The sequence below is a fragment of the Pseudomonas sp. St386 genome (assembly GCF_018325865.1).
Lineage (GTDB): Bacteria > Pseudomonadota > Gammaproteobacteria > Pseudomonadales > Pseudomonadaceae > Aquipseudomonas > Aquipseudomonas brassicacearum.
Window position 1 is genome coordinate 3,495,407 of the sequence record NZ_AP021900.1, and the last position, 114,948, is coordinate 3,610,354.

Annotated in this window: 110 protein-coding genes (2 of these 110 only partly in view); 61 read left to right on the plus strand and 49 right to left on the minus strand. The window is 59.5% G+C overall.

Translation table 11 applies throughout. The features are described 5' to 3' along the window. A protein-coding gene (locus tag KI235_RS15320) for a carboxylate-amine ligase (RefSeq protein WP_013693345.1) crosses the window boundary here: on the plus strand, positions 1–58 show its 3' portion. 1,106 nt of this gene lie to the left of the window's left edge; 58 of the gene's 1,164 nt are visible here — the last part of the coding sequence; its start codon lies beyond the left edge, outside the window; its stop codon occupies positions 56–58. Next, positions 55–2,670: a DNA ligase D gene (ligD, locus tag KI235_RS15325; protein ID WP_212795123.1), complete on the plus strand. Its 2,616-nt coding sequence runs from the start codon at positions 55–57 to the stop codon at positions 2,668–2,670. The genes KI235_RS15320 and ligD overlap by 4 nt, the downstream gene beginning before the upstream one ends. Before the next feature lie 338 nt (positions 2,671–3,008). On the opposite strand, the gene KI235_RS15330 is transcribed toward ligD, so the two are convergent. Continuing rightward, positions 3,009–3,620 (minus strand): Yip1 family protein, encoded by a 612-nt coding sequence (locus KI235_RS15330; protein ID WP_013693348.1) that lies wholly within the window; start codon positions 3,618–3,620, stop codon positions 3,009–3,011. 167 nt (positions 3,621–3,787) lie between these two features. Between KI235_RS15330 and KI235_RS15335 the strand changes: the two genes are divergently transcribed. The 3 genes from KI235_RS15335 to KI235_RS15345 are packed head-to-tail and all read left to right on the plus strand — an operon-like array spanning position 3,788 to position 5,273. Beyond that, a complete protein-coding gene (locus tag KI235_RS15335) occupies positions 3,788–4,288 on the plus strand; it encodes a CinA family protein (protein ID WP_039012826.1) in 501 nt (166 codons plus the stop codon). A gap of 9 nt (positions 4,289–4,297) precedes the next feature. Next, entirely contained in the window at positions 4,298–4,816 is a 519-nt protein-coding gene (locus KI235_RS15340) for a hypothetical protein (RefSeq protein WP_212795124.1), read from the plus strand. 7 nt (positions 4,817–4,823) lie between these two features. After that, positions 4,824–5,273: a YetF domain-containing protein gene (locus KI235_RS15345; protein WP_212795125.1), complete on the plus strand. Its 450-nt coding sequence runs from the start codon at positions 4,824–4,826 to the stop codon at positions 5,271–5,273. 165 nt (positions 5,274–5,438) lie between these two features. Here the strand turns inward: KI235_RS15345 and KI235_RS15350 are convergent, their stop codons facing one another. Beyond that, positions 5,439–6,296, minus strand: coding sequence for an SDR family oxidoreductase (locus tag KI235_RS15350; RefSeq protein ID WP_212795126.1), 858 nt, complete (start codon positions 6,294–6,296; stop codon positions 5,439–5,441). 187 nt (positions 6,297–6,483) lie between these two features. On the opposite strand from KI235_RS15350, the gene KI235_RS15355 reads away from it, so the two are divergent. After that, positions 6,484–6,888, plus strand: coding sequence for a VOC family protein (locus tag KI235_RS15355; protein WP_003201811.1), 405 nt, complete (start codon positions 6,484–6,486; stop codon positions 6,886–6,888). A gap of 57 nt (positions 6,889–6,945) precedes the next feature. Here the strand turns inward: KI235_RS15355 and KI235_RS15360 are convergent, their stop codons facing one another. Next, entirely contained in the window at positions 6,946–8,094 is a 1,149-nt protein-coding gene (locus KI235_RS15360) for a PatB family C-S lyase (protein WP_003201813.1), read from the minus strand. Positions 8,095–8,905: 811 nt separating this feature from the next. On the opposite strand from KI235_RS15360, the gene KI235_RS15365 reads away from it, so the two are divergent. From KI235_RS15365 to KI235_RS15390, 6 genes are all read left to right on the plus strand, one after another. After that, entirely contained in the window at positions 8,906–11,032 is a 2,127-nt protein-coding gene (locus KI235_RS15365) for a NosR/NirI family protein (RefSeq protein WP_244864250.1), read from the plus strand. 76 nt (positions 11,033–11,108) lie between these two features. After that, positions 11,109–13,028, plus strand: a complete 1,920-nt coding sequence (gene nosZ, locus KI235_RS15370) for a TAT-dependent nitrous-oxide reductase (RefSeq protein ID WP_212795128.1) — start codon at positions 11,109–11,111, stop codon at positions 13,026–13,028. A gap of 69 nt (positions 13,029–13,097) precedes the next feature. Then, a complete protein-coding gene (locus KI235_RS15375) occupies positions 13,098–14,360 on the plus strand; it encodes a nitrous oxide reductase family maturation protein NosD (protein WP_212795129.1) in 1,263 nt (420 codons plus the stop codon). After that, positions 14,357–15,280: an ABC transporter ATP-binding protein gene (locus KI235_RS15380; protein ID WP_212795130.1), complete on the plus strand. Its 924-nt coding sequence runs from the start codon at positions 14,357–14,359 to the stop codon at positions 15,278–15,280. Before KI235_RS15375 ends, KI235_RS15380 begins: the two co-directional genes overlap by 4 nt. Then, positions 15,277–16,107 carry an ABC transporter permease subunit gene (locus KI235_RS15385; protein WP_212795131.1) on the plus strand — a complete coding sequence of 277 codons (831 nt, stop codon included), beginning with the start codon at positions 15,277–15,279 and terminating at the stop codon, positions 16,105–16,107. Before KI235_RS15380 ends, KI235_RS15385 begins: the two co-directional genes overlap by 4 nt. Before the next feature lie 24 nt (positions 16,108–16,131). Continuing rightward, the gene (locus KI235_RS15390) at positions 16,132–16,641 is read left to right on the plus strand and encodes a nitrous oxide reductase accessory protein NosL (protein ID WP_212795132.1); all 510 of its coding nucleotides are present in this window, start codon (positions 16,132–16,134) and stop codon (positions 16,639–16,641) included. Positions 16,642–16,749: 108 nt separating this feature from the next. Here KI235_RS15390 and KI235_RS15395 read toward each other — a convergent pair whose 3' ends face one another. Continuing rightward, positions 16,750–17,064 carry a c-type cytochrome gene (locus tag KI235_RS15395; protein ID WP_212795872.1) on the minus strand — a complete coding sequence of 105 codons (315 nt, stop codon included), beginning with the start codon at positions 17,062–17,064 and terminating at the stop codon, positions 16,750–16,752. A 526-nt stretch (positions 17,065–17,590) separates the two neighbouring features. On the opposite strand from KI235_RS15395, the gene KI235_RS15400 reads away from it, so the two are divergent. Continuing rightward, complete coding sequence (locus KI235_RS15400; RefSeq protein ID WP_244864251.1) at positions 17,591–17,821, plus strand: hypothetical protein; 231 nt, start codon at positions 17,591–17,593, stop codon at positions 17,819–17,821. A gap of 28 nt (positions 17,822–17,849) precedes the next feature. Here KI235_RS15400 and KI235_RS15405 read toward each other — a convergent pair whose 3' ends face one another. Beyond that, entirely contained in the window at positions 17,850–18,443 is a 594-nt protein-coding gene (locus KI235_RS15405; RefSeq protein ID WP_038858994.1) for an NAD(P)H-dependent oxidoreductase, read from the minus strand. After that, positions 18,440–19,294: a sterol desaturase family protein gene (locus tag KI235_RS15410; RefSeq protein ID WP_212795133.1), complete on the minus strand. Its 855-nt coding sequence runs from the start codon at positions 19,292–19,294 to the stop codon at positions 18,440–18,442. Before KI235_RS15410 ends, KI235_RS15405 begins: the two co-directional genes overlap by 4 nt. Positions 19,295–19,361: 67 nt before the next feature. On the opposite strand from KI235_RS15410, the gene KI235_RS15415 reads away from it, so the two are divergent. From KI235_RS15415 to KI235_RS15445, 7 genes are all read left to right on the plus strand, one after another. Then, positions 19,362–20,324: an AraC family transcriptional regulator ligand-binding domain-containing protein gene (locus KI235_RS15415; protein WP_028236883.1), complete on the plus strand. Its 963-nt coding sequence runs from the start codon at positions 19,362–19,364 to the stop codon at positions 20,322–20,324. A gap of 179 nt (positions 20,325–20,503) precedes the next feature. Then, positions 20,504–20,761, plus strand: a complete 258-nt coding sequence (locus KI235_RS15420) for a DUF2790 domain-containing protein (RefSeq protein WP_003201821.1) — start codon at positions 20,504–20,506, stop codon at positions 20,759–20,761. A 37-nt stretch (positions 20,762–20,798) separates the two neighbouring features. After that, the gene (locus KI235_RS15425; protein ID WP_039011963.1) at positions 20,799–22,169 is read left to right on the plus strand and encodes an epoxide hydrolase family protein; all 1,371 of its coding nucleotides are present in this window, start codon (positions 20,799–20,801) and stop codon (positions 22,167–22,169) included. A gap of 60 nt (positions 22,170–22,229) precedes the next feature. Beyond that, complete coding sequence (locus KI235_RS15430) at positions 22,230–23,303, plus strand: alpha/beta hydrolase (RefSeq protein WP_013693352.1); 1,074 nt, start codon at positions 22,230–22,232, stop codon at positions 23,301–23,303. 24 nt (positions 23,304–23,327) lie between these two features. After that, a complete protein-coding gene (locus KI235_RS15435) occupies positions 23,328–24,104 on the plus strand; it encodes an alpha/beta hydrolase (RefSeq protein WP_003201829.1) in 777 nt (258 codons plus the stop codon). A 290-nt stretch (positions 24,105–24,394) separates the two neighbouring features. Beyond that, a complete protein-coding gene (locus KI235_RS15440; RefSeq protein ID WP_212795134.1) occupies positions 24,395–25,141 on the plus strand; it encodes a YkgJ family cysteine cluster protein in 747 nt (248 codons plus the stop codon). Between the two features lie 243 nt (positions 25,142–25,384). Continuing rightward, positions 25,385–26,293 carry an AraC family transcriptional regulator gene (locus tag KI235_RS15445; protein ID WP_003201833.1) on the plus strand — a complete coding sequence of 303 codons (909 nt, stop codon included), beginning with the start codon at positions 25,385–25,387 and terminating at the stop codon, positions 26,291–26,293. 46 nt (positions 26,294–26,339) lie between these two features. On the opposite strand, the gene KI235_RS15450 is transcribed toward KI235_RS15445, so the two are convergent. From KI235_RS15450 to KI235_RS15495, 10 genes are all read right to left on the minus strand, one after another. After that, positions 26,340–28,577, minus strand: a complete 2,238-nt coding sequence (locus KI235_RS15450; protein WP_212795135.1) for a xanthine dehydrogenase family protein molybdopterin-binding subunit — start codon at positions 28,575–28,577, stop codon at positions 26,340–26,342. Positions 28,578–28,589: 12 nt separating this feature from the next. Further along, positions 28,590–29,063: a (2Fe-2S)-binding protein gene (locus tag KI235_RS15455; protein ID WP_003201837.1), complete on the minus strand. Its 474-nt coding sequence runs from the start codon at positions 29,061–29,063 to the stop codon at positions 28,590–28,592. A 225-nt stretch (positions 29,064–29,288) separates the two neighbouring features. Then, positions 29,289–30,608, minus strand: a complete 1,320-nt coding sequence (locus tag KI235_RS15460) for an OprD family porin (protein WP_003201839.1) — start codon at positions 30,606–30,608, stop codon at positions 29,289–29,291. Between the two features lie 177 nt (positions 30,609–30,785). Then, positions 30,786–31,616 (minus strand): phosphodiesterase, encoded by an 831-nt coding sequence (locus KI235_RS15465; RefSeq protein WP_003201841.1) that lies wholly within the window; start codon positions 31,614–31,616, stop codon positions 30,786–30,788. 25 nt (positions 31,617–31,641) lie between these two features. After that, on the minus strand, positions 31,642–32,673 hold the full coding sequence (locus tag KI235_RS15470) for an ABC transporter ATP-binding protein (protein ID WP_003201844.1): 1,032 nt from the start codon (positions 32,671–32,673) through the stop codon (positions 31,642–31,644). Further along, positions 32,670–33,464 (minus strand): ABC transporter permease subunit, encoded by a 795-nt coding sequence (locus KI235_RS15475; protein WP_212795136.1) that lies wholly within the window; start codon positions 33,462–33,464, stop codon positions 32,670–32,672. Before KI235_RS15475 ends, KI235_RS15470 begins: the two co-directional genes overlap by 4 nt. Beyond that, positions 33,461–34,315 carry an ABC transporter permease gene (locus tag KI235_RS15480; protein WP_085983272.1) on the minus strand — a complete coding sequence of 285 codons (855 nt, stop codon included), beginning with the start codon at positions 34,313–34,315 and terminating at the stop codon, positions 33,461–33,463. Before KI235_RS15480 ends, KI235_RS15475 begins: the two co-directional genes overlap by 4 nt. Before the next feature lie 15 nt (positions 34,316–34,330). Continuing rightward, on the minus strand, positions 34,331–35,335 hold the full coding sequence (locus KI235_RS15485) for an ABC transporter substrate-binding protein (RefSeq protein ID WP_060613871.1): 1,005 nt from the start codon (positions 35,333–35,335) through the stop codon (positions 34,331–34,333). After that, the gene (locus tag KI235_RS15490; protein WP_028236876.1) at positions 35,319–36,338 is read right to left on the minus strand and encodes a LacI family DNA-binding transcriptional regulator; all 1,020 of its coding nucleotides are present in this window, start codon (positions 36,336–36,338) and stop codon (positions 35,319–35,321) included. Before KI235_RS15490 ends, KI235_RS15485 begins: the two co-directional genes overlap by 17 nt. 208 nt (positions 36,339–36,546) lie before the next feature. Next, positions 36,547–37,104 (minus strand): helix-turn-helix transcriptional regulator, encoded by a 558-nt coding sequence (locus tag KI235_RS15495; RefSeq protein ID WP_003201855.1) that lies wholly within the window; start codon positions 37,102–37,104, stop codon positions 36,547–36,549. Positions 37,105–37,404: 300 nt separating this feature from the next. Here KI235_RS15495 and KI235_RS15500 point away from each other — a divergent pair, with 300 nt between their 5' ends. Genes KI235_RS15500 through KI235_RS15535 form a run of 8 tightly spaced genes read left to right on the plus strand, consistent with a single transcriptional unit; the run spans position 37,405 to position 46,151 of the window. Continuing rightward, positions 37,405–38,115 (plus strand): iron-containing redox enzyme family protein, encoded by a 711-nt coding sequence (locus KI235_RS15500; RefSeq protein ID WP_013693359.1) that lies wholly within the window; start codon positions 37,405–37,407, stop codon positions 38,113–38,115. A 27-nt stretch (positions 38,116–38,142) separates the two neighbouring features. Continuing rightward, complete coding sequence (locus tag KI235_RS15505; RefSeq protein ID WP_060613872.1) at positions 38,143–39,264, plus strand: pyridoxal phosphate-dependent aminotransferase; 1,122 nt, start codon at positions 38,143–38,145, stop codon at positions 39,262–39,264. Position 39,265: 1 nt separating this feature from the next. Beyond that, positions 39,266–40,435, plus strand: coding sequence for an FAD-dependent oxidoreductase (locus KI235_RS15510; RefSeq protein ID WP_003201859.1), 1,170 nt, complete (start codon positions 39,266–39,268; stop codon positions 40,433–40,435). Further along, positions 40,426–41,283, plus strand: a complete 858-nt coding sequence (locus KI235_RS15515) for a TauD/TfdA family dioxygenase (RefSeq protein ID WP_003201861.1) — start codon at positions 40,426–40,428, stop codon at positions 41,281–41,283. The genes KI235_RS15510 and KI235_RS15515 overlap by 10 nt, the downstream gene beginning before the upstream one ends. A gap of 9 nt (positions 41,284–41,292) precedes the next feature. Next, positions 41,293–42,576, plus strand: coding sequence for an ATP-grasp domain-containing protein (locus KI235_RS15520; protein WP_003201863.1), 1,284 nt, complete (start codon positions 41,293–41,295; stop codon positions 42,574–42,576). Positions 42,577–42,622: 46 nt separating this feature from the next. Beyond that, positions 42,623–43,570, plus strand: coding sequence for an EamA family transporter (locus KI235_RS15525; RefSeq protein ID WP_003201866.1), 948 nt, complete (start codon positions 42,623–42,625; stop codon positions 43,568–43,570). Positions 43,571–43,593: 23 nt separating this feature from the next. Continuing rightward, a complete protein-coding gene (gene argE / locus KI235_RS15530; RefSeq protein ID WP_212795137.1) occupies positions 43,594–44,835 on the plus strand; it encodes an acetylornithine deacetylase in 1,242 nt (413 codons plus the stop codon). Further along, complete coding sequence (locus KI235_RS15535) at positions 44,832–46,151, plus strand: MFS transporter (protein ID WP_212795138.1); 1,320 nt, start codon at positions 44,832–44,834, stop codon at positions 46,149–46,151. Before argE ends, KI235_RS15535 begins: the two co-directional genes overlap by 4 nt. A 20-nt stretch (positions 46,152–46,171) precedes the next feature. Here the strand turns inward: KI235_RS15535 and KI235_RS15540 are convergent, their stop codons facing one another. Further along, positions 46,172–47,380, minus strand: coding sequence for an MFS transporter (locus tag KI235_RS15540; protein ID WP_003201872.1), 1,209 nt, complete (start codon positions 47,378–47,380; stop codon positions 46,172–46,174). Positions 47,381–47,532: 152 nt separating this feature from the next. Between KI235_RS15540 and KI235_RS15545 the strand changes: the two genes are divergently transcribed. Then, positions 47,533–48,414 carry a LysR family transcriptional regulator gene (locus tag KI235_RS15545; RefSeq protein WP_003201875.1) on the plus strand — a complete coding sequence of 294 codons (882 nt, stop codon included), beginning with the start codon at positions 47,533–47,535 and terminating at the stop codon, positions 48,412–48,414. A gap of 1 nt (position 48,415) precedes the next feature. Here KI235_RS15545 and KI235_RS15550 read toward each other — a convergent pair whose 3' ends face one another. Continuing rightward, complete coding sequence (locus KI235_RS15550) at positions 48,416–49,282, minus strand: LysR family transcriptional regulator (RefSeq protein WP_027913068.1); 867 nt, start codon at positions 49,280–49,282, stop codon at positions 48,416–48,418. Positions 49,283–49,384: 102 nt separating this feature from the next. Here KI235_RS15550 and KI235_RS15555 point away from each other — a divergent pair, with 102 nt between their 5' ends. From KI235_RS15555 to KI235_RS15600, 10 genes are all read left to right on the plus strand, one after another. Further along, complete coding sequence (locus tag KI235_RS15555; RefSeq protein ID WP_212795139.1) at positions 49,385–50,506, plus strand: muconate cycloisomerase family protein; 1,122 nt, start codon at positions 49,385–49,387, stop codon at positions 50,504–50,506. 29 nt (positions 50,507–50,535) lie between these two features. Continuing rightward, the gene (catC, locus tag KI235_RS15560; RefSeq protein WP_212795140.1) at positions 50,536–50,826 is read left to right on the plus strand and encodes a muconolactone Delta-isomerase; all 291 of its coding nucleotides are present in this window, start codon (positions 50,536–50,538) and stop codon (positions 50,824–50,826) included. Between the two features lie 61 nt (positions 50,827–50,887). Further along, positions 50,888–51,793, plus strand: a complete 906-nt coding sequence (gene catA, locus KI235_RS15565; protein WP_212795141.1) for a catechol 1,2-dioxygenase — start codon at positions 50,888–50,890, stop codon at positions 51,791–51,793. Positions 51,794–51,894: 101 nt separating this feature from the next. Further along, entirely contained in the window at positions 51,895–52,863 is a 969-nt protein-coding gene (locus KI235_RS15570) for an AraC family transcriptional regulator (RefSeq protein WP_003201884.1), read from the plus strand. Positions 52,864–52,946: 83 nt separating this feature from the next. Next, positions 52,947–54,323 carry a Rieske 2Fe-2S domain-containing protein gene (locus tag KI235_RS15575; protein ID WP_027913073.1) on the plus strand — a complete coding sequence of 459 codons (1,377 nt, stop codon included), beginning with the start codon at positions 52,947–52,949 and terminating at the stop codon, positions 54,321–54,323. Then, positions 54,320–54,808 carry a benzoate 1,2-dioxygenase small subunit gene (gene benB, locus KI235_RS15580; RefSeq protein ID WP_003201887.1) on the plus strand — a complete coding sequence of 163 codons (489 nt, stop codon included), beginning with the start codon at positions 54,320–54,322 and terminating at the stop codon, positions 54,806–54,808. Before KI235_RS15575 ends, benB begins: the two co-directional genes overlap by 4 nt. 10 nt (positions 54,809–54,818) lie before the next feature. After that, positions 54,819–55,841: a benzoate 1,2-dioxygenase electron transfer component BenC gene (gene benC / locus KI235_RS15585; protein ID WP_003201888.1), complete on the plus strand. Its 1,023-nt coding sequence runs from the start codon at positions 54,819–54,821 to the stop codon at positions 55,839–55,841. A gap of 10 nt (positions 55,842–55,851) precedes the next feature. Beyond that, positions 55,852–56,613, plus strand: a complete 762-nt coding sequence (locus tag KI235_RS15590; RefSeq protein WP_003201890.1) for a 1,6-dihydroxycyclohexa-2,4-diene-1-carboxylate dehydrogenase — start codon at positions 55,852–55,854, stop codon at positions 56,611–56,613. Positions 56,614–56,668: 55 nt separating this feature from the next. Then, complete coding sequence (locus tag KI235_RS15595) at positions 56,669–58,009, plus strand: MFS transporter (RefSeq protein WP_013693372.1); 1,341 nt, start codon at positions 56,669–56,671, stop codon at positions 58,007–58,009. A 77-nt stretch (positions 58,010–58,086) separates the two neighbouring features. Then, positions 58,087–59,343 carry an OprD family porin gene (locus KI235_RS15600; RefSeq protein ID WP_212795142.1) on the plus strand — a complete coding sequence of 419 codons (1,257 nt, stop codon included), beginning with the start codon at positions 58,087–58,089 and terminating at the stop codon, positions 59,341–59,343. Between the two features lie 56 nt (positions 59,344–59,399). Here KI235_RS15600 and KI235_RS15605 read toward each other — a convergent pair whose 3' ends face one another. The 9 genes from KI235_RS15605 to tssI form a co-directional block, all read right to left on the minus strand. After that, complete coding sequence (locus tag KI235_RS15605) at positions 59,400–60,179, minus strand: SDR family NAD(P)-dependent oxidoreductase (protein ID WP_212795143.1); 780 nt, start codon at positions 60,177–60,179, stop codon at positions 59,400–59,402. Positions 60,180–60,239: 60 nt separating this feature from the next. Then, positions 60,240–61,499 carry a TIGR02270 family protein gene (locus KI235_RS15610; protein WP_039011985.1) on the minus strand — a complete coding sequence of 420 codons (1,260 nt, stop codon included), beginning with the start codon at positions 61,497–61,499 and terminating at the stop codon, positions 60,240–60,242. Positions 61,500–61,514: 15 nt separating this feature from the next. Then, positions 61,515–62,381, minus strand: coding sequence for a hypothetical protein (locus tag KI235_RS15615; protein ID WP_170291493.1), 867 nt, complete (start codon positions 62,379–62,381; stop codon positions 61,515–61,517). After that, positions 62,381–63,298 (minus strand): DUF4150 domain-containing protein, encoded by a 918-nt coding sequence (locus KI235_RS30625; RefSeq protein ID WP_013693376.1) that lies wholly within the window; start codon positions 63,296–63,298, stop codon positions 62,381–62,383. The genes KI235_RS15615 and KI235_RS30625 overlap by 1 nt, the downstream gene beginning before the upstream one ends. Continuing rightward, positions 63,295–64,359: a hypothetical protein gene (locus KI235_RS15625; protein WP_003201904.1), complete on the minus strand. Its 1,065-nt coding sequence runs from the start codon at positions 64,357–64,359 to the stop codon at positions 63,295–63,297. Before KI235_RS15625 ends, KI235_RS30625 begins: the two co-directional genes overlap by 4 nt. After that, positions 64,356–64,598, minus strand: a complete 243-nt coding sequence (locus KI235_RS30470; RefSeq protein ID WP_244864252.1) for a DUF2169 domain-containing protein — start codon at positions 64,596–64,598, stop codon at positions 64,356–64,358. The genes KI235_RS15625 and KI235_RS30470 overlap by 4 nt, the downstream gene beginning before the upstream one ends. A gap of 95 nt (positions 64,599–64,693) precedes the next feature. Then, positions 64,694–65,497 carry a DUF2169 domain-containing protein gene (locus tag KI235_RS15635; protein ID WP_212795145.1) on the minus strand — a complete coding sequence of 268 codons (804 nt, stop codon included), beginning with the start codon at positions 65,495–65,497 and terminating at the stop codon, positions 64,694–64,696. 12 nt (positions 65,498–65,509) lie between these two features. Further along, positions 65,510–65,968, minus strand: coding sequence for a DUF6484 domain-containing protein (locus KI235_RS15640; RefSeq protein WP_212795146.1), 459 nt, complete (start codon positions 65,966–65,968; stop codon positions 65,510–65,512). Positions 65,969–65,984: 16 nt separating this feature from the next. Next, entirely contained in the window at positions 65,985–68,210 is a 2,226-nt protein-coding gene (tssI, locus tag KI235_RS15645; protein WP_212795147.1) for a type VI secretion system tip protein TssI/VgrG, read from the minus strand. Between the two features lie 549 nt (positions 68,211–68,759). Here tssI and KI235_RS15650 point away from each other — a divergent pair. The 7 genes from KI235_RS15650 to KI235_RS15680 all read left to right on the plus strand — a co-directional run bounded on the left by KI235_RS15650 (position 68,760) and on the right by KI235_RS15680 (position 75,034). Then, positions 68,760–69,464: a heavy metal response regulator transcription factor gene (locus KI235_RS15650; protein ID WP_038858999.1), complete on the plus strand. Its 705-nt coding sequence runs from the start codon at positions 68,760–68,762 to the stop codon at positions 69,462–69,464. After that, the gene (locus tag KI235_RS15655; protein WP_003201917.1) at positions 69,464–70,837 is read left to right on the plus strand and encodes a heavy metal sensor histidine kinase; all 1,374 of its coding nucleotides are present in this window, start codon (positions 69,464–69,466) and stop codon (positions 70,835–70,837) included. The genes KI235_RS15650 and KI235_RS15655 overlap by 1 nt, the downstream gene beginning before the upstream one ends. Positions 70,838–70,965: 128 nt before the next feature. Next, positions 70,966–71,226, plus strand: coding sequence for a DUF2790 domain-containing protein (locus tag KI235_RS15660; RefSeq protein ID WP_003201919.1), 261 nt, complete (start codon positions 70,966–70,968; stop codon positions 71,224–71,226). Between the two features lie 45 nt (positions 71,227–71,271). Beyond that, positions 71,272–72,318, plus strand: coding sequence for an oxidoreductase (locus KI235_RS15665; protein WP_003201922.1), 1,047 nt, complete (start codon positions 71,272–71,274; stop codon positions 72,316–72,318). A 70-nt stretch (positions 72,319–72,388) separates the two neighbouring features. Next, on the plus strand, positions 72,389–73,711 hold the full coding sequence (locus tag KI235_RS15670; protein WP_003201924.1) for an MFS transporter: 1,323 nt from the start codon (positions 72,389–72,391) through the stop codon (positions 73,709–73,711). 71 nt (positions 73,712–73,782) lie between these two features. Then, positions 73,783–74,283 carry a lipocalin-like domain-containing protein gene (locus tag KI235_RS15675; RefSeq protein WP_013693381.1) on the plus strand — a complete coding sequence of 167 codons (501 nt, stop codon included), beginning with the start codon at positions 73,783–73,785 and terminating at the stop codon, positions 74,281–74,283. A gap of 115 nt (positions 74,284–74,398) precedes the next feature. Further along, positions 74,399–75,034, plus strand: a complete 636-nt coding sequence (locus tag KI235_RS15680; RefSeq protein ID WP_003201928.1) for a hypothetical protein — start codon at positions 74,399–74,401, stop codon at positions 75,032–75,034. A gap of 43 nt (positions 75,035–75,077) precedes the next feature. Here KI235_RS15680 and KI235_RS15685 read toward each other — a convergent pair whose 3' ends face one another. The 4 genes from KI235_RS15685 to KI235_RS15700 form a co-directional block, all read right to left on the minus strand. Then, a complete protein-coding gene (locus tag KI235_RS15685; protein ID WP_003201930.1) occupies positions 75,078–75,623 on the minus strand; it encodes a hypothetical protein in 546 nt (181 codons plus the stop codon). Positions 75,624–75,719: 96 nt separating this feature from the next. Further along, positions 75,720–77,135 (minus strand): amino acid permease, encoded by a 1,416-nt coding sequence (locus KI235_RS15690; RefSeq protein ID WP_003201933.1) that lies wholly within the window; start codon positions 77,133–77,135, stop codon positions 75,720–75,722. A gap of 180 nt (positions 77,136–77,315) precedes the next feature. Next, entirely contained in the window at positions 77,316–78,371 is a 1,056-nt protein-coding gene (locus tag KI235_RS15695) for an ornithine cyclodeaminase (protein WP_003201935.1), read from the minus strand. A gap of 50 nt (positions 78,372–78,421) precedes the next feature. Further along, the gene (locus tag KI235_RS15700; protein WP_212795148.1) at positions 78,422–79,456 is read right to left on the minus strand and encodes a histone deacetylase family protein; all 1,035 of its coding nucleotides are present in this window, start codon (positions 79,454–79,456) and stop codon (positions 78,422–78,424) included. A gap of 119 nt (positions 79,457–79,575) precedes the next feature. On the opposite strand from KI235_RS15700, the gene KI235_RS15705 reads away from it, so the two are divergent. After that, positions 79,576–80,076, plus strand: coding sequence for an Lrp/AsnC family transcriptional regulator (locus KI235_RS15705; protein WP_003201941.1), 501 nt, complete (start codon positions 79,576–79,578; stop codon positions 80,074–80,076). A gap of 182 nt (positions 80,077–80,258) precedes the next feature. On the opposite strand, the gene KI235_RS15710 is transcribed toward KI235_RS15705, so the two are convergent. The 12 genes from KI235_RS15710 to KI235_RS15765 form a co-directional block, all read right to left on the minus strand. Next, complete coding sequence (locus tag KI235_RS15710) at positions 80,259–80,666, minus strand: ACT domain-containing protein (protein ID WP_003201943.1); 408 nt, start codon at positions 80,664–80,666, stop codon at positions 80,259–80,261. A 720-nt stretch (positions 80,667–81,386) separates the two neighbouring features. Beyond that, positions 81,387–82,355, minus strand: coding sequence for an oligopeptide/dipeptide ABC transporter ATP-binding protein (locus tag KI235_RS15715; RefSeq protein WP_027913084.1), 969 nt, complete (start codon positions 82,353–82,355; stop codon positions 81,387–81,389). Then, complete coding sequence (locus KI235_RS15720; protein WP_027913085.1) at positions 82,355–83,344, minus strand: ABC transporter ATP-binding protein; 990 nt, start codon at positions 83,342–83,344, stop codon at positions 82,355–82,357. The genes KI235_RS15715 and KI235_RS15720 overlap by 1 nt, the downstream gene beginning before the upstream one ends. A gap of 2 nt (positions 83,345–83,346) precedes the next feature. After that, the gene (gene ddpC / locus KI235_RS15725; RefSeq protein WP_013693388.1) at positions 83,347–84,228 is read right to left on the minus strand and encodes a D,D-dipeptide ABC transporter permease; all 882 of its coding nucleotides are present in this window, start codon (positions 84,226–84,228) and stop codon (positions 83,347–83,349) included. A gap of 1 nt (position 84,229) precedes the next feature. Further along, positions 84,230–85,246 carry an ABC transporter permease gene (locus KI235_RS15730; protein ID WP_003201952.1) on the minus strand — a complete coding sequence of 339 codons (1,017 nt, stop codon included), beginning with the start codon at positions 85,244–85,246 and terminating at the stop codon, positions 84,230–84,232. Positions 85,247–85,322: 76 nt separating this feature from the next. Continuing rightward, a complete protein-coding gene (locus KI235_RS15735) occupies positions 85,323–86,903 on the minus strand; it encodes an ABC transporter substrate-binding protein (protein ID WP_027913087.1) in 1,581 nt (526 codons plus the stop codon). Between the two features lie 161 nt (positions 86,904–87,064). Beyond that, the gene (gene ddpX / locus KI235_RS15740) at positions 87,065–87,604 is read right to left on the minus strand and encodes a D-alanyl-D-alanine dipeptidase (RefSeq protein ID WP_013693389.1); all 540 of its coding nucleotides are present in this window, start codon (positions 87,602–87,604) and stop codon (positions 87,065–87,067) included. Positions 87,605–87,642: 38 nt separating this feature from the next. Then, positions 87,643–88,497, minus strand: a complete 855-nt coding sequence (locus KI235_RS15745) for a MurR/RpiR family transcriptional regulator (protein WP_003201957.1) — start codon at positions 88,495–88,497, stop codon at positions 87,643–87,645. Positions 88,498–88,679: 182 nt separating this feature from the next. Further along, positions 88,680–90,005, minus strand: coding sequence for an MFS transporter (locus KI235_RS15750; protein ID WP_235038314.1), 1,326 nt, complete (start codon positions 90,003–90,005; stop codon positions 88,680–88,682). Between the two features lie 9 nt (positions 90,006–90,014). Next, on the minus strand, positions 90,015–90,926 hold the full coding sequence (locus tag KI235_RS15755) for a helix-turn-helix transcriptional regulator (RefSeq protein WP_003201963.1): 912 nt from the start codon (positions 90,924–90,926) through the stop codon (positions 90,015–90,017). 92 nt (positions 90,927–91,018) lie between these two features. Then, the gene (locus tag KI235_RS15760; RefSeq protein ID WP_013693392.1) at positions 91,019–91,810 is read right to left on the minus strand and encodes a glucose 1-dehydrogenase; all 792 of its coding nucleotides are present in this window, start codon (positions 91,808–91,810) and stop codon (positions 91,019–91,021) included. Next, the gene (locus tag KI235_RS15765; RefSeq protein WP_244864253.1) at positions 91,803–93,392 is read right to left on the minus strand and encodes an amino acid permease; all 1,590 of its coding nucleotides are present in this window, start codon (positions 93,390–93,392) and stop codon (positions 91,803–91,805) included. Before KI235_RS15765 ends, KI235_RS15760 begins: the two co-directional genes overlap by 8 nt. A 267-nt stretch (positions 93,393–93,659) precedes the next feature. Between KI235_RS15765 and KI235_RS15770 the strand changes: the two genes are divergently transcribed. Both KI235_RS15770 and KI235_RS15775 read left to right on the plus strand, forming a co-directional pair. Continuing rightward, the gene (locus tag KI235_RS15770) at positions 93,660–95,207 is read left to right on the plus strand and encodes a TerC family protein (RefSeq protein ID WP_212795149.1); all 1,548 of its coding nucleotides are present in this window, start codon (positions 93,660–93,662) and stop codon (positions 95,205–95,207) included. Positions 95,208–95,408: 201 nt separating this feature from the next. Further along, the gene (locus KI235_RS15775) at positions 95,409–96,974 is read left to right on the plus strand and encodes a calcium-binding protein (protein WP_212795150.1); all 1,566 of its coding nucleotides are present in this window, start codon (positions 95,409–95,411) and stop codon (positions 96,972–96,974) included. Positions 96,975–97,022: 48 nt separating this feature from the next. On the opposite strand, the gene KI235_RS15780 is transcribed toward KI235_RS15775, so the two are convergent. Further along, positions 97,023–98,405: a hypothetical protein gene (locus KI235_RS15780; protein ID WP_212795151.1), complete on the minus strand. Its 1,383-nt coding sequence runs from the start codon at positions 98,403–98,405 to the stop codon at positions 97,023–97,025. Positions 98,406–98,560: 155 nt separating this feature from the next. Between KI235_RS15780 and KI235_RS15785 the strand changes: the two genes are divergently transcribed. After that, the gene (locus tag KI235_RS15785) at positions 98,561–99,190 is read left to right on the plus strand and encodes a LysE family translocator (RefSeq protein ID WP_027913091.1); all 630 of its coding nucleotides are present in this window, start codon (positions 98,561–98,563) and stop codon (positions 99,188–99,190) included. A gap of 63 nt (positions 99,191–99,253) precedes the next feature. After that, positions 99,254–99,934, plus strand: a complete 681-nt coding sequence (locus KI235_RS15790) for a class I SAM-dependent methyltransferase (protein ID WP_003201980.1) — start codon at positions 99,254–99,256, stop codon at positions 99,932–99,934. Here KI235_RS15790 and KI235_RS15795 read toward each other — a convergent pair. The 3 genes from KI235_RS15795 to KI235_RS15805 all read right to left on the minus strand — a co-directional run bounded on the left by KI235_RS15795 (position 99,923) and on the right by KI235_RS15805 (position 103,303). After that, entirely contained in the window at positions 99,923–100,690 is a 768-nt protein-coding gene (locus tag KI235_RS15795) for a histidine phosphatase family protein (protein WP_235395271.1), read from the minus strand. The genes KI235_RS15790 and KI235_RS15795 overlap by 12 nt on opposite strands. Further along, positions 100,662–101,900 (minus strand): OprD family porin, encoded by a 1,239-nt coding sequence (locus KI235_RS15800; protein WP_028236860.1) that lies wholly within the window; start codon positions 101,898–101,900, stop codon positions 100,662–100,664. Before KI235_RS15800 ends, KI235_RS15795 begins: the two co-directional genes overlap by 29 nt. A 119-nt stretch (positions 101,901–102,019) precedes the next feature. Then, positions 102,020–103,303 carry an MFS transporter gene (locus KI235_RS15805; RefSeq protein ID WP_027913093.1) on the minus strand — a complete coding sequence of 428 codons (1,284 nt, stop codon included), beginning with the start codon at positions 103,301–103,303 and terminating at the stop codon, positions 102,020–102,022. 262 nt (positions 103,304–103,565) lie between these two features. Between KI235_RS15805 and KI235_RS15810 the strand changes: the two genes are divergently transcribed. The 10 genes from KI235_RS15810 (at position 103,566) to KI235_RS15860 (ending at position 113,820) form a co-directional block, all read left to right on the plus strand. Then, complete coding sequence (locus tag KI235_RS15810) at positions 103,566–104,513, plus strand: LysR family transcriptional regulator (protein WP_003201988.1); 948 nt, start codon at positions 103,566–103,568, stop codon at positions 104,511–104,513. 92 nt (positions 104,514–104,605) lie between these two features. Continuing rightward, positions 104,606–105,397, plus strand: a complete 792-nt coding sequence (locus KI235_RS15815; protein ID WP_013693398.1) for a putative hydro-lyase — start codon at positions 104,606–104,608, stop codon at positions 105,395–105,397. Between the two features lie 40 nt (positions 105,398–105,437). After that, complete coding sequence (locus tag KI235_RS15820; RefSeq protein WP_003201992.1) at positions 105,438–105,977, plus strand: hypothetical protein; 540 nt, start codon at positions 105,438–105,440, stop codon at positions 105,975–105,977. 195 nt (positions 105,978–106,172) lie between these two features. Further along, the gene (locus tag KI235_RS15825) at positions 106,173–107,093 is read left to right on the plus strand and encodes a LysR family transcriptional regulator (RefSeq protein WP_043042161.1); all 921 of its coding nucleotides are present in this window, start codon (positions 106,173–106,175) and stop codon (positions 107,091–107,093) included. A 294-nt stretch (positions 107,094–107,387) separates the two neighbouring features. Continuing rightward, the gene (locus KI235_RS15830; RefSeq protein ID WP_223523008.1) at positions 107,388–107,975 is read left to right on the plus strand and encodes a hypothetical protein; all 588 of its coding nucleotides are present in this window, start codon (positions 107,388–107,390) and stop codon (positions 107,973–107,975) included. 77 nt (positions 107,976–108,052) lie between these two features. After that, complete coding sequence (locus tag KI235_RS30475) at positions 108,053–109,066, plus strand: fatty acid desaturase (RefSeq protein ID WP_244864254.1); 1,014 nt, start codon at positions 108,053–108,055, stop codon at positions 109,064–109,066. 94 nt (positions 109,067–109,160) lie between these two features. Then, complete coding sequence (locus KI235_RS15845) at positions 109,161–110,540, plus strand: UDP-glucose/GDP-mannose dehydrogenase family protein (RefSeq protein ID WP_003202001.1); 1,380 nt, start codon at positions 109,161–109,163, stop codon at positions 110,538–110,540. A gap of 176 nt (positions 110,541–110,716) precedes the next feature. Beyond that, complete coding sequence (locus tag KI235_RS15850) at positions 110,717–111,424, plus strand: HPP family protein (RefSeq protein WP_003202003.1); 708 nt, start codon at positions 110,717–110,719, stop codon at positions 111,422–111,424. A gap of 134 nt (positions 111,425–111,558) precedes the next feature. After that, the gene (locus tag KI235_RS15855) at positions 111,559–112,665 is read left to right on the plus strand and encodes an enoyl-CoA hydratase/isomerase family protein (RefSeq protein WP_013693401.1); all 1,107 of its coding nucleotides are present in this window, start codon (positions 111,559–111,561) and stop codon (positions 112,663–112,665) included. Between the two features lie 3 nt (positions 112,666–112,668). Further along, positions 112,669–113,820 (plus strand): acyl-CoA dehydrogenase family protein, encoded by a 1,152-nt coding sequence (locus KI235_RS15860; protein WP_003202007.1) that lies wholly within the window; start codon positions 112,669–112,671, stop codon positions 113,818–113,820. A 243-nt stretch (positions 113,821–114,063) separates the two neighbouring features. Here KI235_RS15860 and KI235_RS15865 read toward each other — a convergent pair whose 3' ends face one another. Together KI235_RS15865 and KI235_RS15870 are read right to left on the minus strand one after the other, a co-directional pair. After that, positions 114,064–114,837 (minus strand): enoyl-CoA hydratase, encoded by a 774-nt coding sequence (locus KI235_RS15865; protein ID WP_003202009.1) that lies wholly within the window; start codon positions 114,835–114,837, stop codon positions 114,064–114,066. A 13-nt stretch (positions 114,838–114,850) separates the two neighbouring features. Further along, positions 114,851–114,948 carry the final stretch of an acyl-CoA dehydrogenase gene (locus KI235_RS15870; protein ID WP_003202012.1) on the minus strand. 1,030 nt of this gene lie beyond the right edge of the window, so 98 of the gene's 1,128 nt are visible here — the last part of the coding sequence; its start codon lies off the right edge, out of view — the gene reads right to left on this strand; the stop codon is at positions 114,851–114,853.

Genomic DNA, 114,948 nt, shown 5'->3' on the forward strand with positions numbered 1-114,948 from the left:
AACCGCCGGGCTGCCGGTCGCCGATCCGGCGTTGCAACAGGTGGCAGGTGGGCCATGAGCAGCAAGACCCTGGATGACTACAACCGCATGCGCAACTTTGCCGCCACCCCGGAGCCGGCGGCGAAGCGCTCGCGCAAATCGGCGAAGACTGCCCATGCCTTGCAGTTCTGTATTCAAAAACACGACGCCTCGCGGCTGCATTACGATTTTCGGCTGGAGCTGGACGGTGCGCTCAAGAGCTGGGCGGTGCCCAAAGGCCCCTCCCTGGACCCGAAAGCCAAGCGCCTGGCGGTGCATGTCGAAGACCATCCGCTGGATTACGCCACGTTCGAAGGCAACATCCCCGAGGGCCATTACGGCGCCGGTGACGTTATCGTCTGGGACCGGGGTGTCTGGATTCCCCAGGATGATCCCCATGAGGCCTATGAAAAGGGCCGGCTCAAGTTCGAACTGCAAGGCGAAAAGCTCAGCGGCCTGTGGAACCTGGTGCGCACCCACATGCCTGGCAAGCAGGAGCAGTGGTTCCTGATCAAGCATCAGGACCAGGCCGCCCGCCCCGAGAGTGAATACGACGTGGTCCAGGCCGAACCGAACAGCGTGCTCAGCGATCGCACCCTGGTGCCCAAGCGCCGCGGCAAGGCCGCTGCAGCCAAAGCGGTGAAACAACCGGAAAAGGCCGTGCAGGCGAAATCGCCAAGAGGCGCCGCGAAAACCACCCTCAGCGGCGCGGTCGCCGGACCGTTGCCGGACACCCTCAAGCCGGAACTGGCAACACTGGTGGAAAGCGCGCCCGACGGCGAGTGGCTCTATGAAATCAAGTTCGACGGTTACCGGGTCATGGCGCGCATCGAACACGGCGACGTAAGGCTGCTGACCCGCAACGGCCATGATTGGACCCACAAATTGCCAAGACAGGCCGAAGCCTTGGCTGAGCTGGGCTTGGAATCGGCCTGGCTCGACGGCGAGATGGTGGTTGCCAACGACCAGGGCGTGCCGGACTTCCAGGCCTTGCAGAATGCCTTCGAGGCCGGCAGCAGTGGCAAGATCGCCTATTACCTGTTCGACATGCCGTACCTCAATGGCATGGATTTGCGCAAAGTGCCAGTGCAAGAACGCCGGACGGCATTGGCCGCAGTGCTGGAGCCCAATGAAAGCCCCTTGCTGCGGTTTTCCGATGCTTTCCAAGAAACTCCCGAAGCGCTGCTCAACAGCGCCTGCCAGATGCAGATGGAAGGGTTGATCGGCAAGCGCATCGGCAGTGCCTATGTGTCCAGGCGCAGCAACGACTGGATCAAGCTCAAGTGCAAGAATCGCCAGGAGTTCGTGGTGGTGGGCTTCAGCGATCCCAAGGGCGCTCGCAGCGCCTTCGGTGCCTTGCTGCTGGGGCTGCATGACGCTGACAGCGGCCAGTTACGCTATGCCGGCAAGGTCGGCACCGGGTTCAACGAAACCACCCTTAAAAGCATCTACCAGCAACTGCTGCCCCTGGAGACGAAAAAGGCCGCCGTGGTCAACCCGCCCAGCGGTTACGAAGCCAAGGGCGTGCACTGGCTCGAACCGACGCTGTTGGCCGAAGTGGCCTTTGCCGAAATGACCAAGGACGGTTCGGTGCGCCATGCGGTCTTCCATGGCTTGCGCAACGACAAGCCGGCCAAGGACATTACCCAGGAGCTGGCCAAGCCCGTGAAAAAAACCGCTGCGGCAAAAAAAACCAAAGCCAAGCATGAGCCTGGCGCGACACCGGCCAAAACCAAGAGCAAGGCCAAGGCACCGGCCTTGGACGGCAAGGTCCGCATCACTCATCCGGAGCGGGTCATTGACGCCAGCAGCGGCACCACCAAGCTGCAACTGGCCGAGTACTACGCCAGCGTGGCCGAATTCATCCTGCCAGAACTGGCGGATCGCCCGGTGGCCTTGGTCAGGGCGCCGGATGGCATCGCCGGGGAACTGTTCTTCCAGAAGAACGCCGAGCGCCTGGCGATTCCCGGTATCACCAGTCTGGACAAGGCGCTGACCGGGCAGCCGGTGATGATCATCAACAACGCCGAAGCGCTGATCGGCGCGGTGCAGATGAGCACGGTGGAGCTGCACACCTGGAACGCCACATCGGTCGATCTGGACAAGCCTGACCGCTTCGTCCTCGACCTTGACCCGGACCCGGCGCTGCCCTGGAAAAGCATGGTCGAGGCGACGCAGCTCACGTTATCGGTGCTCGATGAGCTGGGGCTCAAGGCGTTCCTCAAGACCAGCGGAGGCAAGGGCATCCATGTGGTGGTGCCGCTGACGCGCAAGCTGGGTTGGGACGAGGTCAAGGGGTTCAGCCATGCGATTGTCAGTCACATGGCCAAGCTGCTGCCGGACCGTTTTTCGGCGGTGTCCGGGCCGAAGAATCGGGTAGGGCGGATTTTCATCGATTACCTGCGCAATGGGTTGGGCGCTACCACCATTTGCGCTTACGCCGCCCGGACCCGGGAAGGGTTGCCGGTTTCGGTGCCTGTTTTTCGCGAGGAGGTGGCCGAGCTCAAGGGGGCGAATTTGTGGAATGTGCATAACGTTCATGAGCGTCTGGCGGAAGTTGGGCATGAGCCTTGGGCGGGGATTAAGCGGACTCGGCAGAGCATTACGGCTGAGATGCGTAGGCGTATTGGTATGAGGGAGACGGATAAGTAGTGTGTTTTATAGGGGGTGTGGATCCATTGTTGCGGTAACGGCTACTTATGGTTCCGCTTAACGGGGTGCCGAGATCAACGTCCTCCACGAGGCGGCCTAACAGCCGACCCGATTCTTGGTGGAGACCGCGTCTTTCCTGTGGGAGCGAGCTTGCTCGCGATGGCGGAGTGTCAGTTTGCGGTGATGTTTGGATGTGCCGGCCTCATCGCGAGCAAGCTCGCTCCCACAGGTTTTTTGGTGTGTCCAGATACTGCGAATACCCGTAAACCCATGTGGGAGCGAGCTTACTCGCGATGAGCACTGCAACGCCGCCGTCATTGGCGGGTGCAGTATCACCTTCAGCCCACCGGCACTCGCAGATATTCCGGCTGCAGGTAGTTGAACCATAGCAGGATCATTTCCACCAGGATTGTCACCAGGACCAGCAAGCCGACGCCCCAGACACTCGTCGAGTAGAGCAGGCCCTGTTCTTTCCTGAGGCTCATGAACTTGGGCAATCCGACGAATAGCAGGAATGTCGAGTAGGCCGAGGCCAGCAACAAGACGGCCACCGCCAGCCAGCGATTCGGGTAGAGCCCGAAAATCCCGGCCAGGAAGTATGGCGTCGCGGTGTAGGCGGCGAAGCCGATGCATTGGTTGACCGTCGGACGGACGTCGAAGGAGCGGGACATCCAGCGAATGAACAGTCCCATCAGCGCGACGCCGACAACGATGGTCAGGTACAGCAGCACGCACAATTGAAATGCGCTGGCGCGGCTGAGCCGTACCGTCTCGTTTTCGGCCAGGCTCCAACCAGTCCAGGTGGTGCCGATGAACAGGCACACCGCCGGAATCAAGGCCAGCAATAGCAGATGAGCCAGGTAATGGCGCGGATGAGCCTGTTCCTGCTCGCGAATGTCTGTCCAGGCGAAATCAGGGTGCGTGAACAGTTTGACGAAAGGTGCAGACATGACGACCTCCTGATCGGGATGGCCTCTGCATGAGGCCCTTATAGGTTTGAGGTACAGCAAAAGACCGGGGTTTCATTTATTAGCTGGCGCAGGACGACGAGGCGATAAAGGGAATGAATTACATCGGCAAGAGTCAACCCATCAGCATCCCTGAAGGACCCTTTGCCATGACTGCAGCCCAAATCCTGGTTGATTATCTACGTGAGCATGACCTGCGCCTGACCACGGCCGAGTCCTGTACCGCCGGGCAGATCGTTACGTTGTTGGCCGAGGTGCCGGGCAGTGGTTCACTGATCGAAAGCGGTTATGTGGTGTATTCCCCTGAAGCCAAGCAGCGTCTGCTCGGTGTCAGTCCACGCACCATCGATACCTTCAATCTGACCAGTCGTGAAGTGGCCGAGGAGATGGCCCTTGGCGCCTTGCGCGACGCCAATGCCAATGTCGCAGTGGCGACCACCGGGCTGCTCGGACCAGATGACAAGGACGGCATACCTGCCGGCACCGTGTGTTTTGCCTGGGCGTTCGATCTGAACGGCCAGCGAGCGCTGTTCAGCCGCTGCGAACGGTTCTTTGGCAGTCGCGGCCAGGTGCAACTGTGGGCAGCGCAATACGCGTTGCAGCAATTGCCGGTCTTTCACCAGCGGGCTGTGGCCGGTGAGCAGCGGTAGGGCTAGATCATGACCGATCAATACGAGCAGGACGACCACCGCAGCCGACAGTTCCCGGTGCGTGAAGACATGGCCTTCCAGCACAAGGTCTGGCGTTTCGAGCGAGTGGGCTGGTATGTGTTGGTGCTGCTGGTGATCCTGACCTTGCTGGGGCTGTTTTCCCGTGGGCCATTGAGCAGCCGGGAGCTGCAAAGCCGCGACGGTAGCCTCGGCGTCGAATACGAGGCCTTCCACCGCAACGGCTCGACCAACGCCATGGTCATTCGTCTCAAGGGTCAACCCAACGCCGTGCTGGAAGTCGAGTTGGGCGGCGATTGGCTGGAAGGTTTCGAGGTGCAAGCGTTGCAACCGGCGCCAATACACTCGGCGGGCGCGGGGCAGGGCATGACACTCCGGGTCCAGGCCGATGAACGGGGGCAGGCCAGCCTGCATCTGTCATTGCTCGGCGAAGGGCTCGGCACTTATCACAGCCGCATCGCCACCTCCGGCGGTGCCACGCTCAGTTTCAATCAGTTCATTTTTCCTTAGGTGACCTATGGATTCGGTGCTGCGGGCAACTGCGATTTACCTGGCATTGCTGGTGTTGTTCAAGATCGCCGGACGCCGGTCGCTGGCGGAACTCACCACTTTCGACTTCGTGTTGTTGATGATCATCGGCGAGGCGACGCAGCAGGCGTTGCTGGGGGATGATTTTTCGCTCACCAACGCGTTGATGGTGATCGTGACGCTGATTGCCATCGATGTGGGATTGTCGCTGCTCAAGCAACGTTCCCAATGGGTGTCACAACTGATCGACGGTGGCCCGACCGTCATCGTCGAGGACGGACGAATCCTCCAGGGCCGGATGCGCCATGCCCGGTTGGTGGAGGCAGACATCATGGAGGCGGCGCGCTCGAGCCAGGGTATCGAGACCCTGGAGCAGATCAAGTTCGCGATCATCGAGCGCAATGGGAAGATTTCGGTGATTGCCAAGGAGCAGACCTGAGTACTGTCGTCGTTCCAACACCGATTGTGCTGATCGTTCCCCCGCTCCGCGTGGGAATGCATCCCGTGACGCTCTGCGTCACACTTCAGAAACGGAACGCGGAGCGTCCCTGGCGGCATTCCCACGCAGGAACGTGGGAACGATCGAAAAAATGTTGCGCCTGGCTCAAAGTATCGGCTTACCCCCGGTAATCCCATAGCGCTCCCCGGAGATGTAGCTGGCTTCGTCCGAGGCGAGCAGCACATAGATCGGCGCCACTTCAACCGGTTGGCCGGGGCGGCCGAGCGGGGTTTGGGAGCCGAAATTCTGTACCTCTTTCTCGGGCATGGTCGCTACGATCAGCGGCGTCCAGATCGGTCCTGGTGCCACGCTGTTCACACGGATGCCCTTGGGACCGAGCATTTGTGCCAGGCCGCCGGTGAAGTTGGCGATGGCGCCCTTGGTGGTGGCATACGCCAGCAGCGTCGGCTTGGGCATGTCGGAGTTGACCGAACTGGTGTTGATGATCGAGCCACCCGCCTTCATGTGCGGCACGGCGGCCTGGCAGATCCTGAACATCGCGGTGATGTTGATATCGAACGTACGCACCCATTCTTCGTCGGATATTTCCTCAAGACTTTCATGGGTCATCTGGAACGCGGCATTGTTGACCAGAACGTCGATATGCCCGAAGCGGGCGACGGTTTCATCGACGATTTTGCGGCACTGGTCTTTGTTCGCCAGGTCCCCGGGCAGCAACAGGCATTGGCGCCCGGCCTGCTCGACCCAGCGCGCGGTTTCCTTGGCGTCTTCATGCTCGTCCAGATAGGCAATCGCCACGTCCGCGCCCTCACGGGCAAAGGCAATGGCGACGGCGCGACCGATGCCGCTGTCGGCGCCGGTGATCAGGGCGATTTTGTTCGCCAGTCGTCCGGAGCCGGTGTAGCTCTGTTCGCCGCAGTCCGGGTAGGGATCCATTTTCCGTTGGCTGCCAGGCACCGGCTGGCTTTGTTTCGGGAAAGGTGGGAAAGGGTATTCGACCATTGTCGTTCTCCAGGCTTGGTTGCGATGGAGGGTGGACTGCGGGGTTTCGGGCAGAGTTCGGTCGGATTTTATTGCCAGTCGATGAGCGTGATACCGGGCGTTTCGTCGGTGAATCGAGCGCTGTGACGAGCGTCGGATGAAGCTGTATTCTGCAATGGAAGGACTGGTTTCGATAAGGAGCAGGACAATGTTCAGCCACATACAGATCGGTGCGCGCGACCTGCCGAAAATGGTCGCTTTCTATGATGCCGTCCTCGGCTGCCTGGGGCTGGAGCGTATCGAAGGTGAACACGACTCGGGCCCGCCGGGGGAGGGGTGGCAGCGCCCCGGCAAGCATTGGCCACAGGTTTTCGTCCAGTTGCCTTTCAACGGCCTGCCCGCCACCTGGGGCAATGGCATGCAAGTGAGCTTCGCCGCTGACTCCCCGCAAACCGTGCGTGCTGCCTGGGAGCAGGCGATTGCCATGGGCGGCTCCGACGAAGGCCCACCCGGCCCGAGGCCGCAGTATTGCGAAGGTTATTTCGGGGCCTATTGCCGCGATCCGGAAGGGAACAAGCTGTGCTTTGTCCATGCGCCGGATATGCATGAGTAACGGTTGTGACGAAGGGATAAATCCCCTCGCCACAATGGATTGTTGTCGCCTGTTGGATCAGCCCCTGGCTTTCAGGCTACGCTCCATCCGCGCAATCCCTTCCTCCAGCAGCGTCCGCGGGCAGCCGAAGTTCAAACGCACGAACTGACCGGCATCGTCACCAAAATCCAGGCCGGCACTCAGCCCCACCTTGGCTTCTTTCAGGAAGAAGCCCTGCGGGTCATCCAGTCCCAACCCGGAACAATCCAGCCAAGCCAGGTAAGTGCCCTGGGGCACGGTCATGGTGATGCCCGGCAGGCGAGAGTTCACCGCTTCGACCAGGTAATCGCGGTTGGCTTGCAGATACACCTTCAAGGCCTCTAGCCACGGGCCGGCCTCGCTATAGGCCGCACGGGTCGCTTCAAGGCCGAGGGCATTGACGCTGTCGACCATGCCAGCCCGGGCGCTGTTGACCCGTTCGCGCAGCTTGGCGTTCTGGATAATGGCGAACGAGGTTTTCAACCCGGCTATATTGAAGGCCTTGCTGGCGGACATCAGGGTGATGGTGCGCTCGGCAATTTCCGGGCTGAGGGACGCGGTTGGAATGTGCACACGGCCGTCGAAGCACAGTTCGGCATGGATTTCGTCGGAGATGATCCAGGCGTCCTGCTCCAGGCAAATGTCTGCCACGGCCTTGAGTTCCTGGCGGTCAAACACCTTGCCCAGCGGGTTATGGGGATTGCTCAGCAACAGCGCGCCGCCGCCCTGCAATGCGTCGCGCAATGCCGCCAATGGCGTGTGGAATTCACCGTTGACCGGGTTGAATGGCAATTCCACTTTGTTCAACTGCCAGTTACCCGCTGCGTTGCGCAGCGGCGGGTAGTTGGGCACCTGCACCACGACATTCTGCTGGGGTTCTACCAAGGCATGCAGCGCCATGTTGAAGCCCGGTTCGACACCCGGCAGGAACACAATCTGCTGGGGCTCGACGCGCCAGGCGTACTTGCTCCACAGGTCGGCCACGATGGCGGCACGCAGATCGTCCTGGGCCACGCTGTAGCCCAGCATCGGATGTTCCAGGCGCTTGTGCAGCGCGTCGATGATCACGGACGGGGCGGAGAAGTCCATATCAGCGACCCACATCGGCAACACATCGGCCGGGTAGCGGCTCCATTTGGTACTGCCGGTGCCGTGGCGCTCCAATACCGTGTCGAAATCGAAAGTCATGGGGGTTCCATCAGTCAGCGAGTTGAGATGGCGAACATCATAAAGCAAAGGACGGGGGATAAAAGGTAGGTGGCGCAGAGCGACTCACTGATGATGATCAGGTCCAGGCATGGAAAACATAGCCGGTCACGTCGACCAGCCCCTGCAGCGCACCGGACGGATCAACGTGCAGGTCAAGTCAGTCCGGGGCGCAGCTCCGTTGACCAAACCCGTGAGGAAATCGTCGAGCTGGCTCGGCGTATCAACTTATCGGAGGTGAAAAGCTGTTTTTTTGACATATAAGAAGATGAGATAAAGTCCAGGTCGTGCGCAAGTGTTGATATTGCTTGGGAATCCCTCTTAGATTGCCTGTTTTTTTAGTTTTGATCGGCTAGTAAATTGACTGCGCAATGGCGAGTTAAATGCTGAGTCTTTAAATGGCGCCACTTAACTCACCTGCACGAAAGAGTGATAGTTGTCAGGTTGAAAATATTAATCCGCTCATTGCTTCTGTGCCGACCCGGCCAATAGCGTGCCCTGCGACGTTACGCCCTAAATCCTAATGGGTACAGGTATTTAATTTAATTTAATTGATATTGGGCTGCAGCTGCCACGCAAGCATAAAGTTTTGAACGCGCGGTACACGGAATACGTTTGCTATGCCCGTGTTTAAGGAGCACTGTTTGGAGCATATATCCAATAAGTAGGCGCTCGAGCATAAATCGTTCCTCACTGTTCATTCAGTCGAGGTCGAAAGCTCCATCAATCGATGATAATTTTTAGATCCATAACGCCCAGTAAACGGTGCCCCTTTAAATATGGGCTGCTGCTTATGCTGGCGATGGTGTTCTGTGGCGGCAGTGAGGTACATGCGAAGGAATATGGCGGGCTTGAGCAGCAGCGCATAGAAACCATTTTTCCTGACAGCGATAACCTTTCCGAGTCTACCGGTGAGTTCAAGGTTCGCACCATCAGTCACGGAAAAAACCTGCTCGGTTATGTGTTCCAGAGTCAGGATGTGGTGGATATCCCGGCGTACTCGGGCAAACCGATCAACATGCAGGTCATCCTCGACAACCACGGTGTCATCCAGGATGCCTACGTGCTGGAACACCATGAGCCGATTTTGCTGGTTGGCATTCCCGTGGAAAAGCTTCATGCCTTCGATGCCAGATACAAGGGCGTCAAGGCCGACCGCAGGGTGGTCGTGGGTCACTCCAGTGATCCTGAGGCGGTGACGGTCGATGGGATTGCCGGGGCGACAGTCACCGTCATGGTGGTCAACGAGATCATCATGCGTGCCGCACACAAAGTGGCCGTATCTCTCAAGTTGATCGAGGATAACAGTGGTGTTACGCAGAAGCCTGCCACTGTGCGCGAAGACTTTTTCGAGCCCGCCACCTGGGCGCAAATGACCGGCAACGGTGCCATTCGCCGTCTCAACCTGACCCGTGGCCAAGTCGACGCGGCCTTCAAGGGAAGCGAGGCTGAGGGGTTTGACAATGCCACTGCCGAGCAGGTTGATGAGACCTTTATCGAACTGTATACGGCCGATTTGAATCCGCCGGCCATTGGTCGCAACCTGCTGGGCGACAATCAATATCGTTTCCTGATGCAAGACCTCAAGCCAGGTGAGCAAGCCATCGCGGTATTAGGTCGCGGCCTGTATTCCTACAAAGGCTCAGGCTATGTGCGCGGGGGGATTTTCGATCGGGTGCAATTGCGTCAGTTTGGCAACGTCATCAGCTTTCGCGATATGGACCACCAGCGTCTTTCCGATGTATTTGCCAAGGGCATGCCTGAGTTCAATGAAATGTCTATTTTCATTGTGCGCGAACCCGCTCGGTTCGATCCGGGAGCGCCTTGGTCCCTGGAATTGTTGGTACGACGCCAGACCGGTGCGGTCAGCGGCACGTTCAGCAGTTTCGATTTGTCTTACCAACTGCCTGAGCAGTACCTCTTGCGCCCGCCGCCCACCGCTCAAGAGTTGGCTGCCATCAAGGTTGCCAACAGGCCGACGTGGGTCAATATCTGGTACCAGAAAGCTTTTCAGATCGGCATTCTGTGTACAGCCCTGACTGTGCTGATGGTGATTCTGTTCCTGCAGGACACCTTCACTCGATACCCACGCTTTCTACACTGGCTGCGTCGGGTTTACCTGGTGTTCACCGTCGTGTTCATCGGCTGGTATGCCCTCGGGCAGATTTCGGTGGTCAATGTCCTGACCTTTGCCCATGCCTTGTTCGAGAACTTCCGTTGGGAACTGTTTCTCACTGACCCGATCGTTTTCATTCTCTGGACCTTTACTGCCGCCAGCATTCTGCTGTGGGGGCGAGGAGTCTTCTGCGGTTGGTTGTGCCCCTTCGGCGCGTTGCAGGAGTTGATCAACGAAGCCTCGCGCAAACTCAAGATCCCGCAATATGAGCTGCCTTTTGCGCTGCATGAGCGCTTGTGGGCGGTGAAGTACATCATTCTGCTGGTGCTGTTCGGCATCTCTCTTGAGTCGATGACCACCGCCGAGCAATTTGCCGAAGTGGAACCCTTCAAGACCGCGATCACCCTGAAATTCGACCGCCAATGGTGGTTTGTGGCCTACGCCGTGGCACTGCTGGTCATCAACATTTTCACCCGCAAGGTCTATTGCCGCTATGTCTGTCCATTGGGCGCTGCGCTGGCCATTCCCAGCAAGCTGCGCCTGTTCGATTGGCTCAAGCGGCGCAAGGAATGTGGCGCGCCCTGTCAGCTGTGCGCCAAAGAATGCGAAATCCAGGCGATCCACCCGGATGGCCATATCAACGGCAACGAGTGCCACTACTGCCTCGATTGCCAGATGACTTACCACAACGAAAACAAATGCCCGCCGTTGGTGCTCAAGAAAAAGCGCAAGACGCGGGACAAACCGACGCCAGTGCCAGAACACGCCGAGTTGATTCCGGTGGTGCAAGTGTTCAAGCCCTGACCCGTCCTTGCCCAGCAAGGGCACAAGAACCTATTGCCTGACCTTATTGATATCTGCCTCCAATGGAGCAAGCCCCGTGAGCGATAAAAAGCCGAAAAAAGATCAAGAAACGGTCAATGACTCAGGTCTTAACCGACGCGGTTTCCTCGGCGCCTCAGCCCTGACCGGCGTTGCGCTGGCCGGTGGTACCGCCCTTGGCAGCGCAGTATTTACCCGCGAGTCCTGGGCAGCGGCGGCCAAGGATGCTCAATCGAAAATTCATGTGGGGCCAGGCGAGCTGGACCAGTACTACGGTTTCTGGAGTGGGGGCCATCAGGGCGAAGTGCGGATCATGGGCGTTCCGTCGATGCGCGAGTTGTTACGCATACCTGTGTTCAACGTCGACTCCGCCACCGGTTGGGGGCTGACCAACGAAAGCAAGCGGATACTGGGTGATAGTGCAAGGTTCCAGAATGGCGACTGCCACCATCCGCACTTGTCCATGACCGACGGCAAGTACGACGGCAAGTACCTGTTCATCAATGACAAGGCCAACTCCCGGGTCGCGCGCATTCGCCTGGACATCATGAAGTGCGACAAGATGCTCACCGTGCCCAACGTGCAAGCCATCCATGGCCTGCGCCTGCAAAAGGTGCCGCATACCCAGTACGTGTTCGCCAACGCCGAGTTCGTCATTCCACACCCCAATGACGGCAGCACTTTCGACCTGCAGGATAAGAACAGCTACACCATGTTCAACGCCATCGACGCCGAGAAGATGGAAATGGCCTTCCAGGTGATCGTCGACGGCAACCTGGACAACACCGACGCTGACTACACCGGCAAATACGCCGCCAGCACCTGCTACAACTCCGAGAAGGCCTACGACCTGGGCGGCATGATGCGCAACGAGCGCGACTGGGTGGTGGTGTTCAACATCCCGCGCATCGAAGCGGCGATCAAGGCCGGCAAATTCATCACCTTGGGCGATGCCAAGTCGCCGGTTGTCGACGGTCGCAAAAGCGACGGCAAGGACAGCGAGTTCACCCGCTATATTCCGGTTCCGAAGAATCCTCACGGCATCAACATGTCGCCCGATGGCAAGTATTTCATTGCCGCCGGCAAACTCTCGCCCACCTGCACCATCATCGCCACCGCCAAGCTTGACGATCTATTTGACGACAAACTCAAAGACCCACGGGATGTGGTAGTCGGTGAGCCGGAACTGGGCCTGGGGCCCCTGCACACCACCTACGATGGCCGAGGTAATGCCTACACCACCTTGTTCATCGACAGCCAGGTGGTGAAGTGGAATGTGGAAGAGGCGATCCGCGCCTACAAGGGCGAGAAGGTCAACTACATCAAGCAGAAACTCGATGTGCAGTACCAACCCGGGCACAACCATGCGTCGCTGACCGAAACCAGTGAGGCCGACGGCCAGTGGCTGGTGGTGCTCAGCAAGTTTTCCAAGGATCGCTTCCTGTCGACCGGTCCCTTGCACCCGGAAAACGACCAGTTGATCGATATTTCCGGCGACGAGATGAAACTGGTGCACGACGGCCCGGCCTTCGCCGAACCGCACGACTGCGTCATGGCCCGTCGAGACCAGATCAGGACCAAAAAGATCTGGGACCGTAACGATCCGTTTTTTGCCGAAACCGTGGCGATCGCCGCCAAGGACGGGATCAAGCTGGAGAGCGACAACAAAGTCATCCATGACGGCAAGAAAGTACGGGTGTACATGACCTCGATGGCCCCGGTCTACGGGGTTACTGAATTCACCGTCAAGCAAGGGGATGAGGTCACGGTGACCATCACCAACATCGATAAGGTGGAGGATGTCAGCCACGGGTTCGTCATGACCAACCACGGTGTGAGCATGGAGATCAGCCCACAGCAGACCTCGTCTATCACTTTCATCGCCGACAAGCCTGGCTTGCACTGGTATTACTGCAGTTGGTTCTGCCATGCGCTACACATGGAAATGGTCGGCCGGATGTTGGTCGAGCGAACTTGAACAGTGCCTCAGGGCCGCGAAGAAGGTAATGCCGTGCCCAGAGCCTCGCTCAGTGATCCACTACATGGCATGGCACTTTTACTGTTGGTGCTTGTGTCGACGCTCGCCCAGGCGTCGCCACGCCCCATCACCGAACTGCCCCTGCAAACCAACGGTGATCGGCGCTGGATTCTGCCGGCGGGCGATTACCCGGGGCAGTTCAGCGTCGATCAATCGATGCAGATCGAATGCGCGGAAGGTGCGGTGATTGACGCCCAGGGGCAGGGCAATGCGCTGTTCATCAGCGCACCCGACGTGCGGATCGAGGGATGCACATTGCTCGACTGGGGGCGTGACATGACGGCCATGAATTCGGCGGTGTTCATCGGCCCCAAGGCCCGGGGGGCGGTGGTACGTCATAACCGCATGAAAGGCCCCGGCTTCGGCATCTGGGTGGACAGCACCCATGATGTCAGCCTGATTGACAATGACATCGAAGGCGACCCGGGCATTCGCTCCCAGGATCGCGGTAATGGGATTCATCTGTATGCCGTGCAGGGCGCGCGGGTTATGGGTAACCACGTGCGGTTGACCCGCGATGGTATCTACATCGATACCTCGAATGGCAACTTGCTGCAGGGCAATACCCTGGAAGACCTGCGCTATGGCGTGCACTACATGTATGCCAACGACAACCAGTTACTGGGCAATACCACCCGCCGCACGCGCACCGGTTATGCCTTGATGCAGAGCCGCAAGCTGACGGTGATTGGCAATCGCTCCGAGCAGGACGAAGGCTACGGCATCCTCATGAACTACATCACCTATTCCGAACTGCGCGACAACGTCATCAGCGACGTGCGCAGCGGCTCCGCCGACGGCGGTATGGTCAGCGGTGCCGAGGGCAAGGCGCTGTTCATCTACAACTCGCTGTTCAATGTCATCGAACACAACCATTTCGAGCGCAGCGCCGTGGGTATTCACCTCACTGCTGGCTCCGAAGACAACCGTATCGCCGACAACGCCTTCGTCGACAACCAGCAGCAGGTCAAATACGTTGCCAGCCGCACGCAGGAGTGGTCGGCGGACGGTCACGGCAATTACTGGAGTGATTACCTGGGCTGGGATCGCAATAACGATGCGATTGGCGACGTGATCTATGAGCCCAATGACAATGTTGACCGCCTGCTCTGGTTGTACCCGCAGGTCCGTCTGTTGATGAATAGCCCGGGCATTCAACTACTGCGCTGGGTGCAGCAAAGCTTCCCGGTAACGAAGTCGCCGGGGGTCAAGGACAGCTATCCGTTGATGAATCTTCCAACCATGCCCCAGACACAGCAGCCGAACTTATGAACGCAGTCGACATTGAAGGGGTTAGCCAGCGCTACGGCAGCATGACCGTGCTGCGCGACTTGACCCTGAGCCTGGGCGAAGGTGAGGTGCTGGGCTTGTTCGGCCACAACGGAGCGGGCAAGACCACGGTGATGAAGCTGATCCTGGGACTGCTCAAGGCCAGTGCCGGTCAGGTGCACGTACTCGGTTGCCGACCCGCACAAGCCGAGGTGCGTCGCCAGCTGGGGTACCTGCCGGAAAACGTGACGTTCTACCCGCAACTCAGTGGTCGCGAGACCCTGCGCTATTTCGCTCGCCTCAAGGGCGCCGCGTTGACACAAGTAGATGAGCTACTGGAGCAGGTCGGTCTTGCCAGCGCCGCAGACCGTCGGGTGAAAACCTACTCCAAAGGCATGCGCCAGCGTCTGGGGCTGGCCCAGGCGGTTCTCGGTGAACCTCGCCTGTTGCTGTTGGACGAACCCACGGTGGGTCTTGATCCTATCGCCACCCAAGAACTTTACCTGTTGATCGACCGTCTGCGTCAGCGGGGCGCCAGCATCATCCTCTGTTCCCATGTGTTGGCGGGGGTCGAAGCGCACATCAATCGTGCGGCCATCCTGGCCAATGGCTGCTTGCGAGCGATCGGGAGTCTGACCAGCCTGCGTGAAGAGGCTGACTTGCCGGCGCGTATTCGCGTCAGTGGGCTGGCCGAACGCGAGCAGTGGTTACAGCGCTGGAAGGCCGCCGGACACATCGCTAGCGCGATGGAGGGCAACGGAGTCGAGGTGATGGCAGTCAACGGTCACAAAGTCGATCTGCTGCGCCAGTTGTTTCAGGAAGACCAACCGCAGGATATCGACATCCAACAACCGTCCCTTGAGGACCTTTACGGCTATTACATGAGTCATGCAAGCGCCGCCACTGAAGGCACTCACTCATGACGCAGATTTGGAGTATCGCCGCCAAGGAGTTCAGCGACGGCCTGCGTAACCGCTGGCTGCTGGCAATCAGTCTGTTGTTCGCCGTTCTGGCGGTGGGGATCGCCTGGCTTGGCGCGGCGGCATCCGGGCAAGTGGGTTTCACCTCGATTCCGGCAACCATTGCCAGCCTCGCCAGCCTGGCAACGTTCCTGATGCCCCTGATTGCGCTACTGCTGGCCTACGATGCCATTGTCGGGGAGGAGGAGGGCGGCACGCTGATGCTGCTGCTGACCTACCCGCTAGGTCGTGGCCAAATCCTGTTGGGCAAGTTTGTCGGTCATGGCCTGATTCTGGCCTTGGCCACCTTGATTGGATTTGGTTGCGCCGCAGTGGCCATCGCCTTGCTGGTCGATGACGTCGAGTTGGGGCTGCTGCTCTGGGCGTTCGGTCGCTTCATGGTGTCTTCCACGCTACTGGGTTGGGTCTTCCTGGCGCTGGCTTATGTCTTGAGCAGCAAGGCCAGCGAGAAATCCAGCGCCGCCGGGATGGCGTTGGGCGTGTGGTTTCTCTTCGTATTGGTATTCGACCTGGCACTGTTGGCATTACTCGTGCTCAGCAAGGGCCGGTTCAACCCGGATCTCTTACCGTGGCTTCTGCTGCTCAACCCCACCGATATCTATCGCCTGATTAACCTCTCTGGTTTCGAGGGCAGCGGTAATGCCATCGGTCTCATGGCATTGAGCAGTGATTTACCGGTGTCGATTTCGGTGCTCTGGCTCTGCTTGTTGTTCTGGGTCGGCGCTTTGCTGTTGCTGGCTTATTGGATGTTTCGCCGTCGGCTGACTTGATTCATTACGCTCGAGGCTATTGCGATGAACACTCTGTACCTGATCGGAGCCCGTGCTCTGGTCGTCTTTATCTGTTTAGGATTGGCTGCTTGTAATGATCGCGCAGAAGAAAAGCAAACCCTTGCGCCGACGGCTTTCCATCAGAGCGACGAGTGTCATGTCTGCGGCATGGTGATCGCCGACTTCCCGGGCCCCAAGGGTGAGGTCGTGGCAAAAGGCACGGTCAAGAAGTTCTGTTCTACCGCAGAAATGCTTGGATGGTGGCTTCAGCCAGAGAATCACCTCACTGAGGCGAAACTGTATGTGCACGACATGGGTAAAAGTGCCTGGGAGAAACCCGACGACCATTACTTGATTGATGCCACCAAAGCCTACTATGTCGTCGGGACCCGGCTCAAAGGTTCCATGGGCGTGGTCCTGGCGTCATTTTCCGAGGAGGCCGCCGCGCGCAAGCTGGCCAACGAGCAGGGCGGCAGAGTTCTGCGGTTTGAGGACATCGATCTGACGCTTTTGCAACAATCGTCCACGATGTGACTGAATGAGCGCCACATCGCAGAAGAGAGCTGGCTCACTTCTGCGATGTGTAGACTTCCTTGAAAACTTACCTCGACAACATCACTGGCGCTTTTCTCGCGGGCAAACTTACTTCAGCGCCAGGATCCAGTCGGCCAAGGTCTTCGCTTCTTCGTCGGTCACTTGGTTGGCGGGCATTGCAATGGGACCCCATTTACCGGTGCTGCCTTCCTTGATGCTTTTAACCAAGGTCGCCGACGCGTCAGCTTGCCCGGCGTATTTAGCGGCTACTTCCTTGTAACCTGGACCGACCATTCGAGCATCGACCATGTGGCAGCCCACGCACGGCTTACTCTTGAAGAGAGCTTCGCCATCAACGGCTTGAGCCGTCTGCAAGGTCAGGGCAGCACCCAGGGCCAGCAGGGGAATAAATATATTTTTCATCGGTGTTTCCTCAGACAGGGAAGCGGACTCGAAACGGCCTGCTTTCGGTTTATTCAACAGGCTTCGTGTTGAACATTATGAATGGACAATGAATGGCCCAGGCAAACTCGCTTCGGTATAGACCGAGGCATGTTGATAGGCGTCCATTTATGTGAAAGGCGGTATTGTTACTTTTATTAGAGGCTCGGCTGTTCACGAGCGTTCAATTGTTTAGCGACTCTACGCTAAAGATCAAAACTTAACCCTGCTTGTTATTTGCTGACTGGGTCGCATTCAGCAATTATTTATTTTATGCAGCCTAGCAGGTTGAATTGTATGGCTTTAAATCAGCAGACAACTATTTTATCCTCGATAATTTTAGTTAATTGGTTTCCACCTCCCTCTATTTGCCCGGCCTCCGAGCGGCTCCTGATACGAATGTATCCCTGGGTATCGACCAACACCTTCGTGCAATCGTCCCTGCGATATCGCGGTGGTTTGATCAAGCCTGCGTGAGTCGGACAGACGCAACTGACCGTGACCAGGCGTGCCATCGCCAGTGAGCTGTTCCGGCAACGACCTGATCGCCAGCGCCGCCCAGGAACAGTCCAAGGCGTCGATGGGGATCCATGAGCGCTTGCAAAGCGTCCAGGCCGTGGCTGAGCGCAATGCCGACAACATTGGCATCCTGACTCGCAGCAGCCAGTGCCTGCCACCGTTGGCAGAGCGGTTGGCGGTGTTGGGGCAAGCGTTTCATGGCAAAGCCGGGACGGTCTGAGCGGCAGGATCTGCAGTGACGACCGCGCCTACATACCGGTAGCAAACGCCGGAGGATGTTCGAGGGCCAGCCGTATCTCGCGAAACGCAACTTCGTACTGGCAGAGCATGCGCAACGCCCAATCAGCACGCCCCCGAATGCGATTGTCGTCTTCGTGGGCCGGTTCCTGGTCGTTGAGCATCGACTCCACCTGCCGAATGATCAGATGTTCCGGCAAATACGTGATCCGGCAATTCTTGTAGCTCGACGCACGCAGCTCGGCGATGGGATAGGCGCCGCCAAGTCCAGCCGAGACGCCCACCAACAGCGCGGGTTTGTGCCCGAGCTCATTGATCCCCGCATAGAGGAAGAAGTTCTTCAGCGCGGGGCAGGCCATGCCATTCCACTCCGGGCTGATCACGATCAGTGCTGTCGCTTTGGCAAGGATCGATTGTTGGGCAAGCCACACCTCATCGCGGTCTTTTTCCGGCCAAAGCGGCAATCGGCAGGCGGCCAGGTCAATCAAGTCGCTGGCGTCGCACAGGTTGAGATCCGTCAGTCGCTGGCGCAGATAACGCGCCACTTTCAGCGACTGACTGTCCTCGCGGTTGGAACCCGACAGCACAACGATGTGGCGGCTCATTGCGTCACCTCCGGTTGTGCGCTGGCCTTGGGCGCGGTACGGCGTGAGCGCACGACAGGCCAGAACAATTCCTCTTGCCAACTGATCGGTGACAGGTGCTCGATTCCGTAGGCTGGCGGGCGTCGGCGCGTGATTTTTGCCGTCCCGAACAGCACATCCCATAGAAACAACAGGTTGCCGAAGTTGCCTTTGTAATGGGTGACACCGTCCTCGGCCGTCAAGCCATGGTGGGCAGAGTGGGTGGACGGGGTGGAAATTATCCGCTCCAGAAGCCAGACCACAGGCCGCAAACCACGAACCCCATAAAGCCTGTCATCCCATGCAACACTGCTGTGCGCCGCGAAAATAACAGTCATCTTGATGATCAGGTAAACGTAGTAGACCGGCGCGAGGCCCAGGTAGATCAGCATGCCGGACAGCCAGATCCCGGGCATGAGCAGGTAATAAAAACTGTTGTTGCGGTAAACGATCCGGACGCTCATGTAGGGCGCGGAATGATGGGCGCGATGCAACGCATAGAGGGCGGGAACCCGGTGAGTCAGGCGATGCCACCAGTATTGAGTCATGTCGTCCAGCAACAGGAACAACACGAACCCGGCGGCCCAGGGGATCGCCACCAGCGCGTCTTTCATCTGTGGGGCAACCAGGCTGAGCAACTTGCCGCTCAGCCACATGACGGCGGGGAAGGTGATTGCAACCAGGATCCCGGAGCCGATGACTTCAATCAGTACATCACGCTTGCCGCCCGATGACTGGCGCAAGGCCGAGCAAGCAAGTTCCAGCAAAATGAAGGCGAGGAATATCCCGGCCACGACTGCAGAAGGATTATTGGCGAGCATTGTTGTATTCATGGCACTCTCGATTAAGGCCCCAGCGGGCAATGCCATTTCATTAGAAGCCAGCGAGTCAGCCCTCCCAATGCGCGAAACGGACAGAATCGAGCGAGAAGCGGTCAATCGTTCACCCCAACGCTTTCACCGGGGCAAATTGGGCCAGGTGCTGGAGCGTTTCCTGGACAGTCACGCTGGCGGGAGGCAAAAAGACTACAACCTGATCGAGCTGGATCAGCTCTGGCGCGAAGCGGCGCGCGTCGATCCGGCGATCGGCTTGAAACTGTTTGCGCTATTTACGCCTCAGGACTGGCACGTCCTGGCTTATCTTTGCCTGTACAGTCCTGACGTGTTGTCGTCCATGCAGCTTTGGGCGCGGTACGCCGCGCTTGCCTCGGACACGGACACGGTGCGCTTGCTCAATGACGAAAACGGTCTGGGCGTCGAGTTGAGTGTCGATGCACCGGGGGATTTGGCGCGGTACGTCGTAGAGCACTATGGCGTGATGGCCGTTACGCAATTACGGCGAGGAACGGGACAGGACATACGACCGACTCTCGCCAGATTCGCCCATTCGCGGCCCTCGTATTACCAACAGTACAGCCAATGGTTTGGAGACCGTATCGAGTTCGACTGCCCGGACAACCGTTTCTATTTCGATGCCCCAAGCGCATGCCTGCCGATGCAGACGCGTCATCACGGCATGTTGGAACTGTTGACCCAGGAACTCGACCGCCGGGTTGCCGCGCACCGCAGTTTCACCGGCTGGTCGGCCAGGCTGGCCGACGGTGTCCGGCGATCACTGGCCAAAGGCGAAACGCCAACGCTGGTCGATCTGGCGCAAGCACTGCACCAGACGCCGAGGACCCTGCGCAGGCGCCTTGAGGAACAAGGCACGACCTTCAGGCAGTTGCTCGACCAGGTTCGCGCCGAACTGGAGTTGCTCCTGGAAATGCAGGGCGAATCCCTGGCGCAGATCGCTGCTCAGTTGGGTTACAGCGATACGACCGCGTACCTGCATGCACGAAGCAGATGGCGGGCGGTGAAGTAAGGCAATCAGCGAGCCCTCCGGATACGAATGTATCTCTGTGTATCCAAGGCCATTGTTGATACGGACGATTTCATTCAAGGCCGTCGCTGACACATGCGCGATACCTGGCCGACGTCAAATGAGCCCACCGAGACAGCCCAAGCCGTCTCACTGGCTCACCCCACGTCGGAGATAACGTCATGAACTGGAAAAACCTCAGCATCGCGTCCCTGTTTGCCGCACTGAGCCTTGGCGCTGTCGCGGCCAATGCCCAAGGCAGCATCAAGCCTCACACCTACATGTATGGCGACCACCTGGATGTCGCCAAGGTGCTTTCGGTCAAGCAAGGCTCGGGCTGCGGCGTCGTGGAGACACGCATGACCTACCTGGACTCGGCCGGCCAGATCCAGGCACTGGACTACAACGCCGTCGCTCAGGACTGCGCTCAGGACAATTGATCCAGGTCCGTGGGCCACTCACTCAAGGAGAGTCATCATGCTTGCAATTTCATCCGTTTGCGCCTGGCACCGTTGCCTGGTTCACACCGCCTGGGGCAGTGCGCTCAGTCTCGCACTGCTCGCTGCCAGCCCGGGGGCCTGGGCGGCCACCGTCGACGTCGCGCCATCCGGCACGGTTCAATCGTCTCAATCCGAAGCCATCCGTCCATACCGCATCCATGTCGATGACGCGAAGCTGGCCGAACTGCGCAAGCGCATTGCCGACGCCCGTTGGCCGGACAAGGAAACCGTCAACGACGTTTCCCAGGGCGTGCAACTGGCCCAGGTACAGGACTTGGTGAAGTATTGGGGCAACGGTTATGACTGGCGCAAGGCCGAGGCCAGGCTCAATGCATTGCCCGAATTCATCACCACGATCGATGGTGTCGACATCCAGTTCATTCATGTGCGTTCGCGTCATCCCAACGCCATGCCGCTGATCCTTACCCATGGCTGGCCGGGTTCGCAGTTCGAGTTTCTCAAGACCATCGGCCCGCTGACCGATCCGACCGCTTACGGCGGTCGCGCCGAAGACGCTTTCGACGTCGTGATCCCCTCGATTCCCGGCCACGGCTTTTCCGGCAAGCCAACTGAGTTGGGCTGGGGCCCGGACCGCGTGGCCAAGGCCTGGGACGTGCTGATGAAACGCTTGGGCTACACCCATTACGTGTCCCAGGGCGGTGATCATGGGTCGGTCATCTCCGACGCCCTGGGCCGCCTGGCGCCGCCCGGTTTGCTGGGCATCCATTTGAACATGCCGGCGACCGTGCCGCCGGAGCTGGTGAAGCCGATCAACAGCGGCGAACCGGCACCTGCGGGGTTGAGCGGTCCGGAACGCACTGCCTACAACTCGCTGAGCACCTTCTTCGGCCGCAATGCAGCCTACGGCGCGATGATGGTGACCCGGCCGCAGACCATCGGTTATCTGCTGGCGGATTCGCCCTCGGGCACAGCGGCATGGATGTACGAGAAGTTTGCCGCCTGGACTGACAGCGACGGCAAGCCGGAGCGTGTGCTCAGCCGCGATGAAATGCTCGACGACATCAGCCTGTATTGGCTGACCGACACCGGCGCATCGTCCTCCCGTTTCTATTGGGAGAACAACAACAATAACTTCAGTGCGGCGGCGCAAAAAACCGCTGACATCAAGGTCCCGGTGGCGATCACCGTGTTCCCCCACGAAATCTACCAAGCCCCGAAAACCTGGGCCCAGCGGGCCTATCCATCGCTGTCCTACTTCAACGAAGTCAGCATGGGCGGCCATTTCGCTGCCTGGGAGCAGCCGCAATTGTTCAGCGAAGAGTTGCGCGAGGCATTCCGGCCATTGCGTAGCGCCGCGCAAAACACCGTCGCCCAGACCGCCCATTAAACCTTTCCTGGCGGCTCCGGACTGGGAGCCGCTCACCCGCCATTCGTAAGGGAGATTCACATGGACACGACTCTGAACCACCCATCCGCACTGCGCCGTACTCGTTTGTTCACCCCAGCCATCCTGGTGTTCGCGATGATGCAATTGGGCGCCTTGGGCTTCGCGTCGTCGCAGGCAAACGCCGCCGATGTACCTGCCAGCACCATCGGCGCCATCACCCCGGGTAGTCACACCTCGTTCGGCCCGTTGAAGCACGTCAAGGCCGGCCTGCTGGACGTTTCCTATGCCGAGGTCGGTCCCGCCGACGGGCCGGTGGTCATCCTGCTGCATGGTTGGCCCTATGACATTCACAGCTACGCGGATGTGGCGCCAGCGCTGGCAGAGAAGGGCTATCGCGTGCTGATCCCGTACGCCCGCGGTTATGGCGATACGCGTTTCCTGTCGGCCAAGACCCTGCGCAACGGCCAGCCTTCTGCACTGGCAAGCGATCTGATTGATTTCATGGACGCACTGAAGATCAAGCAAGCCGTGCTCGGCGGTTATGACTGGGGCGCACGCACCGCCGACATTGTCGCGGCCCTTTGGCCGGAGCGGGTGAAGGCGCTGGTGGCGGTTAGTGGCTACCTGATCGGCAGCCAGGAGGCCGGCAAGACACCGCTGCCACCGGCCGCCGAACTGCAGTGGTGGTATCAGTTCTACTTTGCGACAGAGCGTGGTCGCCTCGGCTACGAGAAAAACACCCACGACTTCGCCAAACTGATCTGGCAGCTGGCGTCGCCCAAGTGGAACTTCGACGACGCGACGTATGACCGAAGCGCCGCCGCTTTGCAGAATCCCGATCATGTCGCCGTTTCAATCTTCAACTATCGCTGGCGGCTGGGCCTGGTCAAGGGCGAGGCCAAATACGACGCGCTGGAAAAGAAACTGGCGACGTTCCCGTCGATCAGCGTGCCGACCATCACCTTGGAGGGTGATGCCAATGGCGCTCCTCATCCCCCCGCCGAAGCCTATGCCAAGCGTTTCACTGGCCAATACGAGCATCGCCTGATCGATGGCGGTGTCGGCCACAACTTGCCGCAAGAAGCGCCGCAGGCTTTCGCCCAGGCTGTGATCGACGCTGATCATCTGCGCTAACACTCAAAACCCAAGGAGTATTCAATGAAAAAAGTCATTGCCGTACTGGCGTGCAGCGCTGGTCTGTTCATCGGTGCCAACGCGTTTGCACAAACTGAAAAACCCACCGTGGTCCTGGTCCATGGTGCCTTTGCCGATGCATCAAGCTGGAATGGTGTCGCCAGGATTCTCGAGAAAGACGGCTACACGGTGGTGGCGGCGGCCAACCCTCTGCGCAGCGTGAAAAGCGATGGCGCGGCGGTGTCAGCCTTGTTGACCAGCATCAAGTCTCCCGTTGTGCTGGTCGGTCATTCCTACGGGGGCAACGTGATCAGCGAAGCGGCCAATGACCACGCCAACGTCAAGGCACTGGTCTACGTCAGCGCGTTCGCCCCCGAGGCGGGGGAAACCGTCGCCGGACTTGCCGGCAAATTCCCCGGCAGCACCCTGGGCCCAACCCTTGCCGCGCCTGTCCCGCTGACTGATGGCGGCAAGGACTTGTACATCCAGCAAGCCAAGTTCCACGACCAGTTCGCCGCGGATGTTCCCGCCGGACAAGCGGCCCTGATGGCCGCGACTCAACGGCCGGTCACGGAAGCGGCTTTGAACGAGCAGGCCGGGCCGCCCGCCTGGAAGCACATTCCGTCCTGGTACATCTATGGCGACAAGGACAAGAACATCCCGCCGCAGGCCATGGCGTTCATGGCCCAGCGTGCCGAGGCCAAGGCGGTGAAAGTGGTCAAGGGCGCGTCCCATGTGGTGATGGTTTCAAACCCCGAGCCGGTCGCTCGCTTGATTGAGACAGCCGCTGCGGCGAAGTGATACTCATCTGAGCGGCCTCGGAAGATAGAGCGCGCCTCTCGAAGGCGGGTTGTACCTTCATTCTCTGACGGATTGCAGGGATCGAGGCAACGGTTGTCTGAAACAACGGTATTTCTCCCCAAGGTCCGAGACCTGAAATTCCCTTGGATCAGGCAACGATGCCGGCGAATCCGGCAAACGGATAGGCGTTTCGCTCCACATACTCTCGCGGCCCTGAGGCCCTGCCACAGCAGTATCCGAGTGGCAGGGGCTTTTGTAGGCCATCGAAAACATGCGTGCGAGTGCTTGATATGGAGAACAACACGATCCGCTTTGCCTGCAACGGCTGCGGGATCTGCTGCAAGGGCCGGCTGATTCCGCTGACGTTGGATGAGGCAAGGCAGTGGCTAAACCGCGGACATGAGGTGGCGGTCATACTGGAGGCGTTCGATGAGTCAACCTGGCCTTCCGAGCCTAGGCAATTCGCCCACAGCGCCCAACGGGCCGTGGCAGTCACCAGTGGCGATGCCCAGATTCGAGTCGTTGTGGTACTGGCGGGTAATGCGCTGACGCAATGCCGCAATCTCGGCGACGATGGTCGTTGCGGTATCTATGAAGAGCGGCCGTTGGTCTGTCGAATCTACCCGATGGAAATCAATCCGCTCATTGCCTTGCGTCCTGCCGACAAGGTCTGTCCGCCTGAGGTCTGGGAGGCGGGCGAGGTCTTGTTTACCGACCGCGTTGTCGATCCGATCCTGGCCGATCAGATCGAACGTTCCCGCCAGGCGGACAGGGACGACGCCCGGGCCAAGATTGCGCTGTGTGAAGCGATGGGCATGAACGTCGCCGCCTGGAAGGGCAACGCGTTGGCGGTGTACTTGCCTGATCGGGCGCAATTGGCTGAAGCGATCATTCGCTACGATCGCGCGCCCGTGGCACCGACAGGTCTGGATTGGAAAGTGCGGGTCGAAACGCCGGCCCTGGCCCAACAACTGCTGCAAGTGGGTATCGCGTTGGATGATCATCAGTCAACCGGCTACATCTTCCAGAATCTTTAGGCACCCAGCGAAGCCATCACTTTGTGCACCCCCACCCCATGAAACATCTTGTAATGCCCGGCTGCCAGTGACTGATGCGCGCTACGGATCGTTAAATCGTGCAAGAAATTGCGTCAATCAGGCAAGCGACTCGAATCGCCGACCCAGCATACTGCGTCCATATTGATCAACGACTTGCGGTGATGCCGAACAGTATTCGCCATCACCGCAAGTCGTGGGTCCGATGTTTTCAAGGAGTGAAATGTGCACACCGATTTCAACAGCGATCAGGGCGTCTGCGACATCAGTCGCCTGGCCGGTTCGGTCAGCCAGCTTGTGCCCAGCGAGGGCGACCAGATCACCGCCATTGCCGGCTTGAGCCTGCATCGGCGCAACGCGATCACCGCGCCGACGCACTGCATCTATGGCCTGGGTATCGGCGTGACCTTGCAAGGCCGCAAGCAAGCCATGCTCGGGGACGAGATACTGACTTACGCGCCGGGCCAGTCCATGGTGACCTGCGTGGATCTGCCGGTCATTTCCCATGTCTCCCAAGCCAGCGTCGCCAAGCCGTTCCTGGGCATGATGCTGAGATTCGACAGCACGATGGTCATGCAGGTGGCCGAGCGCATGCAGTTGTCACAACGCATGAGGGACGACGCGTTTCGACCGATTACCGTACAAGCGCTGGATGCCGGGGTGCTGGACGCCCTGCGGCGCTTGATAGAACTGCTGGAGGAACCGTCGCTGCTTGAGACAGTGGCTCCGCTGATCAAGGAAGAGATCATCGCTCGCCTGTTGAGCGGTGCCCACGCGCCACAGTTGCTGCATGTGATCGCTGCCGGGTCACCCAGCCAGCACATCGCCAAGACGGTTGCCTGGCTGAAACTGAATTTTCGCCAGGCGTTGCGCATGGACGATCTGGCGGCACAAGCGCACATGAGTCCATCCACGTTTCGCCAGCATTTTCGGACCGTGACCGGTATGAGTCCGTTGCAATACCAGAAGCAGCTGCGGCTACAAGCCGCTCGGCAGTTGATGTTGAGCCAGAACGTCGATGCGAGCAGTGCAGGGGGCCTGGTTGGCTATGAAAGTGCCTCGCAGTTCAGCCGTGAATACAGCCGTCTCTTTGGGGCGCCACCGCAGCGGGATATCAAGCGCATTCGCTTGTGATCGTGAGGCTTGTCTGGCATTGCGACCAGACAGCCTCACACGCCTGTCACGTCAACTTGAAAGGCAACTCACGCAACGGTTTACCCGTCAGGCTCGCCACCGCGTTGGCAAAAGCCGGGGCCAGTGCCGGCAGGCCGGGTTCACCCATCCCCGTAGGAGGCTCGGCGCTGGGCACGATGTGGACGGCAAACGCCGGCATGTCGGTAATGCGCGGCACGCTGAAGTCAGCAAAATTGCTCTGCTGCACCACGCCATCTTTCAGGGTGATCGCGCCACCTGGCAGGCACATCGACAATCCCATCAGCGCCGCGCCTTGGACCTGGGCCTCGACACTGCGTGGGTTGACGGCCAGGTTGCAGTGCACACCGGCCGTCACGTTGTGTAGCACCGGCCGGCCGTCCTGCACCGAGGCTTCGACGACGTAGGCCACCACCGAGCTGAACGACTCGTGGACCGCCACGCCCCAGGCATGGCCCGCCGGTAACTGGCGCTTGCCATACTCGCTCTTGTCCACGGCCAATTGCAGCGCCTCGCGATGGCGTGGGCTCTGCTCACCAAACAGTTTCATCCGGTAGGCCACCGGATCCTGCCTGGTCGTGCGGGCGATCTCGTCGATCAGCGTTTCCATCACAAACGCCGTATGGGTGGAGCCCACACTGCGCCACCACAGCACGGGAACGTTGAGCTTGGGGTGATGAACCGTCAGCCGCATGGGCAGCGGATACGGATTGCGCAGGCCTTCCGTGGCGGTCGGGTCGATGCCGTTTTTCACCCGCCCGCCAAACACGGTGCCGGTGATGATCGATTGGCCCACCAGGGCGTGGTCCCAGGCGAGCACCTTGCCGCTGTCGTCAAAACCGATGCGCGCACGGTGCAGGTGCATGGGGCGATAGTAGCCGCCCTTGATGTCGTCCTCCCGACTCCAAAGGGTGCGGATAGGGGCGTTGACCCCGGCGGTGCGGGCGGCCTTGGCGACCTCACAAGCCAGTACGACGAAATCGTTGGTGGGCACACCGCGCCGGCCAAAACCACCGCCGGCGGTCTGCACGTTCACCTGGATCTGTTCCGGCTTGAGGTTCAGCACCTTGGCGGCCGCGGCACCATCACCGCCAGGGAACTGCGTACCGACCCACAGTTGAGCGCCATCCTCGGCTAGCTGCACGGTGCAGTTGAGGGGCTCCATCGGCGCATGGGCGAGGTAGGGAAACACGAACTCGGCGTCCAGTTGATGCGGCGCGCTGGCAAGCGGCGTCATGTCTGCATCAAAGTGCAGCGGGCCGGGTTGCTTGGCCAGTTCCCGGTATTGAGCCCATTGTTTCTCGCTGTCCACTTTTTCTACAGCGCTCGCATCCCACTCCACCTTCAGCGCATCGCGTGCCAGCTTTGCCTGCCAGTAACTGTCGGCGACCACCGCAACACCTTCGGCGCCGCCGTCCAGCGGTATGCGCAACACGGCTTTTACACCTTTCGTGGCACGTGCCGCGCTGTCATCCAGGGAGGCGATTCTGGCGCCGAACACCGGTGGCCGGGCGACGACAGCGGTGAGCTGCCCCGGCAGATGCATGTCGATGCCAAAATCCTGCTGGCCGCTGCTCTTGGCCTTGGCATCGATACGGGTGGTGGCCTGGCCGATGATGCGGAAATCCTTGGGATCCTTGAGCGTGATCTGCTCGGGCACCGGCATCGCCATCGCGGCTTCGGCCAGCTCGCCGTAGCTCGCTTTACGGCCTGCCGGGCCGAGGACCATGCCGGCCTGGGTGCTCAGGCTCGCCACGTCGACGTTCCAGCGCGCGGCGGCGGCACTCAGCAACATGGCGCGGGCGCGGGCGCCGAGTTCGCGGTACTGGGTATAGCTGTTCTTGATCGAGTTGGAACCGCCGGTGAGGTGGATGCCGAAGGCCGGGTCCATGTAGGCGGCGTCGCTGTTGCCGTTGCGACTGCGTACCAGGCTCCAGTCGGCATCGAGTTCTTCGGCAAGAATCATCGGCAAGCCGGTCTGCACGCCCTGGCCGAACTCCAGGCGGTTGATGGTTACCGTGACCTCGCCGCTGGGCGCGATCTGCACGAATGCCGAGGGTTGCTGGGTCGGTTTGAGCGGCGCGGCAGCACCATTGGCCTCCTGCGCCAGGGCCAGGTGAGGAAAAGCGCCGAGCGCCAGACCACCGACGCCGACGATCTTGAGAAAACTGCGGCGCGGCAGCGTAGCGGGACCGTCAGCCTCGTCGCGTTCAAGCAGGTGCTGCAAGGCGCGAGGGTGCTCGTTCGGGAAAATCTCGTTCAACATGGTCTGCTCCGATCAGGCAAGGGCTTTGGCAGCATCAGCCACCGCGGCGCGGATACGGGCGTAGGTGCCACAGCGGCAGATATTGCCGGCCATGGCCGAGTCGATCTCGGCGGCCGTGGGCTGCTTGCCCTTGGGCTGGGCCTTGAGGAAAGCGGTCGCGCTCATGATCTGGCCGCTCTGGCAGTAGCCACATTGCGCCACGTCATGCTTGACCCACGCTTCGTGCACGGCGCTGCCGACCGGGTCGCTGCCGTTGGTTGCCGCTTCGATGGTGGTGATCTTCTTGCCTTCGGCGGCGGCAATGGGCGTCACGCAGGAACGAATGGCCTGGCCATCCAGGTGTACGGTGCAGGCGCCACACAACGCCGCGCCGCAGCCGAACTTGGTGCCGGTCATGCCCAGCGTGTCGCGCAAGGTCCAAAGAATCGGGGTGCTTGGGTCTACGTCGACCGTGTATTCACGGCCATTGATGTTGAGGGCGCTCATAGGGGTACCAGCTCCGGATGGTTTGGCTCTGGTCAACTATAGAAAGCAATGCCGGGGGGCGATTGCACAATCCGGGCGGATAATTGCCTGATCGTGCGAATCGAAAAGGTGCTGAGTGTTGCCACAGCACAGGTGAGATCCCAACAGACAACACCCAACAGACAACCAAGCCAGGAGAGCGTCACGTGTGAGTTCCACTCCCTGGCCCCGAACAATACTGACCGCTTACAGCAATGGAATGCTATAGCTCACGATCAGGCGATTCTGATCCTGGTCACGAGCAATATCGCTGCGGGACATGCCGTTGCGCCAGCCGAAACCGACGTTCTTCAACGCGCCGCTCTGAATTACATAGTCCAGGGAGATATCACGCTCCCACTCACTGGCGTCCTGGCCGCTGGCCGTCTGGATGTTGTCGCCCTTGAGGTACATCACCGAGGCCTTCAAACCCGGCACGCCAAGCCCTGCGAAGTCATAGGCATACTGGGCGAATGCCGTGCGCTCGCCGGCCTGGATGAATGTCTGGATGGTACGGTCGGTGTAGAGGTAGAGACTCGCGCCGCCTTCGCCTTTACCCACCAGGCCGCCCTGGTTCAGTTGTGTAAAGTTGCTGTCTTCGGACACGCTTTGATAACCGGCGGTAATGGCATGGCCGCCCAACGAGTAAATGAACGCCGCACTCCAGGTATCGTTGTCGATTTCACCGCTGCCGTCCTTGGTATAGCCGCCGACTTTGTAACCACTGGCGCGACCGGCTGCGCTGCCGTTCTTGCCATCGGACGTGGTCTTGAAATAACGCAGGTCGGTTTTCAACGAGCCGTATTCACCCAACGGTAATACATGCAGCAAGCCGGCGAAGTGCTGCTGGTAATAATCTTCCAGATTGGCGTAGTAATACTGGGCGGTCAGGTCCTTGGTCAGTTTGTAATCGCCACCGGCAAAGGTGAATTTGTTGCTTTCCTGGCTGCCGCCCGCCACGGCCAGGCCGGCGCTGTCACTGGAAGCACGGCCGGTGGCGTGTTCCAGTTGTCCGGCAGTGAAGGTCAGGTTGTCGATTTCATTGCTGGTGACTTGGCCACCCTCGAAGGTTTGCGGGAGCAGGCGGCCATCGTTGGAAACCAGGATCGGCAGCTTCGGCTGCAAAGTGCCGTAACGCAGTTCGGTCTTGGAAACACGCATCTTCGCGGTTGCACCGAGACGCGACCATTGGTCCGCCGCCTTGTCACCATCGTTTGGGAACATCGAGCCGCCAACATGACGACCCGCGCCGCTGTCGAGCTTCAGGCCTAGCAACCCGATCGCGTCCAGGCCAAACCCCACGGTACCGTCGGTAAACCCGGATTGATAATTGAGCATGAAGGCCTGGCCCCATTCTTCGGTCTTCGAAGGTGCGGCGGCGCCATCACGGTTATCGTTGTTGAAGTAGAAGTTGCGCAAGTTCAAGTTGGCTTTGCTGTCGCTGATAAAATCAGCCGACGCCAATGGACTCAGGACCAGACTCACACCGCCAGTTAAAACACTCAGTACTTGCAATAGGGCTTTCATCAGGACGAACTCCACCGCGGAATCACTGTTCCGGGCATGTTGGAAAGGCAGCAGTAAGCTCTCGGCCGATCACCTGATTGGCCGATGCGTTAAATGACTCGTTAGAAAATCTTCAATGCATAGAGTGGGGTAGGGGATAAATCTCCAAAGCGTGCCATCAGTGAAAGTCCTGGGTTATCAGTCGATCAATCCATGAGCGTCATAAAAGGGGTACGGCCCGGGATACTCGCCAAACACGCCGTTATGGGTCACCAACCCCTGTCCATGCCAGTGGTGCAGCAGGTAGCCGGGTGGTTCCAGGTTGAAATGCGCGGGAGCGGTTGGCTGTAGATCCAGGACAATTTGATGGGAGGTGCCGGGACACACGCAGCTCAGGCTGCCACCAAAGCGTCGCTGCATCGGCCGATGCAAATGCCCGCACAGCAGGCGCTCTACCTGCGGATGACGGGCGATGACCTGCTCCAGCGCCGAGGCGTTGACGAACGGTTCGCGGTCCATGTGGCCGATGCCGCTGATAAACGGCGGGTGGTGCAGGACCAGCAGCGTTGGCACGTCGGGGCGACCGGCCAACTGTTCATCGAGCCAGCTCAACTGGCTATCCAGCAACCGGCCGCCATGGCCGCCGGGAATGGTGCTGTCCAGGCCGATCAGGCGCAGCGGATGTTCGTCAACCACCCAATCCAACGGGGCTCCGGCCACGCTTGGCAAATAGTCATGATCGGCAAATGCCGCCCGCAAATGTTCGCGGTTGTCATGGTTACCGGGAACCAGGTAGCAAGGCATGTGCAGGCGCGCCAGTTCGGGGTGCAGCACGGCATATTCATCAGGGCGACCGAAGTCCACCAGGTCGCCACTGATCACCACGATGTCGGGACGCGGCACCCGGGCATTCAAATGGTCAACGGCATGACGCAACGCGGCGAGGGTATCGACGACGCCATAGGTCAGTTTTTCTCCGGCCTTGAGATGCAGGTCGCTGATCTGCGCAATGAGAAACGGATGATTCAAAATAAGCCCTCTGAAAACACGAATATCACGATGACAAGGTGAACAGCACCTGCGGCTCGACGGCCAAGGAAACCAGGGCGCCAGGGGTGTGTATGACGCTGTCGGTGCTGTCCACCAGCAATGGCTGGGCGGCGCCGACGTCCACCAACAGGCGGCTTTGGGCTCCCTGGAAAAACTGGCCCACCAGTCGCCCGCGCAGATGCCCCTCGTTGTCCATCACCCGCAAATGCTCGGGGCGACAATAGACGGTGGCGGGCAGCCCGGCACCACGCCATGGCAACTCTCCGCCATGGACTTTCAAGCTCAGGGAGGTGTGCTCGAGCACCGCGAAAGCGTTGAGGTTGCCGACAAAACTGGCGACGAAAGCGCTGGCCGGTTGCTGATAGATTTCCCGTGGGCTGGCCAATTGCGCAACGCGGCCGCGCTCCATGACCAGGATCCGATCGCCCAGCGCCATGGCTTCGCCCTGGTCGTGGGTGACGAACACGGCGGTAATGCCCAGATGGCGTAGTAACTGATCCAGTTCGCTGCGCAGGCGCTCACGCAACTGCGCGTCCAGTGCCGCCAAGGGTTCATCGAGCAGCAATACCCGGGGCTTGGGCGCCAGGGCACGGGCGAGCGCGACCCGCTGGCGCTGACCGCCGGACAACTCGTGGATGCTGCGCTTGCCATGATCCTGAAGGCCCACCAGTTCCAGCAGCTCCGAGCAACGCTTGTTCCGTTCGGCAGGCGCCATGCCGCGAATCTTCAAGCCATAGACGATGTTGCCGGCCACATCCAGGTTGGGAAACAACGCATAGTTCTGGAACACCATGCCCACGTCGCGCCGCTCGATGGGCAGGCGGGTAACGTCGGTGTCGCCAAAAAATACCTGCCCCACATCCGGGCGTTCGAGCCCGGCGATCAGCCGCAGGGTGGTGGTTTTACCGCAACCGGACGGACCGAGGATCGCCAAGGTTTCGCCGGCCTCTATGGTCAGGTCCAGGTCATGGACGGCAACGGTGCCGTCCGAGAACGCCTTGCGGCAACCCGCCAGGCGAATGGTGGTTCCGGTCATCGTTTGTCTCCACGGGAAAGGCGCGCGCTGATGGCCTGCAACGCAATCAGCAGCGGCACGATCATCAGCAGGAATATGAGGGTGTAGGCGCTGGCGACTTCCAGCCTGGCCGAGGCATAGCTGTCCGCCAGGCCTACCGGCAATGTCTTGGTCATCGGCGTGTGGAGCATCCAGGTCAGGTTGAACTCGCCCAGCGACAGCGTGACAACCATGAGTACCCCGGCGAGAATCCCTGCCCGACAATTAGGCACTACCACACTGAAGAATCGTCGCAACGGCCCGGCGCCAAGGCTGGCTGCGGCTTCTTCCAGGACGGGCAAGTGCTGGCGTTGCATCACCGCCATCACCGGACGCACGAGGAACGGCAGGGTGAACAGCACATGGCCGACGAGAATGAACAGCCAGCTGCTGCGAAATCCGCCGAATTGGCCATAGGTGAGCAGCAACGCCAGGGCGCTGGCCAGGCCTGGCATCGCCACCGGTAGCACCATCAACTCCTCGAACGCACGGCTGAAGCGGTTGTTCATCCGTACCAGCGCGTAAGCCGCCGGAACACCCACCACGCAAACACTTATTGCGCAGGCCACTGCCAGTTGGAGGGAGAGCCACACCGTCGGCGAATAGGCCTGCCAGACTTGCACCAGCCAATCGAACGTCAGGCCGCTGGACACGCCCTGGAAATAATTGCGTGTCAGCCCGGCCAGCAGTGACATCAGCACCGGCGCCAACATGAACGCGCAGACCAGCAGGGTGAACAGCAACTGCCCGATGAACAGCGTTGAGCGTCTCACAAGACTGTCCTCGAATTTTTCGCCAGGCGCCTGGCCAATAGCAGCACCGCCCAGGTCAGCGCCCCCAATACCACCGACAGCGCAGCCGCCACGGCGAAATTGGCATAATTGGTGAACACGTTGTAGATCGCCACCGGGGTCACGTTCAGGCGGGTGCCCAAGGTGAAGGCCGTACCGAACGCGCCCATGGAAGTGGCAAAGCAGATCGCTCCGCACGAGACCAGCGCCGGCGCCAGGCCTGGGACGATGACATCGCAGATCACTCGCCAGTGGCCGGCGCCCAATGAATGCGCGGCTTCTTCCAGGCTGCGATCCAGGCTTTCGCAAGCGGCCATCACCGTGAGGATCACCCGCGGAATCGAGAAGTACAGGTAACCGATGCAAAGGCCCATCAGCGAGTAGGCGAAGATCCAGCGTTCACCCGCCAGCTCGAGGCCAAGGCTGGCGAACAAGCCTTGGCGCCCAGCCAGCAAAATCACCAGGAAACCGACGACCACACCGGGGAATGCCAGCGGGAAGGTCAACAAGGCGACCAACAGCGAACGACCGAAGAAGCGCTGGCGACTGAGGAAAACCCCACTGATGCCACCCACCAACAGCGCTGCGAGGGTCGTCGCCAAAGCCAGCAGGCAAGTCTGTGCCAGACTGCCCAGGTATTGCGCACTGCCCAGTACCTGCCAATAACCGTTTTCGCCGCCGTCGCGACGTTGCCCGCCCAGCACGATCAGGTGCGCCAGCGGCAACAGCCAGAACGCAAACAGCACCGCTGCCGCAGGCGCCAGGGCCCAGGCCGCGGTCAGCCGCAGACGCGGCACCGTGGCCTGGCCCGACGAGACTCCCCGGGCTTTTATTACCGAGGCGGTCACTTACTTGACCTCTTTCAGGTAACGCGCGGAAAAGGCTTCCTGCGCCGCCGCCATCTGCTCGTAGTTGACCACACCGGCCCGGGCGTAATCGCTGTCCGGCAGGAACTGTGCGGCGACGTCGGCTGGCATCCTCATCGCCCGCACCGGCCGCAGGTAGGCCTTGGCCCAGAGCGCCTGGCCTTGCTCGGACAGGACGAAATCCAGGACCTTCTCGGCGTTGGCTCGATGGGGCGCGTTGCCGACGATGCTCATCACGTAAGGCACGCTGATGCTGCCTTCCTTGGGAATCACGAAAGCGACGTTGGCCTTGTCCTTGTAGCGCGCCCGGTAGGCGTTGAAATCGTAATCGACCAGGATCGGCAGTTCACCGGACAACACCCGCGCATAAGCGGTCTGCTTGGGCACGATGGGTGAGTTTTTCGCCAGTTTCTGGAAGTAATCGATGGCAGGCGTAAAGTCATTGAGGCTGCCGCCCATGGCCTGGTTGATCGCTACCGCAGAAACGTAGCCGACGAACGCACTGGACGGATCAAGGTAGCCGACCATGCCTTTGTACTCAGGCTTGAGCAGATCGCCCCAGCTTTGCGGCACGGGCAAACCGCCCAGTGCATCGACGTTAACCATGATGCCCAAGGTGCCGGAGTGAATGGCAAACCAGTGTCCTTGCGGGTCCTTCAAACCGTCCGGGATCTGCTCCCAGCCCTTGGGCTTATAGGTGCCGACCACCCCGGCTTTTTGCGCCTGCAAACCGAAGGTCACGCCGTAATACACCACATCCGCCACTGGCGCGGCCTGTTCGGCCACCAGTTGTGCCAATGCCTGCCCGGAGTTCTTGTTGTCCAGCGGGACCTGCACGCCGGTGGTATCGGCAATGGCCTTGAGCTGCGTGCCCCAGTCGGCCCATTCCGGTGGGCAGTTGTAGCAAATCGCCGTTTCGGCAGCCTGGGCCAGGCTGGCAACGCCGCAAAGCAGCAACGTCGCCAGGGTTTTACTGAAGCGGATCATCAAGCGTCTCCTCGTAGGGTTGAGTACTTTCGCCCGGCCGGATATGGCAGGGCAGGCAATGGGAAACCGGTGCGGCGCCGCCGATCTGCGCCAGCAGTTGGTCGATCACGGTGCAGGCCAGGGCTTCGATGGGCTGGACGACGCTGCACAGCGTCGGGTGCATCTGAGTGCCGAGGGCGATGCCATCAAAGCCAATGACTGAAAGCTGCTGGGGGACGTGCCAGCCGTTGCGACGCAGTTGTGCAATCAGGCTGATTGCCAACAGATCGTTGGAGCAAACCAGCGCACTGAGGGCTTGCGGGCCTTGCAGCAGCGGCTCGATGGCGGCGAAGTCGGCTTGGGTATGGGCCGGCATTTCAATCACCGGCAGGCAGTCGAGACCGGCCTCACGCATGGCGTCGCAATAACCGGCGTAACGCAGGCGAGCACGGTCCGATTGCAGTGCCGGGCCGGCCACCATGCCAATGCGCCAATGCCCGGCTTCGAGCAGATAACGCGTGGCGAGGGCCATGCCGGCACGGTTGTCCACCGACACGGCGCTGTAGTCCGGATTGCCCGGCTGGTGATAGGCCAGCACAAAAGGCGTGTCCTCGTTGTCCAGGCTTTGCAGCACGCGGTTGCTCTCGGCGTCGGTCACCGTGAGGACCAGGCCGTCGACACGCTGGCGCAACAACTCCTCGACCACCACGCTTTCGCGCTCGCTGCTGTAGTCGGTCGTTGCCAGGAGCAGGTTGTAGCCGCGCAAGCGCGCAGCGCGCTCCATGGCCTGGAATTGTTCGGCGAACACTGGATTGAGCAGGTTAGGGACCACCACACCGATCAGCTTGGTCACCTGCAGGCGCAGTTGGCGGCCCAGACGATTGGGCCGAAAACCCAGTTGGCGCGCAGCGGCGAACACTTGCTCGCGGGTCGCCGGACGCACCACTTCAGGGGAGGCAAAGGTGCGGGCCGCGGTTGCCCGCGAAACCCCAGCCAAACGTGCCACTTCTTTCAAATCAGTCATTGTCACTCGCTTGAGATCGATCTCATTGGCGAGGACAGTACCCAGCCGCCATGGCATTTCAGCGACGGAGTGATGACGATTTGATGTCAGTTTGCGATAGCAGCCTCTGACGGTTATGCAGGTCGCGCACGCCGCATCTGGTCGCAGGTCGGCGAATGGACGCGCTGGCACCAACCATTGGTGCAGGTGGGCGCCGAAGGGGCGATGGTTACTTGCGAATCAAGGCTATGACGTATTCGCACACTTGCGATGTGGCGTTTTCGAACGTGCAGGCTTCTTCCGGCAGCCCCAGTTGCAAACAGTCGCCTTGCTCCAGGACATAGGTGGTAGTGCCCTTGGTAAACGTCAGCGTGCCTTGCGTGGTCCACACCTGCTGATGAAGGAACGCATAGGCCGTGGCGGGGTAGCTGATACGCACGCCCGGAGGCAGTTGCACGCTGATGAGTTCCAACGGCCAGCCCTCCCGCGGGGAGACTTGCTGGCGCGAATAGCCGGTTTCCGGGTCTACCCAGCGCGGTTGCTCTGCCGCCCTTGAAAGAAGTCCCGAGCGCCCCTCGGCTCGATGCAACAGTGTGGAGAGGGGCAAGCCGAACGCCCCCGACAACCGACCAAGGATGGTCGAAGTCGGGCTGACCTGCGCGTTTTCAATTTTGCTGATCATTGCCTTTGATACGCCAGATAGCTGGGCGAGCTCGCCGATGGACCATTCCCGAGCGGTTCGCTCGGCTTTGATGGTGAGGGCGATGTCGATGGGTTGATTGTTCACTATAGAAGACTTCCAGATCGGGGTGATTTAATTTGAGCTTAGCGCCCGACATGCATCTTGTTGGTGCAAAAAATAAATAATGCTCTATTTCTGTGCGATAAAAATTCACCGAATCATAATATATTGATTTTAAATGGAATTAATATCGCAAATTTGATGTTTCAAAATAAATCTATTGTTCGTAGCGCCGTCGATTAAAAGTATTAATTTGTTTGCGGGAATCGCTTGTTTACTATCTGAAACGCGCAGCGACATTCCGTCGCGGCCATCCAAGCTACCTTATCGTATTTGGGGGGATCTATGCCGGCTCAGCAAATGGAACAAGGCTGTCTGACGGGTGAGCAAATCATCCATTCGATTAAAGGAATGATCACGGCTTCGGGGATCAACACCAATGCGTTCTATAAAACCTTTCGACAGGCCCCGCTGCCCAAGGCGACGCTGAAGAAAGTGTTCCAGCAGTACTTTTATTACATTCGTACGTTCCCTCAGATCCTGGCGGGCACCTCGCACCGTACCGACAGCGAAGTGATTCGGATGAAGTTGGCGCGCACGGTCGTGTCTGAGCTGGGCGATGGGGTAGGCGAGGCACACTTCATCATGTTTGAGCGTGTACTTGCCGGCGTTGGCATCACGTTGGATGACTGGAAGAAGGTTGAATATATTCCCGAAGCCAGTGAGCTGGTCGACGGCCTGCGTCGAATTTTCCTCGAGGGTTCGACAGAGCATGCCATTGGTGCTCATTACGTTATCGAAGAGTTCGGCTTTCCGATGATCGCCAACCTGTACGAAGGCTTCCGCCTCTACAGCGGGTGGAAACACGAAGACTTCACCTACTTCTATCTGCACATGCTGGTAGAAACCGATCATGTGCAATGGATCAGTGACGCGGTCATGGAGGCGGCCCGGGACACTGACAACGGCAACAATATTCTGGAGGGCGCTGCCGATGTACTGAACTTGTTGACCCGATTCTGGCAAGGACTCAACCGAGTAGCCACTCACGCCTGACCGATCAATACAAGGGGGCGGGAAGTCATGGATGATTTGACATTGATTGGTCGAGTGGCGCCCTTCAGGGATGCCAGTGCATACGCAGCATCCTCAGGAGCGTTGAACCTTTCGCAAGGAATTCCTGAACCCCTGTTTGACAATGCCATGAATGCGGCGCTGGCCCGCCAGGTCCGGGCGGGCTGGCAGTACGCCGACCCTCGCGGCGAAATGATTTTGCGCGAAAGCATCGCAGCTCACAGTGCCGGCTATGCACCCGACAGCGAAGTGCTGGTGACCAGTGGCTGTACCGAGGCCTTGTACCTGGCCCTGTACGCAGCGTCCACGCAGTACGGCAGCCGGGTCGCGTTCTTTGAGCCCTTTTATCCCTATTACCCAGGAATGGCCTCGTTGCTGGGGTTGGAGTTTGTTGCAGTGCCGTTGTCGGCAGGGGAGTCGATCGGCCTCGATTGGGCAGTGCTCGAACAGCAATTGCGCGCTGGTGTTCGCATACTGCTGCTCAATACACCCCATAACCCGACGGGGTGGTGCATGTCCGCTGATGATTGGCAGCACATGGTGGCGCTGGCAAAAAACCATGACTTCATGGTGATTGTCGACGAAGCCTATCGTCACTATCAGTACGACACTGACACATCGGCGCGGTACCCCCGGCAGCAGATTCCCATGATGGTGGCAGGCAGCGCATCAAAGTTGTTGTCCATGACGGGCGTCCGGATCGGCTGGTTGTGCGCGCAGGCAACCTTCATGGAGCGAGCCTATGCCCATCACCTCTACCTGAGCTATTGCCAACCCACCCCCATACAGGCAGCCGTTGCTGTTTTGCTCGATGAGTTGACCGCCGGGCGCCTGGATAGCCTGCGCGAGCACTACAAGCACAAACGTGATCGCCTGGCAGGTGCGCTGACGGCTGCCGGGCTGGATATCCGGTTACCGGCGGGCGGCCATTACATCATGGCCGACTATTCACGGCGGGCGCCTTCATTGTCCCCCGTTGAATTCAGTCAACACCTGGCCGTTCGTTGCGGGGTCATGCCATTGCCTGCGACGCCCTTCTACCAGGGGCCGTGCCCCACCTATGTCAGGTTTTCTTTCTCGGTAGCCAAACCCATTGTTGATCAAGCCTGTGCCCGCCTGGAGGATTTTTGAAATGGAGCAGCATGTGTTCGACGTCATTGTCGTAGGCGGCGGTCCCGCAGGGCTTAGCGAGTGTATCCGGCTGATTGATCTGGGCCTGAAAGTCGCTGTTATCAGCGATGTATTCGGGGGGTGCATGGGCATGATGGGGGATCATCCATTGCAGTCCTACTGCAATGAACTGGAGATCGAAGGCGCGCCCTATCCCTTGCATCGGTTCATGCGCAAGTTGTGCGTCAGCCCCACCGGTGAGGAATACGCAGCCTACATCCGTAGTAACTTCGAAGCCTTGCCCTTGACCAGGATCCAGCAACGGGTGGTCACCGTCAGCAAGGCCCAGGGGCTGTTCGAGGTGAGCCTGGCGCCGGGTTCCCAGCATCGGTCCTTGCGTGCACAGCAGATTATCCTGGCAACCGGGATTCGCCCGAAGGCGCCGCCCTTCGAAATGCCCAGTGCCCATTGGTTGAAGTGCTTTGACGTCTATCAAATGGTTGCGCGGGGCGAGGCCCACCGTTTCCTGCAGCAGGATGTGGTCATCTTCGGCAGCGGTAACAGTGCGTTTCAGATCGCACTGCTCCTGGCCCCGTTCGCCCGCAATGTGTCGATTCTGATCAAATCCTATCTGGGGCTGTATCCCCAAGAGACCGATGATCGCTTTGCCCTCAGGTCCCTTAGCCAGCGCACGCTGGAAATGATTGCCAAGACTTCGTCCAGTTCCTTTCAAGGGCCGCTCAACAGCGCCAGCAGCACAGGCCGGGCCAATATCTGGCTGCATGCCTACAGCAGCATTCGCCAGGATGGCGACAAGGTCGTCCTGGACCTTCCGTCGTCACTCAACGGCAATCCGCTGCTCCAGGCTTCCTGTCGCAAGGCTCAAGAGGCGGGCCGGTTGGTCGCCGCCCAGGCATCCGACGGGCATGAGTTGCACTTGGATGTGTCGGCCAAGGAGCAATGCCTTGTTTCGGCCATCGGCGTCACCGCACAACTCCCCGCCACCGACTGGCCGCAACTGCTCAACCAGCAAACCGGCTTTACCTGCCACCAGGATGGGAAAAGCCCTGTCGCCGGCCTGTATTTCGCGGGTGCTGCCTCAGGTTATGCGTCGATCAATACGATGGTGCCGGCAGCTGCAGAAATGAGTGCCGCAATATCGCTGCAAGAAGGACTGCGGTCATGGGCGTGAGGATGTTCCAGCCGCTGCGCCTGGACCTCGGCGACGTGCTCGGGCAGTCGGCAGCGGAGCTCAGGCAGGCCATCGCGCAGGCCAAGGTGCTGGTCATCGCCAACCAGGACGTCAGCGTCGCCCCTTATGTGCAGTTGATGCGCAGGCTGGGCTCGCCTGTCCATCATGTGTTGGCCAAGTACTGCCTCGAGGATTATCGGGAAGTGCTGACCGTGACCAATCTCCATCGGGACGGCCAGGCCTTGGGCGTGCATGAAGGAGGAGGGTATTGGCACACCGACATGTCGTACAAATCGGCGAACACGGTGTTCACCTCACTGCTGTCGGTACGTGTACCAGACCAGCACGGCGAGACCCAATTCATCGATTGTGTCGCGGGCCTGCATCAGGTTCGCCAGTGGCTGGAAAGCCCAGGTTGCCCGTCGTACCTGAAGGGGCTCGACCTGGAAAACCTGCGGATTCACCACCGTTTCGGCAATCGAGACGCGCTGCGCAATGCCGACGCCGCGGTGCAACAGCTCAATTCCCAGGAGGCTGGCGCACTGGAAAACACCGTGGTCCACCCCCTGGTGTACAAGCACCCACTCGCTTGCACTGCGTCGCTGTATGCACCGGCTGCCACGGCCATGCAAATAGAAGGGGTCACGCCTGCACTGTCCCATCGCATTCTCGACAGTCTGGTCGACTTCCTTGTCCAGCACGCACCGCGCTATCGGCATGCCTACCGCCCAGGCGACATCGTCATCTGGGACAACCTTTCAACGCTGCATAAAGGTCCGCCCATACCCAAAAGTGAAGGGGGCGCCGATGCGCGCCTTCTCTATCGCATGAACGTCGACTTCCAGTGAGGCACTACCATGATCCAGACCATCGTTTTCCTGACGCCCCATTACCTTAACTTTGCCTCCGAGAAGGCGCTGCAGACGCTGGGTCGAGATTGCCGGACAGTGTTGATCGCCTATCACGCCGACGTCCTGCCGCCTACGCTTGAGCGCAATGTCTCGCAGATCGTGCGTGTCGATGCGGACCTGCAGCGCAACATCCGCCCGTTGCTGGATCATGACCAATGTCGCAGCGTCATCAGCGATGAGCTGCGAGCCGTGCAAGGCAAAACTTCCTCATTGCGTATTTTCTGCCAGGAAGAGTGCCACGTTGAACTGGCGGCTCAGTTGCGCGAGGAGTTCGGATTAGAAGGCGACACACAGGCGATCGTGGCGAACTTTCGCGACAAGGTGCTGATGAAACACGCCGTCAGCAAGAAGGGGATACGCATTCCCGAGTTTGTGCCACTGGATCACGTACGGCTATCGGCTGAGCCTCAGGCTTACTACGCTGATCTGACGGCGCGATTGGGCTTGCCCCTGGTCCTGAAGCCGGTGAACGCAGCGGGCAGTTTCGAGGTGTCGATCATTCGCAACGAGGCCGAATTCATCAAGGCCCGCGAACAAGTGTTGGCCTCGCCGTATCATTTTGATTATGAGGTGGACGAGTTCATTGACGGCGACATGTTCCAATGCGACTCGTTTGTGGTCGACGGTCAAATCCGCTACTGCGGTGTGCTGGAACTGGGCTGCACCAACTTCGACTTTGTCCAGGGCAAGCCCTTGAGCGTGATTCCCGTGGCCGACCCCACGCTCAAGGCGACCCTGGAGGCATTCAATCGGGACGTGATTGCGGCCCTGAACTTTCGCAACGGTTCGACGCACCACGAGGTCTTCGTGGACCGCAAGCGCGGTTATCCGGTGTTCCTGGAAATTGCTGCACGCGTACCTGGCGGCATCGGGGTGCCGTACCACGAGAAAAACAGCGACATCAACCTGATCGACGCCAATCTCTACCTCGTAGCCGGGGCCGCAGCACTCGATGACATCAAGCCCAACGAGAAGAACAACGTTGTGTCCGCCTTGTTGCCCTTGCGCAAAGGCCGGATCAGCCAGCTCAACGAACCGCCCATTTCCAGTACCTACGACATCGACTGGCGGGTCGCCCCCGGAATGGTGGTGGACTCCCGGTCCCTGGCCGATACCGCGGGCATCCTGACTTTGTACAACGCAGACCCAAAGGTACTTCGCGCCGACTTCGAAGCCTTGCAGGACTACGTACCGACCCAGGTGGAAGTGCTGGAGCCGGGAACCGCTTGATTGATCCAGCGGGCGGCAGGCAACAGGTTTTTCTCAAGGAGCAGGCATGAAGACAGGAATACTCGGTGCCGTCAGCATGGCGGTCTACTGCATCTCGACGGCGCTCTCGGCCGTCTGGGTCATGGTGGCGTTCACCCGCATCAGTGGGGCGGCGTTGACATTCATTACCTTCCTGATGGCCTGGGCGGTATTTTTCCTGGTGCATACCTTGCGGGGTCATGACCCGTTTCGTCTGCTGCGCGAGGAGTGGCGAGGCGTTCTGCTGCTCAATGTGCTGACGTTGTTCAGTTGGTGGTTGATGTTCATGGCATTGCAGCGCATTGAGGCGTCGGTGGAGTCAGCGATCTATCAGGGCTGGATGCCGCTGGTGGTGGTGGTCTGTGAAATGCTGGTGGCGCGTTCCTCGGTCAGTCGTTCCCGCTGGCTGGGCGCGCTGCTGATCCTGTTGTCGCTGATGGCGTTGGTCCTTATGCGTCTCGCGCTTGGAGTCACGGCCCAGGTAAGCCTGGTCAACTTGCATGAGGGCATTGCCCTGGCGACTGTCGCCGGGATCACTGGTGGGATCTATGTGTTCTGCTCGGCTCGACTGAACCGCGATAGCAAGTACAGCGCCATGGATATCCTGTGCGTCAGGTTCTTCCTGCTATTGATCGTCACAGGGTGGGTCGGCCGGGAAAATTTGCACCAGTTGCTCACGCTGGATACCGCCATGCTCGGCCAGTTGATCAAGCTGGCGTTTGTCAGCGTGCTGATTCCGGTGTTTACCCTGCAATTTGCCATTCAGCACCTGGGAGGCGGGCGGGTGTCCATTCTCACGCCTTGCGTGCCGGTCATCGCCTTGGCCGCCGAGTTCGTGCTCTCCACCTGGCATAGCCCTTGGGTTCCCGTTCTGGTTACGGTGGTGTGTGTGGCGGTGTTGTTGTCCAACGTCTGGTTTTCGCGAGACAGGCGCGTTGTTCGTTCAGGGCCCATGCCTGTTGCCCTTCAAAAATAGACTTCTGTTTGCTGGAGCATCCCATGACTCTTTCCTTGGCCTTTGCGCAGGGGGCGGCAGACGCGTGCTCGAATGACGGCCGCAGCGTGCTGGCACGCACGTTGGAAATCGCACGAACCTTGATCGGTTTTCCTTCGGTCAGCGACCGCTCCAATCTGGACCTCATCGAATGGGTGAGCGGTTACCTGCACGGCTTCGGGGTACAGGCCCGGATTCTGCCGGACGCCTCCGGGCGCAAGGCGAACCTGTTTGCCAGTCTCGGACCGCCGCGCCCCGGGGGCATCATCCTGTCCGGACATACTGACGTGGTGCCGGTAGCGGGCCAGGCCTGGGCGCAGGATCCGTTCAGCGCTCACCTGGATCAGGATCGGCTCTACGGTCGTGGCAGTTCGGACATGAAGGGGTTCATCGCCGTGGTGCTGGCAATGGTTCCCGAGCTGATGGCGTCTGCACGACAAAGCTTTCACCTGGCCTTGTCCTATGACGAAGAAGTGGGGGCGATGGGGGCGAAACATCTGGCCCCATTCATCTCCCAGGCACAGCTGGAACCCGCCGGTTGCATTGTCGGCGAGCCGACCTCAATGGCGTTGGTGATCGGCCACAAGGGGCGTCACGAAATCAATTGCTGCGTCCATGGCAAGGTGGCGCACTCATCGTTGCCGAGCGAGGGGGTCAACGCCATCGACTATGCCGCGCGGGTACAGATGCAGCTTCAGCAAGTGGCCAGGCGGCTTTCACAAGGGCCGCTGGATAGCGGGTTTGATGTCCCGTACACCACCGTCCAGGTCTGCCGGGTCAATGGCGGTGTCGCTGGCAATGTCATTCCTGGTCAATGCAGCTTTGACTTTGAGATTCGCTACCTGCCCGGCTGCGATGCCGAGCAACTGCTGGTGCAGATCAAGGACGACGCCAAGCAGGCCATGCACAGTGAGATGGATGATCGCGCCGCGGCGGCGTCCATCGAGTTTTCCCACACGCTGCACACCCCGGGGTTGGATGAGAAGGGCAACCAGGCGTTCGCGCAGTGGGTCCGCGAGGCTAGCTCAATGGCCCATGGCCGACAACGCGTGGCGTACAGCACCGAGGCCGGGCTGTTTCAGGCCGCAGGGATCCCCACGATCGTCTGCGGCCCAGGGAGCATCAAGCAAGCGCACAAGGTGAACGAGTATGTGGACCTGGCTCAGCTTGAGGCCTGTGAACAGTTCCTGCGCCGCCTGGCACGTTGTGAGCCATTGCCTCCATTTCCCGCTGGGGGTGCGCAATGAGCGCCACAGCCCAGGATAGCCAGGGGCGCAAACGCAGAAAACTGGTGCTGGCGGTGAGCGTGGGCGCCGCCCTGGAATGGTTCGACTTCACCCTGTTTGCGATCTTCGCCTTGCAGATCGCCGCAGCGTTCTTTCCGGCATCCGATCCATTGATGTCGTTGCTCGCGTCCTACCTGGCACTCGCCGTCGGCTTCGTGGCCCGGCCGTTGGGCGCGCTGCTGATGGGGCGCTATGCCGATCGCCAGGGGCGCAAGGCCGCGTTGACGCTGTCGATCATGCTGATGGGCGCCGGAACCCTGATCATTGCCGTATGCCCGACCTACGAGACCATCGGTTGGTGGGCACCGCTGAGCATTGTCGTCGCGCGCATATTGCAGGGGGTTGCAGCAGGAGGAGAGATCGGTGGTGCGCTGGCCTATCTTGTCGAGACAGCACCTGCGGACCGCCGCGCGTTATTTGCGTCCAGCCAACAGGTGGCGCAAGCCGGATCATTCCTGCTATGCGGTTTAAGTGCGAGTCTGTTGTCGAGCGCGCTGACGCCCGCCCAGTTGGATGAGTGGGGTTGGCGCGTGCCCTATGTCTTCGGACTGCTGGTCGTGGTGGCGGGCTTGAAAATTCGTCGCAGTCTCGAGGAAAGCGAGCCGCTGCGCCGCTTTCTCGATAATCAAGATAAGCACGCGATGGCCGGGAAGGGGCCTAACCTTCGCCCCTATCTGCCCAACCTCGTGAGGGGGGTGCTGATCGTCGTTCTCTGGACGGTCGCGACACAATTGATCAATTTCATGCCGACCTATGCATCGATGGTGCTTGAACTCCCGCGCAACAAGGCCTACCTGGGGTTGGTGCTGGTCGGCCTCATCACGCTGCTGTGTCCGTTAACGGCACTGCTGTCGGACCGCATCGGGCGCTACACCGTGATGCTCATCGGTGCCGTGGGGGTCGCGCTCTGTGCCTACCCAGGGTTCGTATGGCTGAACAACAGTCCCAGTCTCCAGACGCTGATCAGCTTCCAATGTGGGCTGGCAGTGCTGATGGTGCTTTACACCGGGCCGGCTGCAGCAGCCCTGGCAGAGCTGTTTCCGGTGCAGGTCAGGGCCCTGGGTGTCTCGCTGGCCTACGCCTTATCGGTGACCCTCTTCGGCAGTGCCACGCCTGCGCTGATCACCCTGATCTACCGACAGAGCGGCGATGCCCTGGCGGCGGCCCACTGGCTGTTTGCGGCGGCCTGCCTGAGCGCGATACCGCTGGCCTGGATAAGCCTGTCGAAATACCGGGCAAGCGCCACCCCGGCGTTGGCCGCCGAGCATGAGACTTGAGCGAAGATGACTCACGATCCTCATTGAATGCTCTGGGTAAACCCGCACTGCCTGGCAGACCACACCACCGCCAATGTCAGCAACAGGAGAATGACCAGGACCGGCGCAAACGCAACGACACCGAGGTGATCGAGCAGGACGCCCCCCACGATCCCACCCCCGGCAATGGCGACGTTCCAGGCCGTGACCAACATCGACTGGGCGAGATCCGCTGCCTCTGCGGCCGTCTTGGCGATCGCCGTCTGGAACAACGTCCCGGCCCCTCCAAAGGCGATTCCCCAGGCCGCTACCGCGATGTAGATCGCGGCAGGGCTGTCGCTCATGGCACCTAGCGTCAGTGCCGAGATGGCGAACAGCGCCGTGCTCGCAAGGGTCAATGCCCGTAGATGGCGATCGATCAGCACGCCGACGACCCAGATGCCCAGCAACGATGCGACCCCGAAGACCAGCAGAACCAGGTCGGTCCGCTCGCCCAGGCCCGCCGTCATCAGGAACGGCGCGATATAGGTAAAGAGAATGTTGTGCGCCAGGACAAAGGCCAACACCACGAACAACACCGAGCGAACGCCCGGCAGGGTGAAGACCTGACCCAGGGCAAGGCGTTTGCCGGTGGTTTGCCCGGGAAAGTCAGGCACCTTGAGTCGTACCCAGACCATCAAGGCGACGGCGAACAAGCTCATGATGGCGAAGCTCATCCGCCAACCGATCAAATTGCCGAGCAAGGTGCCGGCCGGTACGCCCAGGGATAACGCCAGGGGTGCACCAACCATGGCTATCGCAATCGCCCGACCTTTCTGGCTCTCGGGCACCATGCGGGCGGCATAACCGGCCAACAAGGCCCAGAGCAGCCCGGCCGATACGCCACCCAGCAAGCGGGCAACGATCGTCAAGCCATAGTGGGACGAAAGCGTCGTGACTGTATTGGCCACGGCAAAACCGGCAATGGCCAACAGCAAGAGCGGCCGGCGCCGCATGCCTTGGGTCGCGGCCGTCAAGGGAATGGCCGCCAGCAAGGAACCTATCGCGTAGACCGTGACCAACTGGCCGGCGAGGGCTTCGGAAATTGCCAGCCCTTCGCTGATCTGTGAGAGAAGGCCGGCGGGCAAGGCTTCGGTGAGAATGGTCACGAACGCCGCCAGCGCGAGGGCAAACAGTGACCCGATGGGGAGCGGCGCAGCGTCTTGAACGACCTCGGCCTCGGCGTCGATATGGGTATTGGCAATCGTCATGTGTCACCTGCTTGGAACGCTTCTGGCCCGCCGGATAGCGGCGTCAGTCGCAGATTGATAAGTGCCGACTACGGTAAGGGCCCCTTCTTTGCGAGACAAGAATGCTAGAGTGCGCAACACATCGGAAAAAATGTCCGTAATGGGAGCCTGGCGTGGAGTCACTGAGCGGGATTGATTTTTTTGTTCGCGCGGCCGAAACCCGCAGCTTTTCAGAGGCGGGCAGGGCGCTTGGCATTTCGTCTTCGGCGGTGGGCAAAAGCGTCGCCCGGCTCGAGGAACGGCTGGGTGTGCGGCTGTTTCATCGCAGCACGCGCAGTATCACGCTGACGGCGGAAGGGACGCTTTTCCTCGAGCGTTGCCGGCGTATTCTCTGCGAAGTCGAAGCGGCCGAACTGGAGTTGTCGGAAACCCGCAAAGCGCCGCGGGGCAAACTGCGGGTGAGTTTGCCACTGGTTGCAGACCTGGTCATGCCGACGCTGATGGCCTTCATGCGCCGCTACCCCAGTATCGAACTGGACCTGGATTTCTCCGACAGGCTGGTGGACATCATCGAGGAAGGTTTCGATGCCGTCATTCGGACTGGAGAACCGAACGACTCCCGGCTGATGTCCCGCCCGTTGGGCGCGTTCAAGCTCGTCGTGGTCGGTTCGCCCCGGTACCTCGCCGAACACGGCACGCCGCAGGTGCCGACGGATCTGCTGCGCCATGCCTGCCTGTTATACAAGTTTCCCAGCACTGGCAGGATGCAGGTCTGGCCGATAAACGGGGAAGGGCAGCCGGATCTCAACTTGCCGGCGACCCTGGTCTGCAACACCACCGAGGCGTTGCTGTACGTCGTGCGCGATGCATTGGGGATTGCCTGCGTGCCGGACTTCACTGTGCGCGATGCCATCGCCAGCGGTGAACTGGTCACCGTCCTCGATGACTTCAATCGGCATCAGAGCACCTTCCGCATGCTCTGGCCTTCAAGCAAGCACCTGGCGCCGAAACTGCGGGTGTTCATTGATTTCATGAGCAGTGAATTGTTCAAGTGACTCATCGCTTGGCGAGCAGCCCAAGGCATTGTTGCAACACTGGCGATACGTCCCCGGCGCGGTAGCTCACGACGATGGGTGAAGTGGCGCTGCTGTCCAGCAGCGGGGTGTAGCCAATGTCATCGCGGTGCAGTCTTTGCACCGAGGCGGGTACCAGGGTGATACCGATGCCTGCTGCAACGAGGCCGATGGCGGTCTGCAGCTCGTTCACCGTTTGCACCACCCGGATCCGCAAGCCCTGTGCGGCGAAGATACCCAGGACGTGGTCGGCATAGCTCGGGCGCGGGGTGCCCGGGTAGAGGACAAAAGGTTCTGCTGCCAGTTGCTCCAGGGTGGCCGGTCCCGACAGCAGCGGGTGACCTGCCGGCAGGGCTGCGACCAACGGGTCCTGGCGCAGGATTTCCTGGGTGATAGTCGGATCATCGAACAGCATCCGGCCAAAACCAATGTCGATGCGGCCACTTTTCAGCGCTTCGAGCTGCTGCAGGGTGATGAGTTCCGAGAGCCCCAATTCCACATCGCCGAGGCTACGCAACTGACGGATCAACTCAGGCAAGGCGCCGTATAGCGTGGAAGGGGCAAAGCCAATACCCAGCCAGCGTTTCTGGCCTGCTGCGACGCGACGCGTGTCGTCGCCAATGCGCACGAGCTGTTCCAGCAATTGGCTGGAGTGCTCATGAAAGAACCGACCCGCTTCGGTCAACCTCAGCGGCCTGGAACGTTCAAGCAGCGCCACCCCCAGTTCATCCTCCAGTTGCTGGATCTGGCGACTCAGCGGTGGCTGGGCAATGTTCAACTGCTCAGCGGCACGAGTGAAATTCAGGGTTTGCGCCAGCACCCGGAAGTAACGCAAATGACGAAGCTCCACGATACCCCCAAGGTATAAAGCGAGACTTATTCAATATTGGACGGTGCGCTTGCTCAGCGTCAATCTTTGCCCAAGAACAAACACAACGCCGACGGAAAGATTATGACTGCTGTCACCATCGAACGCTTCGATACCCAAATTGTTGACCTACCCACGATCAGGCCACACAAATTGGCCATGCATACCATGCACGGCCAGACGCTGGTCATTCTGCGGATCCACTCCAGTGACGGCATCATCGGCGTCGGCGAGGCCACGACCATCGGTGGCTTGGCGTACGCCGGGGAAAGCCCGGAAAGCATCAAGGTGAACCTCGACAAATGGTTCGCACCGCTGTTGATCGGGCAAGACGCGAGCAATCTCAACGTGGCCATGCAACGGGTCGACCGGAGCATTCGTGGCAACACGTTTGCGCGCTCAGCGGTGGAAACCGCGTTGCTCGACGCCCAAGGCAAGCGCCTGGGACTGCCGGTGGCGGAATTGCTCGGCGGGCGCGTACGCGACGGTGTGGAAGTGGCGTGGACGCTGGCCAGCGGCGACACCGGCCGAGACATCGAAGAGGCCGAACACATGCTCGATATACGTCGCCATCGGCACTTCAAACTGAAGATCGGTGCCGCAGAGCCGGCTCGCGACATCGCCCATGTCGCGGCGATCAAGCGTGCCCTGGGTGACCGCGCCAGTGTGCGTGTCGACATCAACCAGGCATGGAGCGAAGCGCTGGCCATACGGGCCTGTCGACTGTTGGCCGATGCTGGCGTCGAGCTGATCGAACAACCCTTGTCCCGGCACGACCGGCCGGGCATGGCCCGCCTCAGTGCCCACAGCCCGATCCCGCTGATGGCCGATGAGGCGATCGAGTCGGTCCAGGACAGCTTTGCCCTTGCGCAGATGGGCGCCGCTTCGATTTTCGCCCTGAAAATCGCCAAGACCGGCGGCCCCCGGGCGGTGTTGCGTACTGCTGCGATTGCCGAAGCCGCCGGTATCGGCCTGTACGGCGGTACGATGCTCGAAGGCAGCGTCGGCACGCTGGCGGCCGCTCATGCCTTTGCCACGCTGGACAAGCTGGAATGGCATACCGAGCTGTTCGGACCGCTGCTGTTGACCGAAGATATCCTGGTGGAACCGCCTGTCTATCGGGACTTTCAGCTCATGATCCCGCGCACGCCCGGTTTGGGCATCGAGCTGGATGAACAACGGCTTGCGCGTTTTGCGCGCCGCTGACCTGCCTTAGCCAAGAGGATACCCACGAGATGCTTTTCCACGTACGCATGACCGTCAGGCTCCCAGCCGATATGCCGGCTGAAACAGCCACTCAGCTCAAGGCCGACGAGAAAGAACTTGCGCAGCGCCTGCAACACGAAGGCACCTGGCGTCATCTGTGGCGCCTGGTCGGGCTCTACGCCAACGTCAGTGTGTTTGATGTGCCGGATAACCAGGCGTTGCATGACACCTTGATGCAATTGCCGCTGTACCCCTACATGGAGATCGACGTGACACCGATGTGCCGACATCCATCTTCGATCCATGCCGACGACCGCTGAGTTCACCGATTCGCAGTACTGACATCGACAAGAACAAATAATACTGATGAGGGCAAAAGCCATGACCGTTCGTATCTCCCAAACCGCTGAAGTGCAGCAATTCCTCGAGAAAGCATCCGGTTTCGACCAGCCCACCGGGAGCCAGCGGATGAAGCAGGTGGTGCATCGTGTCTTGAACGACTCGATCAAGCTCATCGAGGACCTTCAGGTAACCCCCGAAGAGTTCTGGAAGGCTGTCAACTACCTGAACGACTTGGGCCGCCGCCAGGAGGCTGGCCTGGTCGTCGCGGGGCTGGGGCTCGAACATTACCTGGACATGCTGATGGACGCCGAAGATGAACAGGCCGGCCAGGTCGGCGGCACGCCACGGACCATTGAGGGCCCGCTGTATGTGGCCGGCGCGCCGCTGTCGGAGCGCTTTGCCCGCCTCGATGACGGCCAGGACCCCGGCACGGTGTTGTTCATGACCGGCCAGGTACGCGACACCGATGGCGAGCCCCTGGTCAACGCGGTGGTCGATGTCTGGCACGCGAATACCGGCGGTACCTACTCATATTTCGACCCTTCGCAGTCCGAATTCAACTTGCGCCGGCGGATCCTGACGGACGCCGAAGGACGCTATCGTTTCCAGAGCATCGTGCCCTCGGGCTACGGCTGCCCGCCGGATGGTCCGACCCAGCAATTGCTTGACCAGCTGGGGCGTCATGGCCAGCGGCCTGCACACATTCATTTCTTCATTTCGGCGCCTGGACATCGTCACCTGACGACGCAAATCAACCTGGCAGGGGACCGATACCTGCACGATGATTTTGCTTATGCAACCCGCGACGAATTGATCGCCGAGATTCGCTTCAGCGACGATGCCAATGGCCAGCGGGCGGATATCGAGTTCGATTTTGTCCTTCAACCAACCGCTGCGCCCAAAGACGAAAGCCGTCCCGAGCGAGTGCGAGCGCTGGAGGTGTGATTCACCGTTACGCCTGACACCCAAGCCCCCGCAGCGATTGCTGACGGGGGCTTTGTGGCTTCAGCCTGGTCTTGAGCGAACAACAAAAAAGAGGCGCCAACATGACCGTGTTATTGAGTGAGCGCAGCCAGATTTTCGACCGTGCAGATGCCTATGCCGTGTCGGATTACGTTAACCAGCACGTGGGCAGTCACTGCATTCGCCTACCGCCGCGGGGCCGCCCCGAGGCGAGCATCAGCCATCGTACGTTCTCGAGCCTGGACTTGTGTCGTATCAGTTATGGCGCGCCGGTGCGGGTCACCTCGACGGCGCTGGAGACGATCTATCACCTGCAAATCCTGCTTCATGGGCATTGCCGATCCGCTGCCCGAGGCAAAGAGCAGGTTTTGCGGGCCGGTGAGATTCTGCTGATCAACCCGGATGACCCGGTCGACCTGACGTATTCGGCCGACTGCGAAAAATTCATCGTCAAAGTTCCCGTCAGGCTGTTGGAAAACGCCTGCCTGGAGCAGCACTGGACGCTTCCGCAGCAAGGGATCCGGTTCGTGCCCGAGCACCACGAGCTCAAAGAGATGAGTGGTTTTGTGCAACTGCTGGGGTTGATCTGCCATGAGGCCGAGAACGCGGCGCAAGGTGAGGTCCAGTGCCTGTACGAGCGGATAGTCGCCAACAAGTTGCTGGCGTTGCTGGCAAACAATGTATTGAGAGTCGCACCGCGACCTGAAGAGGGTGCGGGCTTCGACCGCGTGCGGCAGTTCATCGAGGAGCACCTGACCGAAGACATCAGTCTCGAACAGTTGATGGCGGTTGCCCGGGTCAGCGAGCGCTCGCTGTATACGCTGTTCGAGCGCCAGGTCGGCCTTTCGCCCAGGGACTACATGCGCCAACGCAAGCTGGAGCGGGTGCATGCCGAACTGCAAACCGCGACAGCGCGCAGCGTTACCGAAGTCGCGCTGGATCACGGTTTTCTGCATCTGGGCCGCTTCTCCGAGGTCTACCGCAAGCGCTTTGGCGAGCTGCCTTCGCAGACTTGCCGGCGCCAGCGTGAACGGGCCGCGCCAGGCGGATAGCGATTTGCAGTACGTGGATATTGACGCCGCAAGTGAACACGTAGGGTGAGGGGGCCTGATACAAGAACAACCGAGGGTACCCCATGATCAGCACGCTCGACAGACTCGCCCGTCAACTCAGCGAATCCGTTCAGGAAGATCCCACTACCGGGGTCTTCCGCTGCCGCCGCGACATCTTCACCGACGCCGAACTGTTCGCCCTGGAGATGAAGCATATTTTTGAAAGTGGTTGGGTCTACCTGGCGCATGAAAGCCAGGTGCCGGACATCAACGACTACTTCACCACCTACATTGGCCGTCAGCCCGTCGTTATCACCCGCGACAAACAAGGGTCGCTGCACGGCTTGGTCAATGCCTGCGCTCACCGTGGCGCCATGCTATGCCGACGCAAGCAGGGCAACAAAGGCTCATTCACGTGCCCGTTCCACGGCTGGACCTTCAGCAATGCCGGCAAGCTGCTTAAAGTCAAAGACGCCAAGACCGGCGCCTACCCAGACACTTTCGACTGCGACGGCTCCCACGACCTCAAGCGCCTGGGCCGTTTCGAGAATTATCGCGGTTTCTTGTTTGGCAGCCTCAGCGAAGCCGTCCCGGAATTGAGTGATTACCTGGGCGAAACCCGGGTCATCATCGACCAGATGGTCGACCAGGCGCCTGAAGGGCTGGAAGTGCTGCGCGGCAGTTCGTCCTACACCTACGACGGTAACTGGAAACTGCAGATCGAGAACGGTGCCGACGGCTATCACGTCAGCTCAGTGCACTGGAATTACTCGGCAACCATGGGCCGCCGCAATTATGAAGCCGAAGGCACCCGCACCGTGGATGCCAATGGCTGGTCGAAGAGCCTGGGCGGCGTCTATGCCTTCGAACATGGGCACATCCTGCTGTGGACCCGCCTGCTCAATCCCGAAGTGCGTCCGGTGCATGCGCACCGTGAGGCCCTCGCCGAGCGCCTGGGCCAGGAGCGTGCCGATTTCATCGTCGACCAGACCCGCAACCTCTGCCTGTACCCCAACGTTTACCTGATGGACCAGTTCTCCACGCAGATCCGCGTGGTACGGCCCCTCGCGGTCGACAAGACCGAAGTGACGATCTACTGCATGGCGCCCAAGGGTGAAAGTGCCCGGGAGCGCACGACCCGCATTCGCCAGTACGAGGATTTTTTCAACGTCAGTGGCATGGGTACGCCGGACGACCTGGAAGAGTTCCGTGCCTGCCAGACCGGTTATCAGGGGGCGACAAGTTTGTGGAATGACCTGAGCCGCGGCGCAAAGCAGTGGATCGAGGGGGCTGACGAAAATGCACGCGCCATGGGCATGAACCCGCAGCTCAGCGGGGTGAAAACCGAGGACGAGGGGTTGTTCGTCCGTCAGCACGCCCACTGGGCCGCCAGCCTGCAACGAGCGATTGAGTTGGAGCGACAAGGCCTGATTGCCACCGACAAGGAGGTGCGCTCGTGAGCATTTCCCGTGACAGCCTGCTGGCTTTTCTCTACCGCGAAGCACGCCTGCTGGATGATCGCCAGTGGGACGAGTGGCTGGAGTGCTACTCGCCCAAGGTCGAGTTCTGGATGCCGGCGTGGGATGACCACGACACGCTGACGCAGGACCCGCAGAGTGAGATTTCGCTGGTGTATTACCCCAGCCGCGACGGCCTGGAAGACCGAGTTTTCCGCATCAAGACCGAACGCTCCAGTGCCAGCACGCCGGAGCCGCGAACCGTGCATTTGATCACCAACCTCGAGGTACTGGCTGAAGACGCCGGGCACGTGGAGCTGCGTTTCAACTGGCAAACCCTCAGCCATCGCTACAAGACCACGGATACGTATTTCGGCACGTCTTTCTATCGCCTGGACATCAGCGCTGAACAGCCGCTGATCACGCGCAAGAAAGTGGTGCTGAAAAACGACTACATCCATCAGGTCATCGACATCTATCACATCTGAGGACAGCGCCATGACGTACTCCATAGCCCTCAATTTTGAAGACGGGGTGACCCGTTTCATCGACTGCAAAGTGGGTGAGAAGGTGCTGGATGCCGCCTTTCGCCAACGTATCAACCTGCCCATGGATTGCTCGGACGGTGTCTGCGGCACCTGCAAATGCCGCTGCGAGACCGGCGCCTATGATCTGGGCGACGAGTACATCGACGATGCGCTGACGGAGGACGAAGCACAGGAACGGCAAGTCCTGACCTGCCAGATGGTGCCGCAATCCAACTGCGTCATCGCCGTGCCGGTGCCTTCCAGCGCCTGCAAGACCGGCACCACCCGGTTCGCTGCCAGCGTCACCGGCATTACTCGGCATGCCGATGCGGCGTTGGAAATCAGTTTCGAACTGGACCAGGCGCCGATTTTCCTGCCAGGCCAGTACGTCAACATCGAGGTGCCGGGCAGCGGCCAGACGCGCTCGTACTCATTCAGCAGCCGCCCAGGCGAAAAGCACGCCAGTTTTCTGATCAAGCATGTCCCCGGCGGCCTGATGAGCGGTTGGCTGGAACGCGCTCAGGAAGCCGAGAACGTCGCCATGACCGGGCCATTGGGCAGTTTCTATCTGCGTGAAGTGACCCGGCAGCTGTTGTTCCTGGCTGGCGGCACCGGGCTTGCGCCGTTCTTGTCGATGCTCGAGGTGCTCGCCGAACGCGCAGAAACCCAGCCGGTGTCGCTGATCTACGGTGTGACTCGCGATCAGGACCTGGTGATGGTCGAGGCCCTGGAAGCCTTCGCCGCGCGCCTGCCGAACTTCAGTTTCGTGACCTGCGTGGCGGACCCCGGAACCGCTCATCCTCGCCAAGGCTATGTCACCCAGCACATGGCGCCAGCCGTGCTCAACAACGGTGATGTCGACGTGTACCTCTGCGGGCCACCGCCGATGGTTGATGCCGTACGCCGGCATTTCAAGGAACAAGGTGTCACCCCGGCCAGCTTCCACTACGAGAAGTTCACGCCCAACGCAATCGTCACCGGCGACGCCGCCTGAGGACACTGAAATGAACCCACGTTTCAACGAAAAGGTCGTGCTGGTCACCGGCGCGGCCCAGGGAATCGGTCGGCGTGTCGCCGAGCGAGTGCTGGAGGAGGGCGCGTTGCTCGTTGCCGTCGACCGCTCTGAACTGGTCCACGAACTGCAGCATGAACATGCGCTGACCTTGACGGCTGACCTGGAGCAGTACGCGGAGTGCTCGCAGGTAATGGCCGCGACCAAGGCGCGTTTCGGGCGTATCGACATCCTGATCAACAACGTTGGCGGGACGATCTGGGCCAAACCGTTCGAGCACTACGCCGAACATGAAATCGAAGCCGAAGTACGCCGTTCCTTGTTCCCGACGCTGTGGTGCTGCCACAGCGTATTGCCCTACATGCTCGAACAGGGTAACGGCGCGATCGTCAACGTTTCATCGATTGCCACGCGCAGCATCAATCGCGTTCCGTACGGCGCGGCCAAAGGCGGCGTCAATGCGCTGACTGCCTGTCTGGCACTGGAAACCGCCGGCAGCGGCATCCGGGTCAACGCCACGGCCCCCGGCGGCACCGAAGCACCGGCGCGCCGCATTCCTCGCAACAGTCAGCCGCAAAGCGAGCAGGAGCGGGTCTGGTACCAGCAAATCGTCGATCAGACCATCGACAGCAGCCCGATGAAACGCTACGGGACCCTCGATGAGCAAGTCGGCGCCATTCTGTTCCTGGCATCGGATGAGGCTTCCTACATCACCGGCGTGACCTTGCCGGTAGGGGGCGGCGACCTGGGCTGACGCTGCGGCAGTACATACGGTTCTCACACACAACAAAAATAATGAGAGTAAAGCCATGCGGACCATCGACGTACATTCGATCATCGACAACGCCCGTTTCGGGCGCTTCCATTGGCTGGTCATGGGCTTATGCGCCTTGCTGTTGATCTTTGACGGCTATGACCTGTTCATCTACGGCGTGGTCTTGCCGGCGATCATGAAGGAGTGGGGGCTGACGCCTCTACAGGCCGGCGCGCTGGGCAGCTATGCACTGTTTGGCATGATGTTCGGTGCCTTGGCATTCGGCAGTCTGGCCGACAAGATCGGCCGCAAGAAAGGCATCGCCATCTGCTTCGCGCTGTTCAGCACGGCGACGGTGATCAATGGTTTCGCCAGCACGCCCGGCGAGTTCGGCGTGTGCCGTTTCATCGCCGGGCTTGGATGTGGCGGGCTGATGCCCAACGCGGTCGCGCTGATGAACGAGTACGCGCCGAAAAAAATGCGCAGCACCTTGGTTGCGTTGATGTTCAGCGGCTATTCCCTCGGCGGCATGCTGTCGGCCGGTGTCGGTATCTTCATGCTGCCGCGTTTTGGTTGGTCGTCGATGTTCTTCGTCGCGACCCTGCCATTGTTGCTTCTGCCGTTGATTCTTCACTACCTCCCGGAGTCCATTGGCTTTCTCATCCGCCAGGGCCGCACCGAACAGGCGCGTACGCTGCTTGAGCGCCTGGCGCCAGGGAATGAAATCGGCGTCGAAGACACGCTTCAACTAAATGAAACCAAGGGCAAGGGCGCATCCGTACTGGAGCTGTTCAGGAATGGCCTCGGTGTAAGAACGGTGGCGATCTGGGTAGCGTTTTTCTGTTGCCTGCTGATGGTCTACGCATTGAGCTCGTGGTTGCCCAAGCTGATGGCCAACTCCGGCTACAGCCTGGGTTCAAGCCTGACGTTCTTGCTGGCCCTGAATTTTGGCGGCATGGCAGGCGCGATTCTGGGAGGTTGGCTTGGGGATCGGCTGAATCTGGTGAAGGTCATGATCGGGTTCTTTCTTGCTGCCGCACTCTCCATCAGCTTGCTGGGTATCAATAGCCCGATGCCGGTGCTGTACCTGCTCATCTTCATCGCCGGCGCTACCACTATCGGCACGCAAATCCTGTTGTACGCCGGTGCCGCACAGCTTTATGGCTTGCACATTCGCTCCACGGGCCTGGGGTGGGCCTCCGGAATCGGTCGCAACGGCGCAATCGTCGGCCCGCTCTTGGGCGGCGCACTGATGGGGATCGAATTGCCCCTGCAACTGAACTTCATGGCCTTTGCCATTCCGGGCGCTATTGCGGCGCTGGCAATGACCGCCTTCGCCCTGAACGAACGTCGCGCCCTGCCTGCTGCGCTTGAAGCGCCCTCGGTAAAAGCCTGACACCGAGCGTAATAGCCCGCACGACATGACGGCGGGCCCATGAGCTGTCGATAAATAACAATAATTAAGAGCACAACATGAATCAGCAGACCATACCGCGTTTCTGGCTTTCACTCCTGGGCGTGCCACTCGTCGCGTCGGCGGCGGACCAGGGCTTGCTCGAAGGTTCCACCGCCACCTTGCAAGCTCGCAACTATTACTTCAGCCGGGACTATTCCGACATCGTCGGCGCAAATCGGCAATCCAAGGCCGAGGAGTGGGGGCAGGGTTTCATCCTGACGTTCAAATCCGGCTACACACAGGGGCCTGTGGGGTTCGGCATCGATGCGCTAGGAACGCTGGGCCTCAAGCTCGACAGCAGCCCTGACCGGGTCAATACCGGGTTGTTGCCGATCACGGACGATGGCCGTGCGGCTGACGATTACAGCCGTCTGGGCCTGACGTTCAAAGCCAAAGTCTCTAAAACCGAACTGAAGGTCGGGGAGCTGCAACCGAATCTTCCGGTACTCGCCTTCAGCGACATACGTCTGCTGCCCCCGAGTTATCAGGGGGTGAGCATCAGCTCCAGCGAGATCAGTGGCCTGACGGTGCAAGCAGGTCACTTGACGACGACCAGCCTGCGCAACGAAGCCGGCGACGAAAAAATGATCGCCATGCTAGGCCATGTGCCTAAACGCCAGGCTGAAAGCGATGCTTTCAACTACCTCGGCGGCGACTACAGCTTCAACAGCAATCGCACCAGCGTCAGCCTCTGGCACGGCCAGTTGAAAGACATCTATGCCCAGGACTTCATTGGTTTCAAGCACAGCCAGCCCATGGGCGACTGGGGTCTGGGCGCCAATCTCGGTTATTACGATGCCAGCGAGGACGGCAGTGAAATGCTGGGGAAAATCGATAACCAGGCGTTCTTTTCGTTGCTGTCTGCAAAGCGTGATGGCCACACCTTTTATGTCGGTTACCAGGCGATGTATGGCGACAGTGCGTTCCCCAGGGTTTTCGCCAACGTCACGCCTCTGGGTAACGAGGTGCCAACTTATGAGTTCGCCTATACCGATGAGCGTTCCTGGCAGGCTCGTTACGACTATGACTTCGCTGCAATGGGGGTGCCTGGCCTCACGACGACGGTGCGCTACATCACCGGCGACAACGTGAACACCGGCGCGGGTTTTGAGGGCAAGGATCGCGAGCGCGATCTGGATATCGGCTACGCGTTCCAGAACGGTTTTCTAAGCGGCCTGGGGGTACGCGTGCGCAACGTCATGGCGCGTTCCAACTACCGCAGCGACATCGACGAGAACCGGTTGATCCTCAGTTACACCTGGAAGCTGCTCTGACCTGATCGGTTCACCCTTGCCGGTGCCATGGCGAATGCCTGGGAAGCCTAGTCAGATCAAGGAGCCTTGTTCTCGACCAGGCAATTTCCGCCATCCACCACGATGACTTCGCCAGTGAGGTAGCTCGCCTCTGAAGAGGCAAGGAAAGCCACCAGTGCAGCGACCTCTTCGGGACGTCCGGCGCGGCCCATCGGCGTGTATTCGGCCGCTTTGGCTTCCTCTGTAGTGGTCGATCCTGTGGTGATCCAGCCGGGAGCGACGCTGTTTACGGTGATCCCTTGCTGGGCGACTTCCAGCGCCAGGCTCATGCTCATTCCGACCATCGCGGCCTTCGCGGCGCTGTAAGCCGCTTCACCGGGGTTGCTGCAGCGGGTGCCGGTAGTGGAACTGATGTTGACGATGCGCCCGTAGCGACGCGCCCGCATGCCGGGCAGAACAGCCCGTGTAAGCAGAAAGGCCGTGGTCAGGTTTCGCGCCAACGTAAGGTTCCAGGTGTGCAGATCCATGCTTGCCAAGTCGGAAAAAAACTCCGGGCTACCTTGCATGGCCATGCCCGCGTTGTTGACCAGGATATCGATCTGGCCCCAGAGGGACTCTGCCCACGCCATGAACTCACGTACCTGGTTTTCATCGGTAAGATCGAGGGCCCGGCCTTCGACTTCGAACCCTTCGGCGCGCAGTTCTGCGACTCGATCATTGATTCGCGCACTGCTGGCGGTGACGATCAGTCTGGCTCCCGCCGCGCCAAGCCTGCGGGCGATCGCCATGCCGATTCCGATCTCGCTTCCAACCCCACTGATGAGTGCCACAGGGTTCTGTCCAACTGCGTTTGGCATGGTGCCTCCAGAGGGGGGTAAGTGATTGCCAGGCGCCGGCGCGCTATATAAACATCCGGATCAACGCCCGAATACCGCCGTCATCCCCAACAACCGCTTTTGCCGCCAAGCCGGTGCACTCGTGGGGAAAAGCACTTCGTTTGGCCGATAGCGGGCGATGCCGCAGGCAGCGGCGATGCGCTGGCGTTGCTGGCCGTGGATAAGGGCTTGCTGAAAGCTGTGTTCGCTATGGGCCAATCCCAGCATATAACGAGTACCTGCCGGGAAGTGTCCGCTATTGGCTTGCCACCATCTTTCGATTGCCTGCGGGTCGGGCCAGGGCAGGTTTTCATCGGGGTCCATCGCGACATTGGGGTCTTCAGGGTCATCGTTCGGGCCCGCATCGAAATCCGGCAAGGCCTGCTGTTCCAGGTCGAGCAGCGCCAGGTCTGCGCCGGTGATCAGGCTAAAGGTTTCACCGGCGACCCGGGCATAGGGCAGGTCGCTCATCTGCTGGATCAACCACGGTACGCAGACCGGATCGCCCAGCAGCCCAAGGGCTTGGATGCCGATGCGCCGATCCCTGGGATCCTGTACCCACTGGCGTATCCAGGCGACGCTGGGCTCGCGTTCCTGCCAGGCCAGCAGTACGCAGAGCGCGCGGTACTGGAACTCGCCCGGTTGTTCGGCGAATTGTCGCAATGGCTCCAGGGCTTGCTCGTCGCCCATCTGTGCGGTGGCCCAGTTGGCCCAGAAGCGCGTGGCCGCATTCTCATGTAGACGATGGGTACGAATCGTCTGTAACAGGTCACGTCGGCGCAGTTCACCCGCCGTGCGTGCGGCACGTGCCAGCACGCTGGGGTCGGCGTGGGACAGTTCGGTCAGCAGGATAGGGCCGGGATCGTGGCGATGCATGCCGCAGGCTGCCAAGCCAAGGCGACGGAACAAAGGCTCGGGGGAGGCGAGCATGCGCTCGATCCAGGGCGATACCCGTTCCCAGTCGAGCCACCCCAGGGCCATCAGGTAACCTCGTTCAGTTTCCGTGGCACTTCTTAAGTGCTCGCTGAGCAGCGACAGCCCCTTCGCATTGGCCGCCTCGAAGGCCAGCAGCACACTGGCGAACATCTCGCCGACGGTGTGCGGGCCGAGCTGGGTCAGCAGAGTCTCCAGGCCTGTTGAGCCAGCAATGCGCAGACCATCGAGATGAGCGTCGATGCGTTCGTCCAGTTTGCTGAGGTCGTCAAGGTCATAGTGGGGCGCGCGCACGGCGTGATCGTGCAGGAGGATGAGGAAGCAAGCTTCTTCGGCGTGTTGCTCGATCATTGATGAGATGGGGACCATGACGTCTCTGTCTTGTTACGGCACCAGGTTTCCAAAGAAGTAACGTTTACCGACTTCGAAGTGCAGGGGAGAGGCCATGTACCGGTCCAGGACAGCGGCCGCATTCAGCGGTTGGAACTCGCCGTTTTTTCCGTAGAAGCTGGAACAGTCGACGCCGGAATACACCTCGAATTTACGCCTCCAGATAAGAAAGTTGCTCCAATCGATCCATTCGTCAGTGCCTGAAGGAACCAGGGACTTTCTCATGACCCAGACTTGTTTGTTCATGTCGACGGGCATCCCCCCGGAAATTGAGCAGCGATCGCTGCCATAAGCGTTCTGCAGTTCGCTAAGTCGTGAATCGACAGCCGCTTTGTAATCGACTTCGTTCAGGCCACTGTCAAAGAACTCGGGCTCGTTTTCGATGGGGTCAAGAAGATTGGTTAAATTGGCTTCCACGGCGGCTCGGTCGGCCCGACGTGCAAACGTACGCCATGCCTCAACCATGAAAGGTATCAGCCACAGCACACCAGACCACTGGGCTGCCAGGCACGCCTCGATGCGAAGGTAAGTGGGGCCCTCGAGTATGAGCTCCGCAAGGAAATCCAGGTCAGTGTCGAGCCCTGCATCAGCGGTCAGGCCGAGGCAGGCCGATACCAGCGTTGGATCGCAACTGGGTTCCACTATCCATTTGCGCAGTTGGGATACGTGGCTGTAATCGCCATGCTTGGCCTGTTCCAGAATCGCAGCAAGTGCAATCCATGGGTCATTGCTCATCCATCCGTCAGGTGACAATACTTCTGCCGGAGCGGGGCCACTGTAGTGATATCCACGCCCCTTCCAATAGAAGCTGTCTTGAAGGAAACCAGGTCTTTGGGTGTGCTTGTAAATAGAGGCTTTCATCATTCGGGCCTTGGAAAACTATTGATGCGTGTTTCTTGAAGTGCACTCAGCTCTCCTTCGAGCTTCTCACACTTCTTGCCAGTAGGGGCGAGATTCCCTTGCCCGGCCGGACAACCTCCGGCCGCCTTGGGGACTCTATGCGCCACCGGCTCTCCCTGGCCCACTTCTGTTTTCCAACGCATATAGCCTGGTCTGTTAATCGCCCAATCATTTTCAATGTTGGCTTTCTCTCGTTTGCTCGTTACGTAGTACTTATTGCAGCCGCTCGGTTGCTTTCCGGCGGGTGGCAACAGGTGCCTGCACTTGGGGTTGGCCCGGACTTTGGCAAGCACGGCTGCATTCTTGGAATTTTGTGCGGTGCCGTAGAATTGCTCCTCCGTCATGTACTCCCCGTTCGCTTGAGCCTTGGAGTGCGCCGCGCCGCCGCAACATTCACATTTGTGTTTGCCCGGCACCTTGGCGTCTTGTTGCACCGGACTGTATTTGGCGGTGTTGACCATGGGCACAGCCGCATTCGCTGCAGGGCTGGCATGATTCGATGTGGTGAGATCGGTATGTCTATCTACGTTCTGGCCTTCGAAAAGAACATCCATTGACCATGAGACAAAATAGGTCTTGCCGGTGATGACGTGAGTGATGACACCGGCACCCTGGCTTCTTGTGGCAGCTTCATCGCCCAGCGGTGAGGTTTTATAGAAGGAGCGATTTTTTAACATGATCTCCTTGTTTTCGATCTTGACGGTCTTGCTGCCTTTCTTCATGTCCTTGGAAAACGAGGTGTCTGGATAGGGCACCGGGATTGGCCCTCCCGGAGGCGGTGGTGGCGTCAGGCAGACATCCGGGAACGCCGCGATGACCTTGCCTCCACCCGCTTTGCAGGCAATCTCATCGCCATTTGCGTAAACGTCGCAGCTCATAGGTCCCCCTCTGGCTGGCTAAGGTCGCGCACAACGGCGGCGGCGCGTGCGCCGGCCAGGGCACTGCTCAGACAGATCGCGGTGGTTCCCGGTGCATAGCCTTTGCGAAACGCCTGGTCGGCGAGTATCAATTGGACGATTCCAGCAATGGCCCCGGTGTCACCCATGGCCTCTGCCCAATGCCACAGTGGCTGATCCTCTTTTCGGACTGTCCGAAAAAGCCGGGCCTCCATCAACGGAAGTTCCTTGAACCCGTATTGCTCTCCCGTGACATCGGACAGGCGCAGGTCAATTTCATGCAGACCCAGTTTGGCCTGTGCGAGCGCCGTACGAGCGGCGTCGGTCAGCCCGCCTGCCCGCAGGGGTTTGCTCGACAAAAGAGGCGCCTCTTCTTGCCCAAAGCCCAGGCCTGAGATTTGCAGGCAGGTACCAGGTTGCCGATAGGCCTGAATCAGGATGGCCGCGGCCCCTTCGCCAGGAAACAAGCCGTCATTGTGAGTCGCCGTTTTCAGCCGGCGATGTTCGTCCAGCCACTGCAGCGTCAAGGCGCTGAGCAGCGAGTCAACACCCGCCACCACACAGGCGGGAACCCGTGTTTCCTGCATTAATCGACTGGCTTCATGAAGGGCATGCATGCCGGCAACATGGCCAGAGGGGATGACCCTGGAATGCGTTGGATGGAACTGTATGCCCAACTTGGAAGATACGTCCTGTATGACGGCCTGGGCTATTTCCCTGATATTGATTCCGGGGCGCTCCGGTTCAGCCAGGCACAGGAGAAATGGCACTTCTGTCCAATCCAGCTTCGGCGCACCCTGTATCAACTCGACCAGTGCATGCATCATGAGTCCGGACATGCGCGCTGCTGCCGGCAGAGCCAGGTCAAGGCTGGGCACAGCCGCGCCGATGATGGGTTCGCACGCGTTGTCAAAAAACGGCAGCTCCTGGAGTGCTGACAGCCCGGCGCGCTTGGCAGCACAGGCGCTGGCGACGCATAAGCCCACGGGACACGCCATGCCCATGCTGGTGATGAAGAGGGCGTGTCCCTGCATGGAGGTCATATCTCCTCTTCCGCGGGAGGATAGGCTTCCTTAGTCCACGCGATGAGTTGAGCCAATGACTTGAAGTGTTGTTTTCCTCGCATGCGTTCTTCGTTGGCCTTGGCCTGTTCGAACTGATCGGCGGTTTGCCCGACGATGACCTTGGCCACCTCCTTGATGTTGCGCCCGAGGGGCGAAGAGGCTCGCCATGTCAGCGTCAGGCGATTCGCGTCAGGTTCAAGAATGACGGTGTCGACCACGGCGGCTGCTTCCCGTGTGCTGTCGTCGTGAAAAACGACAAGCACCGCTAGTTTCAGGTTTGCCGGAAGCCTGAATGCCGAGCGGCCTTTATCGCTCAGATTAAGCAGCGCGACTTCTTCGCCCCCCGGGGATAATCTATTTGCTGGTCCTCGGGTGCACATTGGAAATAGCGCAAGTCAAAATCTTCGGGAAGGAATGGAAATTGATGATCAAGCCACGCCTGATCATAGGTGCCGGCCCATTGGATACGCTGCCGCCATGCTCGACCAATCGGGCCAAATGCCATTGGCTTGTAATGTTCGTGGGGGGCGGTGACCGGCCTTTCCAGTTCTTCGGTATTTGGGAGCGGCAAGCCATTGGTCTGGGCACTGTTTGCTGCGGGGTAAAATCCGGCTCCAACCGGGTTCCATGGGTACCATTTGTGTTTGGCCGGGTCTGCATGCGTGCGATCCACGCCGCCAAAAGCCTGCGCGTAGGTAATCGGCATTGTGGTGAATGGAACAGGTTTGCTTATCGAGTGTGAGAGGGCGCTGTCCTCATAGATTCGTGCCCCAATCACTTTGAATGCTTTGACGAGAGTCCCCACTTTCAGCGCTACGTTCACCTCCGTCGCCAGCTCTCCATTGGGGGCGTGGCAGTGACCATTGAGCAGGACATCGCAGCGGGGCTTGTGCAGCGCAAAATCGTTTTCGTATAACGCAGCTGATTCACTCGGTTCACCTGGGAATACGTCGGCCATGATCAACGGAGCCTGTTGTTCGAGCAGGCGCGGCGCATGTCCAGGGTGATCGGGAATGCCGTAGGTTCCTTTCGCCACCACGACCAGCCATTCACGGCCCGTTTTATCGGTTGAGGTCGTATAACCGCCGACGAGGCGAGTCTTGTTTACCAATTCCATGGCGTCATTGCCTCAGTTGATCTGCACCGAGCCGCCCTTGATGCGGTTCACGCCGGATGACCGGCTCGAAAGATAGGTCCCTCGAATCAGCACCTTGCCCTCGCGGGTGAGGGTGATGCTGGCCTTGCCGCAGCGCAGGACGATTTCCCGCTCCGCGGTGAACTCCAGGCGTTCGCCGTCCAGGTGGGCGACGGCTGGCGTTGTGGTTTGCGGCAGACGCTGGATGCGACCGATCACCAGCGGACGGCTCAGGTCGCCGGCCTCGAACATCAGCGCGACCTGGGCGCCGATGTCCTCGCGGCTGAGCGGTGTGGTGGTGCGCGCGGCAAGGCCGCCGTCAGCAGGGCAGCCGGGAAATGCCACGACCGGCGCGTCGGCCTTGGGCACATCCAGCAACAGGCCGATCACGACGCCATCCACGCGCGTCGGCGCAGCAGTGGAGGAGGAGGGCAGGTAATATTCGACGGTCATCGCACACGCTCCATGACTAGTTCTGCAGAATCTTCTGGCCTTTGACGACCACGTTTTTGTTGGCCTTGATCTTGATGGCGCCAGAGCCGTCGATGGTGATGTTCTTGCCGCTGATCACGATGGTGCCGTCCTTCTTCATGGTGATGCTCGCCGCGCCCGTGGTCAGGCTGATGGAGTCGCCGGCGGTAAGGGAGAAATGCTTGCCCACGTCCAGGCTGTCGTTCTGATTGATGTTGGTGGTGCGATTCTGGGCGACGTCGCGGGATTCGTTCTGGCCAATCTGGGTGCTCTGGTTGCCGCTGATCTCGATGCCTTCGTTGCCCTGGACCGTTTCGTTACGGTTGCCGCTGATGCTGATCGTTTCGTTGCCGCCCACGTCTTCGGTGCGGTTGCTGGCGATGCTGATTTGCTCGTTGGCACCGACTTTTTCCGTGCGGTCCGCGCCGATGGTGATGGTCTCGTTACTGCCCACTTTCTCGGTGCGATTGGCGCCAATGGTGATTTTCTCGTTGCTGCCAACATCCTCGGTGCGGTTCACACCGATGGAGATGGTTTCGTTATTGCCGACCTTTTCCTTGCGATCCACACCAATGGTGATGGTTTCGTTGTTATCGACGGTTTCGGTGCGGTCGTGTTTGACATGCACGGTCTCGTCGTTGTCGATGGTCTTGCGGCGATCATGGCCGACCCAGTGGGTTTCGTCGTTCTCGACCTCGATGTCCTGGTTCTTCTCGGCGTGGATAAACAGTTGCTCCGAGCCTTTCTTGTCCTCCATGCGGATTTCATTGAAGTTGGCCGGTGAACCGCCCTTGCTTGAACGACTTTTCACCCCGCTCTGGGTGGCATTGGCCGGCAATCCGTAGGGCACGGTCTGTTCAGCGTTGTAGACGCGGCCAGTGATAATCGGCCGATCCGGATCGCCCTCGAGGAAACTGACGATCACTTCCTGACCGATCCGCGGGAGCTGCACGGATCCCCAGTTCTTGCCGGCCCAGGCCTGGGACACGCGAATCCAGCAGGAGCTGTTTTCGTTGGACTGGTCATGGCGATCCCAGTGGAAATGCACTTTGACCCGGCCATATTGGTCGGTCCAGATCTCCTCGCCACTGGGGCCGACCACCACGGCAGTCTGCGGCCCGCGAACAATGGGCATGGGGGTGAGGGGGAGAGGGCGGAAGACTTGGCTGGCATCCATGCAGTCCAGCTCGCTGACGAACTGTTCAGCGACGTCCGACTGGCCGCTTTCATAGGCATCCTGACGGATCTGATAACGGGCGGTCACCACCAGGTATTCACGGTTCTGGTCGGCACGGTCGTATCCCGTCAGCGTGAACACATGACCGCAACCGATTCCGCGGGCGCGACCGCGTAATTGCACACGCTCGAATTGGCTGTGAATGGCTTCGATGCGGGTACGCGCGTAGTGATCGCCATCGTTGCTCTGGACGTATTCACCCGGGTAGTCGTAGAGCGGGTAGTCGGCGCTGGTGTGGTTGCGCGGCACGCTGGAGCGCACCTCAAGACTGGCGCGTGGGCGCAGGAAGTCATAGTCGTTCAGCGCCAGCGAACCGGGTTGGACTTCCCGCGCCAGTTGCCAGTCGTAGAAATGATCGCGCTCGCGCATTTGCCGATCAGGCGGATAGAAGGGCACCGAGGCGTAGTCTGGCGCCGTGGAGTGGGCGCCATAGGCGTCGGCCAACACCAATACATGGCGCGCCTCTTCATGGCGAAAGTAGTAATAGATGCCTTCCTGCTCCATCAACCGACTGACGAAGTCGAAGCTGGTTTCGCGGTACTGCACGCAATATTCCCACTCGCGGTAGCTGCCGCTCAGGCTGTCCTCGAAATCGGAGAAACCGAGGTCGCGGAACACCTGCTTGATGATGTCCGGCACGGTCTTGTTCTGGAAAATCCGGCAATCGGAGGTGCGCGTGAGCAGCCAGAACCAGGGGCGCAAGCTGACGCGGTAACCGGCGAACTGACCGTGGCCGGTCAATTGCCGGCAACTGCAGACAATGCCGTGGAAGTAGCGTTTGCCGCCGTCATACAGTTCCAGGGTCAGGCCCATTGGCTTGCCCAGCAGCTGGTCGAACGTGATCGCCCGGTCTTCGGAGGTCAGGTCCAATTCGTAGTGGAACAACCGCCCCAACTCTTCGCTGCCTTCCATGCCTTGCAACAACAGGACATCGCCGCCGAGAGGACTGTCGACCTGTACCAAACGGTTGTTTTGCGTGATTGCCATGAACGGCTTCCTTTGGCTCGTGTTCGGGCGTCAGTTGGCCGTCGTAAAGAAGGTGGCGTCGCATGCATCGTCGTCGCCATAGGGGATGCCAGGGGGAATCGAGTCCAACAATTGCTGCACATCCACCACAGGGGGATCTCCTTATCGGTCTTGCGGTCTTCAATCAAACTGGACGTACGAGCAGATCCTTATCCTGCGGATTAACGTGTGTCTGGAGCCCGTTGGATAACGTTCCAGCATCGCCCCAAATGGGACGGATACCTGACGTCAAGATAGGTGACGGAAGGTCGTCTACATAGTTTCGTTAGCTATAACTGTAATTCCAAATTCGAATAACTCCACGAGAATGACGAACTCGGCCCTTGAAGCATTTTCTGACAAGAATGTCAGGAGGCGGTCAGCCTGCGGACACCTTCACAGCCTAGACTGGGGAAAATGTACATCCAGGCGATCTTGCAGGGGGGCTTGAAGCATCAGCACCAAGCCAAACATCGGGATCGACTATTTGATCTCCCAATTTGTGGCACCGTTTCAGAGAGGCGTTACCCGATGCGTTTGCTCATTGTCGAGGATGAAGAAAAAACCTCCTCCTACGTCCATCGTGGCTTGACCGAGCTCGGCTACATTGTCGACGTTGCCACGAATGGCATCGATGGCCTGCATTACGCGCTGGAATGGGATTACGACGTGGTGATCCTGGATGTGATGTTGCCGGGCAAGGACGGCTACGACGTGTTGCAAGGCCTGCGCCTGCAAAAGAAAACCCCGGTCATCATGTTGTCGGCCAGGGGGACGGTGGATGACCGCATTCGAGGGCTGCGCGAGGGGGCCGATGATTACCTGGGCAAGCCTTTTTCGTTTGCCGAACTTGTCGCACGTGTCCAGGCCTTGATCCGTCGTCGCGCCGGTGACACGGTTGACCTGACACATTTGCGCATCGACGACCTGGAAGTCGATCTGCAAGCGCGCAAGGTGACCCGGGGAGGGCTGCGGCTGGACCTGACGGCCAAGGAGTTCACCCTGTTAAGCCTGTTGGCACGGCATCAGGGCGAGATCCTTTCCAAGTTGATGATTGCCGAGCAGGTCTGGGACATGAATTTCGACAGTGACGCCAACGTGGTCGAGGTCGCGATCAAGCGTGTTCGCGCCAAGGTAGATGCCCCGTATCCGCGCAAGCTCCTGCATACCGTCCGCGGCATGGGGTATGTGCTGGAAAGCCGTGAGGTCGATAGCAGGCAAAGTGGAACGCCTTGATGAAAAGATCGATCGCCAAGCGGCTTGCCCTGATGTTCGGCCTCGCTGTCCTGCTGATCATGTCGATCAGTGCGACGCTGTTGCGCTGTTCTTTGGACCAAACGCTCGATGAGCAGATGCAAAACGAGCTGGTCTTGCGCCATTCCGTGCTCGACCCGGTACTGGCGAAATACGATTCGCCGACATTCTGGGTCGGTTTGCGCCAGAAGCTCGACGGCTTGACGCCTGCGGATGAACGGGTGCGCTATTGGATCCTGGTTGACAACCCAGACTTCAGTTACGGCGGGGCGATGCCGGACGGGCAGGATTGGTCGAAGCGCTCCGATGGGCTGTTTACCCTCGACCTGCCTGAGCGGGAGCGTCCCATGATGGCTTTGCTCAAGACCATTCCTGCGATGGGCAACCGTCCGGAGCTGCGTTTTATCGTGGGGCTGGATTCAACGCCGTTCAGGAAGACCCTGGACCACTTCACCAAGATTTTGATCCTGACCTCGGCGTTGGGCATCGGGCTGGTTGCGCTGCTCGGTTACTGGATCGCGCGTTTCGGCCTGGGGCCGGTGAGACGACTGAGCCGTCAAGCCAATAGCCTGCCGCCGGGAGATTCGAAGCAGCGACTGGACACCGAGGCGCTGCCTGGCGAATTGCAGGAGCTGGCGGTGTCGTTCAACGGTGCCCTGGCTCGCCAGGAAGCGGCCTGGTGTCAGCTCGAAGGGTTCAATGCCAATGTGGCCCATGAGCTGCGAACGCCCTTGACCAATCTGATCGGACAGACCCAGGTGGCATTGGCCCACGGGCGCGATGTGGGTGAGCTGCAGGATCTGCTGCAGTCGAACCTCGAAGAGCTGGAACGGATGGGCACCATCGTCAACGACATGCTGTTCCTGGCGGGGGCCGAGAGCGGGCAACGGGCAACCGAGCTCAGTGATGTCTCGCTTTATGAAGAGGCGTTGAAAACGGTGGAGTATCTGGAGCCGGTCTTGCACGACAAACAGCTGGGCGTGGTGATCCAAGGTGACATGCGCGTGTGCATCGACCGACGCCTTTTTCACCGCTCCCTGGCTAATCTGATACAGAACGCGGCGCGCTACGCTGTGCCGACCAGCACGATCACGGTGAGCCTGGTCAACCACGGCATGCAGGTCGAGGTGAGCGTTTCCAATGCCGGAGAGCCCATCGACAATTCGCACCTGGAGCGTTTGTTCGAGCGTTTCTATCGCGCCGACACCGCCAGGGCGCGAAGCGATGCGCACCATGGCCTGGGCCTTTCCATCGTGCGGGCGGTGGCGTCCATGCACGGTGGCCGCGTGTTTGCCCACAGCGAAAACGGGCTCAACACCTTCGGATTCTCCTTGATGAATCAGGCGGCGCCTTAGTCGTCGCCTGCGAGTAAAGTCCATCCGCGTTTGACATCTTCCCGTCAGCCAGCAGTCACCTTGACGTCAGTCGCCCCCGCCTAGAGTGCTACGACCATCCCAACGAGGACTGTGTCGTGGAGCCCACTATGAACATTCGAAACCTGTCGATTGCCGGCCTGCTGGCAGTCATCTCCTTGAGCGGTTCACCGCTGCTCGCCAAAGAACAATCGCAGTTTCCGGCCTACGAATATGGCATGCCGCTGGACATCGCCAGGGTCATTCATATCGAGGCGGCGACATCGCCGGTATGCGAGGTCGTGCCAGCCAAGATGACCTACTTGAACACCCAAGGGGTAAAGAAACACGTCAGCTTTCTGCAGTTGGCTGAGGCGTGCTCGACACAGTGACCGTCCGGCGATGCCGGTTCATTTCTTCAGACAGGGACCATCACCATGTGGAATAGCACAACAACACCCACCATTGGCCGCATGAGCCGGCTTGGAAGACTGGCTCGAATCCTCGCTGCGGGCGTCGCGCTGCTCAGTGCGGTGAGTATCGAAGCCTCCACTCGCGTTGCACCGAAACCAGACTGGTCGACCGGCGACATACCGTCCCAAAAAGGTCGAATTGTCCTGATCACCGGTGGTACCAGTGGCATGGGCTACGAGGATGCGCTGGCCTTGGCGCGTGCCGGCGCCGAGGTCATCATCGCCGCGCGCAACCCGGAGCGCGGCGCACAGGCCATTGCGCGTATCCGCGAGTCCGAGCCCGACGCCAAGGTGCAGTTCGAGAACGTGGACCTGGCTGATCTTTCATCTGTGCGCGACCTGGCCCAGCGTCTCAATCAGCGGCTGCCACGCCTTGATGTGTTGATCAACAATGCCGCCGTCATGGCGCCGCCCGAGCGAGGCACGTCCGCCGATGGCTTTGAACTTCAGTTGGCCACCAACTACCTGGGGCACTTCGCGCTGACCGGCCTGTTGGTGCCGCTCTTGCGTCAAAGCGAGGATGCCCGCGTGGTAAGCCTGTCCAGCATTGCTGCGGCGCGCGGCGCGATGAATCTTGATGATCTTCAGAGCGAGCAGAAGTACGACCCGTACGCCGCCTACGCGCAATCGAAACTGGCCGTCTTGCACTGGGCATTTGCCTTGCAGCGGCGCAGTGATGCCGAAAACTGGGGCATTCGCAGCATGGCGGCGCATCCCGGCGTTGCCGTTACCGAGTTGGTCGCACGGGGGCCAGGCCTCGACAGCGAGTTCGGTCGGCGCTGGGCAAAGGACCGTGACGCGTACCACTCAGCGGCACAAGGGGCGTTGCCCACCTTGTATGCCGCCACGGCTGCGCAAGCCGTGGGTGGGGCTTATTACGGCCCGACCGGTGACGATGAAAGACGCGGTCCGTTGGGGTTCGCCAAGACACCGCCCGCCGCGAGCACGGAGGCGGATGCCGAGCGGCTCTGGGTTGTCTCCGAGCGTTTGACCGGCGTGACCTATCGCTGATGCCACCCAGGGCGCGGGCATCCGTCCTGCGCTTGACCATTGCCTTGTTGCCGTCTCCCCGGAGTCCCTTATGAGTGCGCCGTCCTATTTGCACCGGCTGAGTTTCGCCCTGAACGCCCGCGACGGTGAGTTGCGTCCGGCGCTGTGCGGGTTCCTGCTGTTCCTTTGTCTCTTCACCGGTTACTTCATGCTGCGCCCAATCCGTGAGTCGATGGGTATCGCGGCGGGGGTGGAGAACCTGCAATGGCTGTTTACCGCGACCTTCCTGGTCATGCTGGCAGCCGTCCCACTGTTCGCCTGGCTCAGTTCGCGGGTGCCGCGCCTGCGCCTGATCGATTGGGTGTACGGCTTCTTCGGCTTCAACCTGTTGATGTTCGTCGAGCTGTTCCAGTTCCAGCCGGACAGTGTCTGGTTGGCCCGGGTCTTTTACGTCTGGATCTCGGTTTATAACCTGTTCGTCGTATCCGTGGCCTGGAGCCTGATGGCGGATGTATTCGACAGCGAGCAGGCCAAGCGGCTGTTCGCCTTCATCGCCGCAGGCGCCAGCGTCGGCGGCCTGCTGGGGCCGACCCTGAGCGCGCTGCTCATCGGTCCTCTCGGCGCCTCGGGGTTGATGCTGCTGGCAGCCTTGTTGCTCGGTGCCACGCTGGTGTTGAAACGGGCGTTGATGGGATGGCGCGAAACGGGCGGTGCCGGCCGTCCGGGCGCTGCGCCGACGCAAAGCCCTCGGCAGCCATTGCACGGTAATCCGTTCAGCGGGTTGACGGCGGTGCTCAGGTCACCTTACTTGCTGGGGATCGCCGGCTTCGTGGTGTTGTTGGCGACGGTCAGCACCTTTCTCTATTTCGAACAGGCGCGCCTGGTGGCCGAGCACTATCCAGATCGCCAGGCGCAAGTGCGCATCTTCGGCACCATCGACATCATCGTGCAGGCCGGTGCGTTGCTGTCCCAGTTGTTCATCACCGGGCGCATCGCGCCGAAGCTGGGGGTGCGTGCTTTGTTGGCCATCGTGCCGCTGCTCATGTGCGTCGGCTTCCTCGGCCTGGCGTTGGCGCCGGGGTTCGCTCTGCTGGCGGCATTGATGATCGTGCGACGGATCGGTGAATACGCGTTCGTCCGACCGGGCAGGGAAATGCTGTTCGCGCCGCTGGATGCCGAGAGTAAATACAAGGCCAAGAACTTCATCGACACCGTGGTTTATCGCGCAGGTGACGCCATGAGCGGCTGGGCCAAGAGCCTGCTCGACCTCCTGGGACAAGGCGCCGGCCCGGCCGCGATAATCGGCGCCTGTTGCGCACTGCTGTGGGGCTACTTGGGCTGGCAACTGGGGAGGAGGGCGGATAATGCCACTTTGCGGGAGCTACGCTTGGCGGCCATCTCGGCCAGGGCATGAAGACCGTGCCGACCAGAATGAAACCCACTCTATTGTCTGCCGTGTCGTTGCGGCGAGGAAAGGTGACGCGGATGACTCTGAAAAACAAGGTACTGGCGATCGTAGCGGTGATTGCCTTCTCGGCGTGCTCCAGTGTGTTTGCGGGCAAAGAAAATTCCGTGGTCGGAACCTGGCGCATGATCAGTGCAACCGTTGAGAGCCAGGGCATCAAATCGAATGCTTATGGCCCCGATCCTCATGGTTGGCTCGTCTTCACACCAGAGCTGACGTTTGTCGAAGTACTCACGGATCCACGCGTGCCAGCGTTTCGGTCCAACGTTCGTGGCGAAGGCACCGATGAGGAAAACCGAGCAGCGATGGCGGGGGGCATCGGTTTTTTCGGGCGATATACGGTCGACCAGAACGGTGAGTTCACGGGCAACACTGTCGAAGGGGCTACGTTCCCGAACTGGGTGGGCGCTGTGCGCACCCGGGACGACCTGCAGTTGAAGGTCGATGGCAACCGGATGGTAGAAGATTTTCGCCGCCCGGATGGGGCGAAGGTTCACATTGTCTTTGAGCGTGTCAGGTAATTGCGAAGCGGCGTGTGTGCAATCAGATGATGGCCTTTTGCTTTTAAACGGATCCCGCTAGAATTCGTCCCCCTCTCTGTGAGCGGCATTAGTCAAATTACGCAAGGAAGTCGATATGCAATTTGCAAAAGCCATAGGCCTAGCCCTGGCCTTGAGCCTGAGTGGATGCGCCAGTTTCACCAAAGATGAAGTAGCCCCCGTGAATCTGCCTTCAATGGCCGGCTACTCGAACAAGCCGAACGTCTATGTCGATTTCGATTTCTATCAGGGCGACCCCGACAATGCCAAGGCCACCGAGGTGCCGCAGGCTCGCGACATGCTCAAGCCCGATCTGAAGCGAACCTTCGATGAATCAGGGCTTTTTGGGCGCGTGGTCTTTGACGAATTCCAGAAGCAACCAGGCGATTACAGTCTTCGATTGAAGGTCTATAACCATGCGCCAGGCGGTGGGCAAATGGTCCTGGCGTTCATCAGCGGCTTCACCTTCACGATCATTCCTGCCTTGGCAACCGACCAGTACACCATGAGCCTGGAAACCCTGGACGAGCAGGGTCAGCCGTTGGGCAAGACCAGCAATCATGATGCGATCAACACCTGGATGGGCATCTGGTTCCTGCCCCTGGCAAGTAATACGCCCAAGGCCGCCATTACCAACACCTTCAACCGCCAGGTCAATGCGCTGTTGAAGAACTGGGTCGACAACAACCGCATAAAATACTCCGCTGTCGACACCCAAACTCCACGGGGCTGACACCGATAGAAAAAGAGCCGCAATCGCGGCTCTTTTTTTTGGGTCACTTCAGCGCTTGAGTGAACTGCGGGTCGCTGTACAAGCTCTTGAGCAAGTCTTGCAGCATAGGGTTGTAGTTGTTCGCGGCCGCCGGAATGGCGATCGGACCGAAGAAACTGCTGTCCCAATCACGCTGCACGTCTTTAGTGGTTTCGTATAGAACCTGATCGCCTTTACGCAGCGTGAAGCGCGCAGCCACCTCGCCATGGCCGCTGCCTACGCCTGCAGTGAGTTGGCTCTTGACCAACTGAACCTGCAACTGCCGGTCAGCACGAGGGTCCAACAGACCGGCCTGACGGAGCTCATCGTTGATCGCGGCCTGGATGTGCAGCGGAACGCTGCCCTCGGGCGACGAAATCGGGTTCAGGCGCACCATCAGCGACCCTTGACCTGAATCCGCATTCACCTGCGTCTCGCGCAGGGGCTGCATGGGTGCATTTTGCTTGAGCTGCTGAACGTTCTGAAAATTGGGTTCATAGCGAGCCATGGTCACACCACAGCCTTGTAACAGCATTGCGCAGAACGGTAGAGCCAAGTAGAGCTTCTTCACAGCAAATCCTTATGTGCTTTTTTTGAAGACGTGATTATCGACTGATGGCCTTAAGCTATCAAGAATGAGTTGCGGTTTACGCTGCACCCAAACATCTCAGCCGTATTGACTGGCAGCTTCGGCAGCGGTTTTAGGCTTCCTGGAACAGGTCAACTGGTAAGCAATTGCCAACCATATGAACCACCCCGGCATGACCATCAACGCAATACGGGTATCAGGTCTCAATGCCAGCAGACAAAGAACAAAGCCCAGGAACGCCAGGGAAAACCAGGCCATTGGTACGCCGCCAGGCATTTTGTAGGCCGATTTCGCGTGCAGCTCAGGTCGCTTTTGGCGGTAGGCAATATACGATGCAAGGATGGTCGACCAAGTAAAAATCACCAGGATTGCCGATACAGTGGAAACAATGGTGAATGCGGTCATCACTTCAGGAACGATGAAAAGCAACAGCACACCCACGAGCATCAACAGTGTGGTGAACGCCAGACTCAGCAGAGGCACGCTATTGCTCGACAGACTTCGGAAAATCCTCGGAGCGTTGTCCTGGTTGGCCAGTCCGAACAGCATGCGGCTAGACGAAAATACACCACTGTTGGCCGAGGAAGCGGCAGACGTCAGCACTACAAAGTTGACGATACCGGCTGCCGCGGGAAAACCTGCAACCAGGAACAGCTCGACGAAAGGGCTCTTGTTGGGCGAAACCTGTTGCCACGAAGTCACTGCAATAATGCAGGCCAGTGCCAGCACATAAAACAGGATGATTCGCAGCGGAATCGAGTTGATGGCTTTCGGCAGGGTCTTCTCGGGGTTACGGGTTTCGGCGGCGGCGGTGCCGATCAGTTCGGTGCCGGCAAATGAGAAGATCGCCATCTGGAAACCGGCAAAGAAACCGAACAGGCCGTTGGGAAAGGCCGCTTGTTTATCCAGCAGGTGGTTCAGCGAAGCAGTAACACCGCTGGGTGAGACAAATGAGCTGGCAATCAGCACCATGCTGACGCCAATCAGGGTGACGACGGCAATGATCTTGATGATCGCGAACCAGAACTCCACTTCACCAAAAAGCCTGACCGTCAGTACATTCAAGGCGAACAGTGTCATCAGCATACCGATGGCGGGTATCCAGGCGGGCACATCGGGGAACCAATACTGAAAAAACCCGCCGACCACGACTGAATCACCTATCACCGCCACGCTCCAACTCAGCCAATACGACCAGCCAAGAAAGAATGCCGCGCGCGGGCCGAGGTAGGCACCGGCAAAATCCGCGAAAGTTTTGAAGTTCAAGTTCGAGAGCAGCATTTCGCCCATGGCACGCATGACGAAATAAACGAACAGGCCGATGATCATGTAGATGAGGATGATCGACGTGCCAGAGAGGGCGATGATCTTCCCGGAACCCATGAACAGGCCTGTACCGATGGCGCCTCCCATGGCCATTAACTGAATGTGACGATTGCTGAGGGTGCGTTGCAGCGCGGGCTGTTCAATCAGCCCTGAGGGAGTTGATTTCATTACAAAACCTCTTGATTTTATGTTTTTGAGTTTTGGCAGAAAAGTGGTGTCTTGCGTATTTGTTAGAGATGCAACGGCTACTGACGGTGGTTGTTTTTGCAGAGCGAGATTTGCCGCGTACACACACAGTGTCTGAGTAGCCCCTTGGCACTTTGCGCAGGGGCATCACCTATGGTTTTTTCAGCTCACTGTGCGCAGGCGTGAAGGGACGATTGCTGGCTGCTGATCCAGGATCTGGTAGAGGTCTTTTATGTTGGCAGGCCTCGGCACCAGGTGGATGTGTTCACCGATTGCATGCTCCTGGGCCAGGTCCAGTACGTAGCGCAGTGACGAAAAGTCTTCGAGGGCAAAACCCACCGAATCGAACACAGTGACCTGAGCGTCGTTCTCGCGGCCCTTGATTTCGCCCTGAACAATCCGGAAAAATTCGACGACGGGAAAGTCGGCTTCCAATTGCTGGATGTCACCTTCAATCCGGGTCTGAGGTTCAAATTCAACGATGACCCGGGCGTTACGCAAGATCTCGGCGTGCAGCTCGGTTTTCCCCGGACAGTCCCCCCCTACGGCATTGATATGCATGCCGGGCTCGATCATCTCGGGCGTCAGAATCGTTGCGTAGGCTTTATCTGCAGTGACTGTGGTGACGATGTCTGCGCCCTTGACCGCTTCTTGCGCCGAGCCGGCCAGGATCACTTCAAGATCCGGGAACGCGGCCAGGTTGCGCTTCAACTTAAGCGAGGCGTCGCGATCGATATCGAATATGCGCAGTTCCTTGATCGATAGCATTTCATGGAAGGCGAGGGCCTGAAATTCGCTCTGGGCGCCATTGCCGATGATGGCCATGATGCGTGCATCCGGACGCGCCAAGGACTTCGCCACCAAGGCGGAGGTCGCCGCCGTGCGCACAGCGGTGGTCAGCGTCAGTTCACTGAGCAGGGTTGGATAGCCACTGTGGACATCGGCCAGGACGCCGAAGGCCATGACCGTCAGCAAGTTGCTTTGACCGTTGTCCGGATGACCATTGACGTATTTGAACGAGTACCGCTGGCCATCGTCGGTCGGCATCAACTCGATCACACCCTTGGCCGAATGATTGGCGGTGCGCGGCGACTTATCAAACTGCGCCCAACGTGAATAATCAGCTTCGATGTAATCTGCCATTTCGCGGATTGCGCGACGGATGCCCACCGTGGCGAACAGGCGTGCGACATGATCGACGTCTATGAAAAGAGTCATGTTTTTATTCTCCGGTTCATTAGTAAAAACGTTGCGGGGCAGGGGACGGCTCAGCTGCGTTTGCTCTCGAAACCATGCAGCACATTGACCGTATTGATTCCGATTTCATCGACCATATAGCCGCCTTCCATCACGAACAGAGTGGGGCAGCCCACACCCGCTATCAGCTCGCCGATGCCGATGAAATCTTCGCTTTCCAGCAGGAAGTGGCTGATGGGGTCGTCCTTGAACGTGTCGACGCCGAGTGAAATAACCAGCACTTCAGGGGCGAATTGCTGGAGTTTCCTGCAGGCGTGGAGCAGGGCGCCGCGATAGCTTTCCCAAGTGGTGTTTTTCGGCAACGGGTAGTTGAGGTTGTAACCTTCGCCATGGCCGGCGCCGACTTCGTGACTGAAGCCTGAGTAGTACGGATAAGACACCGCAGGTTCGCCGTGCAGCGACACGAACATGACGTCACTGCGTTCGTAGAAGATGTTCTGGGTGCCGTTGCCATGATGGAAGTCGACGTCCAGTACCGCGACACGTTTCGCGCCTTGAGTGATGGCCTGTTGTGCGGCAATGGCAGCGTTATTGAGATAGCAATAGCCGCCCATGTACTCACGCGCTGCGTGATGGCCGGGCGGACGGCACAGGGCGAAGGCACTGTCGTGGCCTTCATCGATCAGCGCCAGGCCGGTGAGGGCGATGTCTGCGCTGGTCTTTACGGCTTGCCATGTGGTCGCGGTAATCGGAGAACCGGCATCCATGGCGAAGAAACCGAGCTTTCCGTCGATGAAGGTCGGGACTTGATCGTTGGACAAATCGCGCACTGGCCATACCAGCGGCAAGGCGTCGTGGGTACGCCCGGTCGCACACCATTCTGACCATGCGCTTTCAAGAAAGCTGACGTAACGCTCGCTGTGCGCATTGACGTAACACGACCGGTCAAATGCCCGTGGTTCGACGATCTGGCCAAGGCCTACCTGCTTGACTCGATCATGTACGGTATCGGCCCGGCTGGGCTGTTCGAACGACGGTTTGAGCACGCCGTCCTTCAATTCGGTGCCGTGGTGCAAGCGATGGGAATCACTGAAAACTGTAAACATTCTGCGCATCCGTTAATTTGAACCAGTGCAAATATTCTCTTCCGGTCTGGATGCGCTTTCTTTGCTTTATTTTCGTGGTCTGCTAGATTTTTCGGGCGTTTTTACTCAGGAATTGCGAAATGCAGAAAAAATCATCCAAACGCATCAACCTTGACGAGACTGACTTGGCGATACTCACATTGCTGCAAGAGGATGCGAGCATTTCCAACGCCGAGCTCAGTGAACGCCTGTCGTTAAGCCTCACGCCTTGCTGGCGCCGGCGTAAGAGAATGGAGGAAGCGGGCGTGATCAAGGGCTATCAGGCCAACCTTGATCGACGCATGCTGGGGTTGGATATCATGGCGTTCGTGCACATCCGTTTTTCCACTCACGCCGATCACGCTCCCGACGCCTTCGAGGCGGTGATTGCGCAATTGCCTGAAGTGTTGTCCTGTCACAAGATCACCGGGGATGCCGATTACGTGCTGCAAGTGCTGGCAGAAGATCTTGATAGCTACAGTGACTTTATCGAGCAGGTGCTCAGGCGCCAGGTGGGTATTGCATCCATTCAGTCGAGCCTGGCGTTGCGCGAGGTCAAGACCAGTAGCCGGATTGCGATACCCAAATCTTGCAAGGAGTGAATGGAGTTAACGATCTCGCTCTCTATTAAGCACGCGGCTTTAAGCCGTTTGCATCAAAGGATGCTCAGCATAGACGGGGAGGAGGGTAACTCCGACGAGGCACAACAATGGTCGTTGAGAGTGGCTTTTGCCTTTGCGCCAAGCATTTTCAATAGCGCTCCGCGAATGCTTCGAGGTGCTTCCTAGTCACCAGATCCAGATCGCGCGAGTTCCTGCAGAACATCCATTGCTTTCTGCGCATCATCTTTACCTACAAAAATGTGGTCGTGGTAGTAAGCCGCGATGACATTACAGCTGATGCCTGCATTGCCCAGAGCGGTTGCAAAGGCAGCCGTCAAGCCAACGGCATCCAGCGCCGAGTGGATGGTCAAGGTAATCCAGGCGGCGACATATTCGAATTCAAGACCAAGCTCCAGAGCTGCGGATTGCTCGAGGATTACCGTTAGGCCTTCCTTCTCCCGAAAGCTCCCCAGCACTTCCTGCCCCTCAAGGATGTTGTTGTTTTTGATAGTGCAGAAGACATAGTTACCCTCATTCAGCGAAGGGCTCATGCCATGGAGTAGCTTTGCTATTGATTTTTCACCCGACATTTCATAAATCTCTATTGATTGTTGACGTCCCCAGTCTCCGCGATTTTACCGATAAGCAAAGTTAATTTTTATGATGCAGGATTAGCAGATCTAATGTTGCAGGTATTGAGCACATGGCAAACGAATGGGGGCTAGCGATCTGCTAACTTCGCAATGATCAGGCGAAATTTTCGAAGCTTGTGCCGATTCGGGCAACCAAGTTGTCGGCTTAACGGCCGCTTGGAGCCATATGGCGTAACCGTCCAGTAAAGCCAGGATCGATTCGAGGTGGCAGGCCATATTGAGGTCACGGCTTTTGGCGTAGCTATAGAAAGCCTGGATCGCTCCGCGCGGAACCTTAGCTTGAGTTGAACGTAGATGAAAGGGACAAGCATGGGCAACGGCACCGCATCTCCGGTCTGCACGAGCATGACAAGATGAGTAACGGCACTGAATCAGCTTCATCGACAGCCGCCTCATTCAATGTCTCACCATGAACATGATCCGTTGAAAGAGAAGGCTTCAGAAGCAGGTATGTCGAATCAGGGACTTAGGCGCCTCATGAACATATCTCACATAACACATCATTTAACATAATATACATTACACGTAACAACATATTTCAGATTCTGCCTGGTTACCCTGTGCAGCCATTCTCAAACGACTGCCACGATGCCTAGCTTCTTCAGGCGCGACGCCAGCGTTGTGGGCTTGGTTGTGAGGATTGGCGAAGTCAGTGACTCAATCCTGTAAATGACATCGCACACACTGCTGCTCATCCCCCAGCAATACCTGAGGCTTCTCGCAGCCAACGGTGCATAGATTGCACCGTTCGCGGAAGAAGCAGCCGCTCGGTAGTCGGCGGTTCCCTGGTAATTCGGTAGGCGCCGCGACTTGCTCGTCGTGCAGTGGCACGCCCAGTCGTGGTACCGCCTCGAGCAACAAACGGGTATAGGGGTGACGTGGCTGATCGAGTACTTGAGCCGCGCTGCCCAGTTCAACGATTTGCCCCAAGTACATCACCGCTACCCGGTTAGCCATATGACGCACCACTGATACGTTGTGGGAAATCAGGATGTAAGTCAGATTGCGGGCACTTTGCAGCTCGGCCAGCAGGTTGAGAATCTGCGCCTGAACCGAGATGTCCAGTGCCGACGTGGGCTCGTCCAGGACAATGATATCCGGGTCTGACGAAAGGGCTCGGGCGATGGCAATGCGCTGACGCTGCCCCCCGGAAAACTGGTGCGCGAAGCGGTCCAGGTACTCCGGACGGATGCCGACTTGGGCCGCGACCCTGGCGGCCACATCGCGCATCTGCGCGTGGCTGACATGGCCTCGGGCGTATAACGGCTCGGTGATGATTTTCCAGATAGGCAGGCGCGGATCAAGGGACGACTGTGGATCCTGGAAAACAATCTGAACGTTGCTGCGGCCTTCACCGCTGCGATTGGCCCAGTTCATCTCCCCGCTGCTGGGCGGCACCAGGCCCATCAACAGTTGGGCCAAGGTGCTCTTGCCGCAACCTGACTCGCCGACAATACCCAGGGTCTCGCCTGCCCGCACCTGAAGATCAATACCGTTCAACGCGTGGGCATATCCTCGCGGTCGCCCCAACCAGTCATTGCTCACGGGGAAACGAACGTGAACATCGTCAAGTTGAAGAATCGTGGACGCCATCTGGGTGATGGGTTGAAGGACGGCACTGTTCATCACGAAAGCTCCTTGACCGGTAACCAGCACGCGCTTTTACGTTGGTCATTACCGTTGATGGTGTTGAGATTCGGGCGCTTGCTACACACCGGCATGGCGTACGTACACCGCTCCTGAAAAGTACAGCCCACGGGCAAAGAGGCCAGGTTCGGCACTTGACCGGGAATGGTCAGCAGCGGCTGGCCCGGCTCGACCATTTCCGGCAGACCACTGAGCAGACCTTGCGTATAGGGATGTTGCGGATTGCCCATGACATCCGCCGTGCGGCCCTCCTCGACCACTGCCCCTGTGTACATGACGTAGACCCGGTCGCAGAACTGCGAAACCAACGCCATGTCATGGGTGATGAGCAAGATGGCCGTGCCCCGCTGCCTGGCTTTTTCTCGCAACAGCAACAACACCTGGCGTTGCACGGTCACGTCGAGGGCCGTTGTCGGCTCGTCGGCGATCAGCAATTGGGGCTCGCAGGAGAACGCCAGCGCGATCATCACCCGCTGGCGCATGCCGCCAGACAGTTCGAAAGGATAGCTCTCCAATACCTGTTCCGGACTGGCTATGTGCATGTCGCGCAATAGTGCGATCGCCTTGAGACGGGCCTGGGCGGCGCTGATTTTCTGGTGATGAATGATCACATCAAGCATTTGCCTGCCGATGCGCCGGGTCGGGTTCAAGGCGGTCATCGGTTCCTGGAAAATCATCGCGGCGTCGCGCCCGCGAATCGTCAGTAACTCTTTTTCAGGCGCTGCCAGCATGTCGCGACCGAGCATGCTCAGGCTGCCGGCGGTGATGCGATAGCTGCGCTCGGGCAACAATCGCATGCTGAGCATGGCCGTGACCGACTTGCCCGATCCGGACTCGCCGACGACGCCGACGATTTCCCCGGGATTGACGTGCAGCGACACGCCGTTCAGGGCTTTGACGTTGTTTTTGTAAGCCGGGAATTCCAGGCTCAGGTTGTCGATGGACAATACTGGACTCGACGTCTGCATGGTCACTTCCCCTGTTGCCGTGGATCGAGCAGATCGCGTACGCCATCGCCCAGCAAGTTGAACCCGGTGGCCGTGATCAGAATCGCCAGGCCGGGAAAGGTCGAGTACCACCAGTTATCGAGGATGTAGTTGCGCCCGGTGGCGACCATCGCGCCCCACTCGGCCGTAGGCTGCTGCGCTCCCAGGCCGATAAAGCCCAAGGCCGAGGCCATGAGGATCGCGCTGCCGATATCCAGGCTCAACTGCACCAGCAATGGCGGCATTGCGTTGCGCGCCACGTGCCAGTGCACCAGGTGCCAGCGCCCTGCCCCGAAGGTTTGGGCGGCCTTGACATAACCCATCTCGCGGATGCTCAAGGCTTGGCCGCGGGCTAGCCGGACATAGGAAGGAATTCGTACCAGCGTAATCGCCAGCATCGCGTTGAACAGGCTCGCGCCCAATGCAGCCGCCAAGGCCATGATCAGCACCAGCGATGGCACCGACAGCATGATGTCCATCAGGCGCATGATCAATGCGTCGAAACGACCACCGATGACCCCGGAAAAGCACCCCAGCAACCCGCCGATAAAACAGGATGCAAAAGCCACGAACAGACCGACACCCACCGACTGCTGACTACCGAACAGCACGCGGCTGAACAGGTCGCGACCGACTTCGTCGGTGCCGAACCAATGGCTGCTGGATGGCGGCGCCAGGCGTTCGGCCAAGTTCAGCGCGTTGGGATCGTGACTGGCCAGCCAAGGGGCGAAGATCATGCACAGCAAGACGATACAGGTGATCGCCAGGCCCGCCATGGTCAGCGGACTGCGGCGGATGCGGTAGGTCAGATAGGCGAATTTTTCGTTCCAGCGCGGGCGGCGCGTAGCCATCAGGGTAGCGGACATTTCAACTTACCTCGCCGATGCGTGGGTCGATCACGCGGTACACAATATCGATGGCCATGTTCAGGAGCACATAGATGAACGAAACCAGAATGGCGAAGCCCATCACCGCCGGGAAGTCCAGCGACTGGATCGACTTGACCACATAGGCGCCCATGCCGGGCCAGGCGAAGACCGTTTCGGTCAGCACCGCGCCATACAGCAAATCTCCGAGGGTCAATCCCAAGACTGTCACCGAAGGGATGAGCGCGTTAGGCAGTGCATGGCGCAGGATCACAGTCCAACGGGACAGGCCGTAGGCGCGGGCGGTGCGGATATAGTCTTCGCCGAGTTGATCAAGCATGGCTGAACGAATCTGCCGTGCGACGACACCCAGGGTCACGAACCCCAGGGTCGCCGCCGGCAGAATCAGATGCTCGACGGCATCGAGAAACAGCGCGCCCTCACCGGCGAGCAGCGAGTCGAGCAGATAAAAACCGCTGATTGTCGGCGGCGGAGCAAGCCCTTCGGACAGCCGCCCTCCTCCCGGCAACCAACCCAGATGACCGTAGAACAGAACGATTGCGCCCAGGCCGAGCCAAAAGGCCGGTGTTGAAATCCCGGTGACTGCAAGCGTGCGGGCGATCTGGTCAATCGCCCGATTGTGGTAAACCGCTGATAGCACGCCAAGCGGCACGCCGGCCAGGATCGCAAGCACCAGCGCTACCAGCGCCAACTCCAGTGTTGCCGGGAAGAACGTCTGCAAGTCTTCCAGCACGGGACGGCTGGTGCGTATCGAGGTTCCCAGGTCTCCCTGCACCAGGTCCATCAGGTAACGACCGTATTGTTGATACAGCGGCAGATCCAATCCCAGTTGATGACGTATGCCTGCCACCAACGCATCACTGGCACGGTCGCCAGCGATCAATCGGGCAGGATCCCCGGGGATCAGGTGCGAAATTGCAAAGGTAATCAGCGAAACGCCGAACACGACCAGCAACAGGCCGAGCAGGCGCTTGCGCAACAAAGTCAGGAAGGCCATTTTGGCACCTCAGTAGCACCCACGACGAAAATCAGAAACCGCGCCAGCCACGAATGGCCAGCGCGAGGGAGCCGGTTTACTTGCTCATACTGCCCAAGTTGAACACCTGTTCGAGCATGGGGTTGAACACGTAACCCTTGACCGAATCACGCATCGGCAAGGTGTAGCTCTTCTGGTAGAGGTAGGCGTAGACGCTGTCCTTGAGCACCATTTTTTGCGCGGTCTGGTACAGCTCGACGCGCTTCGCGGTGTCGCTATTAGCGGCCGCCTCTCGAATCAACTTGTCGACTTGCGGGTTGCTATAGAACGAGCGGTTGCCCTGCAGGCCCTGCATCTTGGAGTCGAACCAGAAGTTCATGAACATGTACGGGTCGGCAAAGTCCGGGCTCCAGGCACCAACGGCGATGTCGTAGTCGGCCTGGCCGACGCGCTCACGCAGCGTGGCGTTGGCGAGCTTTTCCAGCTTGAGGTTGATGCCCAGTGGCGCCAATGCCGCTTGCAGGGTCAGGCCGATCGGTTCCCAGTTAGGATCCTTGTCCGAATACATGTAGCTGAGGTTGGTGATTTTCTGCGACGTTTTGGCCAGGCTCTCCTTGGCGGCGGCCATGTCCTGCTTCATTGGCGGCAGCGAGCTGTCATACGCCCACATGCCGTCCGGGATTGGCCCGTTCAGGAGCTTGGCCTTGTCCCTGAGAATGCCTTTGACGATGCCGTTGTAGTCCACCGCTTCGGTGATCGCACGACGAGCATCGACGCTGGTCAGTGGGCCCTTTTTGTTGTTCAGGTAGAGATAGGTGACCCGTAGCGACGGGAACTCCTTCACCACCACGCCGGGCTTGCTGGCAAGAACGCCGAGCTGGTCTTCGGGCATGTCTTCGATGATGTCCAGGTCACCCCGCTCCAATTGCAGGCGACGCACGGAGGGCTCACCGATGATCTTGATGACCACGGTTTTCAGCGCAGGCTTGGGGCCGGCGAAGTAGGTGTTCGGCTCCATGGTCAACGACTGGCCTTTTTGCCAGTTGCTCAAGCGGAAGGGACCGGAGCCTGCGGTGTGGCTCGACAGCCAGGCATTGACGTCCGCGCTTTTATTGACCACAGCGGGGTTGATGATCGATGCACCGTTGTGGGCCAGGGTAAACAGGAACGGCGAGAAAGGCGTCTTCAGGGTGAACCGGATGGTCTGCGGGTCGACAACCGTGACCACCATGTCCTCCGGGAATGCACCGGAAGGTCCCTGCTTGAGAGTCATCAAGCGATCAAAGGAGAACTTCACCGCGGCGGCATCTACAGGGGCACCGTCGTCAAATTTGTTGCCAGGTTTGATTTTGAATTCCCAGACCAGATTGTCCGGAGAAACGGTCCAACTCTCGGCCAGGTCACCCTGAACTTCGGTGCTGCTTTTGTCGCCTTCGACCTTGTAGCCGACCAGGCGCTGGTACGACGGATAGGTAATGGTCCAGTCGTTGTTATCGAAGGTCACGGCCGGGTCGAGGGTCTGGGGATCAGCGGGTTTGCCGATGACCAGGGTGTCTTGTGGTACAGCCGCTGTCGCAGCCTGCCAGGCACCGAGGCTCAATGCACTGCACAAAATGCTCAGCAATAGCTTGCCGGCGCCGGGAAAGGGTTTGCTGGTCACGGTGTTCATTGGGTTCATGCCGGTTTCCTTGATCATTCGATAGAGGGAAGTACGTCAGGTTTTTTATAAAAGCTATAACCGGGCAGTTGCAGGTGAAACGTAAGTAACGCTGTCTTGTTATTGTTATCAGCCGCACTGAGCGTGGGCTGCGCGGTGCTATCTGTTGGTAGATCCGTGGTTTAAACGTCTTCCAGCAAGGGGTAATCGTCGGCATCCGGAAGTTCGTAATGCCACCACTCGGTGGCAATCGCCTGGAAGCCGGCGGCGAGCATGATTCCCACCAGCAGCAGTCGATTGCGCTGCACGTCTACTGGCAAGTCGGGATAGAACTGGTGGGATTTCTCTTCCATTGCGTCGAATTCAGTCCCCATATTCAGCGGCTCGCCATCAGTACCGACCAGCGTCAGGTCCACCGCCACGCCACGGCTGTGATGGGAGCCCAAATGTGGGTCACGCACGTAGTCGTTGTTTGGCAGCGCGTCCCACAACAGGTACTGGGCATAAGGCGGCCGATAGGCGTCATAGATGCGAAGGGTAAACCCGGCCTGACGCGCGAGCTGACTGGCTTTGTACAGACAGTCGGCAGCCTGGCGATGTAACAGGCAGCGCGCATTTGGATAAATCACTCTTCCTGCCAGGTTATCTGCACCGGCGTAGATCAAATCGATTTGCACCTGGTAGCGCTGGGCATCGATCTCTACAAGGGGGCTGTTGTTCACGCCAATACTCCAGTTGGGATTCAGTGGGACGATGAAGATCAGCCTTCGAACTGACCGAAAGCTTTTTGCAATTGACGGTTCTTGGCCAAGCGCTCATCGAGTCGATCCCCGTATTTCTCAGCGACGGCCGACACGATGAGATTCAACAGGCAGGCCAATGGCGCAGGTGAATCCCAGAACTGCCCGACATCGGTTTTCAGTTGCAAGAGGTCAAGTGGGTAGTCTCTGGCCCAGGGGCATTGCAGGTCGGTGATCAGGGCCAATGGGAGGTTGTTGTCTATGGCCGCGTCGCAGAAAGTCTGAGTCACGCTGGAATAAGCACGGAAATCCGCAATGATTGCGTAGGGATTGGCAAAGCCGGAATTCAGGGTTTCAGCGTAAATGCCGGACAGACCATCGACGTAGTAGACCTTGGGCCGGATGTACTCAAGGTGGCTATGGAACGCTGTGAGAATCCCTCGAGTGGACTGAATGCCGAGAATGAACACTGCATCGGCTTCGTAGATGCGTTGCACGATATCGGCGAAGGCGTCGCTGCGCGCCAGACCGTAGACATACCGAATGGCCTCGATCTCGCGACTCAGGGAACGATCAAGAGCATCTTGCTGATTGCTTTCGGCACGAAAGGCGCCGATGCGATCGGTGATAAGCCACGACGCCGGCGTTTCAACGCGCAGGCTCTGTTTGACTTCATCGATGTTCTGGTAGCCAAGGGATCGAAAAAAGCGCCCTACGGAAATCCCCGTGGTGGAGGTCTGCTGCGCGATGCTATCGGCCGACTCGAATGGAAGCTGTTCTGGGTTACCCAACAGATAACTGGCGATCCGCTTGCCCGTCGGGGTCAGGTTGGAGAACTCTCGCTCCAGCAACTGCAGGAAGCTGTTCTTTTCCATGGATTTTCAGAGCTCCCGAACGCGAAATGTTATTGCACTGTCATTATTTTTTACCGTGTTACAACAATAACATTCGATTTCGAAGCAATACAATGACTATTTTCAGCAGACGTCCTGCAGTGATTGGGCGGGAGCACAACGCGCTTGAGTTTGAAGGGAAACGAATCCCTTCTCCCCTCTTTTCATGAAAAAACGGGTTCTTTTCGAGCGCGTGCTCCTGCGGCAATCATCAGGACAATAGCCGGGACAATCACCACGCTGGCCGATAGCATCGCCCCCTTGAAGCCAGCCACATTCAGCGTTTCTCCACCGATAATCACACCCAGCCCGATCGCGCTATTCAGCACGGCTGTATGGACCGCAGTGGCCGGTACCGTGTGATCGCCGGCAATTCGCAAGACCCAGGTCTGCAGGCCGGTAAACAAGGCGGAAATCGCGACGCCCCAGACCACCAACAACATAACCACCGGCGCAATGCCCAATAATGGGCCGTAGACACCCAAGGTCACCAGGGCCAATGCCATCGCGACCAACGCCACCAGAATGAAGACCATCAAGTAGCGATCGATAAAGAAAGCGCTGAGCAAGTTGCCCAGAAAACCTGCGGCTCCGAAAGCAAACAGCAAGGTGGCAATCAAGTACGGCGTGATACCAGGTACCTGGCCAATAAACGGCTCGACGAAGGTATAGGCGCCAAAATGCGCAGCCGCTGTCAATCCGGTGATGACGTACGTGATCAACAGATCCTTGCGCCGCAGCACCGCCGCAAACCCGCCCCCCTTGGCCAGGGAATGAATCTGCATGGAAGGAAGCACCAGTGCTATCGCACCGGCGCTGACGACACACATCAAGGCCAGGCATACGAACGCCGTACGCCAACCATCGTATTGCCCCACCAGATTGATCAGCGGAACGCCCATGACAGTGGCGATCGTGATACCGCCCAAGACAATCGAGGTGGCCAACCCCATGCGTTGCGACGGCACGATATGCGCGGCAGTGGCTGCCGCGATTGCCCAGAACACACCATGGGCCAATGCGCCGACGGCGCGCGCACCGAGCAGCGTCGAAAATTCAGGGGATAACGCCGCCAGCCCGTTTGATACGGCCAGTATTAACATCAATGCGATCAGCAATGTCCTGCGGGGGATCCAGCGGTTCAACCCGTTGGATAACAAGCCGCTGGCAGCCCCGATCCAGGCATATAACGTTACCGTTAGCCCGACGGTAGACGGGGTTTGATTCAGGTCTGTCGATATCTGCGATAACAAACCAATGGGCGCGAACTCGGAAGTGACCATCGTGAATGAGGCCATGCACAGCACACTGACTGCACACCATATCCGCAAGACTGAGTTACCCATCGATAATGTCCATCCCTGTTCATCTGCCGAGTCATCGTAAACCCGCCCACCGCCCTGCCCTGCGCGTTCTTGACTCGCTTCAGGTCCAGTAGATGGTGCATCGAATACTCGACGAAACATCGGCACAGCATCGGGTAATGACACTGAACTTCGTTAATTGGCAAAAGCTTCCTGAAACACTAGCGCGTTAACAGCACTGGCAAACGGGACATTTGAGGTATGACTAAGGACAAAATTCACGAACAGATGAAACAGCTCGGATTGGCTGGAAATGCCGAGCTTGAAATACAGGTGCTTGCGGTGATTTTTTACCGTGCCCTCCGCGATACCAAGGTGCAGTGAAATCGAAAGGCTGGAGTGTCCACGCAGGATCATGCTGACGATCAATTGTTCACGGGGGGTTAGCTGATCAGCGGCGAATCGCGAAAAAGCGTTGTTCAAATGCTCTTTCAAGGCTGATGCACTGTCGTCGTGATGAGCGCAAACGCCTTGATAGTGGCGTTGCAACAATACATCAACCATCGCACCGCAACCCTGTAAACCTTCGAACTGCAAGGCGGAAAACGTCGGAGAAGCGTTCTGTCGCATCAGTGAATAAGCAAGGTGACCAATGCCCGGCAATGCAGAGATGAAGACAATTTCTTCGGCCAATGTGCCCGACTGCATGGAAATACAGGGATGCACATCGGGGGAATTGAAGTAATCACCCTCGAAGAAAGCATCAGGGGCCAATTCGCTCATGCGATAGAGTCCGGTCGCCTTGCCGTGAGCGCAGGCGGTATAAACCGGGTCCAGCAAATACGTACCGTTAAGATAGCTATGCATCGCCCCCGGTTCGCAGATACCTTGCAGGTTGTTGTGCAGTAACACCGGTGAGCCGTCCGTTGGGTAAAACAGCACGCAGCTTTGGTCGAAACTCGCAACGGCCCATAAAGCCTCATCCAACTGTCGGGCAAAGCCATCACACTGCAGCAATGCGACCAGGCCGGGCGTCGCGCAGTGCCATGCATCAAGGGCGGGCGCGGCATCCATGCCACGTCTGCCATTCGGAACTGAAATTGCCATGCCATCCCCTTGTCTTTATCCAGTGCGCCCTACTAGTGAGCGCACCCTTAACCCAGCGATAAAGAGCAAGCATATTTCTTGCCACGATTGATTTAGACCGCTGAAAAACCGTTGTCCACAAACAGCTGCGTGCCACTGACAAATGAAGCATCGTCGCTGGCTAAAAACAACGCGGCCCGTGCGACCTCCTCCGGCTCGCAAAGCCGCCCCTGCTGCGACTTGATTGCCGCTTCACTGGCATCCACCCCCATCAGTTGCAAGTCGCGCATTTCCCGCTCGCCGTGCGGGGTACGGATAAAACCCGGGGCGACTGCGTTGCAGCGGATACCACGATCACGAAACTCGACGGCAATGGCCCGCGCAAACATTTGGCATGCGCCCTTGCTGGCGTTGTATACGACCTCGCCTGGGGTCGCATACTGCGCGGAGATCGACGAAGTGCACACGATACTGCCCGAGCCCTTGGCAAGCATTTGTGGAAGCACCGCCTGAGTGACCAGGTACATGCTCTTGACGTTCACGGCCATAAGCCAGTCCCACTCATGCTCCTGCACGTCCAGAAAAGGCTTCACGATCAAGGTGCCGGCGTGGTTGAAAAGCACGTCCGCCGGGCCAAATTCTGCCAGCCCTCGGGCGATAGCCTCACGAACCTGAACGGCTTGCGAGACATCGGCGCCCAATCCCAGTGCTTGGCCGCCGTCGGCAATGATCTGCGACGCCAGGTTGACGGCGGCATCGCCATTCAAATCGATAATGATCACCTTGGCCCCTTCAGCGGCGAACAACCGACTTGCGGCAGCGCCGCAACCGCCGGCGCCACCGGTGATAATGGCCACTTTTCCGGCCAGACGGCCCTTGCCTTTGGATCGTTCAACATTAGTCATTTTGCGGATTTCCTTCACGACCGCCACTCACGGCGAATGCTTCTTCAGGTGACAACACCAGGCGATGACGACGATAGAAAGCAAAGTAAGCAATCCCGATCAGGTACCAGCAGGCAGCAGCGAGGGCCGCCCATTTATAGAGAGGATCGAGGAACTGATAAATCAGTGTCGCGGTTGCAATGATGATCACCGCGACAGCTCCGAATATTCCGTAAGGGCTGCGATAAGGCCGATGCAAATCAGCGAAGGAGCGCTTCAAGCGAATATAAGCGACGCTTTGCAAGATGTAGGAAATCATCCCGGCGAACACAATCATGCTCACCAGGATTCCGCCCATCAATGCGTTGTTATCCTTGCCGAAAGTAAACCAGCAGAGCATCAGGATCCCCAGTGCAGCCAGCGCCCCGGTGGCCAGTGCAATATTCGGCGTATTGCGGGTCGGGTGTGTAACCGATAGCCCGGTTGGCAAGTAACCGGCACGCGACAGCGAATAGATATTGCGTCCTGCGGCAAAGCTACCCGCCAGGAACGACGCCGCCAGCCCCAGCACGGCCACTGCTGACAACAGCTTGCTTGCGGTGTGCCCGAAAATCTCCCGGAAGCCATCGAGTAGCGGTTCCGACGACGTGCTCATGAAGAAGCTGCCGCCGCCGATCGAGGCACTGAAAAACAACACACCCAACGCCAATACCGCAAGAATCACGGTGCCCCAGACCAATGCCAGCGGCAAATGCCGGGTCGGGTTATGCGATTCCTCGGCAGTCAGCGGCAATTGCTCGATGGCCAGAAACATGTAGACGGCAAACGGCAATGCAAGCATGACGCCGGTCAGTCCGAACGGCAGCCACGGTCCGTTACCGCCCTGCACTTCGACCGGCTTGCCTGCGGCGTCAGCTGCAAGGTTCAGGGCATTACCGGTGAAATCCATATGCGGGTAAGCCGCAATGAAGAACACAACCAACACTGACACCGCCGCGATGGTAATGAGCACGACCGCGCGCATCGACACACCCAAGCCCCGGTTCGAAAGCAGCAGCATGCAGGCATAACCGACCACCCACCAGACAGGTTGCCATTCGGGGCCAGTACCGAAAATTGCAGTCAGGTAGGCCCCCATGAAAAACATGTTCCCCGCAGGGGCCAGGATGAATTCGATGTTCTCCGCAAGGCCTGTACTGAATCCCCCCCACGGGCCCATTGTCGTACGCGCAAAAGAATAGGCGCCGCCGGTATGTGGTAGCGCAGCCGCCATTTCGCCGATTGAGGAGCAAAGAAACAGGTACATGACGGCAATGATCAGCAAGGCCAAAAACATGCCGCCAAAGCCTTGAGCCAAGCCAAGGTTCCAACCGGAATACTGACCCGCCACCACCGCACCGACACCGAGAATCAGCAGAGTGAAGAATCCTGCGTGACGCTGCAGGCGACGTTGTTCAAAGTAACCGCTTTCTACACTTTGGTAGCTGATCCCTGACGGGTTAACGGCCGCCGTCGGCGCTTTTGTTGTTCTGTCCACGCGGTGATCCTCCAAATCTTGTTCAGGGCAAACTTCCCGACCGTCATCTTCGAATGCACCGCGCAAGCTGCCTATGTCTCCAAGGGGACATGTCGACGCAGCGTTCTCATCAATCACCGCCCTGTCAGATCCTGTAATAAATCGCCTCGTCTGAAATGTTAGAAACCGTTGTAGGATTTCTTCCCCAATCATTTCCAGGTCTGTATGCACACCCTCCAGGAACCTCCCAGTCGCCTTTCAAAGAACTGCTTTCTCTCCTGCGTCCCTGTGGTCCGCTCTTGCGCGTTGCAGCCCCCTTCCCTCGCATTGATCGTCCGAGGGAGCGAATAATCCATGGAATGGATCGTTGACCCCACGGCATGGCTGGGCCTGCTGACCTTGATCGTGCTGGAGCTGGTACTCGGCATCGATAACCTCGTATTCATCGCCATCCTGGCTGACAAACTTCCGCCCGAGCAGCGCGACCGCGCCCGTATCATCGGCCTGTCCCTGGCATTGCTGATGCGCCTTGGCCTCCTCGCCAGCATCTCCTGGATGGTGACATTGACCAACCCGCTGTTCGAAGTTTTCGGCAAGACATTCTCGGGCCGGGACTTGATCATGCTGTTTGGCGGTGTGTTCCTGCTATTCAAGGCAACCATGGAGTTGCATGAGCGACTCGAGGGCCACGTGGCGCAACGTGCCGGCAATGCCGCCTATGCGATGTTCTGGCCTATCGTTGCGCAGATTGTGGTACTGGACGCGGTCTTTTCCCTGGATGCGGTGATTACGGCCGTGGGTATGGTGGAGCACCTGTCGGTCATGATGATCGCGGTGATGTTCTCCATCGGCTTGATGATGATCGCGAGCAAGCCGCTGACAAAATTCGTCAACGGCCACCCTACTGTCATCATGCTGTGCCTGGGTTTCCTGATGATGATCGGCTTCAGCCTCACCGCCGAGGGCCTGGGTTTCCACATTCCGAAAGGCTACTTGTACGCCGCGATTGGTTTCTCGATCCTGATCGAACTGTTCAACCAGTTGGCGCGCTCGCGTCGCAAGAAAAGCCTGCAAGGTCTTCGACCGATGCGCGAACGTACCGCCCATGCGGTGTTGCGCCTGCTGGGCGGCCAAAAGCTGGATGCCGCTGAAATCGGCGAGGAAATCGCCGATATGCTGGAAGGCGACGAACCGGAGCAGGTTTTCCATCGGCGCGAACGGGTCATGATCAGTGGCGTGCTGCAATTGGCCGAGCGCCCGATACGCAGTGTGATGACGCCTCGTGCGCAAATCGACCACCTCGACCTGGCAGATGCTCCGCAAGAAATCCGTACGGCGCTGATGCACTCTTCCTACTCACGCTTGCCGTTGATCCGGGAAGGACGCGTGGATGAGCCGCTTGGCTTTGTCCATAAGAAAGAACTGCTAAAGGAAATACTCGCCGGCAATCAGCCGAATCTGGAGGCCATGGCGCGCAAAGCCATCAACCTGCTGGACAGCTTCACGATCCTCAATGCACTGGAACAAATGCGTCAGGAGTCGACCCACATCGCGTTCGTGGTGAACGAGTTCGGTGACTTCGTGGGGCTTCTCACGATGACCGACATCCTGGAATCCATTGCAGGTGAACTGCCGGATGCCAGTGAAATCGAAGGCCCGAACATTGTTCCCCAGCAAGAGGGTTTCCTCGTCAGCGGTGCCCTGAATCTCAGTCAGGTTCGCGAACACATCGGCTTCCAGGCAAAAGCGACGGAGGATTACCAGACGCTTGCCGGGTTGGTAATGAGCCTGCTGGATCGCTTGCCGATCATTGGCGACACGCTCAGTTGGCAAGGATGGAGCATGACTGTGATGGAGGTTGAAGAGCGTCGGGTAACCAGGGTGCTGTTGCGTCAGGAATAAAGTACAGAACGAGGCCGCATTTACAGCGGCACAGCTTTAGTCGCTGCCATATCGGACTCGGGATCGCATACGTGTCCGACTGGCTGCGGATTACTGCTGACTATCAAGTCGGCTGCCAGATACCCGTTTATCCATTGGTCTGGCGCACCAGTGGTTCCGGGCTAGAGTGATTCCTTCAGGATATTTTTGAAGGATGCAGACATGGCCAGCACTTACAGCGCCCCGGGGATCATGATCGTCGATATCGCCGGGCACACCGATAATGTCCAGGACATGATCTTACAGCCCGACGGTTCAGTACTGATCGCCGGCTTCAGTTACCACAGCGATGACCTGGATGACGGCAAGGGTTTTTCCCTGACCCACCTCTACGCCGATGGTAGTTTGGATACGACCTACGGCAACGCTGGTCGGCTGGTGATTCACAAGCAAATCCCCCTCGACAAGGCGTACAGCCTTCAAGTCCAGGCCGATGGCGCCGTGGTGACGGCTCACGAAGGCCACGATGACACCCCTATCGTCCAGCGATGGGGGCCAGACGGTAAAGCCGATACCGCGTTCAACAGCAATGCCCAAGCCAGCCTGTCCAGCGGGTTCGGCGCCGCGCCGCTAGTGGACGTCAACGCCGACGGCAGCTTGCTGGTCGGTGCAATCGAGGGCAATACGTTGAAAGTGGCGCAGCTGCTTGCCGACGGCACGCGGGACCTGTCCTTCGGCACGGATGGTGTATTGACCTTGCAAGCCCAGGGAACGTTTGCATTCATGCAGGGCATCACCGTCCTGAAGGATGGCGGCGTGTTGGTCCAAGGCGCGCCAGGTTTTGACAACAGCCTGCTCAAATACACTGCCAGCGGGGAGCTGGACAGCCACTTTGGCGATAATGGCGTCGTCGCGCTAACCCACTTTGCCAGCTACAACGGCAACGTGGCTGTACAAGACGATGGCAAAATATTAGTCGCCAGCACTGTAGCTTACGATGATTTTTCCGTACTGCGGCTCAATGCCGATGGCAGCCCCGACACCAGTTTCGGTAATCAAGGGCTGGTCAGCATCGACTTGCCCGGGGTTTCGGCGGCAGCCAACGAAATCACCCTGCAGAACGATGGAAAAATTTTGCTCAGCGGAAGCGCTTTTGCCAACGGCGGCAGCGACTATGCGGCCGTTCGGCTCAATGCCGATGGCAGCCTGGACACCACGTTTGGCAGCGCGGATGGCAACACAAGACTTACCGGCTCCTCTGGCCATGATGAATTGCAAGGCTTGGGTACTGACGAAATCCTGCGCGGTCTTTCAGGGGACGACGTGCTACAGGGCAATCTCGGCCGTGACCTGCTATCCGGCGGCTCGGGAAGCGATGTATTCAACTACGCCAATGTGGCCGACAGTTTTCGCACCGCTGACAGCAGCGGCAGTGACCGCATACTCGACTTCAACCCCAGTGAGGATCACATCGACCTCAGTGCCCTGGGCTTTACGGGTATCGGGAACGGATACGACGGCACCCTGGCGATCGGAACCAACGCAGACGATACCCGCACGTACCTGAAAAATTTCGAGGCCAATGCCGACGGCCAACGCTTCGAGCTGGTGCTCGACGGCAACCTTGCCGCACAGCTCAACGACAGCAACCTGATATTCAGCACGGCGAGCGACGCCGCCCGCTCCGGCTTCGATGCTGCCAAGGGCCAAGTCGAGCTTTACGCGCCTGAACACGTGGAGCTGACGCTGATAGGCAGCGTGAATTCACCCAGCCATGACCTGACCTGATCGGCCACGCAGTGGCTGAGCCAGCCTTCATCCCCATTAATGTCCTGCTCAACGCTGCTTCAAATAAACCCCCGTCAACATATCCGGGGAATCTGGCGCAGCGTTGTAATTGATGACCGCAAAATTCTTCACAAGCTGTATGTGATATGGGCCATTTTTCTCGGAAGCTTGCGGCTCGGGCACGATGATCAGGTTGTCGCTTTCCATCGGTACGATGTGATGCTCGGTCACGCCACCCTTCAAGGTCACGGTGAATTCGGTGACTTCTTTCCCGTTGGCGTCGCGGTCCGGCAGGATCTTCAAGTCCAGGTCCGCGTCGCGCCCCAGGGTGTCCTGGCGCATCTGGTAATGGCCGCTGCGCAGGTCACGGTCGACGTCGTCGATTTTGTCGCCATCCAATTCGCGCTCTTCATCGTGCAGCAGGATCGCCAACTTGCGGTCGTCGCCCTGAGTGCCGCTGACCCAGGTGCCGGTGTGATTGTAGGGTTCGACGTTTTCCCGGGAGATCCTCCAGGTACCCGTTTGACGACCGTCATCGGCATATTCGTGGAGGCTGATGAGGTCGTCGTCGGCGTCTTCCCGGGTTCCCAGCAGCTTGATCGGTTCGCCACTGCCCGCCTGGGTATAGCGCACCTCGCCAATGATCACGACACCTTGCGCCTGGTACCAGAGTTCTACCGGGGTCTTGGCGTCGAGGGTTCCGGCAAGAATCACCGGATCCTCCTTTTCCGGGCCTTCCAGGCTCGATTGTTCGCGCCACTGGCCATCTTTCAATTCGCCGGTGGTGCGTAGCGTGTAGCCGCTGGGCATGCTGGTATTTTCGCCTGGCTCGGTCGGCTGGATCTGCTCCTCGGTGTCCGAGTGAAGCAGGACCAATTCGTCGCCGCGCATTTTCCAGTGGGTGGCGCGAGTCCAGCAGCAGTCACGGTCGGTTTGCGAAAGCAGGACGCCGTCCAGCGGGCTGACGGCGAACATGCCTTTGCTGTCCTCCTTTGCCAGGCCCGTCAGCGCAGGGTTGAGGACCCACTGAGTTTTCTGCGGATCTTGCAGGTAGACGTCGAACGCCGGTTTGTAGCTCGCGTCGGGATCGTTGCCGTTACGAATCGCCAAGTCCAGGCGGCCATCGAAGTTGAAGTCGTCGAAGTACAACAGGCTCTGGGGGCCGAGTAGCCAGTTGTCGACTTTGCCGTTGCGGTCCACGGGCACATTGCCGGCGGGCGTCTGCAACTGCTGCAAGGCTTCGTGGGTGGCGTTGTCTCGAATGGTGATAAACGCGTGCGCCAGTTGATGCGGGTCTTCCGGCGGTTCCGGGAACAACACTTCGACCAGGTATTGGCCGCTGCGATCATTCACCGAAAACGCCCTTGGCTCGGCCATGACCGGGGCTACCAGCGTCATGGAAAGAAGCACACTGCTGACAAGCGAACGCATCCACCCACTTCCTTGCTGAAATTCGGGCCAGCAGTTTAGCGATTACCGTGATGCATCGCGAGAAACGACTGTTGCTATCAGATTGGCCCGGACTGTAACTGACGCCCTCCTCGTCATTCGCTTACTGTCGTGGCTCATCCCACGGAGTGATCCCCATGCCGGATACCGCCAATCTCTACCTGTTCGTGGTTGCTGTCGTGCTTCTGCTGATCGTCCCAGGGCCCAACATGGCCTTCGTCACCAGCCATGCGCTGGCCCACGGCTGGCGTGCCGGCGTTGCCGCCGCCCTTGGCATTTCCTTCTCGGACGTGCTCATGACGATGATGGTCAGCGCGGGCATTGGTGCGCTGGTGATGAGCTGGGCACCGGCGTTCGACATCCTGCGCCTGGCCGGGGCTGGTTATCTGCTGTGGCTTGCCTGGCAAGCACTGAGAACGCCAGCAGCGACTCAGGATAGCCAGCTCCAGTCGGCTTCGCTGTGGAAAATCTTCTGCCGCGGCGCCCTCAACAGCCTGTTGAATCCCAAGGCGCTGCTGTTCTTCATGGTGTTCCTGCCCCAGTTCGTCAACGTCAAGGTCGGCGGCGTGAGCCTGCAGTTGATCTTCCTGGGCGCGCTGCTGGCGCTGATTGCACTCATCTTCCATACGCTGCTGGGTGTTTGCGCCGCACAGCTCAGGGCGAAACTGGCAAGCGGCGGGATTTCAAGGCGCTTGGGCACGTATGGTTTTGCCGGGGTCATGGCAGCGCTGGCGGCACGCCTGTTGTTTCTTGACCGCCCGCTTTGAGCACTGGCTTCCCTGCGCCAGCGATTGGCCTATGCTTAGCCAATCCATTGCGGAGCTGGATCAATGTCATCCTCGGAAACCACCCTCCTTCAAAGCTGGCACCACAATGCCCAATCCTGGATCGAAGCCATCCGTACAGGTGCCATCGAAAGCCGGCTGACGGTCACGGACCAGGCCATGCTACTGGCGGTACAGAGCCGCCAGCCCGAGCGCGTGCTCGATCTGGGTTGCGGCGAAGGTTGGCTGTTGCGGGCGCTGGCTGAACGGGGCATCGAAGCGGTCGGTGTGGATGGCGACGCGACGCTGGTCGATGCGGCGCGGGCGGCGGGTTCCTCGCCAGTGCATCTGGCAAGCTATGACGCGCTGGTGGAGGCAAAGGTGGACGTCGGCAGCGGCTACGACCTGATCTGCGCCAATTTCGCCCTGTTGCACCAGGACATCATCCCATTGCTCGCCGCGATGAATGCCCTGCTCAGCCCAGGCGGCGCGCTGGTGGTTCAGACGCTGCATCCATGGACCGTGGCGGCGGGCGATTATCAGGACGGCTGGCGAGAAGAAACCTTCGATGGGTTCAAAGGCCAATGGCAACGTATGCCGTGGTACTTCCGCACCTTGTCCAGTTGGCTCAACGCCCTGGACATGGCCGGTTTCCGATTGGTGGTCCTGCAGGAACCGCAGCATCCACAAAGCCCGATGCCGCAGTCGTTACTGCTGGTGGCCGAGCAATCCCCGTCATGGCGTTAGCGACTCGACGGTAAAACACCCCGAGCGATACACCCTGCGCGCCTGCAGTCCGCGCTTTTGCAGGGTTTTCCTGACAGTTCTGAGAAACATGCCGTGGGAGATAACGATCGTGGTCTTTCCCGGTTCGCCGCAGCTGCTGTAAAGCTCATCGGCGACACCGAGCGCCCGCTGGTGTTCGGCTTTCCGGCTGGCGGCTCCCAGTGAAATCCCCAGCAACCACAGGATCCTGTGCAAGGCGAACCAATGCCTCACGCCCATTTTCAAGACGGGAATGCTGCTCAGCCGCAGGTCGTATTCACGTAGTCGAGCATCCTGTTGGATACGTGTGGCTTCGAATAGCCGGCATGCCGTCGCGTAGGCTCTGTTGACGGGCGAGGAAATGATGTTGGCTTCGGTCGCCAAAAGCACTTGGGACAAGTCCGGTTGGCTCAGGAATGCGGCAATTTCACCCTCATCGATGGACGAGGTCTGATTGTATTCATCCAGCAGCAGCTTGGCCGAATGCGCATTGCAGGGTTTGTAATCGATCAGCGGCGTGGCATGGCGTATCAGGTAAATCACAGCGACAGCTCCCTTGTGTTGTCTTGAAAATCCCTTTCGAAGCGCACCTGTATACAGGCAACGACGCCATTGATCGAGTGCAATGCTATTTTTATTCAAGGAGTGATGACCCTGTGGCGAGGGAGCCAGCTCTCTTGCCACAGGATCGGTTTTACCGGCGATCTCTTTACCAAAGCGCCATCGTGTAGCTGACAATCAACCGGTTCTCATCCAGGTCATTGCCAAAATTCGAGCGCACCGTCGCGTTGCGCCATTTCAAGCCCAGGCCCTTCAACGTTCCGTCCTGTACCACATAGGCGATATCCGTGTTGCGCTCCCATTCCTTGCCTTCGCCCGGTGCGCTGCGCTGGACGTTGTCGCCGGTGATGTAGCGGGTCATGAAGGTCAACCCGGGTACGCCAATGGCCGCAAAATTGTAGTCATAGCGCGCTTGCCAGGAACGCTCGTCGATGTTGGCGAAGTCGCCGATCTGCACGAAGTTGACCAGGTAGGGATCGCTGCGTCCGATGTACGGGAACGGATCGTCGCCGCTCATGCGCTGGTAGCCCAGGCCCAACGCATGGCCCGCCAGGCTGTAGGTGAACATGGCGCCGAAGGCCTGGTTGTCGAGTTCGCGAAAACTGCCGTCTTCGGTGCTGCGCGAATAGCGCACGTCACTCTTGAACGACTGGCCTGCGCCCAGGTCCAGGGTGTGGACGAAGCCGAGGTAGTTCTGCTGGTAGATGTCTTCCAACAGGCTATAGCGGTATTGCGCGCTGAGGTTCGGCAGGAACTGATAGTCCGCTCCGGCGAACTGGAACTTGTCGCTGCTGCCGCCGATGCGGTTGGCGGTCATGTCCTGGTAGTCGGTGGAGTCGACAAAATTGATCTGCGTGAGTTGCCCGGCGGTCAGCTTCAAGCGATCGATTTCCTGCACGCTCAGCAAGCCGCCCTTGAAGGTTCCTGGCAACAGGCGCGTGTCGTTGGAACTCACCGCAGGGTCCTTGATCTGCAACGTTCCCAGCTTCAAGGTGCTGTTGGACACACGGACTTTGGCGGTCAGGCCCAGTTCGCCATAGCGGTCTTGCGAACCACCAGACAAATCCGCTGGCAGCAGGTTGGTGCCCGCCGTACCGCCCCCGGAGTCCAGTTTGAAACCGGCCATGCCCAAGGCATCGAGGCCGAAACCCACGGTCCCGGCGGTGTATCCCGACTCCATCCGCAGCAGAAAGCCCTGCGCCCATTCTTCGGCCTTGTCCCGTGCCCCTTCCTGGCGAAAGTCACGGTTGAAGTAGAAGTTGCGGGCCTCCAGGCTGCCTTTGCTGTCGGCGATGAAGTCGGCCTGGGCGTTCGGCACGCCGATCAGGCTCAGGCCCAGCAACGTACCGGCGGGGGTATAAAACCAGGTGGATGTGAAATGCCCCATGGCATGCTCCTTTTTTATGGACACGAGCGAACCCTCTCGGGGGCGTTGCAATCGCGTCCGATGGTTGTTGTTTTAAGGGGTGTAGCGGCGTCCGCGCTGTGCACGGACGTCACAGGTAGTCAGGACTCGAGTTGTCTGCCGCGGGTTTCCGGCAGGCTCAACGCCGCCAGGATCACCACGCCATAGGCGCCAGCGGCGAATACGCCGATCCCGGTGCCGATGGGCAAGGTGTTGCTCAACGCGCCGATGAACAAAGGGAACAGCGCCGCGATGGAACGCCCGGCGTTGTAGCAGAATCCCTGCCCCGACCCGCGCATGCGGGTGGGAAACAGCTCGGTCAGGAATGCGCCCATGCCGGCGAAGATGCCCGAGGCGAAGAAGCCCAGTGGAAAGCCCAGCCAGAGCATCCAGGTGTTATCGATGGGCAACTGGGTGTAGGCCAGGACGATTGCCATTGAGCCGACTGCGAACAGGATGAAGTTCTTCTTGCGGCCGATGGCATCGGTCAGCAATGCACTGGTCACGTAGCCGATGTAGGAACCGACGATGACCATCGCCAGGTAGCCGCCAGTACCGAGCACACTAAGGCCGCGTTCGGTTTTCAGGTACGTCGGCAACCAAGTGGTAATGGCGTAGTAGCCACCCAGCGCGCCGGTGGTCAACAGCGAGGCGCGCAACGTGGTGCTGAGCATCCGTGGGGCAAATATCTCGAAGAATGCCCAGCGAGAGCCCAGTTCCGGCTTGGCCTGACGCTCCCGCACCGCATGTTCGAAGGTATCCGACTCCTTGACCAGTCGACGGATCACCAGCACAAACAACGCCGGCACCAGGCCGATCATGAACAACGCCCGCCAGGCGTCTTCCGGCGGCAGGAAACTGAACAGCCCGGCATACAACAGCGCCGTCACTCCCCAGCCCAGCGCCCATCCGGCCTGCACCATGCCCACTGCTTTGCCACGGTCCTTGGAGCGGATCACCTCGCCAATCAATACCGCCCCTGCGGTCCATTCACCGCCGAAGCCAAAGCCCATCAAGGTCCGGGCCACCAGCAATTGCTCGTAGTTCTGCGCCAGCCCACACAGGAAGGTGAAGAATGCGAACCACAGGACCGTCAATTGCAGGGTCCGTACCCGGCCGATGCGGTCGGACAGGATCCCGGCAATCCAACCGCCGGCCGCCGAGGCCAGCAGCGTGCAGGTGCCGATCAAGCCGGCGTCGCCCTTGGAAATCCCCCAAGTCGCGATCAGGGTCGGGATGACGAAACTCAGCATCTGCGTATCCATGCCGTCCAGGGCATAGCCGATCTTGCAGCTCCAGAATGTACGTTTTTCATTTTTCGACAGGGGGCCGTACCAACTGAACGGGCCCGTGCGCCCTGTCCCGGTGGTTACGCAGTCAGTCATGGTCTTTTCCATGGAAGGTTCCTGCGGCAGCAAGCGAAGATGACGGACACGCCTCGTTATTTTTTTGTGAAGGCGTTGTCGTTGGGGATGCGGACGCAGTGGCTGCGTCGTGGAGCGGATTCTTGGTGGCGAATCGGCACAGCGTCAAACGGGAAAAACAACAGATGGGACATAAGAAAATTTGATGCCCCAACGGCCCGATCTGGAGTAACAATTGCAAAACAATTGCAACATAAGAACCACACGCCCCCAGAGAGCCTTCATGAACCTCAAATTCCTCGAAACCTTTGTCTGGGTCGCCCGGCTACAGAGTTTCAGCCTCACCGCCGAGAAGATGTTCAGCACCCAGGCGGCGATCTCCAGCCGGATCGCTTCGCTGGAAGAGGAGTTGGGCCTGCGCCTGTTCGTACGGGATTCACGCGGGGTTTCGCTGACACCCGAAGGCCTCAAGGTGCTCGACTACGCCGAACAGATGCTCGAAGTGCAGCGGGCGTTGAAGCAGTCACTGGACACCAGCAGCCCGCAACAAGGCCTGGTGCGCATCGGCGTGATGGATACGGTGATCCACACCTGGCTCAGCCCGTTGATGTCGATGCTGATGCAAGCCTTCCCCGCCGTGGAAATCGAAATCACCGCCGATGCCGCGCGCAATCTCTGCGAGCAATTGCAGAAAGGCTACCTGGACATCGTGTTCCAGACCGATCTGGTCCGCCACGAAAGCGTGCGCAACCTGGAACTGGGGCACTATCCCATGCACTGGATCGCCGCCAGCCAGTCGATCTATGCCCGCCCCTATGCGTCGCTGGTGGAGATGGCCGGTGAGCGCATCATCACCTTCGTCAAGCATTCGCGACCGCATCAGGATGTGCTCAACCTGTTGTACGCCCATGGCGTGAGTGCGCCGCGGGTCAGTTGCGTCAACTCGGTATCGGCCATGACCCGGCTGATTCGTGACGGATTCGGCATCGGCGCCCTACCCGCCGCGCTGGTGGCCAAGCCCCTGGCCAGCGGCGAATTGATCCAGCTCGAACCCGGCACCGCCCTGCCCCAACTCGACGTCGTCGCCTCGTGGCGCGCTGGTGTCGGCCTGGAACTGATCGAGAACATCGTCCAGATGAGTCGCCAGGTGGTCAGCCAATACGCCGTTGATGTCGGGCCGCTACGCATGGTGGCGGCCCCCGGCCTGAACAGCCAACCTCCTCTTGAATAACTTTTAGTTGTCACGGGGTAGCAATATTCCTTGTTGGACGTCATCGCCACGGTGTTCTCAAAGTAGCGAACGAACGCTTGGAGAGCCCCGTAATGATGTCCTTCGAACAACTGCAGCAATGCACGCCCCTGGCCCTGCGCCAAAACATCGCCGCCGGCCAGTACCAGGGCCATACCAGCGGCCTGGGCCAGGGCCGCGTGCAAGCCAATATCGTGATCCTGCCCGGCGACTGGGCCAATGAATTCCTGCGCTACTGCACCCTCAACCGCCAGGCCTGTCCGGTGCTTGATGTGACCGAGCCAGGCGATCCGTTCTTGCGCAACCTGGGCGCCGCCATCGATATCCGCCACGAGGTGCCTCAATACCGCGTCTATCGCCACGGCGAGTTGAGCGAAGCTCCGCTGGACATCGAACACCTGTGGCAGGACGACCTGGTGGCCTTCGCCCTCGGTTGCTCGTTCTCGTTCGAACAACCGCTGCTGGAGGCCGGCATCCGTTTGCGGCACATTGAGTTGGGGCGCAATGTCGCGATGTTCCAGACCAACATCGACACACGCCCCACCGCCCGTCTCTCTGGCAAAATGGTAGTGACCATGCGGCCGATGAAAGCCGCCGCGGCGATCCAGGCGATCCAGATTACCGGGCGCATGCCCAACGTTCACGGCGCCCCGGTGCACATCGGCGATCCGTCACTGATCGGCATTCAATCCCTGGACTCGCCGGATTACGGCGATGCCGTGCCGGTGGCAGCGGACGAGATCCCGGTATTCTGGGCCTGTGGCGTAACGCCTCAATCGGTGGTCCAGGCCTCACGTCCACCGTTGTGCATCACCCATGCCCCGGGCTGCATGCTGGTGACGGACTTATGGAACAGTGATCTGTAAACCTTGGACGAGACTGTTTTTCAACTTGAAGGGACCCACGATGAACACTGCTCAGCGATCGATCCAACAGTACATCAGCGCCAAGGACGGTAACCGCCCTCACCTGCTGGACCAGGCTTTTACGCCGACTGCTATTCTGCACATGGTGGTGCGCACCGGCTCCATCACGTTTCCCGACCACGTCGAAGGCCGTACCGCCATTGGCGACGTGCTGGTCAGTCGCTTTGGCCAGACCTTCGAAAACGTCTACACGTTCTGCCTGGCCGCCCCGCCACCGGCCAACGCCGAGGCGTTCCAGTGCAAATGGCTGGTGGCGATGTCCGACAAGAACAGTGGCGAGGCACGCGTCGGTTGTGGCCTGTATGACTGGCAGTTCGATCCGGCGTCGAGCCTGGCCGAGCGACTGACCATCACCATCGAACACATGAAGACCCTGCCGGCGACCGATCTGCCGATGATCATGGCCTGGGCATCGCGACTGGAGTACCCATGGTGCCGGCCTGAGGCGGTTATCGATAACGTGCCGGATCTGGACGAGTTGCAAGAAGTAGTTCTGTACATGGCTAATGCCGAGCAGTGAAGAATATGAAGCTTGCCTAGCCACTGTGCGAGGGACTTTTCTGTGGGAGCAAGGCTTGCCCGCGATGCAGGCGCCTCGGTCCCAGGGAGAGCGCATTGACCTCATCGCGGGCAAGCCTTGCTCCCACAGGGTGTGGAGACACTCCCCGCGCCACAGTTTCTATGCTCCCATGACTGCGCCAAGGAATCGCCCCAAATGAACATCAAGTTTCTCGAAACCTTCGTCTGGGTCGCCCGCCTGAAGAGCTTTCGCCTCACCGCGGAAAAGCTGTTCACTACCCAGGCGTCCATTTCCAGTCGGATCGCCGCCCTGGAGGACGAAATGGGCGTGCGCCTGTTCGTGCGCGATTCCAAAGGTGTATCGCTGACCTCCGAAGGCCAGCGCGTGCTGGAGTACGCCGAGCGCATCATGGACACCATGCAAAGCATGAAAGCCGTGATCAAGGATCCGCGCCAGGTGCGCGGCCGGATTCGCATCGGTGCGATGGATACGGTGATCCACACCTGGCTCAGCCCCTTGGTGACACGCCTGATGGAATGTTACCCGGCCCTGGAAATCGAACTCTCGGCCGACACCGCGAGCAACCTGTGCTCGCAACTGGAAAAAGGCTACCAGGACATCATTTTCCAGACCGACATCCTGCGCCTGGACAGCGTGCGCAACGCGCTGCTGACCCGTTACCCGATGCACTGGGTGGTGCGCACCGGCTCCGCCTATGACCGGTCCTATGCATCGCTGGAGGACTTGTCCCAGGAACGCATCGTGACGTTCTCGCGCAACTCACGGCCCCACCAGGACATCCTCAACCTGCTGCACTCGGCCAACATCGTCTCGCCACGCATCAACTGCGTGAACTCGGCCTCGGCCATTACCCGCCTGGTTCGCGACGGCTTTGGCATTGGCGCCATGCCCGCGGCGCTGGTCGTCGGCGAACTGGCCCAAGGCACATTGACGTTGGTGGATGGTGTGCCGCTGCCATCGGTCATGGACATCGTGGCCAGTTGGCGGACCGGCGCGGGAATGGAACGGGTGGAAGACATCGTCAGCCTGACCCGCGAAGTGGTCAGCGAATTCGTCGCACAATTACCGGCCGGGTACCGACTCGATATGAATTAAGCCGCACATTCATTTCGTCATCAGATATTCACACCGGTGACATACCGTGGGCACCGATTGATCCCGTCCCTCGATCGGTGAGCCATCTGCCTGATGCAAGCATTCCTGAAAAAAACAACGCCCAACGCGCCGACTACAACGACGAATCATCGGGAACACAGGCATGACGCGCAGAACAGCGACAGATCCCGTGAAGGTGAGATCTGTGTTCGGTTCCTGTCGTGTGCAGACATCCCCTCGTTGCTTGAGCTCGAGCAAAAGAAATGGACGGACGATCAGCGGGCCGATGCCGCCATGCTGGCCTCCCGAATCGCTGCATTCCCTGCCCTGAGTGTCGGTGCGTTTTGCACACGCAGCGGCACCGCGCAGGCATCGCTGTTCATGAAACCGACCCGGCACGATCATATTCGCCAATGCCCGACCTGGGCAGACTGCGCGAGGAAACAGCAGGGTGACGAAGCGGCCGGAACGGATGCGTTGTTTGGCATCAGCCTGAGCAGCGTCGACCCGAAAGCGGCCAATGCGATTTTCGAGTTCTTCTGGCCCTACGCGCTGAAACAAGGCTGGTCGGTCATCTACCTGGGATCCCCTGTCCCGGGCCTAAGGGATTGGCGCTCGAAAAACCCGGGTATCACGCTGGCGCACTACATCCTGAGTAAACGCCAAGGGCTGCCGTTGGACCCACAGTTGCGGTATTACTTCAAAAAAGGCTTTCGCAAGATTGTCGCCATCAAAGACAACTACTTCCCCCATGAACCTTCGCTGGATGTTGGCGTGCTGATCCAAGGCAAAGTGCCGCTGTCGGGCCTTTCGTTCATCTGGAAGAGAGTTCCGTTGCCCTGGTTGCAACGCATGAAAAAACTGGTCTTCGTGTGCCTGTGAACACCTCCCAGGCTGTAGACGTTGCGCGCGCAGTGGCTTTTCCTTCATCGAGCAGCAATCTTCCCAGCTACCTATTCATGATGCTGTGTGTCCTGAATAGCACCGCGATTGCCTGGCTGGCGACGCACGAGGCATTCGTATGGCTGGCTGTCGCGCCACTGATCGTGCTCCAGGCAATCCTGATGATCGGTGTCCAGGAGATCAAGCATCAAGGCGTGCATCGCCAGTTCCTCGTGGGCACACGGCTCAATGACGCAGTGGGTGTGTTCGCGGCGGGCATTTTTGCGGCCAACTTCGTGGGCTACCGCTACTTCCACCTCGAACACCACCGCAAGACCTGTCAGGCCGATGATCCCGAAGGCTTGATGTACGAACAGACCTGGCCGACCCGCTGGATCAGCCTGCTGGGCGCCGCAGAGCAACTCTGGGTGGCGATCTCCACCAACAGGATCTCCCGCCGCTACTTGCCGCCACACGCGGTCTGGCGCTGGCGCTGGAACAACGCCTTGATCGTCGTTTTTGCCGGTGCGCTGGCGTTCGGTCTCTATGAGGTGCCTCGCCTGGTCGTCTGCGTCTATCTGCTCCCGTATTGCCTGTTTGCCTGGATGGATTTCTGGCTGACGCAGGCCGAGCACTATGGCGTACGGATCTCGGCCCAAGGCCCGCGCCGCGCGCCCTGTGAGATCACCACAGACGTGCGCCTGCCAAAGGCCCTCTCCTGGCTGATCCTGCGCGGCGGGCTGCTTTCTACCAGCGCCTCCCCGCAAACACGCCTGTGGCGCTGGCACTGCGCCGAAGAAGTGGCTCATCAGCACGTCACCACCGATCTGCTCCAGGCGTTGGGTGTTCCCTATTGGCAGCGGATTTTCTATTTTTTGGCCGCATCGGCGCTGATGACCTTCGATGTCCTGCGGCATCTGCACGGTTTTGCTCGCCTGGACGTTGCCCGCGGCCGCGTCAGCACCCGGCAACTGGGATGGGCCACGGGGCGCCTGCTGCTGCGCGATGGCGCGAACCTGGCGCTGCTGGCAGCCGGATGGGCTGCCTACTTTCTTCCGCTGAAAACGAATGCGGTGGCGGACTGTAAGTGAACTGCAACATCCCCGACTTATTCTGGACCGAGCGCACGGCGGCGAATGGCTGGTTGTGCATGTCGCCCGCTCGGAACGATCCAGGGAGTTCGCCATGAAAATCAGTGTATTCGGAAGTGGTTACGTAGGCTTGGTGCAAGCCGCCGTGTTGGCCGAAGTGGGCCATGACGTGGTGTGCATGGACATCGATGAGCGCAAGGTCGACAGCCTGCGCCAAGGCCAAGTGAGCATTTACGAGCCTGGCCTGGCCGCGCTGGTGCGTGAAGGCCTGGAGGCTGGCCGTTTGCATTTCACCTGCGACGAACAGCTCGCCGTGCAGCACGGCCAGGTACTTTTTATCGCAGTGGGCACGCCTTCCCGGGACGATGGCAGTGCCGATCTGAGCCAGGTTCTGGCCGTCGGCGAGGCCGTCGCCCGCTACCGCGAGCAACCGCTCATTGTGGTGGAGAAGTCCACCGTGCCGGTGGGCACCGGCGACGTTCTGCGGGCGCACATCGACAAATGCCTGCTCAAGGCCAGTCGCCTGCTGCAGTTCGATATTGTCTCCAACCCCGAATTTCTCAAGGAAGGCTCGGCGGTCGCCGATTGCCGTCGTCCGGATCGCATCGTGATCGGCTGCGAACGCGATGAAGTGCGCGAAACCATGCGCGACCTGTATGCCCCGTTCAACCGCAACCACGACCGGGTCCTGTTCATGGACCTGCGCAGCGCCGAGCTGACCAAATACGCCGCCAACGGCATGCTGGCGACCAAGATCAGTTTTATCAACCAGATCGCCGAACTGGCCGAGCACCTGGGGGCCGACATCGAGTCCGTGCGCCTGGGCATCGGCGCCGACTCGCGCATTGGCTATCACTTCATTTACCCGGGATGCGGCTACGGCGGCTCGTGCTTTCCCAAGGACATGCGAGCCCTGATCCACACGGCCGAGCAGGCTCATTGCTCCAGCGACCTGCTGCAAGCGGTGGAAGCCATCAACGGGCGGCAGAAACACAAGCTGTTCGAGCGGATCAATGCGTTCTACCAGGGCGACCTGCGCGGCAAGACCTTCGCCCTGTGGGGCCTGGCCTTCAAGCCCAACACCGACGACATGCGCGACGCACCGAGCCGCACCTTGCTGGAATCGCTTTGGGCCGCGGGTGCCAGCGTCCGCGCGTTCGACCCGGAGGCGATGCAGCAGACGCAATTGCTCTACCCCGACGAGCCCCGACTCATGCTGATGGGCACGCCGGAATCGGTGTTGCCGGGAGCCGACGCGTTGGTCATCTGTACCGAGTGGCAGCCCTTCAAGGCGCCGGACTTCGACCTGATCCAGCAACGGCTCAAGGCCCCGGTGATTTTTGACGGTCGTAACCTGTTCGATCCGGAGCGCATGGCCGACAAGGGTTTCACCTATTTCCCGATGGGTCGCGGGCAGTCGCGCAACCTGCCTATCGCCCAGCAAACGTGGTTCCCAGCTTCGAGAAGCGCGTGAACTGTGGCGTTACCTCAAAATTAATGCACTCAACCAGCATTAATATGAATTTGTAAGCAGGGGTCGTGAACGGCACACTGTGCGCCGTTCCTCCCCCAACTGTTGGAACACTTAAAGGGCTTTCTGGGACTTTCCCGTAAGCCCCTTTTTTTGTTCGTTTTCTGGATTTTCGCTTAATGCTTTCTCGCTGGTTCCCCGCGGCTATCAATACCCGTCCCACCGAATGGAGCCGCGCCGCCATCGGCATGGCGCTGGGGACGATGTTCAGTGTCTGGCTTTGCGGGCAGGTATTTGGCCTTGAGGTGGCGCAACACCTCATCGGCCCCCTCGGCGCCTCAGCGGTGCTGTTGTTTGCAGTGTCATCGGGCGCCCTCGCCCAGCCCTGGTCGATTGTCGGCGGTTATCTGTGTGCGTCGGTCGTCGCGCTGCTGGTGGCCCATGTATTGGGCCGCACGCTGGGTAGCGCCTGCCTGGCGGCGGGCATGGCGCTGGTGTTGATGTGCTGGCTGCGTTGCCTGCATCCGCCGGCAGGCGCCCTGGCGGCGACGCTGGTGCTGGCGGCCCCGTCTATCATTGCCTTGGACTGGCAAGCCGTTGGTGCGGCGATGCTGGCCGGCTCCGGGCTGCTGGCCTTTGCGCTGGCCTACAACAACCTGACGCGGGTGCGCTATCCCAGGCGTGCCAGCGAACCGCTGGCCGTCATACCGGCTGACCACCCTCCCGTCGACCGCCAGGCGATCACGGCCGAAGACCTGAAACTGGCCCTGGCGGAAATGGAAGCATTCTTTGACGTCACACCGGAAGATCTTGAGCAATTGATCCACGTCAGCGAGCGAAATGCCAAGCGTCGCAGCATCGCGGAGGTTCTCTCTAGTCGCGGTTGAGCCTGTGGCTGCTATAAATATGCAGAAAGGACCTGCACGTATCCCGGTTGTGCAATGCAAATTTGCACTGGTACGATCCTGAATGGGTACGCGCGACACAATTCATAAAGAAGAATAAAAGCAGGGAGTTAGCGATGACAGCTCAGGTTTCATCACACGCCGCGGGAACCATCGAAACCGCGGCCTATGAGGTGCTGGTCGAAGTTCGCAATCACATTGGCCATTTGACCCTGAACCGCCCCGCCGGCCTCAATGCCCTCACCCTGGGCATGGTGCGCAGCTTGCAGCAACAACTCGATACCTGGGCCCTCGACCCACAGATCCGCGCCGTGGTGCTGCGTGGTGCGGGCGAGAAGGCGTTTTGCGCCGGCGGTGATATCCGTTCGTTGTACGACAGCCACAAGCAGGGCGACACCCTGCACGAAGATTTCTTCGTCGAGGAATACGCCCTCGACCTGACGATTCATCACTACCGCAAACCGATCGTCGCCTTGATGGACGGCTTCGTGCTGGGCGGCGGCATGGGGCTGGCACAAGGTGCCGACCTGCGGGTGGTCACCGAGCGCAGCCGCCTGGGCATGCCGGAAGTCGGCATCGGGTATTTCCCGGACGTGGGCGGCAGTTACTTCCTGCCGCGCATTCCTGGCGAACTGGGTATCTACCTGGGCGTCAGCGGCGTGCAGATCCGTGCGTCTGACGCCTTGTATTGCGGGCTGGCCGACTGGTATCTGGACAGTCGCAAGCTTGAACAGCTCGGTGCGCGCCTCGATCGCCTGGAGTGGGGTGATACACCACTCAAGGACCTGCAGAGCCTGCTGGCCAAGCTTGGTGTGCAACAGCTGCCTGCCCCGCCTCTGGCCGATTTGCGGCCAGCCATCGACCATTTCTTTGGCCTGCCCGACGTGCCGAGCATGGTCGAGCAGTTGCGCCAGGTCACCGTCGCCAACAGCCACGAATGGGCAATAAAGACCGCCGACCTGCTGGACAGCCGCTCTCCCCTGGCCATGGCCGTGACCCTGGAAATGCTGCGGCGCGGTCGGCATTTGAGCCTGGAAGAATGTTTTGCCCTGGAACTGCATCTGGATCAGCAATGGTTCGAACGCGGTGACCTGATCGAAGGCGTGCGCGCCTTGCTGATCGACAAAGACAAGAACCCGCGTTGGAACCCGCCGACCCTGGAGGCGCTGGACGCCGACCATGTGGCGAGCTTCTTCGACGGCTTCGACGACCACGGGAACTGAGCCATGCATGACCTCGAACTGACCGAAGAACAAGTGATGATCCGCGACATGGCCCGGGACTTCGCCCGTGGTGAAATCGCTCCCCATGCCCAGGCGTGGGAAAAGGCCGGCTGGATTGACGACGGCCTGGTGGCGAAGATGGGTGAGCTGGGCCTGTTGGGGATGGTGGTGCCGGAAGAATGGGGCGGTACCTACGTCGATTACGTCGCCTATGCCCTGGCCGTGGAGGAAATCTCCGCAGGCGACGGTGCTACCGGCGCACTGATGAGCATTCACAATTCGGTGGGTTGCGGGCCGGTGCTGAATTTCGGCACTGACGAACAAAAGCAGACGTGGTTGGCCGACCTCGCCAGTGGCCAGGCCATTGGTTGCTTCTGCCTGACCGAGCCCCAGGCCGGCTCCGAAGCCCACAACCTGCGCACCCGGGCCGAATTGCGCGATGGCCAGTGGGTTATCAACGGTGCCAAGCAGTTCGTCAGCAATGGCAAGCGAGCCAAACTGGCGATCGTGTTTGCCGTGACGGACCCGGAACTGGGCAAGAAAGGCATTTCGGCGTTCCTGGTGCCCACCGATACGCCGGGTTTCATCGTTGATCGCACCGAACACAAAATGGGCATCCGCGCCTCGGACACCTGCGCGGTCACCTTGAGCAACTGCACCATCCCCGAGGCCAATCTGTTGGGGGCTCGCGGTAAAGGCCTGGCCATCGCCCTGTCCAACCTGGAAGGCGGCCGCATCGGCATCGCCGCACAAGCCTTGGGCATCGCCCGTGCGGCCTTTGAAGCGGCGCTGGCTTACGCGCGCGATCGGGTTCAGTTCGACAAGCCGATCATCGAGCACCAGAGCATCGCCAACCTGCTGGCCGACATGCACACCCGCATCAACGCCACCCGCCTGCTCATCCTCCACGCCGCCCGCCTTCGCAGCGCGGGCAAGCCGTGCCTGTCAGAAGCCTCCCAGGCCAAGCTGTTTGCCTCGGAAATGGCCGAGAAAGTCTGCTCCTCGGCGATACAGATTCATGGTGGGTATGGGTATCTCGAGGATTATCCGGTAGAGCGCTACTACCGCGATGCGCGGATTACCCAGATTTATGAAGGGTCGAGCGAGATACAGCGGATGGTGATTGCCCGGGAGCTGAAGCACTACCTGGTGTAACGGCAGGAAAAGCATCGCGAGCAAGCTTTGCTCCCACTGAATCTACGCTGCACACAGAATACTTGTGGGAACAAGGCTTGCCCGCGATAGCGGTGTATCAGCCATTTATAGGCTGAATGTACCGCCGCCATCGCGGGCAAGCCCAGCTCCCACAGGGTTCAGTGGTGTACACAGATACTGTGTACAGCCCAGATCCACTGTGGGAGCAAGCTTGCTCGCGATGGCGTCAGTGAGAACGCCGCGTTACTTGTCCTGGAACTCCGCCGCACGCTTGGCCACGAATGCCGCCATGCCTTCCTTCTGATCCTGCGTCGCAAACGCCGCATGGAATACCCGCCGCTCGAAGCGCACGCCTTCGGACAGGCTGACCTCAAAGGCGCGGTTGACGCTTTCCTTGACCATCATGCTGATGGGCACCGACTTGGAGGCGATCAACGCTGCAGTTTTAAGCGCCTCGTCCAGCAGCTCATCGGCCGGTAGGATCCGCGCGACGATGCCGCAGCGTTCGGCTTCCACCGCATCGATGAAGCGCCCGGTCAGGCACATTTCCATGGCCTTGGCCTTGCCCACCGCGCGGGTCAGGCGCTGGGTGCCGCCCATGCCTGGCAGCACGCCGAGGTTGACCTCCGGCTGGCCGAACTTGGCGTTGTCGCCGGCCAGGATGAAGTCGCACATCAACGCCAGCTCACACCCCCCGCCCAAGGCAAAACCGTTCACCGCCGCGATGATCGGCTTGCGACGGTTGGCCACGCGGTCGCTGTCGCTGAACAGGTCGTCCAGGTAGATCTGCGGGTAGGTCAGCTCGGCCATTTCCTTGATGTCGGCACCGGCGGCAAAGGCTTTTTTCGAGCCGGTCAGCACGATGCAGCCAATCTTCGGATCAGCCTCCAGGCTGTCCAGCGCCTGGTTCAGTTCACTGACGATCTGCGCATTCAAGGCGTTCAATGCCTGGGGACGGTTGAGGGTGATCAGACCGACGCGGTCCTTGATCTCCAATAAAATCGTTTCGTAGCTCATGCAGGACTCCTGTTCAAAGATTGCGCGAAATGACCATGCGCTGAATGTCGCTGGTACCTTCGTAGATCTGGCAGACTCGCACGTCGCGGTAGATGCGCTCCAGCGGGAAGT

What these genes read in the sequence shown, in the direction of transcription:
- ligD (WP_212795123.1), top strand. Translation starts at nt 55, where the DNA reads ATGAGCAGCAAGACCCTGGATGACTACAACCGCATGCGCAACTTTGCC.
- KI235_RS15330 (WP_013693348.1), bottom strand. Translation starts at nt 3,620, where the DNA reads ATGTCTGCACCTTTCGTCAAACTGTTCACGCACCCTGATTTCGCCTGG.
- KI235_RS15335 (WP_039012826.1), top strand. Translation starts at nt 3,788, where the DNA reads ATGACTGCAGCCCAAATCCTGGTTGATTATCTACGTGAGCATGACCTG.
- KI235_RS15340 (WP_212795124.1), top strand. Translation starts at nt 4,298, where the DNA reads ATGACCGATCAATACGAGCAGGACGACCACCGCAGCCGACAGTTCCCG.
- KI235_RS15345 (WP_212795125.1), top strand. Translation starts at nt 4,824, where the DNA reads ATGGATTCGGTGCTGCGGGCAACTGCGATTTACCTGGCATTGCTGGTG.
- KI235_RS15350 (WP_212795126.1), bottom strand. Translation starts at nt 6,296, where the DNA reads ATGGTCGAATACCCTTTCCCACCTTTCCCGAAACAAAGCCAGCCGGTG.
- KI235_RS15355 (WP_003201811.1), top strand. Translation starts at nt 6,484, where the DNA reads ATGTTCAGCCACATACAGATCGGTGCGCGCGACCTGCCGAAAATGGTC.
- KI235_RS15360 (WP_003201813.1), bottom strand. Translation starts at nt 8,094, where the DNA reads ATGACTTTCGATTTCGACACGGTATTGGAGCGCCACGGCACCGGCAGT.
- KI235_RS15365 (WP_244864250.1), top strand. Translation starts at nt 8,906, where the DNA reads ATGCTGGCGATGGTGTTCTGTGGCGGCAGTGAGGTACATGCGAAGGAA.
- KI235_RS15375 (WP_212795129.1), top strand. Translation starts at nt 13,098, where the DNA reads ATGGCACTTTTACTGTTGGTGCTTGTGTCGACGCTCGCCCAGGCGTCG.
- KI235_RS15380 (WP_212795130.1), top strand. Translation starts at nt 14,357, where the DNA reads ATGAACGCAGTCGACATTGAAGGGGTTAGCCAGCGCTACGGCAGCATG.
- KI235_RS15385 (WP_212795131.1), top strand. Translation starts at nt 15,277, where the DNA reads ATGACGCAGATTTGGAGTATCGCCGCCAAGGAGTTCAGCGACGGCCTG.
- KI235_RS15390 (WP_212795132.1), top strand. Translation starts at nt 16,132, where the DNA reads ATGAACACTCTGTACCTGATCGGAGCCCGTGCTCTGGTCGTCTTTATC.
- KI235_RS15395 (WP_212795872.1), bottom strand. Translation starts at nt 17,064, where the DNA reads ATGAAAAATATATTTATTCCCCTGCTGGCCCTGGGTGCTGCCCTGACC.
- KI235_RS15405 (WP_038858994.1), bottom strand. Translation starts at nt 18,443, where the DNA reads ATGAGCCGCCACATCGTTGTGCTGTCGGGTTCCAACCGCGAGGACAGT.
- KI235_RS15410 (WP_212795133.1), bottom strand. Translation starts at nt 19,294, where the DNA reads ATGAATACAACAATGCTCGCCAATAATCCTTCTGCAGTCGTGGCCGGG.
- KI235_RS15415 (WP_028236883.1), top strand. Translation starts at nt 19,362, where the DNA reads ATGCGCGAAACGGACAGAATCGAGCGAGAAGCGGTCAATCGTTCACCC.
- KI235_RS15420 (WP_003201821.1), top strand. Translation starts at nt 20,504, where the DNA reads ATGAACTGGAAAAACCTCAGCATCGCGTCCCTGTTTGCCGCACTGAGC.
- KI235_RS15425 (WP_039011963.1), top strand. Translation starts at nt 20,799, where the DNA reads ATGCTTGCAATTTCATCCGTTTGCGCCTGGCACCGTTGCCTGGTTCAC.
- KI235_RS15430 (WP_013693352.1), top strand. Translation starts at nt 22,230, where the DNA reads ATGGACACGACTCTGAACCACCCATCCGCACTGCGCCGTACTCGTTTG.
- KI235_RS15435 (WP_003201829.1), top strand. Translation starts at nt 23,328, where the DNA reads ATGAAAAAAGTCATTGCCGTACTGGCGTGCAGCGCTGGTCTGTTCATC.
- KI235_RS15440 (WP_212795134.1), top strand. Translation starts at nt 24,395, where the DNA reads ATGGAGAACAACACGATCCGCTTTGCCTGCAACGGCTGCGGGATCTGC.
- KI235_RS15450 (WP_212795135.1), bottom strand. Translation starts at nt 28,577, where the DNA reads ATGTTGAACGAGATTTTCCCGAACGAGCACCCTCGCGCCTTGCAGCAC.
- KI235_RS15455 (WP_003201837.1), bottom strand. Translation starts at nt 29,063, where the DNA reads ATGAGCGCCCTCAACATCAATGGCCGTGAATACACGGTCGACGTAGAC.
- KI235_RS15460 (WP_003201839.1), bottom strand. Translation starts at nt 30,608, where the DNA reads ATGAAAGCCCTATTGCAAGTACTGAGTGTTTTAACTGGCGGTGTGAGT.
- KI235_RS15470 (WP_003201844.1), bottom strand. Translation starts at nt 32,673, where the DNA reads ATGACCGGAACCACCATTCGCCTGGCGGGTTGCCGCAAGGCGTTCTCG.
- KI235_RS15485 (WP_060613871.1), bottom strand. Translation starts at nt 35,335, where the DNA reads ATGATCCGCTTCAGTAAAACCCTGGCGACGTTGCTGCTTTGCGGCGTT.
- KI235_RS15490 (WP_028236876.1), bottom strand. Translation starts at nt 36,338, where the DNA reads ATGACTGATTTGAAAGAAGTGGCACGTTTGGCTGGGGTTTCGCGGGCA.
- KI235_RS15500 (WP_013693359.1), top strand. Translation starts at nt 37,405, where the DNA reads ATGCCGGCTCAGCAAATGGAACAAGGCTGTCTGACGGGTGAGCAAATC.
- KI235_RS15505 (WP_060613872.1), top strand. Translation starts at nt 38,143, where the DNA reads ATGGATGATTTGACATTGATTGGTCGAGTGGCGCCCTTCAGGGATGCC.
- KI235_RS15510 (WP_003201859.1), top strand. Translation starts at nt 39,266, where the DNA reads ATGGAGCAGCATGTGTTCGACGTCATTGTCGTAGGCGGCGGTCCCGCA.
- KI235_RS15515 (WP_003201861.1), top strand. Translation starts at nt 40,426, where the DNA reads ATGGGCGTGAGGATGTTCCAGCCGCTGCGCCTGGACCTCGGCGACGTG.
- KI235_RS15520 (WP_003201863.1), top strand. Translation starts at nt 41,293, where the DNA reads ATGATCCAGACCATCGTTTTCCTGACGCCCCATTACCTTAACTTTGCC.
- KI235_RS15525 (WP_003201866.1), top strand. Translation starts at nt 42,623, where the DNA reads ATGAAGACAGGAATACTCGGTGCCGTCAGCATGGCGGTCTACTGCATC.
- argE (WP_212795137.1), top strand. Translation starts at nt 43,594, where the DNA reads ATGACTCTTTCCTTGGCCTTTGCGCAGGGGGCGGCAGACGCGTGCTCG.
- KI235_RS15535 (WP_212795138.1), top strand. Translation starts at nt 44,832, where the DNA reads ATGAGCGCCACAGCCCAGGATAGCCAGGGGCGCAAACGCAGAAAACTG.
- KI235_RS15540 (WP_003201872.1), bottom strand. Translation starts at nt 47,380, where the DNA reads ATGACGATTGCCAATACCCATATCGACGCCGAGGCCGAGGTCGTTCAA.
- KI235_RS15555 (WP_212795139.1), top strand. Translation starts at nt 49,385, where the DNA reads ATGACTGCTGTCACCATCGAACGCTTCGATACCCAAATTGTTGACCTA.
- catC (WP_212795140.1), top strand. Translation starts at nt 50,536, where the DNA reads ATGCTTTTCCACGTACGCATGACCGTCAGGCTCCCAGCCGATATGCCG.
- catA (WP_212795141.1), top strand. Translation starts at nt 50,888, where the DNA reads ATGACCGTTCGTATCTCCCAAACCGCTGAAGTGCAGCAATTCCTCGAG.
- KI235_RS15570 (WP_003201884.1), top strand. Translation starts at nt 51,895, where the DNA reads ATGACCGTGTTATTGAGTGAGCGCAGCCAGATTTTCGACCGTGCAGAT.
- KI235_RS15575 (WP_027913073.1), top strand. Translation starts at nt 52,947, where the DNA reads ATGATCAGCACGCTCGACAGACTCGCCCGTCAACTCAGCGAATCCGTT.
- benC (WP_003201888.1), top strand. Translation starts at nt 54,819, where the DNA reads ATGACGTACTCCATAGCCCTCAATTTTGAAGACGGGGTGACCCGTTTC.
- KI235_RS15590 (WP_003201890.1), top strand. Translation starts at nt 55,852, where the DNA reads ATGAACCCACGTTTCAACGAAAAGGTCGTGCTGGTCACCGGCGCGGCC.
- KI235_RS15595 (WP_013693372.1), top strand. Translation starts at nt 56,669, where the DNA reads ATGCGGACCATCGACGTACATTCGATCATCGACAACGCCCGTTTCGGG.
- KI235_RS15600 (WP_212795142.1), top strand. Translation starts at nt 58,087, where the DNA reads ATGAATCAGCAGACCATACCGCGTTTCTGGCTTTCACTCCTGGGCGTG.
- KI235_RS15605 (WP_212795143.1), bottom strand. Translation starts at nt 60,179, where the DNA reads ATGCCAAACGCAGTTGGACAGAACCCTGTGGCACTCATCAGTGGGGTT.
- KI235_RS15610 (WP_039011985.1), bottom strand. Translation starts at nt 61,499, where the DNA reads ATGGTCCCCATCTCATCAATGATCGAGCAACACGCCGAAGAAGCTTGC.
- KI235_RS15615 (WP_170291493.1), bottom strand. Translation starts at nt 62,381, where the DNA reads ATGAAAGCCTCTATTTACAAGCACACCCAAAGACCTGGTTTCCTTCAA.
- KI235_RS30625 (WP_013693376.1), bottom strand. Translation starts at nt 63,298, where the DNA reads ATGAGCTGCGACGTTTACGCAAATGGCGATGAGATTGCCTGCAAAGCG.
- KI235_RS15625 (WP_003201904.1), bottom strand. Translation starts at nt 64,359, where the DNA reads ATGACCTCCATGCAGGGACACGCCCTCTTCATCACCAGCATGGGCATG.
- KI235_RS15635 (WP_212795145.1), bottom strand. Translation starts at nt 65,497, where the DNA reads ATGGAATTGGTAAACAAGACTCGCCTCGTCGGCGGTTATACGACCTCA.
- KI235_RS15640 (WP_212795146.1), bottom strand. Translation starts at nt 65,968, where the DNA reads ATGACCGTCGAATATTACCTGCCCTCCTCCTCCACTGCTGCGCCGACG.
- tssI (WP_212795147.1), bottom strand. Translation starts at nt 68,210, where the DNA reads ATGGCAATCACGCAAAACAACCGTTTGGTACAGGTCGACAGTCCTCTC.
- KI235_RS15650 (WP_038858999.1), top strand. Translation starts at nt 68,760, where the DNA reads ATGCGTTTGCTCATTGTCGAGGATGAAGAAAAAACCTCCTCCTACGTC.
- KI235_RS15655 (WP_003201917.1), top strand. Translation starts at nt 69,464, where the DNA reads ATGAAAAGATCGATCGCCAAGCGGCTTGCCCTGATGTTCGGCCTCGCT.
- KI235_RS15660 (WP_003201919.1), top strand. Translation starts at nt 70,966, where the DNA reads ATGAACATTCGAAACCTGTCGATTGCCGGCCTGCTGGCAGTCATCTCC.
- KI235_RS15665 (WP_003201922.1), top strand. Translation starts at nt 71,272, where the DNA reads ATGTGGAATAGCACAACAACACCCACCATTGGCCGCATGAGCCGGCTT.
- KI235_RS15670 (WP_003201924.1), top strand. Translation starts at nt 72,389, where the DNA reads ATGAGTGCGCCGTCCTATTTGCACCGGCTGAGTTTCGCCCTGAACGCC.
- KI235_RS15675 (WP_013693381.1), top strand. Translation starts at nt 73,783, where the DNA reads ATGACTCTGAAAAACAAGGTACTGGCGATCGTAGCGGTGATTGCCTTC.
- KI235_RS15680 (WP_003201928.1), top strand. Translation starts at nt 74,399, where the DNA reads ATGCAATTTGCAAAAGCCATAGGCCTAGCCCTGGCCTTGAGCCTGAGT.
- KI235_RS15690 (WP_003201933.1), bottom strand. Translation starts at nt 77,135, where the DNA reads ATGAAATCAACTCCCTCAGGGCTGATTGAACAGCCCGCGCTGCAACGC.
- KI235_RS15695 (WP_003201935.1), bottom strand. Translation starts at nt 78,371, where the DNA reads ATGACTCTTTTCATAGACGTCGATCATGTCGCACGCCTGTTCGCCACG.
- KI235_RS15700 (WP_212795148.1), bottom strand. Translation starts at nt 79,456, where the DNA reads ATGTTTACAGTTTTCAGTGATTCCCATCGCTTGCACCACGGCACCGAA.
- KI235_RS15705 (WP_003201941.1), top strand. Translation starts at nt 79,576, where the DNA reads ATGCAGAAAAAATCATCCAAACGCATCAACCTTGACGAGACTGACTTG.
- KI235_RS15710 (WP_003201943.1), bottom strand. Translation starts at nt 80,666, where the DNA reads ATGTCGGGTGAAAAATCAATAGCAAAGCTACTCCATGGCATGAGCCCT.
- KI235_RS15715 (WP_027913084.1), bottom strand. Translation starts at nt 82,355, where the DNA reads ATGAACAGTGCCGTCCTTCAACCCATCACCCAGATGGCGTCCACGATT.
- KI235_RS15720 (WP_027913085.1), bottom strand. Translation starts at nt 83,344, where the DNA reads ATGCAGACGTCGAGTCCAGTATTGTCCATCGACAACCTGAGCCTGGAA.
- ddpC (WP_013693388.1), bottom strand. Translation starts at nt 84,228, where the DNA reads ATGTCCGCTACCCTGATGGCTACGCGCCGCCCGCGCTGGAACGAAAAA.
- KI235_RS15730 (WP_003201952.1), bottom strand. Translation starts at nt 85,246, where the DNA reads ATGGCCTTCCTGACTTTGTTGCGCAAGCGCCTGCTCGGCCTGTTGCTG.
- KI235_RS15735 (WP_027913087.1), bottom strand. Translation starts at nt 86,903, where the DNA reads ATGAACCCAATGAACACCGTGACCAGCAAACCCTTTCCCGGCGCCGGC.
- KI235_RS15745 (WP_003201957.1), bottom strand. Translation starts at nt 88,497, where the DNA reads ATGGAAAAGAACAGCTTCCTGCAGTTGCTGGAGCGAGAGTTCTCCAAC.
- KI235_RS15755 (WP_003201963.1), bottom strand. Translation starts at nt 90,926, where the DNA reads ATGGCAATTTCAGTTCCGAATGGCAGACGTGGCATGGATGCCGCGCCC.
- KI235_RS15760 (WP_013693392.1), bottom strand. Translation starts at nt 91,810, where the DNA reads ATGACTAATGTTGAACGATCCAAAGGCAAGGGCCGTCTGGCCGGAAAA.
- KI235_RS15770 (WP_212795149.1), top strand. Translation starts at nt 93,660, where the DNA reads ATGGAATGGATCGTTGACCCCACGGCATGGCTGGGCCTGCTGACCTTG.
- KI235_RS15775 (WP_212795150.1), top strand. Translation starts at nt 95,409, where the DNA reads ATGGCCAGCACTTACAGCGCCCCGGGGATCATGATCGTCGATATCGCC.
- KI235_RS15780 (WP_212795151.1), bottom strand. Translation starts at nt 98,405, where the DNA reads ATGCGTTCGCTTGTCAGCAGTGTGCTTCTTTCCATGACGCTGGTAGCC.
- KI235_RS15785 (WP_027913091.1), top strand. Translation starts at nt 98,561, where the DNA reads ATGCCGGATACCGCCAATCTCTACCTGTTCGTGGTTGCTGTCGTGCTT.
- KI235_RS15790 (WP_003201980.1), top strand. Translation starts at nt 99,254, where the DNA reads ATGTCATCCTCGGAAACCACCCTCCTTCAAAGCTGGCACCACAATGCC.
- KI235_RS15800 (WP_028236860.1), bottom strand. Translation starts at nt 101,900, where the DNA reads ATGGGGCATTTCACATCCACCTGGTTTTATACCCCCGCCGGTACGTTG.
- KI235_RS15805 (WP_027913093.1), bottom strand. Translation starts at nt 103,303, where the DNA reads ATGACTGACTGCGTAACCACCGGGACAGGGCGCACGGGCCCGTTCAGT.
- KI235_RS15810 (WP_003201988.1), top strand. Translation starts at nt 103,566, where the DNA reads ATGAACCTCAAATTCCTCGAAACCTTTGTCTGGGTCGCCCGGCTACAG.
- KI235_RS15815 (WP_013693398.1), top strand. Translation starts at nt 104,606, where the DNA reads ATGATGTCCTTCGAACAACTGCAGCAATGCACGCCCCTGGCCCTGCGC.
- KI235_RS15820 (WP_003201992.1), top strand. Translation starts at nt 105,438, where the DNA reads ATGAACACTGCTCAGCGATCGATCCAACAGTACATCAGCGCCAAGGAC.
- KI235_RS15825 (WP_043042161.1), top strand. Translation starts at nt 106,173, where the DNA reads ATGAACATCAAGTTTCTCGAAACCTTCGTCTGGGTCGCCCGCCTGAAG.
- KI235_RS15830 (WP_223523008.1), top strand. Translation starts at nt 107,388, where the DNA reads ATGCTGGCCTCCCGAATCGCTGCATTCCCTGCCCTGAGTGTCGGTGCG.
- KI235_RS30475 (WP_244864254.1), top strand. Translation starts at nt 108,053, where the DNA reads ATGATGCTGTGTGTCCTGAATAGCACCGCGATTGCCTGGCTGGCGACG.
- KI235_RS15845 (WP_003202001.1), top strand. Translation starts at nt 109,161, where the DNA reads ATGAAAATCAGTGTATTCGGAAGTGGTTACGTAGGCTTGGTGCAAGCC.
- KI235_RS15850 (WP_003202003.1), top strand. Translation starts at nt 110,717, where the DNA reads ATGCTTTCTCGCTGGTTCCCCGCGGCTATCAATACCCGTCCCACCGAA.
- KI235_RS15855 (WP_013693401.1), top strand. Translation starts at nt 111,559, where the DNA reads ATGACAGCTCAGGTTTCATCACACGCCGCGGGAACCATCGAAACCGCG.
- KI235_RS15860 (WP_003202007.1), top strand. Translation starts at nt 112,669, where the DNA reads ATGCATGACCTCGAACTGACCGAAGAACAAGTGATGATCCGCGACATG.
- KI235_RS15865 (WP_003202009.1), bottom strand. Translation starts at nt 114,837, where the DNA reads ATGAGCTACGAAACGATTTTATTGGAGATCAAGGACCGCGTCGGTCTG.